Origin of the sequence: Priestia sp. TRN 1309, assembly GCF_050846875.1 — a bacterium.
GTDB classification, from domain to species: Bacteria; Bacillota; Bacilli; order Bacillales; family Bacillaceae_H; genus Priestia; species Priestia zanthoxyli.
The window spans coordinates 1021629-1132332 of the sequence record NZ_JBOZGM010000001.1; the positions used below are offsets into that span (position 1 = coordinate 1021629).

The 110704-nt window shown below is 38.3% G+C and carries 141 protein-coding genes, 1 other RNA gene and 1 pseudogene (1 of these 143 running past the window's edge); 106 read left to right on the top strand and 37 right to left on the bottom strand.

Annotated features, from left to right (window positions below; translation table 11 throughout):
* Positions 1-16: 16 nt before the first annotated feature.
* The gene (locus ACRPLQ_RS05475) at positions 17-514 is read left to right on the top strand and encodes a hypothetical protein (RefSeq protein WP_165636544.1); all 498 of its coding nucleotides are present in this window, start codon (positions 17-19) and stop codon (positions 512-514) included.
* A gap of 62 nt (positions 515-576) precedes the next feature.
* Here the strand turns inward: ACRPLQ_RS05475 and ACRPLQ_RS05480 are convergent, their stop codons facing one another.
* The gene (locus ACRPLQ_RS05480; RefSeq protein ID WP_047750364.1) at positions 577-777 is read right to left on the bottom strand and encodes a hypothetical protein; all 201 of its coding nucleotides are present in this window, start codon (positions 775-777) and stop codon (positions 577-579) included.
* A 168-nt stretch (positions 778-945) separates the two neighbouring features.
* Here ACRPLQ_RS05480 and ACRPLQ_RS05485 point away from each other — a divergent pair, with 168 nt between their 5' ends.
* Together ACRPLQ_RS05485 and ACRPLQ_RS05490 are read left to right on the top strand one after the other, a co-directional pair.
* A complete protein-coding gene (locus ACRPLQ_RS05485) occupies positions 946-1353 on the top strand; it encodes a DUF1878 family protein (protein WP_165636404.1) in 408 nt (135 codons plus the stop codon).
* A 57-nt stretch (positions 1354-1410) separates the two neighbouring features.
* Positions 1411-1668: a hypothetical protein gene (locus ACRPLQ_RS05490; RefSeq protein WP_033580206.1), complete on the top strand. Its 258-nt coding sequence runs from the start codon at positions 1411-1413 to the stop codon at positions 1666-1668.
* A 560-nt stretch (positions 1669-2228) separates the two neighbouring features.
* On the opposite strand, the gene ACRPLQ_RS05495 is transcribed toward ACRPLQ_RS05490, so the two are convergent.
* Positions 2229-2510, bottom strand: coding sequence for a DUF4190 domain-containing protein (locus tag ACRPLQ_RS05495; protein ID WP_033580207.1), 282 nt, complete (start codon positions 2508-2510; stop codon positions 2229-2231).
* Between the two features lie 292 nt (positions 2511-2802).
* On the opposite strand from ACRPLQ_RS05495, the gene ACRPLQ_RS05500 reads away from it, so the two are divergent.
* The 8 genes from ACRPLQ_RS05500 (at position 2803) to ACRPLQ_RS05535 (ending at position 7174) form a co-directional block, all read left to right on the top strand.
* Complete coding sequence (locus ACRPLQ_RS05500) at positions 2803-3093, top strand: hypothetical protein (RefSeq protein WP_154973883.1); 291 nt, start codon at positions 2803-2805, stop codon at positions 3091-3093.
* Between the two features lie 21 nt (positions 3094-3114).
* Positions 3115-3879, top strand: coding sequence for a membrane protein insertase YidC (yidC, locus tag ACRPLQ_RS05505; protein WP_432235770.1), 765 nt, complete (start codon positions 3115-3117; stop codon positions 3877-3879).
* A gap of 55 nt (positions 3880-3934) precedes the next feature.
* Positions 3935-4174, top strand: coding sequence for a hypothetical protein (locus ACRPLQ_RS05510; RefSeq protein ID WP_432235771.1), 240 nt, complete (start codon positions 3935-3937; stop codon positions 4172-4174).
* Positions 4175-4448: 274 nt separating this feature from the next.
* Positions 4449-5300, top strand: coding sequence for an ABC transporter ATP-binding protein (locus ACRPLQ_RS05515; protein WP_432235772.1), 852 nt, complete (start codon positions 4449-4451; stop codon positions 5298-5300).
* Positions 5301-5954, top strand: coding sequence for an ABC-2 transporter permease (locus ACRPLQ_RS05520; RefSeq protein WP_154991961.1), 654 nt, complete (start codon positions 5301-5303; stop codon positions 5952-5954).
* 240 nt (positions 5955-6194) lie between these two features.
* Positions 6195-6500: a hypothetical protein gene (locus tag ACRPLQ_RS05525; protein WP_432235773.1), complete on the top strand. Its 306-nt coding sequence runs from the start codon at positions 6195-6197 to the stop codon at positions 6498-6500.
* A 166-nt stretch (positions 6501-6666) separates the two neighbouring features.
* The gene (locus ACRPLQ_RS05530) at positions 6667-6852 is read left to right on the top strand and encodes a hypothetical protein (RefSeq protein ID WP_432235774.1); all 186 of its coding nucleotides are present in this window, start codon (positions 6667-6669) and stop codon (positions 6850-6852) included.
* Positions 6853-6964: 112 nt separating this feature from the next.
* Entirely contained in the window at positions 6965-7174 is a 210-nt protein-coding gene (locus ACRPLQ_RS05535; RefSeq protein WP_098627614.1) for a hypothetical protein, read from the top strand.
* Positions 7175-7740: 566 nt separating this feature from the next.
* Here the strand turns inward: ACRPLQ_RS05535 and ACRPLQ_RS05540 are convergent.
* Entirely contained in the window at positions 7741-8787 is a 1047-nt protein-coding gene (locus ACRPLQ_RS05540; protein WP_367077901.1) for a 2,3-butanediol dehydrogenase, read from the bottom strand.
* Positions 8788-8914: 127 nt separating this feature from the next.
* Between ACRPLQ_RS05540 and ACRPLQ_RS05545 the strand changes: the two genes are divergently transcribed.
* The 3 genes from ACRPLQ_RS05545 (at position 8915) to ACRPLQ_RS05555 (ending at position 12218) form a co-directional block, all read left to right on the top strand.
* Entirely contained in the window at positions 8915-9817 is a 903-nt protein-coding gene (locus ACRPLQ_RS05545; protein ID WP_028414635.1) for a LysR family transcriptional regulator, read from the top strand.
* Positions 9818-9863: 46 nt separating this feature from the next.
* Positions 9864-10493 carry a hypothetical protein gene (locus ACRPLQ_RS05550; protein WP_367077904.1) on the top strand — a complete coding sequence of 210 codons (630 nt, stop codon included), beginning with the start codon at positions 9864-9866 and terminating at the stop codon, positions 10491-10493.
* Between the two features lie 462 nt (positions 10494-10955).
* The gene (locus ACRPLQ_RS05555) at positions 10956-12218 is read left to right on the top strand and encodes a SulP family inorganic anion transporter (protein ID WP_154973874.1); all 1263 of its coding nucleotides are present in this window, start codon (positions 10956-10958) and stop codon (positions 12216-12218) included.
* A 72-nt stretch (positions 12219-12290) separates the two neighbouring features.
* Here the strand turns inward: ACRPLQ_RS05555 and ACRPLQ_RS05560 are convergent, their stop codons facing one another.
* Together ACRPLQ_RS05560 and ACRPLQ_RS05565 are read right to left on the bottom strand one after the other, a co-directional pair.
* Positions 12291-13235 (bottom strand): phosphotriesterase family protein, encoded by a 945-nt coding sequence (locus ACRPLQ_RS05560; protein ID WP_367076979.1) that lies wholly within the window; start codon positions 13233-13235, stop codon positions 12291-12293.
* Between the two features lie 215 nt (positions 13236-13450).
* Positions 13451-13957 carry a cytochrome c biogenesis protein CcdC gene (locus tag ACRPLQ_RS05565; RefSeq protein WP_260506246.1) on the bottom strand — a complete coding sequence of 169 codons (507 nt, stop codon included), beginning with the start codon at positions 13955-13957 and terminating at the stop codon, positions 13451-13453.
* Positions 13958-14212: 255 nt separating this feature from the next.
* Here ACRPLQ_RS05565 and ACRPLQ_RS05570 point away from each other — a divergent pair, with 255 nt between their 5' ends.
* The 16 genes from ACRPLQ_RS05570 (at position 14213) to ACRPLQ_RS05645 (ending at position 26403) form a co-directional block, all read left to right on the top strand.
* Entirely contained in the window at positions 14213-14659 is a 447-nt protein-coding gene (locus tag ACRPLQ_RS05570; protein WP_224980337.1) for a helix-turn-helix domain-containing protein, read from the top strand.
* A 44-nt stretch (positions 14660-14703) separates the two neighbouring features.
* Positions 14704-14931 carry a hypothetical protein gene (locus ACRPLQ_RS05575; protein WP_098113691.1) on the top strand — a complete coding sequence of 76 codons (228 nt, stop codon included), beginning with the start codon at positions 14704-14706 and terminating at the stop codon, positions 14929-14931.
* A 158-nt stretch (positions 14932-15089) separates the two neighbouring features.
* On the top strand, positions 15090-15830 hold the full coding sequence (locus ACRPLQ_RS05580) for a CPBP family intramembrane glutamic endopeptidase (RefSeq protein WP_367076982.1): 741 nt from the start codon (positions 15090-15092) through the stop codon (positions 15828-15830).
* A gap of 146 nt (positions 15831-15976) precedes the next feature.
* Entirely contained in the window at positions 15977-16111 is a 135-nt protein-coding gene (locus ACRPLQ_RS05585; RefSeq protein WP_261763710.1) for a hypothetical protein, read from the top strand.
* 188 nt (positions 16112-16299) lie between these two features.
* On the top strand, positions 16300-17076 hold the full coding sequence (locus tag ACRPLQ_RS05590) for an SDR family NAD(P)-dependent oxidoreductase (RefSeq protein ID WP_432235775.1): 777 nt from the start codon (positions 16300-16302) through the stop codon (positions 17074-17076).
* Positions 17077-17250: 174 nt separating this feature from the next.
* Positions 17251-17880, top strand: coding sequence for an NAD(P)-dependent oxidoreductase (locus ACRPLQ_RS05595; protein WP_432235776.1), 630 nt, complete (start codon positions 17251-17253; stop codon positions 17878-17880).
* 59 nt (positions 17881-17939) lie between these two features.
* On the top strand, positions 17940-18242 hold the full coding sequence (locus ACRPLQ_RS05600) for a hypothetical protein (protein WP_432235777.1): 303 nt from the start codon (positions 17940-17942) through the stop codon (positions 18240-18242).
* A 13-nt stretch (positions 18243-18255) separates the two neighbouring features.
* The gene (locus ACRPLQ_RS05605) at positions 18256-18546 is read left to right on the top strand and encodes a hypothetical protein (protein WP_432235778.1); all 291 of its coding nucleotides are present in this window, start codon (positions 18256-18258) and stop codon (positions 18544-18546) included.
* 19 nt (positions 18547-18565) lie between these two features.
* Positions 18566-19000, top strand: a complete 435-nt coding sequence (locus ACRPLQ_RS05610; protein ID WP_432235779.1) for an HXXEE domain-containing protein — start codon at positions 18566-18568, stop codon at positions 18998-19000.
* 147 nt (positions 19001-19147) lie between these two features.
* Positions 19148-19828: a FadR/GntR family transcriptional regulator gene (locus ACRPLQ_RS05615; RefSeq protein WP_033580226.1), complete on the top strand. Its 681-nt coding sequence runs from the start codon at positions 19148-19150 to the stop codon at positions 19826-19828.
* Positions 19829-19891: 63 nt separating this feature from the next.
* Complete coding sequence (locus ACRPLQ_RS05620) at positions 19892-21034, top strand: CynX/NimT family MFS transporter (protein ID WP_432235780.1); 1143 nt, start codon at positions 19892-19894, stop codon at positions 21032-21034.
* Positions 21035-21100: 66 nt separating this feature from the next.
* A complete protein-coding gene (locus ACRPLQ_RS05625; RefSeq protein WP_432235781.1) occupies positions 21101-21748 on the top strand; it encodes an MOSC domain-containing protein in 648 nt (215 codons plus the stop codon).
* Between the two features lie 364 nt (positions 21749-22112).
* Positions 22113-23327, top strand: a complete 1215-nt coding sequence (locus ACRPLQ_RS05630; protein ID WP_432235782.1) for a threonine synthase — start codon at positions 22113-22115, stop codon at positions 23325-23327.
* Between the two features lie 792 nt (positions 23328-24119).
* Positions 24120-25523: an MFS transporter gene (locus tag ACRPLQ_RS05635; protein ID WP_165636421.1), complete on the top strand. Its 1404-nt coding sequence runs from the start codon at positions 24120-24122 to the stop codon at positions 25521-25523.
* A 295-nt stretch (positions 25524-25818) separates the two neighbouring features.
* On the top strand, positions 25819-26022 hold the full coding sequence (locus tag ACRPLQ_RS05640) for a cold-shock protein (protein WP_014459099.1): 204 nt from the start codon (positions 25819-25821) through the stop codon (positions 26020-26022).
* Between the two features lie 207 nt (positions 26023-26229).
* Positions 26230-26403 (top strand): hypothetical protein, encoded by a 174-nt coding sequence (locus ACRPLQ_RS05645; protein ID WP_165636422.1) that lies wholly within the window; start codon positions 26230-26232, stop codon positions 26401-26403.
* Between the two features lie 197 nt (positions 26404-26600).
* Here the strand turns inward: ACRPLQ_RS05645 and ACRPLQ_RS05650 are convergent, their stop codons facing one another.
* A complete protein-coding gene (locus ACRPLQ_RS05650; protein ID WP_029714163.1) occupies positions 26601-26801 on the bottom strand; it encodes a cold-shock protein in 201 nt (66 codons plus the stop codon).
* Positions 26802-27090: 289 nt separating this feature from the next.
* Here ACRPLQ_RS05650 and ACRPLQ_RS05655 point away from each other — a divergent pair, with 289 nt between their 5' ends.
* Positions 27091-27966, top strand: coding sequence for a YitT family protein (locus tag ACRPLQ_RS05655; protein ID WP_129703112.1), 876 nt, complete (start codon positions 27091-27093; stop codon positions 27964-27966).
* Positions 27967-28869: 903 nt separating this feature from the next.
* Entirely contained in the window at positions 28870-30798 is a 1929-nt protein-coding gene (gene fbp, locus ACRPLQ_RS05660; RefSeq protein ID WP_432235783.1) for a fructose-1,6-bisphosphatase, read from the top strand.
* A 42-nt stretch (positions 30799-30840) separates the two neighbouring features.
* On the opposite strand, the gene ACRPLQ_RS05665 is transcribed toward fbp, so the two are convergent.
* Both ACRPLQ_RS05665 and ACRPLQ_RS05670 read right to left on the bottom strand, forming a co-directional pair.
* The gene (locus ACRPLQ_RS05665; RefSeq protein ID WP_432235784.1) at positions 30841-31548 is read right to left on the bottom strand and encodes a M48 family metallopeptidase; all 708 of its coding nucleotides are present in this window, start codon (positions 31546-31548) and stop codon (positions 30841-30843) included.
* 1 nt (position 31549) lies between these two features.
* Complete coding sequence (locus tag ACRPLQ_RS05670; RefSeq protein WP_034268493.1) at positions 31550-32053, bottom strand: DUF1456 family protein; 504 nt, start codon at positions 32051-32053, stop codon at positions 31550-31552.
* A 422-nt stretch (positions 32054-32475) separates the two neighbouring features.
* Between ACRPLQ_RS05670 and ACRPLQ_RS05675 the strand changes: the two genes are divergently transcribed.
* From ACRPLQ_RS05675 to phaZ, 3 genes are all read left to right on the top strand, one after another.
* The gene (locus tag ACRPLQ_RS05675; RefSeq protein ID WP_028414615.1) at positions 32476-33006 is read left to right on the top strand and encodes an ECF transporter S component; all 531 of its coding nucleotides are present in this window, start codon (positions 32476-32478) and stop codon (positions 33004-33006) included.
* 89 nt (positions 33007-33095) lie between these two features.
* Positions 33096-33287, top strand: coding sequence for a hypothetical protein (locus tag ACRPLQ_RS05680; RefSeq protein ID WP_013058089.1), 192 nt, complete (start codon positions 33096-33098; stop codon positions 33285-33287).
* Positions 33288-33494: 207 nt separating this feature from the next.
* Positions 33495-34391: an intracellular short-chain-length polyhydroxyalkanoate depolymerase gene (gene phaZ / locus ACRPLQ_RS05685; protein ID WP_028414614.1), complete on the top strand. Its 897-nt coding sequence runs from the start codon at positions 33495-33497 to the stop codon at positions 34389-34391.
* A 174-nt stretch (positions 34392-34565) separates the two neighbouring features.
* On the opposite strand, the gene ACRPLQ_RS05690 is transcribed toward phaZ, so the two are convergent.
* Positions 34566-35138 (bottom strand): CBO0543 family protein, encoded by a 573-nt coding sequence (locus ACRPLQ_RS05690; RefSeq protein WP_165636425.1) that lies wholly within the window; start codon positions 35136-35138, stop codon positions 34566-34568.
* A 166-nt stretch (positions 35139-35304) separates the two neighbouring features.
* On the opposite strand from ACRPLQ_RS05690, the gene ACRPLQ_RS05695 reads away from it, so the two are divergent.
* The 5 genes from ACRPLQ_RS05695 (at position 35305) to ACRPLQ_RS05715 (ending at position 38338) form a co-directional block, all read left to right on the top strand.
* Positions 35305-35574 (top strand): hypothetical protein, encoded by a 270-nt coding sequence (locus tag ACRPLQ_RS05695; RefSeq protein WP_165636426.1) that lies wholly within the window; start codon positions 35305-35307, stop codon positions 35572-35574.
* Between the two features lie 102 nt (positions 35575-35676).
* A complete protein-coding gene (locus ACRPLQ_RS05700) occupies positions 35677-35850 on the top strand; it encodes a hypothetical protein (RefSeq protein WP_165636105.1) in 174 nt (57 codons plus the stop codon).
* 23 nt (positions 35851-35873) lie between these two features.
* Positions 35874-36251, top strand: a complete 378-nt coding sequence (locus ACRPLQ_RS05705; protein WP_165636427.1) for a hypothetical protein — start codon at positions 35874-35876, stop codon at positions 36249-36251.
* A gap of 273 nt (positions 36252-36524) precedes the next feature.
* Positions 36525-37148: an FMN-binding negative transcriptional regulator gene (locus ACRPLQ_RS05710; RefSeq protein WP_165636428.1), complete on the top strand. Its 624-nt coding sequence runs from the start codon at positions 36525-36527 to the stop codon at positions 37146-37148.
* Between the two features lie 212 nt (positions 37149-37360).
* The gene (locus tag ACRPLQ_RS05715) at positions 37361-38338 is read left to right on the top strand and encodes a ring-cleaving dioxygenase (RefSeq protein WP_432235785.1); all 978 of its coding nucleotides are present in this window, start codon (positions 37361-37363) and stop codon (positions 38336-38338) included.
* Between the two features lie 57 nt (positions 38339-38395).
* Here the strand turns inward: ACRPLQ_RS05715 and ACRPLQ_RS05720 are convergent, their stop codons facing one another.
* The 4 genes from ACRPLQ_RS05720 to ACRPLQ_RS05735 form a co-directional block, all read right to left on the bottom strand.
* The gene (locus ACRPLQ_RS05720; RefSeq protein ID WP_432235786.1) at positions 38396-38659 is read right to left on the bottom strand and encodes a YjcZ family sporulation protein; all 264 of its coding nucleotides are present in this window, start codon (positions 38657-38659) and stop codon (positions 38396-38398) included.
* A 256-nt stretch (positions 38660-38915) separates the two neighbouring features.
* Positions 38916-39809, bottom strand: a complete 894-nt coding sequence (locus tag ACRPLQ_RS05725; RefSeq protein WP_033580244.1) for a tyrosinase family protein — start codon at positions 39807-39809, stop codon at positions 38916-38918.
* A 239-nt stretch (positions 39810-40048) separates the two neighbouring features.
* On the bottom strand, positions 40049-40525 hold the full coding sequence (locus ACRPLQ_RS05730; RefSeq protein WP_321202016.1) for a hypothetical protein: 477 nt from the start codon (positions 40523-40525) through the stop codon (positions 40049-40051).
* A 52-nt stretch (positions 40526-40577) separates the two neighbouring features.
* A complete protein-coding gene (locus ACRPLQ_RS05735) occupies positions 40578-40823 on the bottom strand; it encodes a hypothetical protein (protein WP_321202017.1) in 246 nt (81 codons plus the stop codon).
* Positions 40824-40985: 162 nt separating this feature from the next.
* Here ACRPLQ_RS05735 and ACRPLQ_RS05740 point away from each other — a divergent pair, with 162 nt between their 5' ends.
* Positions 40986-41525 (top strand): GNAT family N-acetyltransferase, encoded by a 540-nt coding sequence (locus tag ACRPLQ_RS05740; protein ID WP_432235787.1) that lies wholly within the window; start codon positions 40986-40988, stop codon positions 41523-41525.
* Positions 41526-41586: 61 nt separating this feature from the next.
* Here the strand turns inward: ACRPLQ_RS05740 and ACRPLQ_RS05745 are convergent, their stop codons facing one another.
* From ACRPLQ_RS05745 to ACRPLQ_RS05755, 3 genes are all read right to left on the bottom strand, one after another.
* Positions 41587-42222: an FMN-dependent NADH-azoreductase gene (locus ACRPLQ_RS05745; RefSeq protein WP_033580247.1), complete on the bottom strand. Its 636-nt coding sequence runs from the start codon at positions 42220-42222 to the stop codon at positions 41587-41589.
* A gap of 491 nt (positions 42223-42713) precedes the next feature.
* Entirely contained in the window at positions 42714-43349 is a 636-nt protein-coding gene (locus ACRPLQ_RS05750) for an FMN-dependent NADH-azoreductase (RefSeq protein ID WP_028414603.1), read from the bottom strand.
* 30 nt (positions 43350-43379) lie between these two features.
* Complete coding sequence (locus ACRPLQ_RS05755; RefSeq protein ID WP_013058076.1) at positions 43380-43697, bottom strand: winged helix-turn-helix transcriptional regulator; 318 nt, start codon at positions 43695-43697, stop codon at positions 43380-43382.
* Positions 43698-43917: 220 nt separating this feature from the next.
* Between ACRPLQ_RS05755 and ACRPLQ_RS05760 the strand changes: the two genes are divergently transcribed.
* The 6 genes from ACRPLQ_RS05760 (at position 43918) to ACRPLQ_RS05785 (ending at position 50231) form a co-directional block, all read left to right on the top strand.
* Positions 43918-44160: a spore germination protein gene (locus tag ACRPLQ_RS05760; protein WP_013084095.1), complete on the top strand. Its 243-nt coding sequence runs from the start codon at positions 43918-43920 to the stop codon at positions 44158-44160.
* Between the two features lie 222 nt (positions 44161-44382).
* Positions 44383-46083 carry a glycosyltransferase gene (locus ACRPLQ_RS05765; protein ID WP_321202018.1) on the top strand — a complete coding sequence of 567 codons (1701 nt, stop codon included), beginning with the start codon at positions 44383-44385 and terminating at the stop codon, positions 46081-46083.
* A 128-nt stretch (positions 46084-46211) separates the two neighbouring features.
* Positions 46212-46832, top strand: coding sequence for a polysaccharide deacetylase family protein (locus tag ACRPLQ_RS05770; protein ID WP_034268519.1), 621 nt, complete (start codon positions 46212-46214; stop codon positions 46830-46832).
* A 287-nt stretch (positions 46833-47119) separates the two neighbouring features.
* Positions 47120-47689, top strand: coding sequence for a LemA family protein (locus ACRPLQ_RS05775; protein ID WP_080754488.1), 570 nt, complete (start codon positions 47120-47122; stop codon positions 47687-47689).
* Complete coding sequence (locus ACRPLQ_RS05780; RefSeq protein ID WP_165636432.1) at positions 47689-48462, top strand: TPM domain-containing protein; 774 nt, start codon at positions 47689-47691, stop codon at positions 48460-48462. The genes ACRPLQ_RS05775 and ACRPLQ_RS05780 overlap by 1 nt, the downstream gene beginning before the upstream one ends.
* Positions 48463-48860: 398 nt before the next feature.
* Entirely contained in the window at positions 48861-50231 is a 1371-nt protein-coding gene (locus tag ACRPLQ_RS05785; RefSeq protein ID WP_034268530.1) for a DUF2254 domain-containing protein, read from the top strand.
* Between the two features lie 37 nt (positions 50232-50268).
* On the opposite strand, the gene ACRPLQ_RS05790 is transcribed toward ACRPLQ_RS05785, so the two are convergent.
* Both ACRPLQ_RS05790 and ACRPLQ_RS05795 read right to left on the bottom strand, forming a co-directional pair.
* Positions 50269-51573, bottom strand: coding sequence for an aldehyde dehydrogenase (locus ACRPLQ_RS05790; RefSeq protein WP_165636433.1), 1305 nt, complete (start codon positions 51571-51573; stop codon positions 50269-50271).
* 60 nt (positions 51574-51633) lie between these two features.
* Complete coding sequence (locus ACRPLQ_RS05795) at positions 51634-52260, bottom strand: nitroreductase family protein (protein ID WP_081732904.1); 627 nt, start codon at positions 52258-52260, stop codon at positions 51634-51636.
* Positions 52261-52710: 450 nt separating this feature from the next.
* Here ACRPLQ_RS05795 and gdh point away from each other — a divergent pair, with 450 nt between their 5' ends.
* Together gdh and ACRPLQ_RS05805 are read left to right on the top strand one after the other, a co-directional pair.
* On the top strand, positions 52711-53496 hold the full coding sequence (gene gdh / locus ACRPLQ_RS05800) for a glucose 1-dehydrogenase (RefSeq protein WP_034650269.1): 786 nt from the start codon (positions 52711-52713) through the stop codon (positions 53494-53496).
* Between the two features lie 144 nt (positions 53497-53640).
* Positions 53641-54630: a DUF4003 family protein gene (locus ACRPLQ_RS05805; RefSeq protein WP_367077922.1), complete on the top strand. Its 990-nt coding sequence runs from the start codon at positions 53641-53643 to the stop codon at positions 54628-54630.
* A 137-nt stretch (positions 54631-54767) separates the two neighbouring features.
* Here the strand turns inward: ACRPLQ_RS05805 and ACRPLQ_RS05810 are convergent, their stop codons facing one another.
* The 3 genes from ACRPLQ_RS05810 to ACRPLQ_RS05820 all read right to left on the bottom strand — a co-directional run bounded on the left by ACRPLQ_RS05810 (position 54768) and on the right by ACRPLQ_RS05820 (position 58374).
* Complete coding sequence (locus ACRPLQ_RS05810) at positions 54768-55529, bottom strand: MBL fold metallo-hydrolase (RefSeq protein ID WP_367077924.1); 762 nt, start codon at positions 55527-55529, stop codon at positions 54768-54770.
* A gap of 144 nt (positions 55530-55673) precedes the next feature.
* Positions 55674-57254, bottom strand: coding sequence for a sensor domain-containing diguanylate cyclase (locus ACRPLQ_RS05815; RefSeq protein ID WP_367077926.1), 1581 nt, complete (start codon positions 57252-57254; stop codon positions 55674-55676).
* A 301-nt stretch (positions 57255-57555) separates the two neighbouring features.
* Positions 57556-58374, bottom strand: coding sequence for a histidinol-phosphatase (locus ACRPLQ_RS05820; RefSeq protein WP_432235788.1), 819 nt, complete (start codon positions 58372-58374; stop codon positions 57556-57558).
* Positions 58375-58622: 248 nt separating this feature from the next.
* Between ACRPLQ_RS05820 and rnpB the strand changes: the two genes are divergently transcribed.
* The 3 genes from rnpB (at position 58623) to ACRPLQ_RS05835 (ending at position 60842) form a co-directional block, all read left to right on the top strand.
* Positions 58623-59011: RNase P RNA component class B (gene rnpB, locus ACRPLQ_RS05825), an RNA gene on the top strand.
* 199 nt (positions 59012-59210) lie between these two features.
* A complete protein-coding gene (locus tag ACRPLQ_RS05830; RefSeq protein WP_182029763.1) occupies positions 59211-59600 on the top strand; it encodes a VOC family protein in 390 nt (129 codons plus the stop codon).
* A 357-nt stretch (positions 59601-59957) separates the two neighbouring features.
* Entirely contained in the window at positions 59958-60842 is an 885-nt protein-coding gene (locus tag ACRPLQ_RS05835) for a LysR family transcriptional regulator (protein ID WP_034263829.1), read from the top strand.
* Between the two features lie 32 nt (positions 60843-60874).
* Here ACRPLQ_RS05835 and ACRPLQ_RS05840 read toward each other — a convergent pair whose 3' ends face one another.
* Positions 60875-61417, bottom strand: coding sequence for a MerR family transcriptional regulator (locus ACRPLQ_RS05840; RefSeq protein WP_063247429.1), 543 nt, complete (start codon positions 61415-61417; stop codon positions 60875-60877).
* A gap of 345 nt (positions 61418-61762) precedes the next feature.
* On the opposite strand from ACRPLQ_RS05840, the gene ACRPLQ_RS05845 reads away from it, so the two are divergent.
* Positions 61763-62077: an MGMT family protein gene (locus tag ACRPLQ_RS05845; protein WP_034263833.1), complete on the top strand. Its 315-nt coding sequence runs from the start codon at positions 61763-61765 to the stop codon at positions 62075-62077.
* A 34-nt stretch (positions 62078-62111) separates the two neighbouring features.
* Here ACRPLQ_RS05845 and ACRPLQ_RS05850 read toward each other — a convergent pair whose 3' ends face one another.
* Positions 62112-62246, bottom strand: coding sequence for a hypothetical protein (locus tag ACRPLQ_RS05850; protein WP_260506398.1), 135 nt, complete (start codon positions 62244-62246; stop codon positions 62112-62114).
* Positions 62247-62354: 108 nt separating this feature from the next.
* Entirely contained in the window at positions 62355-62972 is a 618-nt protein-coding gene (locus ACRPLQ_RS05855) for a LysE family translocator (protein ID WP_047750410.1), read from the bottom strand.
* Between the two features lie 170 nt (positions 62973-63142).
* Here ACRPLQ_RS05855 and ACRPLQ_RS05860 point away from each other — a divergent pair, with 170 nt between their 5' ends.
* The 5 genes from ACRPLQ_RS05860 to ACRPLQ_RS05880 all read left to right on the top strand — a co-directional run bounded on the left by ACRPLQ_RS05860 (position 63143) and on the right by ACRPLQ_RS05880 (position 67144).
* On the top strand, positions 63143-63688 hold the full coding sequence (locus ACRPLQ_RS05860; protein WP_033580269.1) for a helix-turn-helix domain-containing protein: 546 nt from the start codon (positions 63143-63145) through the stop codon (positions 63686-63688).
* Positions 63689-63859: 171 nt separating this feature from the next.
* Positions 63860-64792, top strand: coding sequence for a class A beta-lactamase (bla, locus tag ACRPLQ_RS05865; RefSeq protein ID WP_033580270.1), 933 nt, complete (start codon positions 63860-63862; stop codon positions 64790-64792).
* Positions 64793-64893: 101 nt separating this feature from the next.
* Entirely contained in the window at positions 64894-65157 is a 264-nt protein-coding gene (locus ACRPLQ_RS05870; protein WP_033580271.1) for an excalibur calcium-binding domain-containing protein, read from the top strand.
* Between the two features lie 239 nt (positions 65158-65396).
* On the top strand, positions 65397-66794 hold the full coding sequence (locus ACRPLQ_RS05875) for an NCS1 family transporter (RefSeq protein ID WP_034263876.1): 1398 nt from the start codon (positions 65397-65399) through the stop codon (positions 66792-66794).
* 200 nt (positions 66795-66994) lie between these two features.
* Positions 66995-67144, top strand: coding sequence for a hypothetical protein (locus ACRPLQ_RS05880; protein ID WP_013058052.1), 150 nt, complete (start codon positions 66995-66997; stop codon positions 67142-67144).
* Between the two features lie 80 nt (positions 67145-67224).
* On the opposite strand, the gene bglA is transcribed toward ACRPLQ_RS05880, so the two are convergent.
* Both bglA and ACRPLQ_RS05890 read right to left on the bottom strand, forming a co-directional pair.
* A complete protein-coding gene (gene bglA, locus ACRPLQ_RS05885; RefSeq protein ID WP_432235789.1) occupies positions 67225-68664 on the bottom strand; it encodes a 6-phospho-beta-glucosidase BglA in 1440 nt (479 codons plus the stop codon).
* A gap of 13 nt (positions 68665-68677) precedes the next feature.
* Entirely contained in the window at positions 68678-68833 is a 156-nt protein-coding gene (locus ACRPLQ_RS05890) for a hypothetical protein (RefSeq protein ID WP_230624690.1), read from the bottom strand.
* 116 nt (positions 68834-68949) lie between these two features.
* Between ACRPLQ_RS05890 and ACRPLQ_RS05895 the strand changes: the two genes are divergently transcribed.
* The 14 genes from ACRPLQ_RS05895 (at position 68950) to ACRPLQ_RS05960 (ending at position 77444) form a co-directional block, all read left to right on the top strand.
* Entirely contained in the window at positions 68950-69660 is a 711-nt protein-coding gene (locus ACRPLQ_RS05895; RefSeq protein WP_033580274.1) for a GntR family transcriptional regulator, read from the top strand.
* A 322-nt stretch (positions 69661-69982) separates the two neighbouring features.
* Entirely contained in the window at positions 69983-70762 is a 780-nt protein-coding gene (gene fabI, locus ACRPLQ_RS05900) for an enoyl-ACP reductase FabI (RefSeq protein WP_014459159.1), read from the top strand.
* A gap of 154 nt (positions 70763-70916) precedes the next feature.
* Complete coding sequence (locus ACRPLQ_RS05905) at positions 70917-71453, top strand: hypothetical protein (RefSeq protein ID WP_028414571.1); 537 nt, start codon at positions 70917-70919, stop codon at positions 71451-71453.
* Positions 71454-71728: 275 nt separating this feature from the next.
* Positions 71729-72046: a hypothetical protein gene (locus ACRPLQ_RS05910; RefSeq protein WP_028409369.1), complete on the top strand. Its 318-nt coding sequence runs from the start codon at positions 71729-71731 to the stop codon at positions 72044-72046.
* A gap of 343 nt (positions 72047-72389) precedes the next feature.
* A complete protein-coding gene (locus tag ACRPLQ_RS05915) occupies positions 72390-72749 on the top strand; it encodes a sulfurtransferase (RefSeq protein ID WP_432235790.1) in 360 nt (119 codons plus the stop codon).
* Positions 72739-72999 carry a metal-sensitive transcriptional regulator gene (locus ACRPLQ_RS05920; RefSeq protein WP_165636448.1) on the top strand — a complete coding sequence of 87 codons (261 nt, stop codon included), beginning with the start codon at positions 72739-72741 and terminating at the stop codon, positions 72997-72999. Before ACRPLQ_RS05915 ends, ACRPLQ_RS05920 begins: the two co-directional genes overlap by 11 nt.
* 92 nt (positions 73000-73091) lie before the next feature.
* Positions 73092-73319, top strand: coding sequence for a sulfurtransferase TusA family protein (locus ACRPLQ_RS05925; RefSeq protein WP_045290688.1), 228 nt, complete (start codon positions 73092-73094; stop codon positions 73317-73319).
* Positions 73320-73365: 46 nt separating this feature from the next.
* On the top strand, positions 73366-73848 hold the full coding sequence (locus ACRPLQ_RS05930; RefSeq protein ID WP_013058040.1) for a DsrE/DsrF/DrsH-like family protein: 483 nt from the start codon (positions 73366-73368) through the stop codon (positions 73846-73848).
* A gap of 27 nt (positions 73849-73875) precedes the next feature.
* Positions 73876-74232, top strand: coding sequence for a rhodanese-like domain-containing protein (locus ACRPLQ_RS05935; RefSeq protein ID WP_098112400.1), 357 nt, complete (start codon positions 73876-73878; stop codon positions 74230-74232).
* Positions 74233-74254: 22 nt separating this feature from the next.
* Positions 74255-74551 carry a rhodanese-like domain-containing protein gene (locus ACRPLQ_RS05940; RefSeq protein WP_088048717.1) on the top strand — a complete coding sequence of 99 codons (297 nt, stop codon included), beginning with the start codon at positions 74255-74257 and terminating at the stop codon, positions 74549-74551.
* Between the two features lie 55 nt (positions 74552-74606).
* The gene (locus tag ACRPLQ_RS05945) at positions 74607-75158 is read left to right on the top strand and encodes a sulfurtransferase TusA family protein (RefSeq protein WP_034263896.1); all 552 of its coding nucleotides are present in this window, start codon (positions 74607-74609) and stop codon (positions 75156-75158) included.
* Positions 75159-75220: 62 nt separating this feature from the next.
* Positions 75221-76348, top strand: coding sequence for an MBL fold metallo-hydrolase (locus tag ACRPLQ_RS05950; protein WP_432235791.1), 1128 nt, complete (start codon positions 75221-75223; stop codon positions 76346-76348).
* 24 nt (positions 76349-76372) lie between these two features.
* Positions 76373-76597 (top strand): sulfurtransferase TusA family protein, encoded by a 225-nt coding sequence (locus ACRPLQ_RS05955; RefSeq protein ID WP_033580284.1) that lies wholly within the window; start codon positions 76373-76375, stop codon positions 76595-76597.
* 70 nt (positions 76598-76667) lie between these two features.
* Entirely contained in the window at positions 76668-77444 is a 777-nt protein-coding gene (locus ACRPLQ_RS05960; protein ID WP_034263899.1) for a sulfite exporter TauE/SafE family protein, read from the top strand.
* Positions 77445-77470: 26 nt separating this feature from the next.
* Here ACRPLQ_RS05960 and ACRPLQ_RS05965 read toward each other — a convergent pair whose 3' ends face one another.
* The gene (locus ACRPLQ_RS05965; RefSeq protein ID WP_186808514.1) at positions 77471-77647 is read right to left on the bottom strand and encodes a hypothetical protein; all 177 of its coding nucleotides are present in this window, start codon (positions 77645-77647) and stop codon (positions 77471-77473) included.
* A gap of 473 nt (positions 77648-78120) precedes the next feature.
* Between ACRPLQ_RS05965 and ACRPLQ_RS05970 the strand changes: the two genes are divergently transcribed.
* From ACRPLQ_RS05970 to ACRPLQ_RS05980, 3 genes are all read left to right on the top strand, one after another.
* On the top strand, positions 78121-79323 hold the full coding sequence (locus ACRPLQ_RS05970; protein WP_432235792.1) for a PLP-dependent aminotransferase family protein: 1203 nt from the start codon (positions 78121-78123) through the stop codon (positions 79321-79323).
* Positions 79324-79388: 65 nt separating this feature from the next.
* Entirely contained in the window at positions 79389-79931 is a 543-nt protein-coding gene (locus tag ACRPLQ_RS05975) for a dienelactone hydrolase family protein (RefSeq protein ID WP_412761960.1), read from the top strand.
* Between the two features lie 107 nt (positions 79932-80038).
* A complete protein-coding gene (locus ACRPLQ_RS05980; RefSeq protein WP_432235793.1) occupies positions 80039-80653 on the top strand; it encodes a GNAT family N-acetyltransferase in 615 nt (204 codons plus the stop codon).
* Positions 80654-80701: 48 nt separating this feature from the next.
* Here ACRPLQ_RS05980 and ACRPLQ_RS05985 read toward each other — a convergent pair whose 3' ends face one another.
* The 4 genes from ACRPLQ_RS05985 to ACRPLQ_RS06000 all read right to left on the bottom strand — a co-directional run bounded on the left by ACRPLQ_RS05985 (position 80702) and on the right by ACRPLQ_RS06000 (position 85186).
* The gene (locus ACRPLQ_RS05985) at positions 80702-82645 is read right to left on the bottom strand and encodes an FtsX-like permease family protein (RefSeq protein ID WP_432235794.1); all 1944 of its coding nucleotides are present in this window, start codon (positions 82643-82645) and stop codon (positions 80702-80704) included.
* Positions 82635-83396: an ABC transporter ATP-binding protein gene (locus tag ACRPLQ_RS05990; protein WP_047750431.1), complete on the bottom strand. Its 762-nt coding sequence runs from the start codon at positions 83394-83396 to the stop codon at positions 82635-82637. Before ACRPLQ_RS05990 ends, ACRPLQ_RS05985 begins: the two co-directional genes overlap by 11 nt.
* A gap of 100 nt (positions 83397-83496) precedes the next feature.
* Positions 83497-84501, bottom strand: a complete 1005-nt coding sequence (locus ACRPLQ_RS05995; RefSeq protein ID WP_325077644.1) for a sensor histidine kinase — start codon at positions 84499-84501, stop codon at positions 83497-83499.
* A complete protein-coding gene (locus ACRPLQ_RS06000; protein ID WP_033580356.1) occupies positions 84494-85186 on the bottom strand; it encodes a response regulator transcription factor in 693 nt (230 codons plus the stop codon). Before ACRPLQ_RS06000 ends, ACRPLQ_RS05995 begins: the two co-directional genes overlap by 8 nt.
* Before the next feature lie 152 nt (positions 85187-85338).
* Between ACRPLQ_RS06000 and ACRPLQ_RS06005 the strand changes: the two are divergent.
* The 4 genes and pseudogenes from ACRPLQ_RS06005 to ACRPLQ_RS06020 all read left to right on the top strand — a co-directional run.
* Positions 85339-85905: pseudogene (locus tag ACRPLQ_RS06005) on the top strand (NAD(P)-dependent alcohol dehydrogenase); the annotation flags it as partial.
* Between the two features lie 405 nt (positions 85906-86310).
* Positions 86311-86592 carry a hypothetical protein gene (locus ACRPLQ_RS06010; RefSeq protein ID WP_301862437.1) on the top strand — a complete coding sequence of 94 codons (282 nt, stop codon included), beginning with the start codon at positions 86311-86313 and terminating at the stop codon, positions 86590-86592.
* A complete protein-coding gene (locus ACRPLQ_RS06015; RefSeq protein ID WP_165636456.1) occupies positions 86570-87754 on the top strand; it encodes a M20 family metallopeptidase in 1185 nt (394 codons plus the stop codon). The genes ACRPLQ_RS06010 and ACRPLQ_RS06015 overlap by 23 nt, the downstream gene beginning before the upstream one ends.
* Positions 87729-87971 carry a hypothetical protein gene (locus ACRPLQ_RS06020; protein WP_376185460.1) on the top strand — a complete coding sequence of 81 codons (243 nt, stop codon included), beginning with the start codon at positions 87729-87731 and terminating at the stop codon, positions 87969-87971. Before ACRPLQ_RS06015 ends, ACRPLQ_RS06020 begins: the two co-directional genes overlap by 26 nt.
* A gap of 255 nt (positions 87972-88226) precedes the next feature.
* Here the strand turns inward: ACRPLQ_RS06020 and ACRPLQ_RS06025 are convergent, their stop codons facing one another.
* Positions 88227-88691 carry a hypothetical protein gene (locus tag ACRPLQ_RS06025; protein ID WP_432235795.1) on the bottom strand — a complete coding sequence of 155 codons (465 nt, stop codon included), beginning with the start codon at positions 88689-88691 and terminating at the stop codon, positions 88227-88229.
* Between the two features lie 102 nt (positions 88692-88793).
* Here ACRPLQ_RS06025 and ACRPLQ_RS06030 point away from each other — a divergent pair, with 102 nt between their 5' ends.
* On the top strand, positions 88794-89339 hold the full coding sequence (locus ACRPLQ_RS06030; RefSeq protein WP_367077020.1) for a GNAT family N-acetyltransferase: 546 nt from the start codon (positions 88794-88796) through the stop codon (positions 89337-89339).
* Between the two features lie 36 nt (positions 89340-89375).
* Here ACRPLQ_RS06030 and ACRPLQ_RS06035 read toward each other — a convergent pair whose 3' ends face one another.
* Positions 89376-90764 (bottom strand): alpha/beta fold hydrolase, encoded by a 1389-nt coding sequence (locus ACRPLQ_RS06035; RefSeq protein WP_432235796.1) that lies wholly within the window; start codon positions 90762-90764, stop codon positions 89376-89378.
* 176 nt (positions 90765-90940) lie between these two features.
* Here ACRPLQ_RS06035 and ggt point away from each other — a divergent pair, with 176 nt between their 5' ends.
* The 3 genes from ggt (at position 90941) to ACRPLQ_RS06050 (ending at position 93909) form a co-directional block, all read left to right on the top strand.
* Positions 90941-92551, top strand: a complete 1611-nt coding sequence (gene ggt / locus ACRPLQ_RS06040; protein ID WP_325078162.1) for a gamma-glutamyltransferase — start codon at positions 90941-90943, stop codon at positions 92549-92551.
* A gap of 202 nt (positions 92552-92753) precedes the next feature.
* On the top strand, positions 92754-93254 hold the full coding sequence (locus tag ACRPLQ_RS06045; RefSeq protein WP_034263928.1) for a CBO0543 family protein: 501 nt from the start codon (positions 92754-92756) through the stop codon (positions 93252-93254).
* A gap of 43 nt (positions 93255-93297) precedes the next feature.
* A complete protein-coding gene (locus ACRPLQ_RS06050) occupies positions 93298-93909 on the top strand; it encodes a CBO0543 family protein (RefSeq protein WP_034263929.1) in 612 nt (203 codons plus the stop codon).
* A gap of 29 nt (positions 93910-93938) precedes the next feature.
* Here the strand turns inward: ACRPLQ_RS06050 and ACRPLQ_RS06055 are convergent, their stop codons facing one another.
* A complete protein-coding gene (locus ACRPLQ_RS06055; RefSeq protein WP_048019577.1) occupies positions 93939-94277 on the bottom strand; it encodes a hypothetical protein in 339 nt (112 codons plus the stop codon).
* A gap of 225 nt (positions 94278-94502) precedes the next feature.
* Between ACRPLQ_RS06055 and ACRPLQ_RS06060 the strand changes: the two genes are divergently transcribed.
* The 5 genes from ACRPLQ_RS06060 to ACRPLQ_RS06080 all read left to right on the top strand — a co-directional run bounded on the left by ACRPLQ_RS06060 (position 94503) and on the right by ACRPLQ_RS06080 (position 97527).
* Positions 94503-94685 (top strand): hypothetical protein, encoded by a 183-nt coding sequence (locus ACRPLQ_RS06060; protein WP_165636459.1) that lies wholly within the window; start codon positions 94503-94505, stop codon positions 94683-94685.
* Positions 94686-94717: 32 nt separating this feature from the next.
* Complete coding sequence (locus ACRPLQ_RS06065; protein WP_432235797.1) at positions 94718-94918, top strand: hypothetical protein; 201 nt, start codon at positions 94718-94720, stop codon at positions 94916-94918.
* Positions 94919-95008: 90 nt separating this feature from the next.
* Positions 95009-95347 (top strand): zinc ribbon domain-containing protein YjdM, encoded by a 339-nt coding sequence (locus ACRPLQ_RS06070; RefSeq protein WP_029715023.1) that lies wholly within the window; start codon positions 95009-95011, stop codon positions 95345-95347.
* A gap of 200 nt (positions 95348-95547) precedes the next feature.
* Positions 95548-96792: a glutamate-aspartate/proton symporter GltP gene (gene gltP, locus ACRPLQ_RS06075; protein ID WP_029715022.1), complete on the top strand. Its 1245-nt coding sequence runs from the start codon at positions 95548-95550 to the stop codon at positions 96790-96792.
* A 255-nt stretch (positions 96793-97047) separates the two neighbouring features.
* Complete coding sequence (locus tag ACRPLQ_RS06080) at positions 97048-97527, top strand: DUF2798 domain-containing protein (RefSeq protein WP_221817600.1); 480 nt, start codon at positions 97048-97050, stop codon at positions 97525-97527.
* Between the two features lie 27 nt (positions 97528-97554).
* Here the strand turns inward: ACRPLQ_RS06080 and ACRPLQ_RS06085 are convergent, their stop codons facing one another.
* Positions 97555-98424: a LysR family transcriptional regulator gene (locus tag ACRPLQ_RS06085; protein WP_432235798.1), complete on the bottom strand. Its 870-nt coding sequence runs from the start codon at positions 98422-98424 to the stop codon at positions 97555-97557.
* A gap of 109 nt (positions 98425-98533) precedes the next feature.
* Here ACRPLQ_RS06085 and ACRPLQ_RS06090 point away from each other — a divergent pair, with 109 nt between their 5' ends.
* From ACRPLQ_RS06090 to gvpU, 16 genes are all read left to right on the top strand, one after another.
* Positions 98534-99754 (top strand): MFS transporter, encoded by a 1221-nt coding sequence (locus ACRPLQ_RS06090; protein ID WP_165636463.1) that lies wholly within the window; start codon positions 98534-98536, stop codon positions 99752-99754.
* Between the two features lie 108 nt (positions 99755-99862).
* A complete protein-coding gene (locus ACRPLQ_RS06095) occupies positions 99863-100348 on the top strand; it encodes a general stress protein (RefSeq protein WP_033580314.1) in 486 nt (161 codons plus the stop codon).
* 449 nt (positions 100349-100797) lie between these two features.
* Positions 100798-101058 (top strand): gas vesicle structural protein GvpA, encoded by a 261-nt coding sequence (gene gvpA, locus ACRPLQ_RS06100; protein WP_013058000.1) that lies wholly within the window; start codon positions 100798-100800, stop codon positions 101056-101058.
* Positions 101059-101118: 60 nt separating this feature from the next.
* The gene (gene gvpT / locus ACRPLQ_RS06105) at positions 101119-101604 is read left to right on the top strand and encodes a GvpT/GvpP family gas vesicle accessory protein (protein ID WP_033580315.1); all 486 of its coding nucleotides are present in this window, start codon (positions 101119-101121) and stop codon (positions 101602-101604) included.
* A gap of 25 nt (positions 101605-101629) precedes the next feature.
* Positions 101630-102103: a gas vesicle protein GvpQ gene (gene gvpQ, locus ACRPLQ_RS06110; RefSeq protein WP_033580316.1), complete on the top strand. Its 474-nt coding sequence runs from the start codon at positions 101630-101632 to the stop codon at positions 102101-102103.
* Positions 102104-102122: 19 nt separating this feature from the next.
* Positions 102123-102389: a gas vesicle structural protein GvpA gene (gene gvpJ / locus ACRPLQ_RS06115; RefSeq protein WP_013057997.1), complete on the top strand. Its 267-nt coding sequence runs from the start codon at positions 102123-102125 to the stop codon at positions 102387-102389.
* 74 nt (positions 102390-102463) lie between these two features.
* On the top strand, positions 102464-102730 hold the full coding sequence (gene gvpO, locus ACRPLQ_RS06120; protein WP_033580317.1) for a gas vesicle protein GvpO: 267 nt from the start codon (positions 102464-102466) through the stop codon (positions 102728-102730).
* 28 nt (positions 102731-102758) lie between these two features.
* Complete coding sequence (gene gvpN, locus ACRPLQ_RS06125) at positions 102759-103685, top strand: gas vesicle protein GvpN (RefSeq protein ID WP_033580318.1); 927 nt, start codon at positions 102759-102761, stop codon at positions 103683-103685.
* 14 nt (positions 103686-103699) lie between these two features.
* The gene (locus ACRPLQ_RS06130) at positions 103700-104467 is read left to right on the top strand and encodes a GvpL/GvpF family gas vesicle protein (RefSeq protein ID WP_224980294.1); all 768 of its coding nucleotides are present in this window, start codon (positions 103700-103702) and stop codon (positions 104465-104467) included.
* A 1-nt stretch (position 104468) separates the two neighbouring features.
* Positions 104469-104735 carry a gas vesicle protein GvpG gene (locus tag ACRPLQ_RS06135; protein ID WP_013084016.1) on the top strand — a complete coding sequence of 89 codons (267 nt, stop codon included), beginning with the start codon at positions 104469-104471 and terminating at the stop codon, positions 104733-104735.
* Positions 104736-105545, top strand: a complete 810-nt coding sequence (locus ACRPLQ_RS06140) for a GvpL/GvpF family gas vesicle protein (protein WP_224980292.1) — start codon at positions 104736-104738, stop codon at positions 105543-105545.
* A gap of 17 nt (positions 105546-105562) precedes the next feature.
* Complete coding sequence (locus ACRPLQ_RS06145; protein WP_028414530.1) at positions 105563-105853, top strand: gas vesicle protein; 291 nt, start codon at positions 105563-105565, stop codon at positions 105851-105853.
* Entirely contained in the window at positions 105804-106088 is a 285-nt protein-coding gene (locus ACRPLQ_RS06150; protein ID WP_028414529.1) for a gas vesicle protein K, read from the top strand. The genes ACRPLQ_RS06145 and ACRPLQ_RS06150 overlap by 50 nt, the downstream gene beginning before the upstream one ends.
* Before the next feature lie 21 nt (positions 106089-106109).
* Positions 106110-106412 (top strand): gas vesicle protein, encoded by a 303-nt coding sequence (gene gvpJ / locus ACRPLQ_RS06155; protein WP_028414528.1) that lies wholly within the window; start codon positions 106110-106112, stop codon positions 106410-106412.
* Between the two features lie 36 nt (positions 106413-106448).
* Positions 106449-107330 (top strand): YtxH domain-containing protein, encoded by an 882-nt coding sequence (gvpT, locus tag ACRPLQ_RS06160; RefSeq protein ID WP_033580321.1) that lies wholly within the window; start codon positions 106449-106451, stop codon positions 107328-107330.
* A gap of 23 nt (positions 107331-107353) precedes the next feature.
* Positions 107354-107770: a gas vesicle accessory protein GvpU gene (gene gvpU, locus ACRPLQ_RS06165; RefSeq protein WP_013057987.1), complete on the top strand. Its 417-nt coding sequence runs from the start codon at positions 107354-107356 to the stop codon at positions 107768-107770.
* A 30-nt stretch (positions 107771-107800) separates the two neighbouring features.
* Here gvpU and ACRPLQ_RS06170 read toward each other — a convergent pair whose 3' ends face one another.
* Positions 107801-108700, bottom strand: coding sequence for an AraC family transcriptional regulator (locus ACRPLQ_RS06170; protein WP_165636465.1), 900 nt, complete (start codon positions 108698-108700; stop codon positions 107801-107803).
* 108 nt (positions 108701-108808) lie between these two features.
* Between ACRPLQ_RS06170 and ACRPLQ_RS06175 the strand changes: the two genes are divergently transcribed.
* Complete coding sequence (locus tag ACRPLQ_RS06175) at positions 108809-109729, top strand: DMT family transporter (protein ID WP_432235799.1); 921 nt, start codon at positions 108809-108811, stop codon at positions 109727-109729.
* A 34-nt stretch (positions 109730-109763) separates the two neighbouring features.
* Here the strand turns inward: ACRPLQ_RS06175 and ACRPLQ_RS06180 are convergent, their stop codons facing one another.
* Positions 109764-109979, bottom strand: a complete 216-nt coding sequence (locus ACRPLQ_RS06180; RefSeq protein ID WP_028414524.1) for a hypothetical protein — start codon at positions 109977-109979, stop codon at positions 109764-109766.
* Positions 109980-110248: 269 nt separating this feature from the next.
* Here ACRPLQ_RS06180 and ACRPLQ_RS06185 point away from each other — a divergent pair, with 269 nt between their 5' ends.
* Positions 110249-110704 carry the 5' end (the start) of an aldo/keto reductase gene (locus ACRPLQ_RS06185; protein ID WP_028414523.1) on the top strand. Its footprint extends 480 nt past the window's final position, so only the first 456 of its 936 coding nucleotides appear in the window; the start codon lies at positions 110249-110251; its stop codon lies beyond the right edge, outside the window.

Sequence of the window (110704 nt, forward strand, 5' to 3'; positions counted from 1 at the left end):
AAGAGAAGTGACGAATATGACTGTACATCACTATATAGGATCTCCTTATGAATTGCCTACAGGAAGTTTTGGCACAAAAGAAACGCTGGTGCCTTTATCCGAAGTTTCTTCCTTTAATCGAAATTCAAAGAAAGAAAAGATAATTACAATCTATGAAAAAGAAGAAGATGCGTACGGTATTAGTGTTAATCGTTTAACCGACGGGTATAGCGACATCAACCACGTATTCACCTTGCCATATATCTATGAATTATCTTGTGATACACATCCTAAATCGATAAGAGGGCTGTTTACTTATATTGAAGAACAGCTGATAGAGGGCTGTCACATGGAATTATATTCATGCTTAGACGGTGATGAAGCGGATGAAAAAGATTTAAGTCTAGATATGAGTATTAACTTAAAAACGCTGTATTTTGGAAAGTATTATAAATTAGACAAAAAGAAGTATATCTATGAATTAGGGGAAATGTTCAAATTTGAAGACAAACAATTTGTAGTGGTGGTGAAATGAGGGGATTAGCCTATAACCTTTAAATAAGAGTTATAGGCTAACCAGTTTAGGCAGACTAATATTTATAAAAAAGGCTTAATATACGGAAGGCTCAAACCAAAATAAATAACAAACGACATAAGCAAGTAACAGCCAATAACACTTCTTCTAACGGGTGTAGAAGCTTTCTTCAACCAGCCCCAGTGCTTATCTTCATAGTCAAAAATAAAGTAATCTAAAATGATGGATAGCGTGATAATAACTGCAATTAGTAACAGGCCCATATGTATCCTCGCTTTCGGTTTATGAAATTATTACCATTTATAACAATATACCTTATTATTCCATTCATTACAAAGTAATTTTCTATAAACGGTTTATTGACACTACTAGATTATGGTAAAATTCACAGAGTATAGTAGGAACATTTTTCAAAGAAAGATGGGAAGAAGTTGGATGTCGTAAAAGAAGTGAAGCTATTAAAATATCAAATGAGTCTCATGAAGCACATGATGAACGCAGAGGAACATCCTTTTTTTATGTTTGTGATTGATCATGAATTTGAAGAAAACCAAGTAAAGGCATTTTTAAACATGCTAGGTGTGTTTAGCTGTCGAATCAAAGGTGAAGACATTTCTACCTTTTATCAAAATGATCAGCTGTTCTCTCAATTTAATCTTCCGTTGGATAAATTATATGCGTCAGAACAACCAACTTTAGAGGAATTAAAATCGGTTGTTGCTAAAATCTTTTATCAGGAATTTGAACTAGAATATTTATTGTGCAGTTTAAAGAAGCAGTGTATTCAAATGGAAGTGTGTGACTTTTTATTGCAGCGTTTAAAAATAGATTTGAAATAAATAATCTAAGAGTGTGTTTAAACGTGGAAATTTTAAAAGTAGAGGAGGATAGGTGAGATGGCGCGAATTATTAATTTCTGGTCATTTATCTTTACGCTACTGTGCGTTGGTTTCTTTTTCATCGCTTTTTATTATCCAGCGTTATTGAATATCAATCTTTGTTTAGCAATTATTCTATTTTGTATTGGTATCGCAGGGTTCTTTGGAATAATCAATTGGGTATCGGCTCTGAGAAGTATTTTGACAGTAATAATTAGCGGTGGATTAATCCTAGTAACAGGGTTTATTATCTTTACCGGCTATCTTTTTTCATAGCTCGTACATAAGAAGTACAACGATGAAATTATGAATCGTTGTGGATAAGAACTTTTGTGGTGTTTACTTTGTCATTGACTTCATACAGCTTTTTAACGTATAAAAGAGGGCTACATCGTTATCCCTCTTTTAAGTAAGCTTGTTAAGTAACCAGCTGTTTTTTAACTCATTTATTTACATTCAAAAGAATAATCATTGGTAATTGAATTATGTATTTCTACTATGGCTTCTCCGCCGTTATCATAACATTTTGAGGTCAAAGTTTTTATTTCTGTACTATTAAAATAGCTAGAACAGTTAATCAACACAGAGATTACTAGTAGTAAAGTAAGTAGAACAATTATGATTTCTTTTATTCTAGATTCAACGATAGATTTAATTTTTCATTCTCCTTTGCAATTTACATTAAAAGCTATAGACGTAGTAACAATGAGTCAGAACGTTTAAATTTCAAGAGCTTGATTTTCGGATAGTCGAAAATCAAGCTTTTATTCTTTCATATAGAAATTTCAATAACCCTATCTAAATCCCGATTTTCTTACATTTTTAATTGACCTGTTTTATTCATAGTCAACCGTTGTTCCTCCAAACATAAACGTAATAATTCCTAATATAAAGAGTAGCTGAGAAATCATGCCTACTATACTGCAAATCAGACCGGCAATCGCGAGTCCTTTACCGCTTTGATTCGTAGCAGCTATTTGATTAGATGCTTTTTTGTAGAAGATAATTCCAATAATCCCTGTAATAAACCCAATGATTGGAATGAAAATAGATACGATACCTAGAGTTAGAGAAACAATAGAGTTGGTGTTTACTTGAGGTTTTGTATTAGTTTCCAATGAATTCACTCCCTATGAATTATATTTTTTGATTATACCATAAAAAGGAATAATATCCTTTTTACTAATAAAAGTAGAAATTTTTAGAATTATATGTGTCTCTGTATATTTTCTATGCGTCGTTTTATTAAAGGTAAGATGATATGTACAAAAAGAAACTTATTCTTTGACGTTCCTATAAGGAAATCGACTCTGTAGAGTATATTTACTGAGATAGCAGATTCTGCGCCATAAAATCAATTAACCTAAATTAAGGAAAATATGATACAATAATCCATGAGGATGTGAATAAATGGAATTGTTTATACCGGATGCTTTTCTGTATGTGTCATTTGCGATCATGACGGCCTTTTTTGTACATGCGGCTATTAAACTAGCTACCTTTCAAACGCTACATAAGCATGTTTGCCTGCAGCAAAAAGACATGTATCTCATACAAAACGTAAATCTGTTACGCGCTCAGAATCTCATATACTGTGTGTATCATAAATTTAAATTTATACATTCTGTTCACAGACAAGAAGCAATAGGTGAACAAGATGATGAAGGTCCACATTCGCCAGTATTTTTTTCGTTTAACTAAAAAAATACTGGAGGAATATAAATGTTAAAACATAAAAAGAAGCTTTTCTTTATCTTTGTTTCCATTTTTCTACTTGCCGGATGTGATTCAGCAAACGTGATTCAAAGTTCGCACACTCACTTTTTTGATCACTATTTTATTTATCCTTTTTCACTGCTCATTTTGTTTGTAGGAAATACGTGGCTTCATCAAAGCGTTGGCTTTTCAATTATGCTTGTGACGGTGGGCGTACGTATGCTGCTGGCGCCTTTAAACGTTCTTCAATATGAAAATCAGCTGAGCAATAAACGTATACAGCCTCAGCTTCAACAGCTAAAAGAGAAGTACAAAAATAAAGATCCTGAGAGTCAGCAGCAATATCAGCGTGAAATGATGGAACTGCTTAAAGAAAATGGAGCCAATCCTCTTATGGGCTGCCTTCCTTTACTTGTCCAGCTTCCGGTCTTTTCAATTGTGTACTACGCGATTAGACGAATAGATGAAATTAGCGCATCATCTTTTTTGTGGCTTGACTTAGGACATGCGGATCCGTATTTTATTCTTCCGATCGTTGCAGCGGTTGCTACGTACTTACAGGGAAGAGTTATACAAACAGGCGTAGAAGGAATGAATTCATCCCACGCACTGCTAGCCCAAATTCCTTCGCCTGTCATGGTCCTTTCATTTGGGATATTTTCACCGTCTGGTCTCGTTTTATACTGGATGACAGGCAGTTTGTTTATGATCTTTCAGTCTCTTGTATTAAAGAAGGTTTTTCAAGAAAAGGCAGTGCTTGAAGCAAAATGAATAAATTAAAAGGTTGCTTTGCTTGAAGCAGCCTTTTAATGAAAGGAGGGGTACAGTGAAGAAATACATCATTTCATTCGGCGTAACAATTGGCACGATAGCACTTTTATTTTTTATTGGCAATACCTTTCATATTTCGTTACTTTCAGTTCAGTGGCTTTATGTAAATGAACCGGAAAATTTTCAAATGGAAGCAAAAGGCGGTTTGATACCGGTAACCGTTGGACTTATTCTTGGTTTTATAGCAGACTACGTATTAAGTGAAAAAGAAAAAAAGCAGCGTCATCAATTATAGTGAAGGAAAAGGATCTTTTATGGGAGATCCTTTTTTTATTTGTGATTTGGGTAAAAAGGTAAGGCAAGAATAGTACAGGCAGATGTTGTCATACATATTACGGTCATAAAAAATGAATGAGTTAGAAACAAAGCTTTATGTTATCATCGACTTTTTATAGTTTACTAGCTATAATTGGTAGTGAATCGTCATTTTTGTAAAAAAAAGGTGATATTACAAATCATCATAGCGATTAGATTACACTAACTACTAATAGAGAAAGTGAAGTGAGCACATGACAAATCTTTTAGAAGTTAGAAACATGGCAAAATCGTTTGGCCGAAATGAGGTTTTAAAAGATGTTTCTTTTCATGTTCCTCCTGGGTCGATTGTTGGATTTATTGGTGATAACGGAGCGGGGAAATCTACGACGTTTAAAGCAGTGTTAGGACTGATTTCGAGAGATAGCGGTACGGTCGAAATATTTGGTGAAGACAATTTAAATAAAGATGCGACGATTAAAGAAGACATTGGCGTCGTGTTTGACGCGATTAATCTGCCGGTTTCTTTAACAATAAAACAGCTAAACAACGTTTTTAAGAAGCTATTTCATTCTTGGGAAGAAGCTGATTTTTACCGACTGATTCATTCTTTTTCACTGCCGGAAGATAAAAAAATACATACGTTTTCACGAGGCATGTCAATGAAATTATCTCTAGCGGTAGCGCTGTCTCACGGTGCTAAACTATTGCTGCTAGATGAAGCGACAGGAGGACTTGATCCTTCGTCTAGAGAGGAAATATTAGATGAGTTAAAAGCTTTTGTGAGCGACGGTAACAGCGGAATACTGCTTTCATCTCACATTATGAGCGACGTTGAAAAAATAGCTAGTCACCTTGTTGTGATTAAAAACGGTGAAATTTTATTAAATGAAGAAAAAGAGAAAGTGTTTGAGGAGTACGCAATTGCCGTTATGAACGAAGAGCAGCTAAACGTACTTCCCGAAGAGATAGTAGTAGCAAAAAGAACGTATGATAAATCTGTCCATGTACTCGTATCAGCTAAACATCAGCTGCCAAGTGGAACTGTAACTGAACCGATGTCGATGGAAGAACTAAGCGTGCTTTTAACAAGGAGTGAAACGTAAATGAAAGGTCTATTGTTAACGAATTACTACCTCATTCACCGAAGCTTTTTGACGTACACAGCGCTTGCCATAGTTATTTCTGCGGTCATCTTTTATTTTGCGGATCCTTCATTTTACCGTATTATAGCTATGTTAATTATTTTATTAATGGCAATGCCCGCGCTTGAAGTGATCAAATTAGAAAGTAAGACCGGCTATGACAAATACGTGCTTACCCTTCCAATTAGCCGAAAAAATGTGGTGCAAAGCCACTATGTTTTTTACTTTTTAATTGTCGTCATCGGAACCATCCTGTCCTATGGTGTTTTCTCAATGTATTCGCTTATTTCTAAGAGTGCAGTAGAGAATATAGTAAATATCGTTTCATTTGGTACATTTATCGTCCTTTTTGCCGGTGCACTTGCTTATCCGCTTCTTTATGTATTCGGAGCAGAGAAATCTGACGGAATAGTACTTGGAGGGGGAATGGGAGGTCTTTTCGTTGCGATTGCTTTACAAGGAGTTGTTGGGTATATAGTTGAAATATTAGCAGCATCCAGCTTACCGATCGCTTCTTCTTTGCATGTTCCTATCTTATATACTCTCTTTGGAGTGGTGATGTATATTGCTTCTTACTTTATTGCGCTGTCTATCTACCAAAAGAGAGAATTTTAGTGTGAATTGATTTTGAAGTAAAGACTACAAAGCGTTCTTTAAGGCTATTTATCAACCAATAGTTCAAATAAAAAAACAGCCACAACGTTTGATAAACCAAGCAAAGAAGACCTCAAAAATATAACCGATATTATTGGTGATAAAGCTTAAGTGATGGGCACTTTTAAAAAAGTTAATTGTGTCCTCTAAGCACATGTATTATAGTAAAAGATGCAGTTTTAAAATGTGAAAGGAGACTATATGGGGAATTTGTTTAAACGGGCTTCAAACGTATCAAAAACCGCTTTTATTGCTACACTGATTTTGTACATAATTATTGTAGCGTGTTTTATTCCGTCAATTGTATTTTCAGGAGCTTTCTTTGCTATAGTAATTAAAATAGCAGCAGCACTTTTAATCTTAGTAACAATCCTAGGAATGATTTATTCGTGCTTCATTAAAGGCGGCCAAAAATTTCTTTTTTTACTGTTACATGCCGCTTCTTTATTGATTGTTTTGTTTAGTATCTCTGCTTTTATGCTCGCTAAAAGCGCTGAGTTGACATAGTGAAGAGGAATTACATATGCAAAAAGGCAGGAGAAATCCTGCCTTTTTTATTTTTGTATGATTTCAAGAGGACTCGTATGTTCTGGAGAGGCGCCGCTGACTATTTGGCTAAACTTGTTTAACAAGAAGAAAAGAAGGAAAAGGAAGAAAAAGGAGATGTGATAATTTGGAAATGATCATAGCTGTGACAGCGGGTATGGGTTTTCTTTTATCTTTTTACCTTTTTTATTTTTACCCTGTTATGAGTGAAAGAAAGGGGAAACCTTTGAGTGAAAGCCAAACCTATATGATAAGAGGGCTAGCCGTAATCGTTCTTTTAGCCGGCGCTATAACGGGAAGTCATTTTACCTAAACAGGATTGTGCTATTAATCGGTGCATCTCTTAATCTGAAAAATGCTGACAAATAAATCGTATGCTGAGACTATCAAGCTAGGTGGGGTGAAAAAGAGGGGAGGCTAATACAATGAAATGGTACAAGCATGCGCTCATTCCTTTAGCTATAGGCCTTTTAAGCTTTGTGTGTTTTATCATTTATAGTAAGGCAGCGGCAAATCCGAGTCTTCAGCTGAACCAGTCGCTGTTTATTTCGATTGGTATAGGTATTGGAGCAGTTCCAGTATCCTTTTTTGTAGAGTATCAAAAGAACAAAGAAAATAAAAAGTTTCATAGCTGAGTTGTTTGCCGAATGTCTCTTAGATCTTGAGTTTGTTGAAATGGATGTGATAATCTGTTTATTCTTGTGAAGATTGGTTTGTTTGCCTTCGTTATTTTACTTCACATTGCCTTTCGAAAACTGGTTTTGTATGCCCATAAAAAACAAAAGACATCTCCAAAAGAAGGACGAAGGATATTAATAGGGGGAGTTTTGGTTATTTTGATTATCCTGTTATCCATTTTAAACTTTTTAAAGTATTATTATGGTGGTTAAAAAGGGCGGGCATATGTATTTTATATCTGTCTGGTCCTCGTCAATTAACCCATTGGTACGTCAACACTAGACTAGAAAAGTTTTTTAGGTGATCAATTCTGTAATCCATGGGATTCATGTAACCAAGCGTCCCACGGATTCAAATGTAATTAAGTCAATGGGCATCGTTATGTAGTTGACTCGTTCATTCTTCTAAACTGTCAAATTGTGTTGGTGAAATTTTACACATCTCTCGGCTGGACCCGATTAAAGAAATAAAAAGCCACTAATTACGATCAGTGGCTTAGAGAAATCTTCATTGTTGATGATTGTTATTGCTGTTCCGATTTAACCAGAATTTTAACTTGGTTTTTTTCTTTAATCAGGCTTTCAAACCCTTCTTCAATTATATCGTCTAGAGCTATCTTTTTCGTTACTAACTTTTCGGCTGAGAAGTAGCCTTTTTGCATAAGAGACAATACTGCTGGGAACACGTTACGATAGCCAATGATTCCTTTAACAGTTCGTTCTTTAATTACAATATCATTCGGTAGAATTTCTGCTCCTTTTTCCCATATGCTAACGATAATCGTTTCTCCGCCAATTCCCGTAGATTGGATGGCTTGACGTAATACAAGAGGTACGCCTGTTACTTCAAATGATACATCTACGCCACCGTCAGTTAATCTAGCAATTTCGGCTACCGTATCTTCAACTTCAGCAGGATTAATGATGATGGCTCCTAATTCTTCTGCTTTCGCTTGTCTTTCTGGAGATAATTCAACTGCATAAATATCAGTTGCACCTGCTGCTTTCAACGCTTCAATGACAAGAAGTCCAATTGGTCCACATCCAAATACAGCAACTTTGTCTCCGGCTTTCACTTTACTTGAACGTACTGCATAAAGAGCTACTGCCGCTGGTTCTACTAGAGCACCTTGTTCATAAGATAAATCATCTGGAAGTTTGAATAAAAGTTCTTCGTCTACTGCGACATATTCACTAAGACCGCCACCGCCTCCGGCTAAACCTAAGAATCCCATTTGTTCATCTAGGTTATAAGCGCCTTGGTGTCCATGTGTAGCAAAGATTGGCTCAACAACCACACGATCACCAACTTTATAATGGGTTACACCTTCTCCAACCTCTACTACTTCACCTGAGAATTCATGTCCAAGCGTCACTGGAGCAACCTCATTAGTGAGAGGGTGCGGTTTATCAACTGGAATAAAGATGGGACCACCTAAGTATTCATGCAAATCACTACCGCAAATTCCACACCATTTAACTTTCATTTTTACCTGACCAGCCTGTACAACTGGTTCATTTATTTCTTCAAGACGAATATCTTTTTGATTATGCCATCTTAGCGCCTTCATATACTCCATCTCCTTGTGTCATTTCTTTTACTATATCTATCAGTATACAACCAGATATACTTATGGTAAATTTAGTTAATATTAACGATTGTTAAGTAATACTTAACTAAAAGAAAAAGAGGGCATTATGAATATTGAACAATTAAAACATATAGTGGAAATAGATAAAACGGGTTCACTAAAAGAAGCAGCTGGTAACCTGCATATTACGTTACCTGCATTAAGCCAATCTATAAAAAATTTAGAGAAAGAACTAAATATAATGATTTTTCATCGTTCCAGAAGAGGATCTATTCCAACTGAAGAAGGTCATAGGTTAATTGAAAAGGCCAGCGCTGCTTTATTGAAAATTCAAGAATTTATGGATGAAGCAGAAGCGTATACAAATACAATGAATGGTGAAATAAAGATTGCAACCTACCCAGGACCAATGGAGATTCTCGTTCGCTTAATAACAGAAATTAAAAGAGAATATCCGAACATAAAGGCTTCTGTCTATGAAAATAGCACCGAGTATATTATAGATAAAGTTCTAGATGGGGAAGTAGATGTAGGTTTCATTACTTATACAGAAAAAGAAGAAAAAAAGTATCGGAACTTGGTATTTAAAAAGTTATTGGATGGTCATATGGTAGCTGCAGTAAATAAGAAGTCGCCATTAGCCAAACAAACACTCATTACTGAAGAGATGTTAATTAACCAGCCAATTGTTTTATATAACGACAAGTATATTCAGGAATTTATGAAAGGTTTTAGTTCACTGCCATGTGATATCTTGTTTACTACCAATAATGTAGATACAATTCGTCATACATTGGAAAATAATACGGCAATAAATATAGGATTTGACTACGCATTTAAAACAGATGCTGGTTTATCTAGAAGTGATCAATATGTAGTCGTTAACTTTGCTCCTCCGCACTATAAAACTTATTCTTTTGGGTATTTTTATAACGCCAATAATGGGCTTTCTAGAATAATAAGAGAATTCTTAAAACGGATTCACAGAACTATAGTAAATAATGAATGATAAAGAGTGAAGGTTAAAAAGAATTATTTCAGAGAGAGGGAAATATGTGAAACGTCATTTAACTTTGCTTTTATCGTTATGTAGCAGTTTGTTCATTTTTTTATTGTCCCTGTTTCAATGGGATTTAGATGATCGTATAGGGAAATACGTAAGTCCATATATATGGTTATTCTTTGTCCTTCCTTTCTTTTTATTACTAACGCTGTGGACATTGATTTATCTCTTTAGTAGTAGAAAGTGGCTACCACTGGCTATTCAAGTGATAACCGTTGTGCTGTGGTTCTTCATTCCGTTTGAGCAGCTTAATTTAGACATAAACTTTAAACTCCATCAACAGAAAAGAGAAGAAGTGGCAGCTCACATACAAAGTGGCGTCTTGAAAGCTGATGGAGTCGACTACCCATCGCTCATTCCTTTCTCCAATGAACCCGACAACTCATCGCTAATTGATCTACCGAAAGAGTATGCGAGTGTGTCCAGAGGTCGAGATGATGTTGCAGTAAAAACCAAAGGAAAGGCAACCTCCGTACTTTTCTTTACAAGCAGTGGACTATTCGGCCATTTCTCGGGTTTTGTGTATGACCCAAAAAACCGTAAACCTTCATCAGGCGATTTTGGGATGAAGTTTGATGAAATAGAAAAGATACAAAAGAATTGGTATTATATATCTTATTAGTAAAAACAGGGGCTTTGAATTATGATTCAAAGCTCCTGTCTTTTAGTGTTCACGTTTGTAATTAATTGGCCTTATGTAACCGAGCTTCCTATGAATTCGAATATAGTTAAACGAATGGAGGTAGGCGTGTCGTCTACTTAAACTTAAAGATTTTTAAACACAGCCTGTCCACATCCATTCATTCTATCGTTACTATAGGGTCTAGTTATCTTGCTTTATTTACAACAAAGAACCGCAGTTTATCTAAAAAATAACTAAAAGAATAAAAAGTAAGAATTTTTAAGAAAATTTTAATAACTGTCTAAGAAACTTCTAATTTCCTCTTTATTTTTTTGTAAGTTGTCTCCTTTAAGATAGAAGTAATCGAGTAGCCCACCTTATTTTGAGAAAGCTCAATAAGGTTGTATGACGAAAATACGAATGGGTAACCTCACTACTTAAAATGGAGGCTGATGTACACTTATGAATCTAGAGGTTTTTCGAAATTACTCCTTGCAGCACTTGAAGAAAGATATACTATCGGGTATTGTTGTTGGCATTATAGCTATACCTTTAGGGTTAGGATTTGCGATAGCTTCTGGAATATCGCCTGTTACAGGACTTTATACGACGATTGTAGCGGGATTGTTAATTGCTATTTTAGGTGGATGTAGGTTTCAAATCGCTGGACCTACGGGTGCGTTTGTTCCTGTTTTATTAGGAATTGTGTTGCAATATGGCTATGAAAACTTATTAATTGCCGGCTTTATGTCAGGGATTCTCCTCATTATCTTTGCGCTATGCAAAGTAGGAGCTTTAATCAAGTATTTTCCATCATCTATTATTGTAGGATTTCAGTCAGGAATTGCGCTGATTATCTTTATCGGGCAGATACCAAACTTCCTTGGGCTGCACGCGATTGACAAATTTCAATTTTTTCATTTGAATATAAAAGAGATTTTTGGTAATTTACCCTTCATCAACATCTATAGTATCGCTACAGCAGGATTGTGCTTAGCTACGATTTTAATTGTTCTTTATTTTTCACCAAAGTCGCTTGGGATGTCCTATTTACTTGGAATCATTGTATCAACGGGCTTGGCATCTTTTTTCTTTTCCAATCAGTTTGAAACGATTGGTTCGATTTACGGAGAGATACCTCGTCATTTTCCGGCGCCAGCGTTTCCAGATATAACAGTGGAGAGGGTGGTCACTCTTTTACCTTCTGCATTTGTCATTGCTATACTTGTAGGGCTACAGTCTTTACTGACAGCTCGCGTTGCGGATGAAATGACAAAATCAAAGCACAGCAGCAAAAAAGAACTGATTGGCCAGGGAATCGTAAACATGGTAACACCGATGTTTTCAGGTATTCCTGCGGCAGGAGAGATTGCAAGAACCGTTACCAATATTAAAAACGGCGCTTCATCTCCAATTGCAGGAATCACGCACGCTATCTTTGTGTTGATTGTGCTGCTAGTGCTTGCTCCGTATGCTTCATACGTAGCGCTTGCCAGTCTCGCCCCAGTTTTGATGGTCGTAGCGTGGAATATCAGTAAAAAAGAGCAGTTTGCAAAGGTGATAAAAGAAAAATCGTTTCATTCAGTGGTTTTACTTACGACATTTTCGCTAACGGTGTTTACAAACTTGACGATAGGAATCGCCGTTGGATTATGCCTGTCGGGTGCCCACTTTATGATAAAAAAGAGCAAAGAAAAGCAGAAATTATTAAGAAAAACAGGTTAACGTAAAGTAGAATAATACGCGGAAAACCCCCACTGTAAGCTTGCACAGTGGGGGTTTTTTATAATATTTTAATTACTTTCCTTCAAACCAGCAGCGGGCGTTATCAAAAAGCATATGCTGAATCTGCTGTTCCGTTACGCCTTTTCTTTTTAACTCAGGCACGACTTCTTCTAATACAAAGCTCATCGACCATTTTGGAAAACGTTCTTCAATCACGCCTTCTGGAAACCAGTCCATTGTACAGCAGTAGTCTTGTGAGAGAAACATGCGGTTTGAATAGCCTTGTTTAGCCAATTCAATGACCGTTTCATTTCTATTTTCAGTTGAACATTCTCTTGTCAGGCCGTAGCGGTCCATACCGATAAAGGCACCTTGACTTAATATGTTTGAAATATACTCAAGGTTATCCGTATCTCCCGTATGTCCAATCAGAATTTGATTTGGATTAGCGCCTTCATCGAGTAAGATGTCCAGCTGCTTTAAGCCTGTGCCGCTTGCAGGATGTGAATGAGTCATAATTGGCACGCCCGTTTTTTTATGAGCTCGTGCGACAGCGCGCATTACTTTTTCTACATCAGCCGTTACGCCAGGTGCATCCGTAGCGCATTTTAAAAAGCCTGCTTTAATCGATGTGTTTTGAATGCCGACTTCAATGTCTCGAACAAACAGGTCTGCCATATAGTCAATGCTACGAGTTTGAAAGTGAGTAGGGATGTAGTTATACGTATAAATTCCTGTGGCTGCGATGATTTGAGTATCCGTTTCACGGGCAATTCGCTCAATAAAACGAATATCGCGTCCTTGTTCCATCACCGTAGGATCACAGATTGTTTTGACTCCGAGCGCCTTCGCACGATTTACTTGTTCGACTGCTTTTGCCACTTCTTGTTTCTCATCATATAAATGAGGAAACTGTGCGTGAACAGATTCAGAACGAACGCGCATATGCTCATGGATTAGTGTTAGCCCTAGTTCTGACGTGCTGACTGGGCCTGTTACAGAATTGATAAATGTCATAGTATGATTCCTTTCATAATCTACCTGTAAATCAAACAGCGGATGATTAGGTACAGTTTTCATATAATCTGTTTTTATATATAGACTTCTGTTATAAAAAACACATATTGCATTATACAATATATATGTTGTCTTACACAACACGCGAGACTTTTACTCACTATGACAAAAAATCCTTCTTTCCAAACAGGAAGAAGGATTAGTTATATTGATGATTACCCAGCATTTACACTGTAATTATCACCATTTAATTTACGGAATTTTAAATAGCTGCCAACTCTCCAAATAACAATATATATAAAGGCTAGCGTCATCGTTAAGACCGCGAAGTCTATCGAATCTAACCCTTTAAAGTACTGACTCAAAGCCATTCTTATGAAGATAATAGCAATAATCACATATTTAAAATTTTTATTTGGCTTTGAATAAATGAAGCCGTCTTCTCTTACTTCATAGTCTGTTTGGCTAAGCATAATAAGTCCAAACATAATACCTAATACACCAGCAATCAGCATTTCCCAGTAGGGTGGTAAGTGAAAGGGCTGGCCCGGTATGTGCATCAGTTGACTTAGACTAAGAGAAAATGCAATTAATATGAAAAAAATAGGTGCTAATATACCAAGTCCATTCTTTTTAATGGGCTTATTTTTCTTTTTCATCTTTCTCCAAATAATGAATCCAATAAGAGCGATAACAAATAGATAAATCAGTAGCATTTCCATCGTCAGTTTGCCTCCTTTTTTATTTCTACGTTCGTACAATCCACTATTTAGTATAAACAATAAAAGGATGAAGATAAAAGTGCATTCTTTCATTTTTTACACATGAGAATTCTCACTATTTTTTAGGGGTATCGTTTTATGGTTTATACGTCTCATTACTGTTTCTTTCTTTTTTACCACAATATGTTAGAATTGTAGAAAACGAGAAAACGTAGTGCAAACAAATTTTGTTTACAAGCTGCCACAGTTATAGAGGTGAATGAGTTGAGGCTAGGAAATCAATTAAAAAAATTAAGAGAAGAACAAAAAATGTCAGAAGAAGAGGTTGCTGAACAGCTGAGTGTATCGGTACAGCACATACATAAATGGGAAGGTAATCAGAGCTACCCTGATATCCAACAACTTTTAAACTTAAGCGACATCTATGGAACAACTATTAATGAGTTTATTAAAAATGATGCTGCGTTACAAAACAGAATAAACATTCAGGAAGAAGAAAAAGAAGACGACGATAAGCTGCTTCACCCAGGCTTTTATATCGGAATTGGCCTCATGTTTTTTGGGAATTTTCTGAGTCTCATCATCGGCAATCTTATGATTATGATGGTGACAAACATCGCTGGAATGTTAATTATCTGTTTTTATAAAGAAATCTTAAAGCTTTTGAAAGGTGTCAAAAAAGATTTTTATGAACAGAAATAAAAAACAATGTTATGTAATAACACAAAAACGATGAGGTGTACAAGGTGAAAGAGTTAAATTTAAATTTTATGACCATCTCTTTTTTATGTTTAATCAGCTATTACTTATTTCGAGTGGGAGCATACGCTTTAGCGAGAAAATATGTAGATAAAACGTCTGAGGGAAGTGTTTTGAATTGGGCTGTAAATGTACTCGTGAGAGGCGATAAAAAAATGGAGTTCAGTGATTACGTCACATGGGCAGGTTTTTGTGCATTTTTGTACCTTGTGTAATCACAGTAAAAAAGGAGGAACGATCTTCTTATTTTAAAAGGAAGAAGCGTTGCCTCACATGGTCTTTGAGCTTGAATGATAAAAAGGTGAAAACATATAAAATCCTTAAAACGAATATAGGTTATCAATGAAACCTAAAGTAGAAAGGTAGTGTAGTGATGATCAAGTCAAAGCTTTTATGGAAAGTTATTGGCCTAGAAATCTTAGTTATCTTTTGGTTTGTGGTAAACGGTGCATACGTGAGCATGACGCATCCTACTGCACATTATCTTCAGTTTTTAGGAGTTGTCCCTTTAGCAATAGGAATAGCTTTTTATCTAACAAAAACAAAAAAATGGCAGCATTTTTTCTCCTTTCAACAAAACATGTCCTTTAGAACAAGAATCCTCTTTCTTTCTCCGCTTCTTTTGTATTTGCTTATTATCCTCATCGGGAACAAAGGTGTACACGGAAGTTCCATTGCAGATATTGTTCTTATTTTGCTTACCCAAACTCTAGTCATAGCATTTGTAGAGGAGATGGTATTTAGAGGATTTATGCTGAATTTGCTGTTATCAAAAAGCTATAAAGTAGCGGTTCTTCTATCATCGTTCCTATTTGCCTTTACGCACAGTTTGAATATGTTAAGCGGTCAATCGGTAGCAAATACAATTTTTCAAATTTTATTTGCATTTGTTATTGGGGTGGTCTTGGCTTTACTGATCGTTAACGGTCAATCGATTGGGGTGACGATTGTATTTCATGGCTTAAATAATTTTCTCCAGTTTACAAGCCCTGTCAACGCAAATGATTCTTTATTTGTTAATTACGCGCTGCTTCTATTTTTAAGCGGATATGCCTTTTATTTATGGAATCGAAAATCTACTTTATCTGTTTCTCAACATCAGGTTAGTGGCTAATTAAAAGAGGTTGTGACAAAAGTAGTCTAGTTGAAGGTGAATCCGAACAAGGAATGGAGATTCTTGATGGAGAATCAAACTCGTTCGGATTTTTTGTTATTGGGATGAACGTAGATTTCGTTTATGTGGGTACGTGCGTCTAGCGGTTGATTGGAGGGCAAGGCGAAGACTCCTGCGGGAAAAGCGGAATAGGTGAGACCCCGCAGGAGCGTAAGCGACGAGGAGGCTCAGCGGCCGCCCGCGGAAAGCGAAGCCTTGCACGGAAATCAACAGCGGTGTAGCGTGTGACCCAAACTAGCTCATGTATCCGATTTGCTCGCCTTTAGATTGAATTGCTTTAGTTGCGTCTCACTCTCTTTTTAGTGTTTCGAAGCAGGGATTAATCTACCCAAAGCTGAATAACTTCTATGGCTAGTGTTACTCAATTTAATTTGTTGAGATTTTATTAAACGCAAAAGGGGAGAAACGTATGTTTGAAGAAAAAGTAGGGATTATTACGGGTGGAACGTCGGGGATTGGCTTAGCAACAGCGGAATTACTCGCAAAAGAGGGCATGCATGTTGTGATTGCTTCTAGAAATAGTGAAAAAGGAGAAGAAGCTCTTTCTAGATTAAGAAAGTGGTCTCCTCACTCTCTTTTTATCAAAACGGATGTAACGAATAGTCAAGATGTCAAAAACCTTGTGAGCCACACATACTCTACTTTTGGAAAAATTGATGTGGGCTTTAATAATGCGGCTAACACGGAGGCAGCTTCTAATGCTACCCATGAATTCAAAGAAGAAGACTTTGACCATTTAATAAACGTTACGTTAAAAAGCGTATGGCTTTGTATGAAATATCAGCTGCAGGTCATGACCAAACAAAACAGCGGTGTCATCGTGAATACGTCGTCAATGGACGCTATTTTATGTTCAGCAGGGACAGGCGTATATGCGGCTGGGAAAAGCGGTGTGATTGCTTTAACAAAGTCAGTTGCTCAGGAATATGGCCATCAAAATATAAGAATTAACTCTCTGTGTCCAGGTGCATTTCGGACGTCTATGCTAGAAGAAAAGTTTTTAGCTCTATCTTCAGAGGAAAAAGAAAAGCTCAATGAATCCTATCAAAAATTAAACGCGCTAGGCAGAATTGGTGATCCGCTTGAAGCCGCAAAAGCAGTAAAATGGCTTCTTTCGGACGACGCATCGTTTGTTACGGGTCAAAACATTATTGTAGACGGCGGGATTGGGTTTAGGTTTGAGTAAGAGTAAGTGATAACAAACACAAATCTTTTACTCTCTGGAGTTAGGGCTCTTTTTTAAAAAATGGATCTTAACATATTCTAGATTCTTAGAGTCTATCACATACTTAAATACATAAATCGTATAATGTGGTTATCAACTAAACTTTGTTGCTATGTATATGGAGGAATGATTGATATGAAAAATACGATTGCGATTATTGGAGGGACCGGAAGAGCAGGTAGATTTTTAGTGAAAACAGCTAAAGAAGAAGGCTATCGCGTTCGTATGCTAGTTAGAACTCCAAAAAAATCGTTACTTGACGATCCAAACATAACTTTAATTGAAGGAGATGCTAGAGATCAAGATGTCATTCTTTCCTTATTAAGTGGATGCCATGCCGTTATCAATACATTCGGTCAGCCTAACAAAGCTATACCTTTATATAGCGAAATTACAGCATTAGTTATTCAGACTATGAAAGAGCTTGAAATAAGGAGATATGTTGGAGTAACTGGGGGATCTTTAGATATAGAAGGAGATAAAAAATCAATTCTTAATAAGGTAGGAGCTAGTGTATTTCGTATTCTGTACGCTGAAATGATGGAAGATAAAAGAAAAGAATTGCAGCTTCTTCGAAAAAGCAAACTAAATTGGACGCTTATACGCCTTCCTTTTGTTAAAGAAAACAAAAAGTCTCAAGCCATAAAAGAGGATGAATTTGATATGCCAGGGTTTAAGATATCTTCTCGTGATATTGCGAGATTTATGATTGAGCAGATACATAATCCATCTTACATAGGTAAAACTCCGTTCATTGCTAATTAGAATAGCTGACAGGTCGAATATGTTCAAACGATATAACAAGATGTTTCGAGGAGGTATGTATGTCTTTCATACTTAATAATTGCATGACCATTAGTATCATATTTGTGGTGATCCTTTTTGTAAGTATTGTGTTTAACAATAGAATAGCCGCGCTGGTTCTTTCCTTCGTTACGGTGCTATTCGGTTTATTTCTACTTTTTTACGCTTTTGCCAAAATAAGCGGATTTGATGCGATGGACATCCAGATAAAAGGGATAATAATTATCGGAGAAGGTTTAATTTTACTCGTTATTACAAGCATATTTATTGCGGTGCAAGAGACTAAAAAAAAACGCTGTAAAGTAAAACAAAATGGCTGCTAGAGGCGGGGATAAAATGGAAATTGGAGTGGCATTACTTGTTTTAGTATTAGGTCTGATGTTTGCAAGCGGACTAAGCCAAGGAAAATCAGCTAAAAGAAAATATATAGTGTGGGGAACAACAACTATATTAATCATAGCTCCGTTCTTTTCATGGGCCGTTTCAATTTTGTTTGCAATTAGCCAGGAAGAAGGTTTTGCAGGAGTTGCCTTAATGATGTTATTGTTTCCGTTTTTCTTTTTAGTAGGACTCGTTACGCTGTTAATAGGGATTTTTAAGAAAGAGAATGTAAATAAGTCTATGTAGAAAAAGGGGAGATTTATAATTGATTGAACTTGAGTTATACAATGTTCTTTGGTTATTCGTTGTGGTTTTTATGCTACATGATTTTGAAGAAATTATTACAGTTGAGAAATGGGCTAAAGCCAAAGAGGTAAAAATTAAATTACAGAACAAATGGATTAGCCACAAGATTTGGGAATTCTGGAACATAAGCTCATATGCTTTTGCAAAAAGAGATGTCTTTATCTTTTTGTTTATGTCTCTCATTACTTTTATGAAAGTTCTTTATCTAGAAAGTTATTGGAGTTCAATTCTTTTTGTGGGTTTTCTTATTTTCGTACTAGTACATAACCTTATTCATCTTTTACAAACACTATTTATTAAAGCATATACGCCAGGTTTATATACGGCTGTTCTTTTAGTTACGCCTTATACTGCATACCTATTATATCGATTAAAAGATGCTGCTCTTATTTAAAGTGAAATTAAAAGCACCCTGTTTGTACCGAGCTTCTAGAAAGTCTATCAGAGCAGTTCGCTTGGATTAATTCCTAAAGCTCTAACAACCTTGCCAAACAACATAAATTTGTTTATGATAAAGGTGATATAAACAGGAGATGAGCAGATGAATATACATAATAAACAATCGTTTTCAAAAGTACCGCGTCGAAAGCTAGTGGATGAGGTGCTAGAGCAGCTTCAAACGAAAATTTTTTCAGGTCAATATCAGGTAGGAGATCAGCTTCCAACGGAGCCTCAGCTAATGGAAGAGCTGGGGGTAGGGCGATCTACCTTGCGAGAAGCGGTTAAAATTCTTGTTCATGCAAATGTATTAGAAGTGAAACAAGGAAAAGGAACGAGAATTAAGTCTCTTAGCTTCACACAGGATTCGTTTGAAACAAGACTTCAAACGGCAGATATAAATCATATTTATGAAGCGCGTGAAATGCTTGATTTGCAAGTGGCGATGTTAGCGGCGCAGCGTCGAACGGATGAAGACTTGTTAAAGATGAAAGGGCATTTAGATAAACGCAAAAAAGAGCTTGAAAAAGGCAATTACGCTGAATATATAGAAGCGGATATTCAGTTTCATCTTTCGATTGCAGAAGCTAGTAAAAATAATGTTTTAATGGATTTATATCAATCGTTTGTGCCTGTGCTGCGACACACACTGAGTCAGCTCATTTTAAAAACGGTTGATTATAAAGATAATTCCACCATTCATGAAAACTTATTTACCGCTATTTTGAATGGAGATACAGAACAAGCAAAAAAATATGCCGGTCAAAATTTGGAGCTTACCTAAGTTCCTTTTTTAAAAAACTAAACATCAGATGATATACTGAATTAACGAGGAGAGGAATACTACATGAAGTCAAAAGAGAGAATATATGTGTATGTGATTGCTTTATTTTTAGTTTCAATTAATTTACGAATCGGCATTACATCGGTATCGCCTGTGCTTGAGACCATACGTAATCAGCTGGGACTGAGCAATGTTACCGTTAGTTTTTTAACAGCTATTCCTGTGTTATGTATGGGGTTGTTTGCATTGTTTACAGGAAAGCTTGAAGGGCTGTGGGGAGCTGAAAAAGTCATTTCTTTTTGCTTAGTGGTGATTGGAATCGCGACGTGTATGAGAGTGGCCGCACACTCAATATCTGTTCTTTTAAGCAGTGCTTTTCTTTTAGGTGTAGGTATTGCCATCGCTGGACCGCTGTTATCGGGATTTATCAAAAAGAAATTTCCGAATAGAATAGGCCTCATGATCGGAATTTACTCCGTGGGCATGGGAACGGGCGCTTCGTTAAGCGCAGGGCTGACGGTACCTTTGCAGCATGTACTGCACGATTCGTGGAATGTAGCTCTTGCTAGCTGGAGTGTGCTGGCCGTGATTGCTCTCATTGTTTGGTCTCCGATTGCGCGTAAATCTCAGCAAGCGTTTGGCTCCAGAAAAAACAAGCTGCCGTTAAAAAATAAAAAAGCCTGGCTGTTTACGCTTTTCTTTGGGCTGCAAGCCGGCATTTTTTACTCTGTGACCACTTGGCTAGCGCCAGCAGCACACGATTTGGGCATGAGTAATCAAGAAGCGGGTACGCTTATTACCGTTTTTACGTTCGTTCAAATGGCGTTTAGCTTTTTAATTCCAACGCTAGCTGATTATTATAAAAACCAAACCTTTTGGCTTGTAAGCAGTACATTATTTGCATCAGCGGGTTTAGTGTTCATTCTCTATCCTTTAACCAGTCTTTGGTTTTCTTCGATACTATTAGGAATAGGGCTTGGAGGACTTTTTCCTTTAGCACTTATGCTGCCGTTAAACGAGACAAGTTCGTCTCAAGAAGCAAGCTCATGGACAGCTATGATGCAATCAGGGGGATATATTGTAGGAGGATGCGCTCCGGTTTTATCTGGTTTTGTGCGCGATCTCTTTCATACAAATACGCCGTTATTTCTTATCTTACTTGTGTTAACAGCTTGTTTGTTAGTGCTTACTGCATTCATGCACTAGCGGTCAGAGGGGAAAGAGTTATTACATGATGAAAAAGTCTATTGAGTGGAAAGAAGGAGAGAGCATATGGCAGATCACTATAAAGTTCAGTCGCTGAACTACGGAAAAATTGAAACACTTACGTATGGAAAACGAACGTTTCAATCAGCTATTAGAAAAACAGCAGCAGATGAACCCGTCTTTTTAAGTAAGTTGGGGCTAGAAGGTGACGAGCAGGCGTACAAAGATCATGGAGGAGTGGACAAAGCGCTATGTCTGTATCCTTATGATTATTATGAATACTGGAATAACATCATCCAAAACCCTGTTAAAATCGCGTTGTTTGGAGAAAACATCACAACCGTTGGATTAACAGAAAGAAACGCGCACGTCGGGGATATATTTGCATTTGGTGAGGCTATTATTCAAATATCTGAACCTAGAAATCCTTGTTACAAGCTTGCTGCAAAATACGAAGTGCCGGATATCGTCGTGAAAATGAGAGACACGGGCTATACAGGGTTTTTATTTCGCGTTTTGAAAGAAGGCATCGTCTCCGTGAGAGATGAGTTGATCCTGTTTGAAAAAGATCCGAACAAAGTGTCTATAGCAGCAGTTAATGATGTAAAATTCAAAGACCGGTTTAATAAAGAGAAGCTGGATAGAGTTCTGCAAGCAGACGCATTGTCAAATAGTTTAAGACAGGTCTTTTTGAAACAGTTTCGTTCTGAATAATAGTGAAGGTGGAGTTTTATATAAGTGTACATTCTATTATTACGTTTGTTCAGCATCGAAAGTGCACTCACTGCCCTTCGTTACCTCCTTCAAGTCGCTTTTTAACACACTAAAATAATTATTCCTATATTTAAAGTGTGAAGTGCGTTTCTTTTTCGCGTTTTTATTTAAATTTACTGAGGTTAATTCTAAAAAAGTAATATAAACAACGTAGGAAAAAGCATAAAATCTTAATTTAATAGGGTTTTATGCTTTTTAAAATATTCAATAAAATGATGGGTAAATCATACCTTACAATTCTGATAAAAATAATATAAATTATAATGTATATAGTACGTTTACAGAATTTAAAGGAGTGTGTATGATGCCGTTTAGTTATGTTTCTCACTTATATTGTCCTAAATGTAAAAAAGAATATAGTCCAAAAGAAAAACATCAATTATGTGAATGTGGCTCACCGCTATTGGTAGCGTATGATTTAGAGAGATTGAAAGCTAACTTGACTCCAGAAGATGTTCAAAGCAGGGAACCAAATTTATGGAGATATCATGAGCTGCTTCCAGTAGAAGATCCTAAAAACGTCGTGTCCTTAGGTGAAGGGATGACTCCGCTTATAAAAATGCCTAAGCTAGGGAAAGAAATGGACATTCCAAACTTATATATGAAAGATGAAGGCATTATTCCAACGGGATCATTTAAAGCTAGAGGCGCCGCTGTGGGCGTGTCAAAAGCAAAAGAACTTGGCGTTGAACAGTTAGCGATGCCTACAAATGGAAATGCCGGAGCTGCTTGGTCGCTGTATTCGTCACGCGCTGACATAAAAGCAACCGTTGTGATGCCAAAAGATGCGCCTGTTATTACACGAAATGAGTGTGCTGTCGCTGGAGCTGACCTTTACTTAGTCGATGGACTCATCAGCGATGCAGGGAAGATTGTTGGTGAGGCTATTAAAGCCTGGGGTCTTTATGATGCTTCTACGCTTAAAGAGCCGTACCGAATCGAAGGTAAAAAAACAATGGGCCTAGAAATTGCTGAACAGTTTTCTTGGAATCTTCCTGATGTGATTTTATATCCAACAGGAGGAGGCGTTGGCTTAATTGGAATCTATAAAGCGTTAAATGAGTTAAAAGAGCTCGGCTGGATTAAAGGTGATCTTCCTCGTTTAGTTGCGGTACAAGCTGAAAACTGCGCACCTATTGTAAAAGCATGGAATGAACGAAAACAAGAATCTGAATTTTGGCCGGATTCTTCAACCATCGCCTTTGGTATCAACGTATCAAAAGCAATCGGGGACTTTCTTGTTTTAGAAGCCGTATACAATACAAATGGATGTGCAATTGCGGTCGATGAAGATAAGATTGTGGAAGAACAAAAAAAGGTTGCGCAGCTTGAAGGATCGTTTATTTGTCCGGAAGGTGCGGCTACATTTTTAGCTGCACGCCGTTTGCGAGAAGAAAGCTGGATTAAAGAAAACGAAACGGTTGTTGCTTTAAATACAGGGCTTGGAGTTAAATATCCAAATACGGTAGATATTGAAGTACCAATTTTAGAGCGAAATGGCAGCCTTACTAAAAAATAAAGCAAGTGAAAAAATAGATCTCCGTCTAAGTGGAGGTCTATTTTTTATGTCATCGCACACTCACGCTTATTTAATGTAAATAATTGTAATAAATGTGAATCTTTATGTTCAAAACTATATGAGTGAATGTAGGTTTAAAGTTTGTCTTAGAGGGTATCTAAGAGAAGAAAGAGGATATCTTTCAATTTGGAAAAACAGCTTGGTAAGGAGGTTGAGCGAGCATATTACAAAGCTTGAAGAATATGACAAAAGCAGCGCTGTAAACCAGTTTGCTTTTACGGTAGAAAACTTCCATGAAGCCACGAACCACGATAGGGAGAAAGGAGCTGAATTTTTATCCCCCGAACCCAGCCAACTCTTGAAATTTTGTTCTAAGGGCAGAATCATACACTGTTACAATTATTAGAACGAGCTTTATAATTTATTACTAAGTTTACATAATTTTTGTAATGAAAACCGTGTATTCATTGCAAAAATGAAGCTTGTATCTAATGGGTTGTGACAATAATTGTCAGGTGATCTGAGTGGAAATTATGATCCGTGAATTGTACGTTGAAATGAAAAATTATTTTATTTTTAATTAATTTCTTTATCAACGATTATTCTTTAGCATTTTTTCTCTAACCCCTTTAGCAGCAACCTTTTTTATATTTACCGCCAGATGAATATTTTTTGTTTTTTACTTAAAAATAAGTAGTGTTCCAAGACAGTTACGTATGAATTACAGTAAGTCAAATTTGACTTTACTACTCAGTCTTGTATAATCGTATACCGCGGAGGTGACGTGATGAAATGAAGTTTAACAAGAAAAAAATTAACGTCGTAGATATTGACAAAGCTAAAAAAAGCGTCTTTGCTACAGGAGTAGGAAACGCGATGGAATGGTTTGATTTTGGCTTGTATTCATATTTAGCCGTGATTATTAGTCAAAACTTTTTTAGTGCAGTTGAAAATGATCAGCTCAAATTAGTATTCACATTTGCCACATTTGCGATTGCCTTTTTAATGCGTCCATTGGGCGGTGTTATATTCGGTAAAATTGGAGACAAGTTAGGAAGAAAAGTCGTTTTAACCACCACCATTATTTTAATGGCCTTCTCCACATTGCTCATTGGTTTATTACCTACATATGACCAAATCGGTATATGGGCACCCATTCTTTTATTAATTGCACGAATCATTCAAGGTTTTTCAACTGGTGGTGAATATGCTGGTGCGATGGTGTATATTGCAGAGTCGTCTCCAGATAATAAGCGTAATATGCTTGGAAGTGGACTAGAAATCGGTACACTTGTTGGTTATATTCTTGCTTCACTGCTAGCTAGCTTGCTGTTTATTCTTCTGTCGGATAAACAGATGGCCTCATGGGGCTGGAGAATTCCCTTCTTATTAGGATTGCCTTTAGGACTTATTGGTTTTTATTTACGAAGAAGTTTAGGGGAAACACCTATTTTTGAAAATGAACTTTCTAACGAAGACGAAGTGGAAGAAGAAGGCTTCCTCTCTATTTTAAAAAATCACAAAAAAGACGTGTTTGTTTGTTTCGTAGCCGTGGCTTTCTTTAACATTACAAACTACATGCTATTATCTTATATGCCTTCTTATTTAAATGAAATTATTGGTTTATCAAACACAGTTGGTACGGTATTAATTACGGCAGTTATGATTTTAATGGTGCCGCTTGCCCTTATGTTTGGAAAACTGAGCGATAAAATCGGAAACAAGAAAGTTTTCTTAATCGGTTTAGGCGGATTGAGCTTACTGTCAGCCTTTTCGTTCTATTTAATCAACTTAAATGGTTTAGTCTTTGTTTCAATCGGTATTCTTATTCTAGGTATCTTCCTTGCCACGTATGAAGGAACAATGCCTGGAACGCTGCCAACGATGTTCTACACAGATATTCGCTACCGAACATTAGCGATTACGTTTAATGTTTCAGTTTCTATCTTTGGTGGAACGACGCCATTAGTTGCGACATGGTTAGTTCACGCAACGGGCAATCACTTAGCTCCAGCGTTCTATTTAACCATCGTGAGCATCATCGGATTTTTCGTAATCTTGTTCCTGTTCGCGAACACGGCAGGAAAATCACTGAAAGGTTCATACCCTACAGTTGCTTCTAAGTCTGAGTACAATGAAGCGGTTGAAAATCCAAAAGATTCATTATGGTGGCACACAGAGCAAACAGAAAAATAAAGTAAATAATAAGCAGCTGCTACATTCACTGCTGTGTAAAATAGGAACACTCAAAAAGAGCCTTCTCTTTGTATAGAGCTACAAAGAGAAGGCTCTTTTTATCGTTCGATGATTTATTCCATTTCCTGTATTTGCTATCTGCGGTTCCGTATGTTACGTTTAAATTAATTATTTTTGTTCGGTATAGGATTGAGAGAAGAGAAATCTCTTCTATAGAATTTTTTATCTTAAGATAGTATGGTTGGACAAGGGTAGTAATACAAGCGTGGAGTATTCCACACCAGGAGGCAATATTATGGAACAAGGTACAGTGAAATGGTTTAATGCAGACAAAGGCTTCGGCTTTATTGAAGTTGAAGGCGGAGACGATGTATTCGTACATTTCAGCTCTATTCAAGGTGAAGGCTTTAAATCGTTAGAAGAAGGTCAAAAAGTAACGTTTGACATTGAACAAGGTCAACGCGGAGCACAAGCTGCTAACGTTCATAAAGTAGCATAATTAATCCAACGTAAAAAGACTCCACATAGGGGTCTTTTTGCTTTGGATTCTAATAATTAAAAAAGAAATCTTCATTGGACTAGCCGTTGGAAAAGGTTGCTGACTATCAGAATGCTGATAACGTCTCAAATATAAGCTGCACATTATATTTCCCGATAAATAAAGTTAAAAATTTAATTGGTTTTGATATAAGAGAGGATGAAGGATATGACTATAAGCTTATTTGCTAATGGAGAAACAGTAAGTATAAAAGCATCTAATGAAATAGTGATCATTGTAAAAAGTCAGTATGTGAAAAATATGAAAAGATATTCTTATACAGTTGATAAATATCCAAGTACATTTTTCTTTGAAGAAGAGTTAATGAAACACGAATCATAATTATTTATGAAGAAATATTGATTTATAGTTTGGATTACGCCAATACTATGCTATACTGAGTTTACCATTTGTATTACCGATTACTATTTTTGTATTAATAAGCCCTATTCCTCAGTGGATAGGGTTTTATTATTACATTTTCAAAGTAATGAAAAAGACAGACTCCATGGAGTCTGTCTTTTTCTATTTATGATGGATTACGCTTTTTGAACGTTAGTAGCTTGAGGGCCGCGTTGACCTTGTTCTACTTCAAATGTAACTTCTTGACCTTCGTCTAAAGATTTGAAGCCTTCGCTTTGGATTGCTGAGAAATGTACAAATACATCGTCTCCGTTTTCGCGTTCGATGAATCCAAAACCTTTTTCTGCGTTAAACCATTTTACTTTACCTTGTTCCATAATTGTTGCCTCCTAGTGTGACACGCACACATTGTGTTACTATCCTTGCTCAAATCTATAGACGAAAGTTATGTAACTTATCAATCTTTGCCGAACAAAAATAATTCTTCTTAAACTTAACAGAAATGATGACGTATTGCAAGGATAGAGTCTGTACAGCTAGAAGTTCTCCTTTGTCTATTTTTCACTATGTGAGCTAAAAACCGATACGTAAGCCTCCTCAGTTCAAATAAAGAGAATGTTTGTGGTACACTTAAATAGTAAAAAACATTTAAAAGCGAGGAATTATATGAACACAACTAAAAAACACCACAGGCCTAAGCGCCTAAAAATTGCTTTCCGAGCACTAATGGTCATTATCGGAGGGATTATTGCAGCTTACGGCTTAGAAACTGTCTTAATTCCAAACCACGTTTCAGATGGAGGAGTAACAGGCATTAGTATCGTTGCTTCAAACCTATTTGGCTTACCACTAGGAGTTCTCATTGCCATTATTAACATTCCTTTTGTATGGTTAGGGTATCAACAAATCGGGAAAAGTTTTGCTATATTTTCCATCCTCGGAATCGTCTCACTAGCTGTCGGTACAAGCCTCATGCATCATACTCCAGCGATTATTGAAGGAGATACACTACTCGTAACCGTTGTCGGCGGTATTATCCTTGGTTTTGGAATGGGAATTGCACTGCGTAATGGCGGCGCGCTAGATGGCATCGATATGCTAGCTGTACTGCTTTCTCGAAAACTGCCGTTTGGAACAAGTGATCTTATTTTGTTCTTAAATGCGTTTGTCTTTATTTTTGTTTCATTAGTATTTGGTTTGCAAGGCGCGATTCTTTCTGCAATTGCATACTTTATTGCATCCAAAGTTATTCACATCGTAGAAGTAGGTCTAAGCGGATCGAAAACCTTCCAAATTATCACTTCTCAGCCTGCGTTAATGGTAGAAACAATACGTGATCGTTTAGGTCGGAGCGCTACATATAAAGAAGCTTACGGGGGATACTCCCATGAGAAATTCAAGGAAATCACATGTGTAATCAACCGCTTGGAAGAAAGCAAAATGAAAGAAATTATCAATGAAATTGACCCGACGGCTTTTGTTACGGTATATGACGTAGCCGAAGTTAAAGGCGGTAATTTCCGAAAGAATAATATCCACTAAGTACACCAATCACTGCATTTGTACAAACACTCTACCATATCCTCTTTTACTGAGGTGTGTAGAGATAAGAAAAGCAGCGTGATTCTTGCATCCGCTGCTTTTTTTTGTATCGTAACATCCACTTGCGAGAAGCTGCCTGTTGGATAGCTAATTTACTTAGCCGAGGTTTTTAAAAAAGCGATACTTTGAAAAAGTGAAACGGTCAGAATGAAGCCGGATAGGGTACCTGCATACATTCACGTAATGATTTTTCCTTTGTATTTCTTCCTTGGAAATTTGACAACAGCGTTCCATATTATAATAGAAGCAATTGTTACTCGGAAAAGCCACATGCAACTTCTTCTGCCGTCAAACAGCAGACTCAGATAGCCTACGTGTACCATATGTATTTGTATTCACTTTCCTCTTGTGCTGTATTTAACAAAGCCAACAGAAAAAATCTCTGAACGTAGAAGAACAGAGATTCAACAGAATGATGATTCTTATATCATACAAAGGATGACTTTTCCTGTCTCAGAAAGGTCATCTTTATCGTACCACCACCAAGGACTTGGCGCTGTGCGTTTTCTCACAGCGAGGGAAGAAAAACTCTGCTATTGTATAGAGGTCGGAGTAAACTTTCTTAATTATGTGCGCTTCTTTCATATGTATCGAACCTGCTGACTAAGATCAGCAGGTTTTTTTTGTTACCAGCTAGCTATCATCTTCAAGGGGGCAAGACCGCTTAATCTTTATAGACAAATAGACTTTATACCATTTTACCCGTACGTAAAATAGGTTAAAATAAAGGGGTGAGGCGTGGAGAAAAAAGAGAAGAGTTAAATAAAAGGTATTTAACATCATAATCACAAGCTTGATGAGTGATTGTACTAAATGGTGAACGTTGAAAGGGGATACATAGTTTTGAACACAAAATATCTAGATTTACTTGCACAAAAGTATGATACGGAAGAAAAAGTGGTAACCGAAATTATTAACCTTGAAGCTATTCTTCATCTGCCAAAGGGGACTGAACATTTTGTCAGTGATTTACACGGCGAGTATCAAGCTTTTCAGCACGTGCTGCGAAATGGTTCAGGGAATGTAAAAGAGAAAATCAAAGATCTTTTTAAAAATGTATTATCTGACCAAGAAATCAATGAATTTGCGACATTAGTGTATTATCCTGAAGAAAAATTGCCGTTGATTAAAGCGCAGTTTCGAAACAAAAAAGAACTGTATGAATGGTATAAAGAAATCATTGACCGTATGCTTAATCTAATCTCGTACGCTTCTTCTAAATACACGCGCTCTAAACTGCGTAAAGCATTGCCGGATCAATTTGTGTACATTATTGAAGAGCTGCTATATAAAACCGATGAATTTACAAATAAAGAACAGTACTATACAAAGATTGTTCAGCAGATTATTTCTTTAGGGCAAGCCGATAAGCTTATTATAGGGCTAGCTTATACGACGCAAAGATTGGTTGTGGACCATCTGCACGTAGTAGGGGATATTTATGATCGTGGACCTGAACCGGATAAAATTATGGATACGCTGATTAACTATCACTCCGTTGATATTCAGTGGGGAAACCACGATGTGCTATGGCTAGGCGCTTTTGCGGGCTCGAAAGTGTGTCTTGCCAATATTATTCGGATCTGCGCGAGATACGACAATCTAGATATTATTGAAGACGTATATGGCATTAACCTGAGACCGCTGCTTAACTTGGCGGAGAAATACTATGATGATAATCCTGCTTTTAGACCAAAAGTAAGCTCGAGTGACAAGCTATCCGATCACGAGCGACTACAAATCACGAAAATTCATCAGGCCATTGCGATGATTCAGTTCAAGCTTGAAAGTCCGATTATAAAAAGACGTCCTTTCTTTAATATGTCAGAAAGGCTGCTGCTTGAAAAAATTGATTATGATAAAAATGAAATTACGATATACGGAAACACATATCCGCTAGAAAACAGCTGCTTTGCAACGGTGGATCCGGCGCAGCCTGATCAGCTATTAGAAGAAGAAGAGCAGGTAATGGAAAGACTGCTGCTTTCCGTGCAGCATTCGGAAAAGCTGGCGAGACATATGAAGTTTCTTATGAAAAAAGGCAGCCTTTATTTGAAATATAACGGAAACTTATTAATACACGGCTGCATTCCTTTAGATGAAGAAGGAAACATGGAAAAAATGACGATAGAAGATAAAACGTATGCAGGCCGTAACTTGCTTGATGTGTTTGAACATTATTTACAAGAGGCTTTTGCTCACCCTGAAGAAACGGATGATTTGGCAACAGATATGGTCTGGTACCTATGGACAGGAGAATATTCATCACTCTTTGGGAAACGCGCCATGACGACGTTTGAACGATATTTTATCAGTGATAAAGCAACGCATAAAGAGAAGAAGAATCCATACTACTATTTACGGGAAAATGAGGAAGTCTGCCAAAACATCCTCGCAGAATTTAATCTGAATCCTGATCACGGTCATATTATTAATGGTCATACGCCTGTCAAAGAAATCGAAGGAGAAAACCCGGTCAAAGCAAATGGAAAGATGATTGTTATTGACGGCGGTTTTTCAAAAGCGTATCAATCCACAACAGGTATCGCTGGATATACATTATTATATAATTCTTACGGCATGCAGCTAGTCGCTCACAAACACTTTAATTCAAAAGAAGAGATTTTATTAGAAGGAACGGACGTTTTATCCGTAAAGCGATTGGTTGATAAAGAACTAGAAAGAAAAATGGTTTTAGAAACAAATGTCGGAGAAGAATTGTTAAAAGAAATTTCGATTTTAAAAGATTTAAGAAAATATCGCTATAGTTAAAAATACGAAAAGAGCAGGATGCCTAAAGGCTCCTGCTCTTTTTTACACGGTCATTTCCCAGCTCGACATTTCCAGCCAGTGCTCTTGTTCACGATAATCGGGCATAATTTTCCCGACAAGACGCCAAAAGGAACGATCATGATTCATGTGAACCATGTGGCACATTTCATGAACGACTACGTAATCAATGACGTGCTGCGGTGCCATTGCCAGCCGCCAGTTGAAGGTTAGCTGACGCTTAGAATCACACGTGCCCCACGCTTTTTTGCTATCGGAAATCGAAATGGATCGCGGCTTTGTTTTAAAATGTTTTTGATAGGAGGAGATACTTTTGGTTACGAGCGCTTTACATTGTTGATAGTAAAAACGTTTGAGCGCTTGTTTTATCGCTTCATCGTCGTGCTGATTGACATAAATCTGAAGCGTGTTCGCTTCAAACACTACAGAATCCTTTGTAATGGTCGAATCGTGATGAATCTGTATCGGATAGTTTTTTCCTACATATAAAAAGCTTTCTCCGTGTTCATAGACTTTTTTCTTGGGTCCATGCGTTCTATCTTTTATTTCATTTATTTTTTGCTGAATCAATGCCCAGTTGTTCTCTAATAACATACGTACTTGTTCAGTAGAGGTTCCTTTAGGAGCAAGGACTTCGACCGTTCCGTATCCGTCTACTTTAATTGCAAAAGAACTTCGGTTTTTATATCGTATTTCATAATGGATACTCTGATTTGAAAAAGTGTGTATCATGTTATCCTCTATATTGTACGGTTAAGCCTCTTAGGAATTTTCGAGCAAAATTCTCTTTACACGGTTTGTAATTTTTATGGCCTTTTTTTCGTAATAAAGCACCTAATTCTGCTTTAGATACACGTATTCCACCGTCGTCAAATACTTCTAACATCTCTTCGCTTGTTAGGGATAAAGCGATTTTCACTTTCTTTAATAAGACATTATACATATTTTGATTGCTCTGAACCGGCGCTGGAGGTGCTTGCCCTGGTTTAGGATCTTGTTTTCCTCTTTTAAAGGTAATAAAACCGTTTAAAAAAGAATCTAACATACTGTTCGTGCACGGTATATGATCGTCCGCATGAACTGCATCCTCGTCTTCTTCATCCGGTGTTCTCGTAAGGATTTTTAATACGTCTTCTTTGGTTACATCTTCTCCGCCAAGATTAAAGATCTCTACCATTTCTGTATTTTTTAAATCCAAGGCATATCGTAATCTAATTAAAATATCGTTATTATCCATTCTTGCTCCTCCTATAACTTGCTTGCTGTATGTAAAAATTATGACTGCCACAATCTGAACGGACTTGGTCAATATCAGTACAATTATAGTAACAGGTTCCGCTGGAATTCTAAGTTGTTCCATTCATTTCTACAAACATATAACTTCTCATATTTATCAGCCTTCGTCAACTCTTGAAAAAGAACGATTTGCTCATATTATGTCCGAACAGACACTTTGCCATAACAAAAATTAGGCGCCGCAGTCTGCTAAAAGAAGCAGAGTCAGCTTTATTTTTTAAAGAAGGGATAGGGCAATTTTTGAAGTTAGCGGATCTCTGTGTGCTGCTAGAATGATATACCTTACTAAATAAATAGTTTTACATATTTATTAAGTGTCCAATTAGGAGTATGATAGTAGTAAAAAAAGAAAGAGGTCAACAGATGAATTCAACATACTCACCAAGAGAATCAACCAAAATCAAAGCTTTATCCATGCATGCGCTTTTTATCGCACTGACGTTTGTAGCGACAATGTTTATCAACATAAAGCTTCCAATCATGGGTAACGGAGGTCTCATCCATTTAGGCAACGTTCCTCTTTTTATAGCGGCCTTTATTTACGGTAAAAAAACAGGAGCCATCGCCGGCGCTTTTGGAATGGGGTTATTCGATCTGATCTCGGGCTGGACAGCATGGGCACCGTTTACGTTTATTATTGTAGGGGCTATGGGCTTTTTAGCAGGTCTTATCTCTGAAAAAGCACCTGGTAAAAGAGCACTTGTCAACACACTGGCAGTTGTTGCTGCGCTGATTGTGAAAATCGTGGGCTACTATTTTGCCGAAGTGATTCTTTACGGTAACTGGATCCTTCCGCTTGGCTCTATACCAGGCAATGTGATGCAAGTTGTTATCGCCGGTATCATTGTCGTTCCGCTTGTAGGGCGCTTAAAGAACAGAGCGGTACAAATTTAATCCGTCAATCGTAAGTCGTTTTACCATTATCCTATCCTTAAGTGATATACTTGATAGATATTCATCAAGTGAAAGGAGCGGAAAACACCATGAAATATCTAAAATCACAGATGAAGCAGCTCATTAAAGACAATCAGGAACTGCAAGGTAAGCTGAATGGACTGATGAAAGAGCACAGCCTTGAAAAAAACTTTGCTCTTAAAGCTCTCTACCATGCAGAAGTGGCTGAAGGCGGGAAATATCAGCTTGCTTATCAAGCATTAGACGCACCGAAAAAGTAATGGCCTTGTTGCTCATTCGTATATTTCTTCATAATAAAAAGGCAGCCGAATCGCGTATTTGGCTGCTTTTTTTAGCAAATAGAATGACGCACAATCATCTTGGTGTTTGTACAACTTCTTTTGAACTGCTTAACTCTAGATAAATAGGGTATGTAAAAATTAAAGATAGCTATCGTTCTAATCATATAAGAAAAGAGGAAAATAGCGATGACCGTATCTGCTTTAGAACAAGCAAAAGTAGAATTACCGAATGGAGAAACAGTAAATTACCGAATGAAAAAAGGCGGAAAAGAGGTGCTTTTGTTAATTCACGGAAACATGAATTCTTCCCTTAACTGGGATGTGTTAATGAACGAACTGCCAGAACATATCACAGCTTATGCCATCGACCTAAGAGGGTTTGGAGACTCCACTTATCATACACCTATCCACACAATCAAAGACTTATCAGATGATGTCAAACTGTTTGCAGATGCTTTAAAGTTGTCTGCTTTTACAATAAGCGGGTGGTCATTAGGAGGAGCAGTTGCTATGCAATATGTGATTGATCATCCGAATGATGCCAAAAATTTAATCCTATTAAGCTCCGTCAACATCAAAGGCTATCCCATTCCAAGAAGAACGTTTCTAGAACTGCCTATTCCTAACAATTTTATACAAACCAAAGAAGAAGTAAAAGAAGCATTTAGAATGGTAGAAAACGCGAAAGAAACAAAAAACACATGGTTTTTAAAAATGATGCTGCGTCAATTTTTATATACAAAAAATAAGCCGTCTGCTGATCAATTTGAAAAGTATTTAGAAGGAACGATCAAGCAGCGAAACTTAATTGATATCAATTACGCACTCATGAGATTTAACATTTCAAACGATTTTAACGGTGTTGTTCAAGGGACAGGAGAGGTGGAAAAAATCACGATTCCTACTATGGTTATTCAAGGAGATGAAGATAAAATGGTTTCAACAAGAGATGCATCTGACATCGCAAAAGGCATAGGGGAAAATGCAACGTTAAAAATCATGAAAGGTGTAGGCCACTGCCCGTTGTTAGATGATTTAAGCAGTTTAATGGACTTATACAACGCTAAGTTAAGCAGGGCTTAGGAAAATTCATTCTCCTTAGTAACAGAAGTTTTATTATTGCTAGATGCAGCATGTTCTAAATTAACAATAAAAAAAGAAAGCTGTTTTTCGAGGAAGCTGACAATTAGTAAAGAAAATAAGCAAAAAAACGTAAGGTCTTTTGAAGGTGCTTACGTTTTTTATTGATGCCACTTATCATATTGAATGCTGCTTTTCAAAATAAAGAAACAGATTGGTAATCCATTTTGATAGCACTATCACCCCGAGATAAAATACAAATAAATAACCGTAAGTAGCCCATTCATGCAGCTGGAAAAAGCCGATCCCTGTTAATAATGGTTTGAAAATAAAAGCAAAAAATAAACAAAGAGCCGTTGCATATAAATAATAATTTTTATGATGGTTGATCGTCCATTGATAGAGAAGCATAAAAGCAACGGGAATAAGCGAAGCATCTAGGCTAAAGCTTACGGGTATGATTGTGTTGATTTGGTAAGGATACGTCCACAGCCCGTTATAAACGCCAGCGGTATCACTATAGTGAAACCAAACGTGCACGTTAAATCCATAAAACCCTAGATGAAAGGCTTTTTTTCGATCAATAAAAAAATAGAGAATGACTAAAGGCAAAATAAAAGCGCCCAAGGTCACCCAAAACTGCCAAGAGCTTGGACTCGAGTAGTGATGCCAATATTCAGCCCACGTTTTGGAGAGATCTTCCTGTATGCTATGTATTTTTTCAAGATATTTCTTTTGATTGGTTGTCAACGTGATCCATCCTTTTTAAGTAAGAAAAGTTTTTTATTTTTAAACTGCCCTTTTCTTAAGGTTTGGATACCTTTCCCTGTTGAGTTGTTTGTATTTTTCTGCACGTACAGTTTAACTGGCCTTTATGCTAAAATAGGAGGTATAAAAAGGAAAAAGAAGGGAACGTATGGATAGTTCTATTTTAAACATAGTGATAGCGGTTTTTTCTATGATGGCTGGGTTAATCATCCTTTCTTTATCTCGATCATTATCCGATGAATCAATGAAGCGGGTTCGAATTAGAGGGCTTCTTATCCCCATGTACTGGATAGCTAAAGGATGCTTTGGCGTATCGTTTGAGAAGTTTGCACGTAAAACGATGTATGTATTCGGTGTAATCTGCATGCTTACGTCGATTTTGCTGCTCGGAGAGGCCGTTTATCAGCTCGTCATTTAAAAAGCAGTTACAGCGGCTGCTTTTTTCCATTTTTATGAAACTTTTAGCGTGGTTTTTACGTATAAAAGGTATCAATAAAATAGGAGAAAAAGGAGTGGTTTTTTGTCTGAAGAAAAGAAAAAGACAGATTATCTAGGAATGGGATTAGGTCTGGGCATTGCGATGGGGGCTTCTCTTGGGATGATGATGGATAATATTGGGTTTGGTATTGCGATTGGGACCTCATTAGGCGTTGTTTTTGGAACGACGATGAATCAAAGAAAAAATAAGGAATAGATTTCTGAAGAAAGGAGTAGAGAATGAAATATTTTGACGAAGCAAAAGAACTATGGGTAAACTATGTCCCGAGAAATGGGCAGTCGGATATTGTAGAAGGAGAGGTTATCCGAGCTATTGAAAAGCTCCGCTGTGAAGCTCAAGGAAACGGAAATGCCAATTGGGACAGCGGGTTTGAGATGCTGGTGTTATATATATTAGACGTATTAAATGACCCGGACGTATTCAGCGCAGCTATGCTAGCCGAAATAAAAGCCGATGTTCACACCTTGCTTACTTCAGCAGAAGCTCCGTATTTAGAAGACGACGTATACGATCGCTTGACGGATTGCGTCATTGAGTGGCATATAGCCAAAGGCGGACCTATCAAACGAGAAAAAAATCCTCAATTGTATAGATAAGCGAGAAAAAGGAGCTGTTTTAAACGGGCTCTTCTTTTTTTGATCCCCAACGCTTTGCTTAACCAACAACTATCTAATTGCATCATGTGCTAAATAAATACATATTAAAAATCAGCGGTTTACATCACAGCAGTGTAGCATAAGCTTCTTAAAAAATCGATTCATAAACGATTAAATGTTTGCTGACCTCCATAAAAAGTTTATAACTGACGCTGTTGCAAACACCTGTATTATTATATTCTTTACTAAATAAAAGATAAAGGAGAAGTGCCGATGTATATTCCAAAGTATTTTAAAGTAAATGATGAACAAATCATGTATGATTTTATTGAAGACAATGGATTCGCCACTTTGTTTTCATATCATAATGAAAAGCCTTATGCTACTCATTTGCCTCTGATGTTAGATCCGAAAGAAAAAGCTTTATACGGGCATTTCGCTCGTCCGAATCAGCAGTGGAAAGATGCTGAAAATCAAGAAATTTTGATTGTGTTTCAAGGGCCTCACTGCTATATTTCACCGTCTTGGTATGAAACGAATCAAGCTGTACCAACATGGAATTATGAAGCTGTTCACGTGTATGGAACCATGAAAATGATTGAAGAACCAACAGAACTGCTTGGGCTGCTGAGTAAGATGGTAGAAAAATATGAAAGCCCGAGCAGTACATATACACTAAATGACGTTGACCCTGCTTATATGAATGGTTTAAGCAAAGGAATCGTTGGATTTAAGATCGATATTACTAAAATGGAAGGCAAGCAAAAGCTAAGTCAAAATCATTCAGCAGAGAGACAGCAGCTAGTTATAGAAAAATTAGAGCAGACGTCGCGTGAAAATGAAACAAAAATTGCGGAGCTGATGAAACAAAATGTGCAGCGCGTGCTTAAGAAGTAACCGCTGTTGGAAAAGATCAGCAGTTTGTTGAAGGGAAGATAAAGAGAAACTAACTATGTGTTTAGTTTCTTTTTTTATGTCCACAGTACTTTTCTTGTTATTGACAAACAGGCTGTATATCCTTTAAAATTATCTTTAATTAAAGATAATTAAATTAAAGATAATTTTAGCGTAAGTTAAAAATTTATACATTATGAAAAGAGGCGGAGCAGATGGAATTGTTAGGGTTGCATCATGTATCTATTTTGACGGGGAAAGCTGAGAAAAACTATCAGTTTTTCACTAAAGTTTTAGGCATGCGATTAGTAAAAAAAACGGTGAATCAAGATAACACTCAGTCTTACCACTTATTTTATGCAGATGGAAAAGGGACCCCAGGAACGGAAGTAACGTTTTTTGATATTCCAGGGCTTGCAAGAACACATGAAGGTGCATCTGACATTTCGACTGTGTCGCTTCGCGTTAAAAGTACGGATTCTCTACACTTTTGGAAAGAACGCTTCGAGCAGCACGGAGTGGAATATGAAGAAATAGCTAAACGAGCTAATCGTGATACATTAGCATTTAAAGATTATGAAGGTACACGTTTGCTTCTTGTCGCGGACAACGGTGAAAAAGGGGTAAGAGCAGGCGTGCCGTGGGAGCGCGAAGACATTCCGTTAGAACATGCGATCATCGGCTTAGGACCGGTCACGCTAACGGTGGGCACGGCAGAACCAACAGTCGATGTACTAACAAACATTATGGGATTTCGCTATGTGGGTTCTTATCCATCTTTTGCAGAAAATCAAAAGGATATTTTGGTTTATGCAACGGGTGAAGGCGGAAGCGGAGCCGAAGTTCATATTGAAACGAGACCCGATTTGCCGAAAGTTCGCTTAGGGCGCGGTGGCGTTCATCACGTTGCCTTCCGTGTGCCAAATGAAGAAGAATACAATAAGTGGGCAACTCGATTAAATGAAAACAGTCTGCCGAATTCCGGTAAAGTAGAACGATACTATTTTAAAGCACTTTATTTCAGAGAACCAAACGGCATTTTATTTGAATTATCAACGGACACACCTGGATTTGCGACCGATGAACCGCTTGAAACGATGGGTCAAACACTAGCGCTACCCCCATTTTTAGAGCCGAAGCGCAAAGAAATTGAAGAGAAGCTGAGACCCCTAGATTTGGACGAAACGCTATAAGGTTTGCAGCGATTAAGACATGAAAAAACTCCAGTATTTATACTGGAGTTTTTTAGGTTAACAATCATCGTGATGGAAACCGAAACCACATGCACCAATAATAATGAGTAAAATAAACAGTACGATGATAATGGCAAAACCACTACCTCTGTGGCAAGGAACGCTATATCCACATTCCATATATCCATAGTCCGGCATTGTATATCCGCAGTGTGGAATCATATGGTCATAAGCAGGAGCAGTATAGGCGTGGTGAGCCATAGCAGGTGAGAACGGCATATTTTCATTAGAACTAAAAGGTGCGTTTACGTTATTATGCATTTTAATATCTTCCCTTCATTTATAAAACTTTTATAAAGCTTTGATAACTTATTCATATGTTCGAAGGTCCTCATATGAAGCTTATTCACAGCCCAATTATGGTTGATTAACTATATTTTATGGTGAATGGAAATGATGCAGTGAGTTTTACGATGATTTTATGTGAAAGCTTTACGATGCTTATGGCCTTATAAGTTATGTCAGAAGGGAGGGGGTTTACCTGTTTTTGATTGTATACCGCTGTTTTTAGAACTGGTTATGATGAACGTTTTGATTTTCTTAATTCTATATCGTATACGTACCCAAGCTTCCGATGGTTCATAACGTCTTCAGGGGTTGTATTCCAAGGATACATCGGATCTCTAAAGTTTTGACCAAATGGTCCGTTTTTCATCGGCAGATAGTTTTGATTGCGATGAACAATTTGCCATACAGCCCAAATACGATCCACATTTGCGTGGTGTAAAAAGAAGACAGGATCATTCGGAGCAGTAGGGACAACGCCCATCTGTCCGCCAACCCAACGGTGTACGCGATTGTGAAGCTGCGGCCCGTTAATAAATCCTTCAAGCTGGTTACGAAAGCTGTTTTGGCTGGTCATATCCCAAGGCGGCGTATCATATTGAGTTATTTTTAAAGCTTTGAGAACATCATCTCGAGTAGGGAGTGTAGGCGCCTCTTTCGTTGCTCCAAAATTACGTTTTAACCCTCCCGAAGGATTTCCTTGTTCATCGATCGTCGTCCAGCGCCCAGCTGCAAATGGCCCGGTATCGACGATAAAATCCTTTTTGGGATTTCCATTTCCGCCCATAAAATCTGCGTTCCAAATTGGTGATTGTGATGGATCCTGCAGCTGTGCATCCGTTTCCCATTCCCAATAAGGAAGGGTTACTTCTGGATTGATCGACTGGAGGTCACGTTCGAATCGCAAAAGGTATTCACGATGCCACGGCAAAAAAGCAGAACTCATATGTGCTGCATTTCGATCGCTGCCCGGAGGAGTATGAAATTTACCTGCTGCACCATGCCAGGCTACATAGCGGTCATATATTCCTTTTTCCTTTAGTATTAGCACGGCACGAATAAAATCTCTTTTTTCGGTATCTGTAAGATGTAATACGTTTTTTCTGACTTTATATTTGTTACTCATTTTTAAACCTCTTTCTTAAAAAAGAAGCAAAGGACTGTTTCTTTTTTATATTTAGAATATGTCCAAGAGGTAAAAGTGCTACTGTCATATCTCCAAAATTTAACAGTTTAAAGTTGGGTTTTTTACATATCAAATAGACTTTAAATCAATTATTAACTTTCTAGAGCTGTAGATAATGAGAAGAGGTACAATGAAAAAAAGCAGGCGTGGGCCTGCTTTTTTCATTGTATATATTAGGGTTAATGACCTATTGGATACATGGTCGTTACACTGTAGTCGTAGTCTTTGCCTCTGTAGTCGGTATACACAACTCTAACTTCTTGGTTTAAAGAACTAATGTACTTTTCTTTAACGTAATTGCCAGATTTATTATTGGTGCCGTCTTCACCTTCGTTAATGACTTCTTCGGCAATAGACATGGCTTGTTTTTCATTTAAATACTTGCTGAATTGGCTTTTACCATGGTAATTGTCCGCTCCTGGTTTTTGCATATGCGCGACAATGTGGCAATATCCGTATTTATCATTTCCTTCTTGTAAGACAAGCTCTTTGCCGGTAAATAACCTGTCGCTTTGAGTCTCTGCAGAGCATTCGTTGCTTGATGTAGGGTCCGATGTACTCCCCGATGTACTGCTGGATGTGCTGCTTGAATTTTCATGCTGCTGAATGAGGGAAATAGGCGAATTGTTGGTAAATACAGCGATGAGAGCAATCACAAGTGCTACAATGGTGTATAGTATTTTGCTGTTTTTAAAAAAATCCATTCCTTTATGCGTCTCCTTTTTGAATCAACGTTAAAATCAAATCAACTTTCTTTTCTAGCTGATCGATTAAGTTTTGTTTTACTTGTTCTGATTGTAATAAAGCGCTTCTTAGTTCGTCCATATCTTTTTGCATATACGCACGGTTTTCTTTTTCTTGCTGCAGCTCCTTTTGAAGAGCGTGTATCGTGGACAGCAATTCTTTATCTTGGTTCATTTCTGCGTTCACCGCCTCTGTATTGATAACAAGCAACGTATGCCCACTATATAAAATACCACTATCTCTGCTGTAAATCGACTATTTGGATAGGAAATGAGCCCTAACGGGTGAGGTTTTAGCAGGATATTGCTAGTTGAGAGGAGAATAGTATGGTTTACCGTAGATAGATAAGCTGCGCAGAAAAGAGGGAAGAAAATGTTTCCGGAATTAGAGACAAAACGGCTGATATTAAGAAAAATTGTAGAAAATGATGCGGGTGAGATTTTAGAATGCTTTTCTGATGAAGACGTGCTGCGCTATTACGGGCAAAAATCTTTAGAATCGATTGACCAAGTGAAAGGGATCATTAAGAATTTTTCCAAAGGCTACGAAGAAAAGCAGTTGATTAAATGGGGGATTCAGCTAAAAGAAAACGAAAAGCTGATTGGCACAATAGGGTTTCAAGAGTGGTCTGCAGAACATAAAAAAGCAAATATAAGCTATGCACTTTTTCCGGAGCACTGGAACAAAGGATACGCAACGGAAGCCGTTCATGAAGCGATTTCTTATGGTTTCCACGAACTTCAATACAATCGCATAGGAGCGATTGTATTTACGCAAAATAGCGGATCTATCGCTTTGTTAAGCAAAGTAGGATTTAAAAAAGAAGGGACGTTAAGAGAGTACCTATATCAAAACAATATCCCGTTTGATACATATGTTTATTCGCTGCTGTGCGGGGAAGCAAAGATATAATTGTAAGCACAAAAAAAAGGAACATGGGGAGATGTTCCTTTTTTTGTGCTTATATTTGTTATTAGAACGTACGTGCAGCTTCTTTAGCGCGAGCAATACCGTCTTCTTTAATTTCTTGTGCTTTATCTGGCATTGCAGCCTGTCCTTCTACAAATAGGCTTCCGATAGAAGGAACCCCGAAGAAGTTCATCATAATGCGCATATAGCGGTGACCCATTTCTAGTTCACCAGCAGGGCCGCGAGAGTAGATACCGCCGTTTGCTTGAATATGATACGCTTTTTTATCTGTTAATAGACCTACAGAACCTTCTGCTGTATATTTAAATGATTTTCCAGCTACTGCTACAGCATCTAAGTATGCTTTCATCACTGGAGGGAATGAGAAGTTCCACATTGGTGTAACAAATACATATTTGTCCGCTTGAGCAAATTGGTCACTTAACTCGTTTAAGCGAGCAACTTTGCGCTGTTCTTCAGAAGTAAGTGTATCAAATTCTGCGCCGCTTCCAAGTTTGCCCCATCCGCTGAATACATCGCCGTCGATGTGAGGGATATGCTCTTGATATAAGTTAACGTGAACAATCTCATCCGTTGGGTTTACTTCTTTATACTCATTAATAAATGCATCTCCCGCAGCCATACTGAATGATTGCGTAGCATCGTTAGGGTTTGCTGTAATATATAATACTTTTGCCATAATTCTTTTCACCTTTCTGTCTTCAATATATAAATGTTGTTTCATGAATTAAAGATAATATGTTCGAAAACATCTACTACGTTATTAATAGTAACTTACGTAACAAATTTAGTCAAAGGTTTTTTATTGGGTTTTATCATGTTCACAAACATTTTTAAGAGTATTACGCTTTTGGATTTTATGGCTGAATCCTTTAAAAATAAGGGTTTTTTCAGGTTGAAGTGTGATTTTAAACGTTATTTTTCTAGAGGAACTATCTTTTTTTGAAGGTAGATAATTAAAAAACGAAAAAGAAAAATTATATATTTTTGTTTCATGCGTTATTAATAGTAACAAAAAATAACAGCGTTTAACCGTTTGTTTAACATATATTTTTAGCGCAAAACGAGACAGAAAGAGAAGAATATTTCAAGGGAAATATAATGTAGGGAAGAGGAAAGAAAAGAAAAAGACCCCGGTCAGCTTCGAGGTCTTTTTGATTCTTATTGAATTTAAAACGTTTTGGCCATTGAATGTGCTTTTTGGAGTGCTTTTTCTTTAATTTGCGGAATTTGATCCGGGAATTTTACTTGCCCTTCAATAATAATGCTTTCAAACGCTTCGATTCCAAAGAAGTCCATCATGATTTCTAAATAGCGGTGACCCATTTCTCTTGCCATTTCAGGGCCTTCTGAATACACGTCTCCGCGGGACTGAATGTGAATTGCTTTTTTTCCTTTAAGCAATCCTTGAGCGCCTTCTTTTGTATATGTAAAGGTTTTACCTGACACGGTAATCGCATCAATGTACGTTTTCATGATCGCAGGAACAGAAAAATTCCACATTGGCGTGACAAAAATATATTTGTCAGCGAGTACGAACTGTCCGCCTAGTTCGGCTAACCGTCCCACTTTTAATCGTTCATCCGTTGATAAATCCTGGATGGAGGAGTGAGAACGAAGCTTTTTCCATCCGTTAAATACGTCTGCATCTAAGTATGGAATATCTGCTTGATATAAATCTAAATGAACCACATCATCTTCTGGGTGGGTTTGCTTATACACGTCAATAAATTCTTTCCCTACAGCCATGCTAAGCGATTCGTCTTCAGCTAAAGGGTGTGCAGTAATATAGAGAACATTTGCCATGATGCTCATCCTTTCTATGGAGTAGTTTTATTAATCTTGGACCCAGCTTTCTGCCCACTGGCTAATCGGTCCTAGTATTTTACCTAACTCTGTTCCTTTTTGAGTCAGCGAATATTCAGAACGAATAGGGCGGTCGGGAATGACATTTCGGACAACGATTCCGTGGTCTTCAAGCTCTTTAATCCGTTCTGTCAACAGCCTTCTGCTTAAAGCTGGTATACTTTCATTTAATTCACTAAAGCGTTTAGGACCGCTCATAAGCACATAGATGATTAATCCTGTCCACTTCTTGCCAATCAGTTCGAAACTTTTTTCTACTTTAGGTTGAATATCTTTTGGTTCGTCCATATTACGTATCCTCCTTCAAACAATATGGATGAAAAATAACTTATGCATTTATTGTAACAGAAAAAGCATAAAAACATGTGGAAACTTTGGGTGAAGCAGGGTGAAATGAATAAATTCACTAATGTTTGTACCTTGCCTTTTGTTTTATAAAAACTTTTCACACATAGGCTTGTCACAACATATGATGTACAAATTCTCTTTAAGAAAAGGTGGTATGGTCATGGCAGGAGTTATTAACATCTGTAACACGAGAATTAATGGTATGGCAAGAAACGGATCGATGAATTTTGGAGAAGTTCTTCACAACGGACACACAGCGGATGTTAAATCTGTTGGAATCAACTCAACCTATGGAGACATTTCAGCTGCTTGTGCGCGAATGAAAAATACAAATATGGATGCAGATATATTTGATCAAACGGCTGTTGCGAATATTGATGGGGTATATGGAAATCAGCTATAAAAGAGAGCTGCTTATAACACATGAAGTTGTAAGCAGCTTTTTTATGTTGAAGAATAAGAGGTTTATTTATGGGAAGAGAACGTTTTGTTAATAAAAATAATGATAGAGCGACCTGATAGAAATTCGTGAATCTATTATATACGCCTTTTCTAAAACTTTTTACATATTGTACAAGCACCTTGTTACTTATTGAATAGTATATAGGGGAAAAAGAAAGAAAGGATGATTAAAATAGACTCTTATGAATACTACTACAACCCTGAAGATGGAAAGTATTACATTAGAAAGAGAAAAAATAGTACACATCCCTTAAAAAAGATCAAAGACAAACTTAATAAGTCCAAGGATAAAAAGGATAGAAAAGATAAAACAAGTAAAGGGAATAAAGGGAATAGGTCCGACGATGCAGCTAATAAAGGGAATAAATCACGCGACAAAGCTGATGCAACGAACAAAACGAATAAATCACGCGACAGAGCTCATACAGCGAACGAAACGAATAAAGCCCAGGACAGAGCTAACACAGTGAATGACATGAATCAATTCCACGACATAGCTAATACAGTGAATGAAACGAATAAAGCCCAGGACAGAGCTGATACAGTGAATGACATGAATCAATTCTACGACAAAGCTGATGAGATGAACGAAACGAATAAATTAGATGAAAAAATGAGTAAAGTTGATATAACAGAGCATTCATTGTATAGAATGAGCATAAAAAATAATCACAACCATCCTATTAAAGTTAGCATTGTTATGCCTACGTATAATAAATATCATCAAACCTCTCTTTCGCTTTACGGGTTATCAAAGCAAACGTTTTCTCACGCTGAGTATGAAGTCATTCTAGTAGATGACGCTTCTTCTGATAACACTTCTGATATTTTAAAAGAAGTGGATGTCCCGTTCAAATTTAAATATATTCAAATGAAACAAAATAAAGGGCGTTCCTCAGTACGTAATATAGGAATTAATCATGCTGAAGGAGATCTTTTAATCTTTTTAGATGGAGAAATGCTGGCTCCTCCTGCTTTTATTGAAAATCACTATAAACATCATGTGCATGAATCCAATCTTGTGGTTACCGGAGCTATGCATTATGAAGGAGTCTACACGTTTATTATGCCAGACTATAATGAAGATCAAGTGGCTCATTTAAAACAACTAGTAAATAACGATGCTGAGTATAAAAGATTGTATGAAAACTATGAACAGACGCAGCAGCATTTAAATGTTCCTTGTTCTCTTGTAACAAAAGAAGATATTGATACAAACCGTTTTCAACGTTTATCCTTTCCTAATCGCTATTTCCTCAACAGCGGGTTAAAACATTTCGGAGAGCGGCTTGAAGGATTTACGCTACCTTATATTGCATTTTTAAGTGGAAACGTATCAGTAAGAAAAGCGAACTTAAAAAAATCCGGTCTTTTTGATGAGACGTTTGTCGGCTACGGGGCAGAAGACTGGGAGCTTGGATATCGATTGTATAAAAATGGCGTACAGTTTGTTTTAGATCCCTCTACAGTTGCTTATCATCAAGAACATGGAATATCGAAGCGGAAAGTGAAAGAGCAATGGGGTAACCACTATCGATTTGTGAAAAAGCATCCAAATATAGACGTTCTTATTCTATCTCTTGAATGGAAAGAGCTTCCGTTTATGCACCTGCATCAAACATTAGTTGAATATAACGAGCTGGAAGAACGTTTTCCTGATGAATATAATGAACTTACACATGCTTTTCGCACCATGCTTTTTAGAATTATTGAATATTTAAATAATGGACAGCCTGTCACGAAACTTTACGATCTTCCTGAAGACTCAGAGGAAAGAATGAAAATTCATCAGCAGTTTGAAACACTGCGTCCTCGCGGATTTGACTACTTGGCGAGTTCTTTTGAACAAATCTATTACCTATAGTGGTTATCACATTCAAAAGCTGCTATAACATCAACTCGTGAAAATTGTCCCGCCGTAAAAACCCCTCAGCTTACACAAAAAAATTGAGGGGTTTATTTCTATATCTATTTTATATAAGGGGAGAAAACATGAATCAAAATTCACCAAAGTATGTTGCGTTAACGTTTGATGATGGACCTTCAGCTTACACGGCTGCTATTTTAAAAATTTTAAAAAGATATCATGTACGTGCGACCTTTTTTGTCGTAGGTTCAGAAGCAGAAAAATTCCCAAAGCTGATTCGGCGTATTCATAGAGCAAATCACGTAATTGGAAACCATACGTGGAATCATCCTGATATCACAACGCTTTCTAAGCGTGAACTGTGGAAAGAAATTACTTCGACGAATGCTCAAATAGAAAAAATTATCGGCTATTCTCCAAAGCTATTTCGTCCACCTTACAGTTCGATAAATGATACAGCTCTTGCTGCCATTAAGGAATTGGGAATGACGTCTGTTCTATGGAATATAGATAGCCAGGATTGGCGTGAAGAAGATCCACTGGCAATATGCAAACATACGATTAAAAATCTACAAGAAAAGAATCTTATTGTCATGCACGACGGGGATCGGTATGGCAGCGGAGCGCGGGACCAAATTGTTGCTTCATTGCCGAAACTCATTAAGTATTTACTAAAGAACGACTATCAATTTGTAACGGTTCCTGAATTTCACCGAGTCGCATACAAGATTGAAGGTTGGTCTTAAGTAGAAAAAGGAATGGTTCTTAGTCATTCCTTTTTTAGATGTATGAAATAAGATAAAATGGATAAGGATTACATGTACTAGGTTATAGAAAGACTAGATAGAGAAACGTGTTTGAGAAATGAGGAGTTTGCGGTGAGAGTAGTATAAAAGTATTTCAACTTATAGAGAGAGTGATCGTTAAAACATGTGGTCATCATAAATAAAATTGGAAAAAAATGAATCTTTTTAGGGTATGATTCGTACTAGTAAATAGATACATAATTTTGATGAAGAAAAGAGGTAATACATTGAGAAACAAAGGTTTGATCGCTACGATTGTTGTGTTAGTGCTTATTGTAATTTACGGAATAAGCTCTTACAATGGCCTCGTTAGCGCAGAGGAAGATGTAGATAATAAATTTTCCCAAGTGGATAACCAACTAAAAAGACGATCTGATTTAATTCCTAACTTAGTGGAAACGGTAAAAGGCTACGCTAAGCATGAACAGGAAGCAATTGATTCAGTCACTCAGGCAAGAGCGCAGCTAGCGGGAGCGAAAACGCCTGAAGATAAAGCTGATGCAGATCAGCAATTAAGCGGCGCGTTAAATCGCCTGCTTGTAGTGGTTGAAAAGTATCCGGATTTAAAAGCAAATGAAAACTTCAGAAGCTTGATGGATAGCTTAGAAGGAACGGAAAATCGACTCGCTGTAGCGCGTAAAGACTATAATGATGAAGTTGCAAAATATAATAAATCCGTTAAGGGATTTCCTAAAAACATGTTTGCGCGCACGTTTGGGTTTGATGAAAAATCATATTTTGAAGTAACAAATGAAGAAAAACAAGCGCCGAAAGTTGATTTCGGGAGCGATAAGTGATGAAATTTCTTGCTTCGTTTGCTTTATTATTATCTCTTTTATGTAATACGGTAAGCGTTGCTTTTGCTGCACCTGATATCCCAAATCCGGTAGGCGATATTTACGTTCAAGATTTTGCTCATCTGTTAAATGACCAGGAAAAAGCGGATATCAATCAAATGGGCAGAAAGTTAGATGATGAAACGAAAGCTCAAGTAGCGATTCTTACGGTGAATTCATTAGGTGATTCGGATGTAGAAGAGTACGCAAATGCAGCGTTTCGAAAGTACAAACTCGGTGATGAAAAGCTGAACAATGGCGTTCTTATTTTGCTCGCTAAAAAAGAACAAAAAATCCGAATCGAAGTAGGGTATGGATTAGAAGGAGCTATCACCGATATCAAATCTGGAGAAATCATTGACTCTTATGCTATTCCTAACTTAAAAAACGGCAAATACGATACGGCGCTAGAAAGCACATATAAAGCTGTTTATAACCAAGTCGTAAAAGAGTATGATTTAGGAACAGATTTTGAACAAAAAGTGCCAAAAGCAGCTCCGCCTTCTGATAGCGGTGTTCATTTCACAACGCTTCAAACGCTGCTGATTGCAGCTGTTATTGTGGGCTTGCTTATCCTTGACTTTGTCTTTTTTAAAGGAGCCATCACTCAATTTTTGCTAAACTTCCTTGTCATGTTTGGAGGAAGAGGCGGCGGAGGTGGCGGCAGTGGAAGCGGTCCTCGCGGAGGGGGAGGCGGCAGCTCCGGAGGCGGCGGAGCAAGCCGAGGCTGGTAAAAAGGTAAGAGTTAAAAGAGGCTGAGATAAAATGAGGTTAGTTGAAAGAAAATCCGAACGTGATGGATTCTTGATTGAGAATCCAACGCGTTCGGATTTTTTGTTTGGATGGTGAATATAGCTTTCATATCTTCATTCAGTTCCTTCTAGCAGTTGATTGGAGGGCGAGGCGAAGACTCCTGGGGGGAAAGGCTCACCGGCCGCGTCATGAGCGGTTCAGCTCATGTATTCTATTTGTACTCATTTAGATGAAATAATTAGGGGTATCTCAACCTCTTTTTTGCTTTGTATGCCTATATCTTAAAAAATAGATTTTTTCCATTGTATAAGCATAATCAAAAAAAATTAGGGAACTAAGAAAAAAGTTAGAGATTTACAAATAAAAAGGAAGGTTTTATATGAATACATTTAGATGGATAGCGGCAAGAAAACAGCTCTCTCCTCGTGCGTTTAAAGATGAGTTAACTAGTCAAATCTGGTTTAGTCCCTTAATTTATGCTTTCTTTTCGGTTCTTTTAGCTGCACTAACGCTGTTTCTTGACTATTATTGCAAAGTAGGAGAGAAGGTTCCTTCATTTTTTTCAATCAACATGGATTTAACCAATACGTTAGTGAGTACGATTATGCCCGGAATTTTATCGATTACCACATTTACCTTTAATTTAATGCTTGTTGTGTTTACATCATTTGCAGCTCAGTTTTCTCCTCGCGTGTTAAAAAACTTTGCTTCTTCAAAATCTACTCAGCGAATTCTGGGCATTTTTATAGGTAGTTTTTTATATACACTTTTTGTCTTTCTATTTTTAAACAGCTCTCAAGTAGACGGATATTTTGCGATTCCGTTTGTGACGACAGCCCTTTCTGTTTTTAGTGCGGGCACGTTTGTCTACTTCATTAATCATTCTGTTAAGTGGCTGCAAGTAAATCATATGACTCAATCGATGAAAACAGCGTCCATAAAAGCGATTAAGACAACGATTCGCGAGGAACTGGAGATTCATCGAACGCAGTCTAGTCATAGCGAACAATTTTCCTTTCCAGAAGGAGAGAAAAAGCCGGTATGTATTCAAACATCTGGCTATATTCAAACATTGAACTATAGCCAATTGATTCACTGTGCCAAAGAGCATAATTTAGTGATAAAAATGGAGCGTGAAGTAGGGGATTATGTGCTCAGCGGAACCGTATTGTTTTATTATTGGCATAGAGATTCGACGGAGCAAGATGAAATGGATTGCACCGTCTTTCACCAATATATCCATGTAGGGAAATCCCAGACTGATATTCAAGACACGACGTATATTATTACCAAGTTTGTGGAGATGGCGATTAAATCACTAGGAAATGATGACTTCAAAACGGCAGTTAACTCCATTCACCAAATTAGCGATATTCTTCGGGAAATTTGTGCCGCGAGTCAATTTTCTTCTTACTTAGTTGATGATAAAGGCGTGATACGAATGGTGATCCCTGACAAAAAGTTTGAGGACTTTTTATATGATGGATTTGCGAATATCCGGCACTATGCGAGACGGAATATTATCATTACGATGGAGCTGCTCAAAACGCTTGGAAATCTCGCTGAGGCCATTGGGCCAGCTTATTATGACGACATCTGGGAGTTTGCCGTATACATTTCTAAAGGCTTTGAAGAAGAGTATTTATTTGTTCAAGATAAAAAATATTTTTTACATATTCTTTGCGATTTAGCGGTTTCAACAAAAAAAGAAGAGCAGTATGAACAAATCGCCAAACAAATGAAAGAATAAAAAAAGCCGAAGTCAGACGCTGACTTCGGCTTTTTCTTTATTTATTTGAACGTTTTAAGATGCTTTTAGCATGTGAAAATGTATCAAAGCTTGCTTTTCCGTGATACGCACCCATTCCGCTGTCACCAACGCCGCCAAATGGAAGGTAGTGAGATGTCATGTGATTAATTGTATCGTTAATAGAACCGCCGCCAAATGACACGCTGTTTAAGATGTGATCTTGGATTGCTTCATCTTCAGAGAAAAGATAAAGTGCCAATGGTTTTGGACGTTTTACGATTGCTTGGATTACTTCTGAGATTTCATCGTATACGATGACTGGAAGGATTGGTCCAAAGATTTCATCTTGCATCACATTGTCTTCCCATGAGATGTTGTCAAGAACAGTTGGTTCAATAAACAGACGAGAACGGTCCGTTTTGCCTCCAAAAACGATATCTCCGTTTGTTAAGAAGCTGTTAAGACGATCAAAATGCTTTTCGCTCACTACGTGAGGGAAGTCTAGATTTTGTGAAACATCTTCGCCGTACGTGTTTGTTACGACTTGTTTTAGGTTAGCTAGCAGTTCGTCTTTTACATTTCGCTGAACAAGAATGTAGTCTGGCGCTACGCACGTTTGACCAGCATTTGCAAATTTACCGCGCGCAATACGTTTAGCTGCTTCTTCAATATTAGCATCTTCGTGTACAATTGTAGGACTTTTTCCGCCTAGTTCTAGCGTAACAGGCGTTAAATGTTTAGCTGCAGCTTCTGCTACAATTTTGCCGACCATTGTACTTCCTGTAAAGAAGATGTAATCAAAGTTTTCTTTTAGTAAAGCCGTGCTTGTTTCCACTTCACCTTCGACTACAGTCAAGTATTCTTCAGGGAAGTTTTCATTAAACATCTTAGCAAGAAGGCTTGATGTATGAGGTGTTAATTCAGAAGGCTTTAACACCACGCAGTTACCTGCAGCAATCGCGCCTACTACTGGTGATACAGCAAGTTGGAACGGATAGTTCCAAGGTGCAATCACTAGAGCTAAACCGTATGGATCTTGATAAATGTAGCTTTTTGCTCCAGCGTGAGTAGATGGTGTTTCTACTTCTTTTGGCGCTGCCCATTCTGCAAGATTCTCAACTGCAAAGTCGATTTCGCTTAGTACAAGACCAACTTCTGCACGTTTTGCTTCCATTTCTGGTTTGTTAAGATCAGCTTTTACTGCTTTTAAAATGTCGTCTTCATGACCCACAACAAGTTCTCTCAATTTCTTTAGCGTTTCGATACGGAATGCAACGTCTTTTGTTTTACCGCTATTAAAGAATGAAAGCTGTTTTTTTGTAAGTTCTTGATAGTTATTCATCAGAAAGTCTCCTTTTACTTCACATTTTTAGCTCTTTACTTATTGAATAGAACTAGCTGCTTATTTCCAAGTCGTAACCGTATTGACCGGTAGACGGTAAGAAGCATGGCCTTCGCTTGCTGCTTTTCCGATTGAGATAAGCATAATTGGAAGATAACGTTCTTTATCTAGACCGAATGCTTCTGCGATTAAGTGTTTTTCGTATCCGCCGATTGGATTTGTATCATACCCGTGAGCACGAGCCACAAGCATAAGCTGCATAGACACAAGACCTGAATCGATCAGCACGATGTCTTTCATATCTGCTTTTGGCATGTTTTCGTAAATCGGCTTAAAGAAATTTAGCTGCTGTTCTTTAATGTCTTGAGGCATATAGCCAAGCTCTACGGCCTTGCCGAAAATCTCATCTGCATATTCAACGTTATTCATATCACCAAACACGGCAATAACAGCTGAAGATGTATGAACTTGTTCACTGTTAAATTTCGCAAGTTCAGCTAGCTTTTCTTTTCCTTCCGGTGTTTCAATTACAACAAAGCGCCACGGCTGCATATTAACAGAAGAAGGAGCGCGCATAGCTTCTGTAAGAATTTCCTCCATTTCCTCACGGCTAATTTTTATTGAAGGATCATATTTTTTAATTGAACGACGTTTTAAAGCAATTTCGTTAAAGTCTTTTGTAGTCATAGTCATTATTCCTTTCTTTTTAGGCGTTAAACATATTTATTGTCATTTCCATATTTTTGATTGCGGACAATTGTTTGACATATCAATAATTGATACATCAACAATATAATACATTGATTTAAGAATTGCAAGGGAAAAAGTTTAAACTTTTGAAGTGGTGTGAATTGGAAGTGTGAAGACTCATTCTCCAGGGAACAAACAACTATAAAGAGAGTAAGGAAAAAAGAAATGATAAAAATGATCAAACAAAAAGTTTGACTACTTTATCTCTCTTGGTTACGATAAGTAACGAAAAGGGAGCAGAATTGAATTTACTGCTCTTTAAATGAATGACAGTTTGACAAAGAAGAGATAGAAAAATGTTTATTCTCTTTTTAAAACCTAAACTGTATTTGTAATTAGTACAGTATAACAAGACATATTAAACAGGAAAAGTAGGAGGACTTCAAGATGTATACAGATTTAAAAGATAAAGTAGTAGTTGTAACAGGCGGATCAAAAGGATTGGGTCGCGCAATGGCCGTTCGTTTTGGTCAAGAGCAGTCAAAAGTGGTTGTAAACTACCGCAGCAACGAAGACGAAGCGCTAGAAGTAAAAAAAGAAATTGAACAAGCTGGCGGTCAAGCAATTATTGTTCGAGGCGACGTAACAAAAGAAGAAGACGTTGTGAACCTTGTAGAGACAGCTGTTAAAGAATTTGGCACATTAGACGTTATGATTAATAATGCTGGTGTTGAAAACCCGGTTCCTTCTCATGAATTATCATTAGAAAACTGGAATCAAGTAATCGACACAAACTTAACGGGCGCGTTTTTAGGCAGCCGCGAAGCGATTAAATATTTTGTTGAAAATGATATCAAAGGAAACGTTATTAACATGTCTAGCGTTCACGAAATGATTCCTTGGCCATTATTTGTTCACTATGCAGCAAGTAAAGGCGGCATGAAGCTAATGACAGAAACATTGGCTCTTGAATATGCACCAAAAGGAATCCGCGTGAATAACATTGGACCTGGGGCAATTGATACACCAATTAACGCTGAAAAATTCGCTGATCCAGAACAGCGTGCAGACGTAGAAAGTATGATTCCAATGGGCTACATCGGTAACCCGGAAGAAATCGCGTCAGTTGCAGCATTCTTAGCATCATCACAAGCAAGCTATGTAACAGGTATTACATTATTTGCGGATGGCGGTATGACAAAATATCCTTCTTTCCAAGCGGGAAGAGGTTAATAAATAGAACTGAACAAAAAAAGACCTCGGAATATTCCGGGGTCTTTTTTGTATGTAATAAATGTATAGGATAGTTACCAAATATTGAAACTTTTGTTGAAGTGTTACGTATATAAGCTAACACCTAATAAAGGACGTGTTGAGATGGTGCCAGAGAATATTCAACAAAAAATAAATCAGTATAGAGGTTTTTATATAAGCTTAAAAAATGAGCTCAAATGGAAAGCGGCAGATCACAAGCAGTTTATGGCTATCGCTTCTATGTATGCAGTGAAAGGTAAATCGCTCGAGCTTCAGGATTACCTCGAGTTAAGCGACTATATCAAAAATCAAGTAGGGATGTTTTCTACGTTAAAATCATCACAGCGTTTTACAATAGCAGCTATGCTTGATACTCGCTATGAGAATCCAAAAGAAACGTTTCATGAGTTTCTTGACGTATATGATCAATTGATACAAGGCGGATTTACGAGAGGCGCTTTTACGTACATTGCGGCTTCGGCTATGCTGTCGAATGAGTCAAGCCGAAGTCATAAAGAAATGGTCCGAAGATCCGCAGAAATTTATCAAGGCATGAAAAGAAAGCACCTTTTCCTTACTTCAAGCGGCGATGTACCTCTTGCCATTCTATTAGCTGAAACGAGCGAGTCTACTGATGATCTCATGCATGAAATTGAACACTTCTATACAACATTGGCGCAGCATGGATTTAAAAAAGGAAATGACCTTCAATTTTTAAGTCATATTCTTTCAATCGATAAAAATTTAGATGCAGATACCCTTATTGAAAGATGCGTATCAGTAAAAGAAGCCTGTGAATCGGCAGGCATGAAAGTAAAAGCGATGCATTATCCGGTCATTGGCTTATTAGCACTGTTTGAAAAACCAGAAACTGAAATTGAACTTATCCATGAAGTGGTGAAGCAGTTAAATGCAGATAAACTTTTTAAATGGCAGAAAGACATCAACGTTATGCTGGGGGTTAATTTGGTTATCAGTGAAAAACTGAAGGATTCTAGAGTGGTCGAAACGGGCATCTATACAACGATTGAAACGATTATTCAAGCTCAGCAAGCAGCTATGCTAGCGGTTATTGCGAGCACTTCAGCAGTTGCTACTACGACTACTACTTGATAAATTAAAGAGCTATAAAAGAGAGAGGGAGACATAACTACATCAATGAAAAGATCCGAACGTATTTGATTCTCAACTAAGAACCAAACTCGTTCGGACCTTTCTTCAACTTAAATACTTTTGTCTCATCTTCTCTCTTAAAAAGTATAGACCTCGCCATCATCTGGAACTAAGACACGGGACGCCATATCTTTTTCGTTGATAAAGCTTTTTAACTCTTCTCTTGATAGCGTCCAGTGATTGACAGCTTCCATATGGACAGAAAGAATCGTAGCATGAGGGGCCGCTTTGTGTACTTCGTAAATATCTTCTTTCCCCATCACAAGAGAACCGCCTTCTAAAAACTGATTATCGCCGCCGTTTACGACAATGACATCCGGTTGATGGGTGTTGATTTCTTCTTCAACAGCGGAATACCATACCGTATCTCCAGCTATATAAAGCGTTTTTTCGCTCTTGTGTTTAAAAACAACGCCGCATACTAAACCGGTACGCTTTAAAATTTCTCCTCTTCCGTGTTCACCTTTTGTTTTGGATAATTGGATGCCTTCAAAGACCGTGTTCTTTGTTAGTACTTCTACATTTTTAAAACCATCAGCTCTTACTACTGCGGCATCTTCTTCATTTTGAACGAACATTTTGATATCGTTTGGCAACGCCTGCTTAGCGGCATCGTCAAAATGGTCCAAATGAAGGTGAGTGAGAATGACGGCATCAATACCCTCAATAATCTCTTCAACGGATAACGGCAGGCTCACTAAAGGGTTGTTTTGATCTTGTCTGATCGAATTTGGAAAGGGAGGGTACGTGCCTTTTTCCGCTAACATAGAATCAATTAAAAACGTTTTTCCCCCGTATTCAACAAGTAAAGTAGCATTTCGAATGTGTGTAATCTTCATCTCTATCTCTCCTTTTTTTGATCTACCTCTAGTTTATAGGATGAGCTGTTTTCAAATACATAAACAAAATCAAGTCTTTTAGCACTTTTACTTGATAAATGAAAGAATAGTACTCAAAAGAAAAAAGAACCGAAACAGTGCTGTTTAGGTTCTTTCTAAGATTTCTTTTATTTCTTTATATACACGTACTTGGTTGCGTCCATGTTGTTTGGCAGCGTACAGGGCGATATCTGCTTTATTCAACAGCTCATCTAACGTTTCATTTTCTTGTTTTTCCGCTTGTGCTACTCCAAGACTTAGCGTAACAGAAATGGTTGTTTCATTAATCAGTAAGGGCTGAGTCTCGACGTGACGGCGAATTTGGTCAGCAAGCGTTTCGCCTTCAGATAAAGTATGGCCCTTTAGCGCGAGTACAAATTCTTCACCGCCGTACCGAGCAAAAAGGGCTCCTTGCGGCAATGCGGACTCGCAGGCTTTTACGACATGTACAAGCACCTGATCGCCGGCATAATGACCATACGTGTCGTTCACTTTTTTAAAATAATCAATATCAAGTAAAAGAAGTGTAAAAGAAGATGCGGACTTTTTTGCTTCATCGAACGCTTGCTTGCTGTGCTGAAAAAATGCCCGACGATTATAGATTTGCGTCAGCTCATCGTAATAAGCTTGATTTTCAAGCTTTAGCTGAAGTCTTTTTAGCTCCGTGATATCTGTAAAAATAAGCAGCAAGCCGTGACTGTTGTTAGCATACTGCAAAGGAGAAGTGCGAACTTGATACGTATACGAAGATTGATCTTCAGAAAAAAGCTCCAGTTCATGACTGCTTTTTGCATTTTCTAATGCAAAAGGAAACGAACGGCCGGACAGCGTCACCCAAATATCAGCAAAATGTTTTCCAAGCATCGACTTTTTTAGCTGCGGAAACATGTTTTTAGACGCTAAGTTAAATTCAATTAATCTGTAGCTTTCATCGAGCACGACAACGCCGTCATTGATGCTGTTAAATATCGCGTCTTTCGCAACAGGCATGACTGTAAACATACGCGATGAATTGATGGACCATAAATATAAAAATGAAGAGACCCATAAAACCATCGGAACTGGATCAATTCCCTGCGGCGTAAAGCCCATTAAATAGATAAAAGCTGTGACGATAGGGACTAATTGACCGACCATTAATGAAATTAACTGCAGGCGGTAAGCTTTGGCTGTTTCTTTCCAGCGGTAAACGGCTAGCAAAAAAGCAACGAACATAGACGAAAAGATGAACATGCCGTGAATTGTGTACCATGGTCCAATTTCTTGATGAACGTAAGGAGCACCTAGAACGGGATCAATTTCAAACACGCGGTAATGAAGGTGATGCCAGTCATTTGTTGCGACCATAATCAAACTAATAAAAGGAATGATAAAAAGGGTGAAAATATGTTTTTTCCTTACTTTTATGCCGACATACTGCATAACAAACAGCAGTCCTGCAGGAGGCGAAAAAGGCATGCCCACGTATTGAATAGCGGTCCAAAATTTCATTTCTCCGAGGTTAACGGATAGTAAGCTAAACGCCGCACCCATACAATAAATAGAGGTGAAGCCTGTATGAAGAATAAATAAATGGGCAATGTTAGCGTAGTGGTGACGCTTAATAAATACGTAAAAACATAAGTATAGATTAAGAACACCGGACGTACAGATAAGCGTTATATAAGCTGTTAAATCTAAATTCACAATTGTATCCCTCATTAAGAAAGCATTTTTAGTTAAATGTAGCACAGTTGAAATGAAATGTGGATATTTTATGTAGGAATTTAGTAGTGTTCGAGATGGTAGAGGGACTATAAGGGTAGGTCAAGACGAGGGAAAAATGGTGCCTAAACAACAAGTAATTGAAACGAACGGAGAAAATTTATCTTCAGCTACAAAAGTCAAAGTTTCTCAGTAAAAAAACACATGCCTGAAAATACGCGATGTCCTTCATCTGCGTGTCTTCAGGCATATTTGTATTTACAGTCTATTTAAGTTCACCGTTTTACAAAGATGCCACCTGCATTTTTTTCTGTCTAAAGAAGACCCAATCTGTAAATCCGATTTCTTTAAGACGCTTTTTTACCAATTCAAAGTCGTCGCCAATACGCTCCGGATCATGAGCATCGGAACCAAATGTAATGTGTACCCCGTAGTGCAGGGCTCTTTCTAAAATATCGTCTGCAGGATACCAGCCTCCGCAGTCTTTGGTTTTGCCTGATGTATTCACTTCTATAGCAATGTCATGTGCCGAAATCACTTTTAGCGTCTGATCGATTACAGCTGTCTCGATAGAAGAAAAGGAGGGATAGAATCCTTTCATGGCATCAATATGGCCAAGAATCTGAAACATTCTGCTTCGGGCGGACTCTTCGATCAATTGATAATACGTTTCTTTCGTGCGTTGTTTTTCTTTTTGAGAAAGTCCTTCCCAACGCGTTTTATGAAAGATACTGATTTCATCAACTTGATGGACAGAGCCGATTATGTAGTCAAACGGATATTTTTTATAGTAGCTTTGATATATTTCCGCATGCTCGGGAAAGAAATCAGACTCCACGCCTAACAGCACTTCAATTTTCTCTTTATATTCTTCTTTTAGTTTCAAAATCTCAGCTACATATCCGGAGAATGCGCTTTTTCCCATCGCAATATGAGGAAACGGCTGGTCTTCTTTGCTCGCAAAATAAGGAGAATGATCCGAAATCCCAATGATATCAAGGCCTTTATCAATAGACGCTTCTATATAATCGCGAATCGTTCCGCGAGCATGTCCGCATCGGTCGTGATGGGTATGAAAATCAAATTTTAACTCAGCGTTCATGTTTCATCACCTCTGTCATCTTTTTGTGTGGTGTATAGAATATTCTACAAAGAAACAAAGTATCCCTCGTAGAAATGGATGAAGAGAATATTTCTTGAATTTGCGGGTGATTCATCTACTAAAAAGAGTGTACAGAAACAAGTTATTTTATTTAATTTGCTGTAAAAATTGAATTGGAATCCGTTCCAAAAGTTACATTTGATTTGGCTTATTAAAACGCATATACTACTCATACACGATCTGAAATAACGTTCAGGTAATCGCTGCATCATTTGATGTAGAGGAAAGTCCATGCTCGCACGGTGCTGAGATGCCCGTAGTGTTCGTGCCTAGTGAAAAAATAAGCTAGGGCAGCTTGGCTTATAGCTTAGCTGACGGCGGGAAAAACCACCTAAGTCCTCGGATATGGTCGAGTATCCCTGAAAGTGCCACAGTGACGAAGCTTTGCTGGAAACAGCAAAGGTGGAACGCGGTAAACCCCACGAGCGAGAAACCCAAACAATGGTAGGGGAACTGTCTTGAAGGAATTTAACGGAGAGACGGACGGTTACATGCGTAATCGTAGATAGATGATTACCGCCTGAGTACGAGATTAAAATCGTTTGCAGTACAAAGGTACAAAACATGGCTTATCGAACGTTGTTGAAACAGAGTTTAACTATAATTATGTAACCAAAACAAACCAATGGGGTTTGTTTTTTTGTTTGTTATTTTTCAACTCAAAGCCGACTCATTGATAGAGTGCTTGAATTCCCTTACTATATGTAAATACATATTGCCTAAATTGTTGTATAGTTTACTTGTACTTACTAAACATGGGGAAAGGGAGAAGATGAATGATTAAGAAAATGGAGCATACAGCAATTATTGTTGGAAATATGGATGAGACGATTCACTACTACGGAGATATGTTTGGCTTTAAAGTTCGCCTTCAAGGCTCTACCGAAAAAAGAGAGATGGCTTTTTTGTATCTTGAAGAACAGCCGGGTATTGAAATTGAGCTCATTCGAGATATTGATCCGATTGGCGAGTATACCAAAAGCGGGATTGTTAACCATCTTGCCTTTACGGTAGAGGATATAAATAAGGCGATTCAACATTATAAGAGCAAAGGAATTGAATTTTTATCATCTGAGCCTCAGCCAACGCTTGAAGGCGGACGGATGATTTTATTTCACGGACCTAATGATGAATTGCTGCAGTTAGTAGAACGGGTTAAACTCTAAAAAAGTCTACTTTAAGGGGTACATACAAGAAAAAATGTGTTTTAGATTCTCAAAAAAGACCTTTCTTTTAGTGTGATAGAAGGGTCTTTTTGCTGTGTAGTTACTATGATATCTTAGTTAGCTTTTTAATAATCCCCTTACGTTTCAGGACAAATCCTTCTTTCTGCTAGAAAATGATGATCATAAAATTTTGTAGGAGCTGTATACAGCAGTCGTTAAAAGAAACTAAAAACATCCTCGAGTATGTTTCCGTTTTTTATCGTAACACCTGCTATTTATAATGTATAATTCATTATAATCATATTTTTCATACATCTATGTAATGAGTGGAGCCGCTTGATAAGGAGATGGTACAAAGTGGAATGGCAGCAGTTTAAATATTTTCAAACGCTAGCACGTACGCAGCATATGACGCGCGCCGCAGAAGAGCTGTTAATTACGCAGCCTGCGCTCAGTCGTTCAATCGCTCGTTTTGAAGAGGAAGTAGGAGCACCGCTATTTGACCGGCAAGGACGTTCCATTATATTAAATCAATATGGTAAAGTTTTTTTAAAGCGTGTAGATAACATAATGAAAGAATTTGATAAAGGACAAGAGGAAATTCAAGCGCTGCTAGATCCTGAAAAAGGGCAGGTGTCACTTGGATTTTTACATACGCTCAGCACGGATTTGATTCCAGATTTAATCGCTTCGTTTCGCAGTTTATATCCTAAGGTGAATTTTCAGCTGAGGCAAAGTCCTTCGCACGTGCTTCTTGAACAGCTGGAGCTCGGCGAACTGGATCTTTGTTTGATTGCGCCGATGGAAGAGAAATCGTTCATTAAATGGCAGCATCTTTGGAGTGAAGAGCTGTTTGTAATCGTACCGAAAAATCACCGGTATGCTGATCGTGAATGTATTGCACTAGAAGAAATTGCTGAGGAATCATTTATTCACTTAAAAGAAGGCTTTTCTCTTCGTCTTACGTTTGAGCAGTTATTTGAAGAGTCAGGAAGAATGCCTCACATCATGTTTGAAGGAGAGGAAGCTGATACCGTAGCGGGACTAGTAGGAGCCGGCTTAGGAATTTCTATCCTTCCAGATTTACACGGAATCGATCAAAGCAAAATAGTGAAAATCCCATTAGCTAAGGCCAACTGCCACCGAGTCATTGGACTAGCATGGATGGAAGGAAGATATCTATCACCGGCTGTTAAACAGTTTAGAAACTTTGTTTTACATAAATTTAATGATCAGAAATAAAGATGCTTCATGGCCTAGGCTTGTTTACAAACTTAGTCCTTTTTTCGTTGGAATAATCGTTTTAAAATCGATCTCTTTTTACCTACTACGCTGCTTTCTTTTGAAGCTTCTACTAATTCTGAAATGGCCTGCTGTTCACGCAGACTTTTACGCAAAGATTGAATAAGCTGCTTATCTTTTTCCTGAAGAATTTGTTTTGTATCAGGCTCTTGTTGGGGTGAAGGCTGTACCGGCTGTTCGGGAGGTGTCGGCTGCTGGTCATCGGCCTCGGGCTGGTCAGCTGCTTCTGCTGTGTCCTCTTTGTCTTCGTCTAGAGACACGGCAGCTTGATCCTCGCTTGTAGTCAAAGAGAATTCTTTTTGCAGCGCTTCATTGATTTCTTCTGCTTGACAGCCTTCATCATAAAGCTGCTTAATTTTCAGTAAAACGGTCGCAGCTGCAGCTTCATATTGTTTTGGTCGATGATCTTCTTTTTGTATAAAGAAATCTTCGAATTTATCTATGTATCTTCTGATAGTTGAAGTAGGAATACTCGTTTCTTCAGATAATTCTTTTACACTAAGCCATTTTGTCATTTTCTCACCACTTTTTAAATGATTACTTATTCGTCAGCATCAATTTGAAATTGTACTAGTATCTACTGTTTATCTTATCATGTAACGCTTCTACGTACTTTGCTGTGTTGATTTCTGTAACGTTTTTATAATCATAGTGTCATAAATAAGGGATAAGCTGCCACTCGCGCAAAGATTTGCTAGTTGAAGAATAGGAAATACAAGCATTTACCTGAAGAATGTTGCACAATGATGAGCGTACTTCTTATGTATTATCTTATAATGTTGCTGAAGAAAAATCGAGTGATTACTTCACGGTTTATTAATTATGGTAATGTTGTACTAAACAATAAAAGGAGGGACAGCATGAGTTTTACAGAGCGAGCAGTAGCCCTTATTAAACAAATTCCTCGCGGGAAAGTCATGACATACGGACAAATTGCCCGCCTGGCTGGAAGCCCTCGAGGTGCAAGACAAGTTGTACGAGTACTGCACTCAATGAGTAAGAAACATAATCTTCCCTGGCACCGAGTCATCAATTCCAAAGGAGAAATTGGATTTAAAGATGAAGAAATGCATGTTGTCCAAAAACTTTCACTCGAAGCGGAAGGAATACTCGTTTCTTCGGATGGAAGACTTGATCTTAAAGTCTATCTCTATGAACCTGACGTGCATAAATAACAATTGAGATAAATGATTGAGTATGAATTGCTTGTTACACGCCTGTTGATTTCCGTGCAAGACTTCGCTTTCCGCAGGCGGCCGCTGAGCCTCCTCGTCGCTTGCGCTCCTGCGGGGTCTCATCTATTCCGCTTTTCCTGCATGAGTCTTCGCCTTGCCCTTCAATCACCAGCTAGAAGCACCTGCATTTACCCTACTAATAAAAAAATCCGAATGAGTTTGATTCTCCATCAAAAATCAAACTCATTCGGAACTTTCTTCAACTAACATACTTTTGTTATTTATGTTTTTCAAAAGCGAGCTTTAATCCAAATCCGATTAACACGACGCCCGTTGCTTTATCCATAAAGCGCTGCACGCTAGGTGTTGTAAGCCATTTTCGTAAATAGTTAATAAAAAAGACGAATACGAAAAACCACGTGATCGCAAGGATCGTATACGTTATTCCCATAAGAAGCAATTGAAGCGTTACGTTTTGATCAGTTTGAACAAATTGAGGTAAAAAAGTTAAGAAAAACACCGCTACTTTTGGATTAAGAACATTTGAGACAAGGCCTTGACGAAAAGCGGATGTTTCTTTTGACTGCTCCTCTTTTTCAGAAGAAGATGCATTGCTTTTTTTAGAAAGGAAGGCAGAGATGCCTAAGTACATTAAGTAAAGGGCTCCTGCGTATTTTACGATTTCAAATGCCAGAGCTGACTGAAGGAGAAGAGCCGATAAGCCAAACGTGGCGGCGAGCGTATGAACTAAGGAGCCGCTCGCTAATCCTAAAGCCATTTTATAGCCGCCCGTTTGTCCGTCTGCCATCGTTCGTTTCGTGATAAGGGCGGTATCGATACCAGGGCTCATAATAACAAACAATGTAAGAACCAAAAAGGTCAAGATGTCATTCATTTTTTTCTTCCTCCTCGCTGTGATAAAATTAAAATATACTTTATTTATTAAATATAATTTAACACACTTAACTCAGTTTATTAAATATAATTTAACACACTTAACTCAGTTTATTAAGTTTAATTTAATAAAATTAAATATAATTAAACATCTTTTACGGAGGAATCATCATGGAAAACATAGATATTGGAAAAAAAGTAGAGAAATTTCGAAAAGAAAAGGGACTAAGCAGTCGTGAATTAGCAAAATTAGCGGATATCACGCCGTCTATGCTAAGTCAAATTGAACGAGGGTTAGCTAATCCATCTATTTCAACGCTTAAGATTTTAGCTAAATGCCTCGACGTGCCTACTTTTAGCTTTTTGCTTGAAGACATAAATACCTCTCATTTAGTCGTACGGTCAAACGAGCGTAAAACGATGAAGGTAAAAGAGTTAACGTATTCGCTAGTATCACCAGATTTTACTGGAAATCTAGCTACGGCGATTATGGAAGTCCCTCCCATGATGTCTTCATCTGAAACTCCTTTAGCACATAAAGGGGAGGAAGTGGCATACGTTTTAGAAGGAAAAATTAAAGTGTATTTGGACGAGGAAGTATACGTGCTAGAAAAAGAAGATAGCGTCAAAATCCCTTCGCATCTTAAGCACAAATGGGACAATCCGTTTGATGAGAAAGCCGTTATTTTATTTTCCGTTACGCCGCCGGTATTTTAAATTTATTAATAGGTGGTATGCTAGTTATTCTTCATTATCGGGTACTTTATTATATAAATGTGATAAAACTATCATGTTTGTGAGAGTAAACAATTGATAAAATAGAATTGTTGGTAATCTCTACCTAAGAGACTACATACTAAATACTTTTTGGAAAGGTGTTGAAAGGTAATGAAGAGATGGAAAGAGATGTTTTACACTTCAAAGCTTAAAAAAATGATGCCTGCACTGGCTCTATCATGCGCGGCGGTTGTAGGCTTTTCAAGCAGCGGAGTACAGGCTGAAACGGTGAAGTGTCAAAAACAAGAAACTAAAAGTGATCGAGAGTTTGCTAAGCTTGAAGAAAAATATGATGCGAATCTTGGCATTTATGCATTAGATACCGGTACAAATAAAACGGTAACGTATCACCCGGACGAGCGTTTTGCTTATACGTCTACTCATAAAGCGCTTGCTGTCGGTGCACTTTTACAGCAGAAATCAATTGAAGATCTCAACGAGCGAATCTTTTATACGCGCGATGACCTTGTGAACTATAACCCTATTACAGAAAAACACGTGGATACAGGCATGACTCTTAAAGAACTCGCGGATGCATCGCTTCGCTACAGCGACAATACGGCAGGGAATTTAATTCTGCAGCAGCTGGGCGGACCGGACGGATTTAAAGAAGCTTTAGAAAACATAGGAGACGATGTAACGCTGCCTGAGCGGTTTGAGCCGGATTTAAATGAAGTGAATCCAGGAGAAACCCACGATACAAGTACAGCAAGAGCACTTGCTTCAAGTCTTCAAACGTATGTACTTGGACAGGCACTTCCTGAAGACAAACGTGCACTTTTAACGGATTGGATGAAACGAAATACGACAGGGGATGCCTTGATACGAGCGGGCGTGCCAAAAAGCTGGGAAGTAGCCGATAAGACAGGCGCAGGCTCCTACGCGACGCGAAATGATATTGCCATTCTTTGGCCGCCAAATGGAGATCCAATTGTTCTTGCGATCCTTTCCGATCGTACGGAAAAAGATGCGGAGTATCATGATAAACTGATTGCAGAAGCGGCTAAACAAGCGGTCAAGGCTCTTAAAGCTACTTATAAATAAAAAAATTGGATAATAGTAGTTTAAATGTAAAAAAAAGATTGAAAAGATTGATAGAACATTCTATTATTAATGAGACAAAATATAGGAAGGAAGTATCTGTTATGAAAAAGATTTTTCCAATTGTTCTATCTTTCGGTTTATTAACAAGCGTATCTTTTGGCACGGTTTCAAACGTAGATGCGGCAGCTAAATCTTACAAAAACTGTACCGAATTAAACAAAGACTACAAAGGCGGCGTAGCTCGTGCGGCTAATGTGAAAAATAAAGGCGGCAAAACAAAGTACAAGCCGTACGTATCAAAAGCATTGTATGATGCCAATACAAAGCTAGATCGAGATAAAGACTACATTGCCTGTGAAAAATAAATACTGAGTGACTCATCCAAGCGCTTATTGTAAGCGCTTGGATTTTTTGTTATCAACTTTTGTTTGTTACGAACTGAGGTCAACAATTAGTCAAGTTGCACAAATTAATATCAGAAAATTCACATAAATAATGATGAACTTACACTGCAATTCGTATACACTATGTACATGTTAAGTTAACTTACATTTGATGTTAGGTTAGGACGTGTAAGCACCATAAAAAAGGAGTTGAGTGTATAGTGTCTACAAATGCAACAAGTACCGTTATAGAAGAGGTACATTCTCATCAAGATAGGGGTCTTGATCCGTCGCTAAAGCCAAAAGCGGAAAGTGATCGAAAGCTAACTCCGCTGTCCTATATGTTTATGTGGATTGGAGACGGCGTTAATTTAGGAAATATGACGCTTGGTGCGAGCTTAGTAATTGCGGGTACAGCGGTATTAAATCTTTTTCAAACGTTTGTGGCAGCCATTATTGCTATTGGTATTATTTCTACTTTTTTTGTGTTAAACGATCGAATTGGCTATAAGACGGGTATACCGTATGTGATGCAGCTTCGAATGTCTTTTGGCATAAAAGGCTCCGTTATATCGTCTCTTTTACGAGGTATTCCAGCTATCATTTGGTATGGTTTCCAAAGCTGGACAGGCGGTACAGCTTTAAACGAAATTGGTAAAATTGTGAGCAAAGGGTCTTTTGACAATCTTGTTCTTTGTTTTATTATCATTCAACTGCTGCAAATTGTTCTTTCGCTGTACAGCTTCCACGCGGTTAAATGGGTAGAGATGCTTGCGTCAATCATTATATTGCTTGGTCTTGTGTATGTATTTGGTGTTCTTTTAACGTCTCATAGTGAAGTAGTAGGGGAGAAGTGGGTACATACAAAAGGCTCGTGGGGACTTCCGTTCTTTTCTTTCATTATGATGTTTATGGGTAATTATGCGGCGATTTTTCTAAGCGCAGCCGATTACTCCAGAGAGCTAAAGCCAGGCATTAGCGACAAGAAGCGCGGATTTTTATACTTTACACCGATTCTAGTAGCCTACGGATTCGTTCTGACAATCGGAGCAATGCTTGCTTCTGCTACGGGTATTTCCAATCCAGTTAAAGCGTTCGCGGTTGTAGTCGATAATTCGTATATCACTGTTGCTGTATCAGCATTTATTGTGATTGGCGTGATTGCCGTAAACATGGTGGCAAACATTATTCCGCCTACGTATGTCATTACGCTGCTGACAAAAGCAAACTATAAAGTAGCGGTTACGATTACCGGGCTGCTTGCCTTTTGCTCGTTCCCTTGGGTGCTTGTTCAAGATTCATCAGCTGCAGGTCTTGGTTTGTTCATTTTGATTTACTCTGCTTTTTTAGGGCCGATTGTTTCTATTTTACTAGTCGATTACTATATTTTACGGAAGCAAAAAGTGAATGTAGAGGAATTGTATCAAGAAAAAGGGCCGTTTTCCGGCTACAATCCGTGCGCCATGCTTGCGATGCTCATCGGTGCAGGCGCTGCGTTTATTGAAGTTGATTTAGGCTGGATTATAGGAGTAGTAGTCGCAGGAGTTGCGTATATTCTTTTAACGAAATTCGCTTTTAAACAGTCAAAGTTCAAAAAAGGAACCATCTTTGAACAATAATATTCAATAGATAAAAGTCTTTGCTTACGGCAAAGGCTTTTTATGTGTCTTTTATCGCGTCAGAGCAAATCTCTTTGTCTAGTTTCCTAAAAAGTGGGTAAAGTAAAGAAGAGTAAAAAGTAACCTCTATTAGGAGTTGCTTTGAACAGGAGCGCATCTAATGTATCGCATCAATCACAGCTTAAAGGAGAGGGCAGAGTATGTATGAATTTAGAGTGTATACTCTTCGAGATGGAAGCGAAAAGGTAATTAAAACGCTGAAACATGAATCGTTTGCGGATGAAATTCAACGAGCGGGAATTAAGCAAACAGAAATTGCGCAAACACAGCTAGTAGATAAACCGAGATAACGTATTTGCATTTATTTTTACACGTTTTAAAAAAGCCGGGTTCCTGTGTCTTCACGCAGGTACCCGGCTTTTCTGATTTCTTACAGTTCTTCACCGTTTGTTTCAATCACATGTTTATACCAGTTAAAAGAATCTTTTTTGTAGCGTTTCATCGATCCGTTTCCTTCGTTGTCACGGTCGACATAAATCATCCCGTATCGTTTTTTCATTTCGCCTGTTGTAAAGGAAACAATATCAATAATTCCCCACGGCGTGTAGCCCATTAAATCAACACCATCGTACGTTACAGCTTTTTCTAACGCTTCGATGTGCGATTTTAAATATTCAATTCGCGATGCGTCATGAATGGAACCGTCTGCTTCAACCGTATCGATGGCGCCAAATCCGTTTTCTACAATGAATAGCGGAATTTGATAGCGGTCGTAGAAACGATTTAACGTATAGCGCAAGCCCGTTGGATCGATCGACCAGCCCCAATCGCTTGATTTGATATAAGGGTTTGCTACGCCGTTTGGCAAGCCGCCGTTTACGATATCACCCGTGTTATCAGCTTCAACGTCGCTTTTAACCGTTGTGGACATGTAATAGCTGAAGCCTAAATAATCGACTTTTCCGTTTCGTAAAACTTCTTCGTCGCCTTCTTCAAACGGAATATGATAGCCTTCTCGTTCAAATTCTTTTAACGCGTAGCTCGGGTAATAGCCGCGAACTTGAACGTCAGGGAAGAAGTAGCGCTGTCTCATTGTTTCTTCTGCTAACATCACGTCTTCAGGGTTTGAAGAATACGGATAAATTGGCACATGTGACACCATTGCTCCGATTTGGAAATCTGGATTAATTTCTTTTCCTTTTGATACGGCAAGAGCGCTTGCTAAAAGTTCATGATGTCCCGCTTGATACATCACTTCTTTTGCATTTTCACCAGGCTTTACAGAAACGCCTGAGTTCGTCCATAGAAATAGAGGATTGTTTACGTCCATTTTATTGTTGATTTCATTAAACGTCATCCAGTACGTGACTTTGTCTTTGTAGCGGTCGAAACAAACTTCAGCGAATTTCACAAAGCAATCTACCACTTTTCGGCTTCTAAATCCGCCGTATTCTCGAGCTAAATGCAGAGGCATTTCAAAGTGAGACAGCGTAATAACCGGTTCAATTCCGTGCTTTAACAGTTCATCAAATACATCGTCGTAGAATTTTAGTCCTTCTTCGTTTGGCTCAGCTTCATCGCCTTTAGGGAAAATACGGCTCCAGCCGATAGACGTTCGCAAACATTTTAAGCCCATTTCTGCAAACAGTGCGATATCTTCTTTGTAGCGGTGATAAAAATCAATCGCTTCGTGATTTGGATAAAATTTATCATCTTCCACTGTTTCAGTGATTTGTCGCGGTACACCGTGCGCACCTGCAGTCATAACGTCTACTACGCTCGGTCCTTTTCCGCCTTGATTCCATCCACCTTCAAATTGATGAGCTGCTAATGCGCCGCCCCATAAAAAATCTTTTGGCATCTTTGTCATTGTTAGTTCCTCCTTATTTCACTACGGTAAATAATGTTTGATTCAGTCCGCTATTCTTAATATCTTCAACGATTACTTCTCGATAATCGCTTGAATGTGTGATAATAACCGGTGTGATTGTTAACACCCTTGTTGAGTATACGCTTTCAGTATAATTGTACCGATACAATTTATCAATACCCAAATAAAATAATAATCAATAAATAATTTAAGTTTATGGGTTGGAGTTAGATTATGGTATAATCGTGTTATTCTTGAGACAAATATCAGTAAAGAGGTATAGCTATGATCAAATACCAACAAATTGCAATTGAAATTGAAACCTATATTGAAGAACACAAGCTTCAGCAAGGAGACAAGCTGCCGGTATTAGAAACGCTGATGGCACAGTTTAAGGCGAGCAAAAGCACCGTAACAAAAGCCTTAGATCTGCTGGAGAAAAAAGGCGTTGTTTTTCAAGTAAGAGGAAGCGGCATTTTTGTCCGTCGTCATAAACGAAAAGGATATATTGGCTTGCTTTCCAATCAAGGATTTACAAGTGAACTTGAAGATTTTCAGTTAACGTCGGAAGTAATTGAGCTAGATGTACGGAAACCGACACAAGAAGCGGCGTTAAATTTAAACATAGAAGAAAATAGCGACGTCTATTATGTAAAAAGAGTACGGTATATTAACGGCCAGACGCTTTGTCTGGAAGAATCGTTTTATAATAAATCCATCGTTACGTACTTAAATAACGAAATTGTTTCTCAGTCTATTTTTCATTACATTAAAGAAGGCCTTGGCTTAAAAATCGGGTTTTCTGATCTATATCTTCACGTCGGCAAGCTGAACGAAGAAGAAGCAAAGTACTTAGGATTAAAAGAAGGCGATCCTAAATTATTTATTGAAACACTTTTTCACTTAGCGAATGGCCAGCCGTTTGACTTTTCAAAAGTGACGTATAACTACGAACAGTCGCAGTTCTTTTTACAAGCAACAAGTCATGTTTTATAAAAAAGTGCCCGTCTCTCAATTAGTAAGGAACGAGAGAGAGGCGCTTTTTTACGTTTTTTCGATAAAAAGTTTTATACATATAGGGTATAAGCAAACGGTTATGGTCAGGAATGAACTCGTTATCATCTTTCACCTGCAGCCACAAAATATGCTGAAACAACGCAAGCATGGCTGCAAAATTCGGACAAGTAAGAGGTCATTTATAGACCAAAAATGGATAATTCATAAGACTCTTAGGAACTAAGCGCATCTTTATGCTATAATAAACCTATACAATTACCTATTAGTCATCATTGATGACTAATTTTTTTTGGAGGATAATATGGAAGATTTATTACAATTAAAGAACAAGAACATCGTTATTATGGGAGTTGCCAACGACCGAAGTATTGCTTGGGGTGTTGCAAAAGCCCTTCATCAAGTAGGAGCAAACTTAATTTTTACATACCGTAAAGAACGTTCACTAGGAAAATTGAACAAGCTTTTAGAAAAAAATGAAATTCAAGCATCATTAATTGCTGAATGTGACGTAAACAGCGACGAAAGTATTGAAGCAGCGTTCAAAAAAATCGGAGAAGAAGCAGGTACAGTTCACGGAGTTATTCACTCTGTTGCGTTTGCTCACTCAGAAGATTTAAACGGCGAGTTCATTAATACATCAAGAAGCGGATATGCATTTGCTCAAGACACAAGCGCTTATTCATTTATCGCTGTAGCAAAAGCAGCAAAACCTCTTATGACAGAAGGCGGTTCTCTTGTAGCAATGAGCTATCTTGGTGCAGAACGTGCAGTTGAAGGCTATAACGTAATGGGCGTAGCGAAAGCGGCACTTGAGTCTTCAGTAAAATACCTAGCATTAGACTTAGGAAAAGACAACATCCGCGTAAATGCGATTTCAGCAGGCCCAATTCGTACGCTTGCAGCAAAAGGCATTTCTGACTTTAACCAAATTCTTCACAAAGTTGAAGAAAAAGCACCTCTTAAGCGTAACGTAACGCAAGCAGAAGTTGGCGACATGACGGTTGTATTACTGAGCCATCTTTCACGCGGCGTAACAGGAGAAATCGTACACGTAGACGCTGGTTATAATATTGTAGGTTAATTGCAAAACACCTTCTCAAATGAGAAGGTGTTTTTTTGTGGGAAATTCAGAAATCTATCGTTTCCTCTCCTCTATTAAAAATTATGAGTCAAAGGACAAGCATCCAAGCATTTTTCCTGCGAATGAATAAAATAGATAGACACACAAAGAAAGGATGATTACGATTAAAAAAGATGATAAATATCATGTAGAAAGATCTTATTCTTCTAAGAAACATCACCATAGTTCTTGCCCACAAGACAAGCAAGGAAATACAAGAGACTCAGCATTTCGTGCTCTTAACCTTACAAATCAGCCAGTATCAGCAAACACGTCTGTAAAAGTTTCTTATCAGTTTAAACAGTTTGATTTAGCAAATGAATACAACCCCGTTACGTCTGTTTTTCGTCCTAAAAAAGATGGCGTATATTCTCTTGTTGCTACAATTGGATTTCTTCCTAATGATACGACTGTCGATTATCGAGCACGCGTAGAAATTCGTGTCAATGGCACGGCGGTTATCGCGATTGATAACGATTTCTTTGGAGGAAACACTGTATTTGTTAATGCGGTATCTGTCTCTACTATTTATAATTTAGAAAAAGGAGACCGAGTTGAAGTCTTCGCAGAAAGTAATGTTGACGGCACAATTGTCACAACAGAAAATGTGTCGCATTTCGAAGCAGCAAGATTTCCATCTCCTTCCGAATAAAGAGCTATAGGCATCTTTTGGTGTAAAGAAGTCGAAAAAAACCAGCTCAATAAAAGCAGGAAAAAGAAGCAGATTTCTTATAAGAAACCTGCTTCTTTTACTTATGTTCATTTAACCAGCTGAAATCTTGCTGGATGTTTTATATTAATATTACTATATAAAAACAAAAGTGTTATTTAATTTATAATTAATCAAACGCCTATATTTTAAAATAGATAAGCTCTAAATCCCAACATGAACATATGATGTGGCAAAGGAAAAGGAGTTGAAGAAACATGCATCAAGGACAGCAACATTATATTCCATGGGAACAATGGCATCACCAGCATCCTCAAGGCACGTGGAATCAATGGCATCAGCAACATCCTCATGTCCCTTGGGAGCAGTGGCACAAACAGTATCCGCACGGCACATGGAATCAATGGCATCAACAACATCCATACACACCATGGAATCAGTGGCATCAGCAGTATCCGCACGGTACGTGGAATCAGTGGCACCAGCAAAATCCATATGTGCCATGGAATCAGTGGCACCAGCAGCATCCACACAGTTCATGGAATCAATGGCATAATATTTATCATCAAAGCTAATCAGCTTTTTACCATAAAAGGTCCGGTTCTCCTTAGGAACTGGACCTTTTGTGTGTAGACGTGAATGACGCAGTAAGCTTATTTTCTAGTCATTTATATGAGCCCAGGTGATGAATGAAAACGGAAAAGTATGTTTGATCTATAGGGTAGGGGGTACACACAATAAAGCAGGTTAAAGAAAACATTCATGATTCCTAAACTGTATAAAGTGGATTGGCTCGTATGAAAGGATCCATGTAAATAAGCAAAATCAACTATAATTTTCTCGCTTGACAATATACCTGTAGGGGTATAATATGGAGTATGTAACCAACATCAATTCGATAGCAAGGCGGTGATTGTTATGCTTTATATAGCAGTATTGTTGCTTGCTATTTCATTTATTGCATACAGACGTTATTATCCTGTTAAAGGAATACAGTGCATACGGGAATCTGAAGCAAAAGAACTTGGGCGAACGGTTGTAGATATTCGTCATTATCATGAAGTTCATGATTCGATTAGTATAGTTATTCCGTATGCGTATCTCAAACGCTTTTATTCAGAAATTCCACAGGGCAGCGTTCATGTAATTGCCGAAAATAGAGTGGAGTTAAATTTAGGCGTACGGTTCTTACGAAAAAAAGGTTTTAAAGTACGCAGCTATGAGTTAGCAGCGTGTAAAAGTAAAGGAAAGAAAGGGGTATTCGATTATGGAGTATAATCAACAAGTGAAAAATCGCATGCGCCGAATTGAAGGGCAGTTAAAAGGCGTGCTTAGCATGATGGAACAAGGAAAAGACTGCCGAGACGTCGTGACTCAATTATCTGCTGCAAGAAGTGCCATTGATCGCACAATGGGAGTTATTGTGAGCAACAATCTTGAGCAGTGCGTCAGAGAAAGCCTGGAGCAAGGAGAGCCAACGGAAGGTTTAGTGAAAGAAGCTGTACAGCTGTTAGTGAAAAGTCGTTAATAATTGTCACCTTGTTTAAGGTTGACGAATATCATTATTTAGTATAATATACCCTTACAGGTATATGTATATAAAAAGGAGAGATAAATACGATGAAAATTGATCAAGTTTTAGATGCAAAAGGATTAGCTTGTCCAATGCCAATCGTCAAAACAAAAAAGGCAATGGATACTTTAACAACAGGTCAAGTATTAGAAGTGCAAACGACAGATAAAGGTGCTAAAAGTGATTTAACAGCTTGGACAAAATCAACAGGACACGAGCTTATTGATTTTAAAGAAGAAGGCAGTACATTTATCTTTTACATTCAAAAAGGCTAATTTTTTTGGAATTAAATATACCCCATGGGGTAAGAGGAGGAACAACATGACTGAACAAAAGAAACGAACAACAATTGTATTATTTAGCGGTGATTATGACAAAGCGATGGCAGCTTATATTATTGCCAACGGAGCGGCTGCTTATGACCATGAAGTGACAATATTCCATACGTTTTGGGGATTGAATGCGCTTCGTAAAGAAGAAATGGTGCCGGTGAAAAAAGGATTTTTAGAAAAGATGTTTGGCAAAATGATGCCGCGCGGTGCGGATAAAATGGGCTTATCTAAAATGAACTTTGCAGGTATGGGACCTAAAATGATTAAAAACGTAATGAAAAAGCATAATGCTCTAACGCTACCGCAGCTTATCGAAATGGCACAAGAACAAGATGTGAAGCTAGTGGCTTGTACGATGACGATGGATCTTCTAGGGTTACAGGAAAAAGAACTGTTAGATAATATTGAATATGCGGGCGTAGCGGCGTATTTAGCCGACGCAGAAGACGGAAACGTAAACTTATTCATCTAAAAGATAACTCATGAAGCGAGGGTCAATATGATTGTCAATGCGCTTATTATCGTTTTTCTGCTGTGGTTTCTGTATCAGCGTTTTGCAACAGTAAAAGGTATTCAGCAAATAGCCACAACGGAGTTAAAAGCAAAGTTAAAAAATAAAGATAACCAGTTTATCGATGTGCGAACACCACATGAATTTCGTACCAAACATATTAAAGGGTTTCGAAACATTCCTTTATCAGAATTGCCAGCGCAAACAGGTCAGCTTTCAAAAGACAGAGAAGTAGTCGTTATTTGTCAAAGCGGAATGAGAAGTATGAAAGCAAGTAAGCTGTTGAAAAAGCAAGGTTTTATAGCCATTACCAACGTTAAAGGCGGCATGAATACGTGGAGATAAATCAAGAAGGAGGAGACGCAGCGTGAAGACAATAGCAGCACAAGAAGTAGAACAGCTAGTAAAAAAACAAGAACAAATTCACATTTTAGATGTGCGTGAAGTAGAGGAAGTAAAAATAGGTAAAATTCCAAACGCGTTAAATATCCCGCTTCCTTTATTAGAATTTCGTATGCATGAGTTAGATAAAGCAAAGAATTATATTGTTGTCTGTCGTTCTGGTGGCAGAAGCGGAATGGCAGCTCGTTTTCTGGAGCAGCAAGGCTACAGTGTAACGAATATGACCGGCGGCATGATGGAGTGGAAAGGGGAAACGGTCTAATTTTTTTAGATAAAAATATACCCCTGTCAGTATTTAAACCAAGGAGGAAAAAGAAATGATGCAAGCAAACTTCGTATTAGATGCAAAAGGGTTAGCATGTCCAATGCCAATCGTAAGAACAAAGAAGAAAATGAATGAATTAGAAGCAGGTCAAGTGCTAGAAATTCAAGCAACGGATAAAGGCTCTACCGCTGACTTACAAGCGTGGGCAAAAAGCACAGGTCATGAGTATTTAGGTACCGAGGCAGCAGGTGACGTTCTTCACCACTTTCTTCGTAAAGGCGGAGCTGAAGAAAACGTAACGCCAATTCCTGAAATTTCATTAGAAGAATTTGCGAAAAAAGTAGAGAATGATGAACATCTTCACATTTTAGACGTTCGTGAAGTAGAAGAATACGATGAAGCTCATATTCCAGGCGTGGTTCATATTCCGCTTGGTGAAGTAGAAAAACGTTTCAATGAGTTAAATAAAGAAGATGAAATTTATATTATTTGCCACTCTGGAAGACGAAGTGAAATGGCAGGCCAAACAATGAAAAAGCAAGGATTTAAACATTTAATTAACGTGGTTCCCGGTATGCGTGACTGGACGGGTAAAGTAGAATAACCAATCGATTATAATGGATTAAACAATTTTGATAGTTCATATACCTAAGGAGGTATTTTAATATGACAGTACATGTACTTACTGCAAAAGAAGTTACATCTAAAATTATCAATAAAGAAGCGTTATTTATCTTGGACGTTCGTAACGAAAGTGATTTTAGCGATTGGAAAATCGAAGGTCATCAATTTCAGCATTTAAATGTTCCATACTTCGATCTTTTAGACGGAGTAGAAGAAATCTTAGAAAAAGTCCCTTCTGATAAAGAAGTATTAGTTGTCTGTGCTAAAGAAGGTTCATCCGTGATGGTAGCTGACATGCTTTCAGAAGCGGGACTTACCGTATCGTACCTTAAAGGCGGTATGAAAGCGTGGAGTGAATATTTAGAGCCTGTTAAAGTTGGAGATTTAAAAGACGGCGGAGAAATTTATCAGTTTGTTCGTATCGGTAAAGGATGCTTATCTTATATGATTGTATCAAACGGGGAAGCGGCTATTATTGACGCAACGCGTATGGCGGATGTGTATATCAACTTTGCCAAAGAGCTTGGTGTCACGGTTAAGCACGTGTTTGATACGCACCTTCATGCAGATCACATTTCAGGAGGAAGAGTCATTGCGGAAGCAACAAATGCAGTGTACTGGCTGCCTCCAAAAGATGCAGAAGAAGTGATGTTCGACTACAAGGCGTTAGAAGAAGGCAGTGATGTCGTAATTGGCAACACAACGATTACGATTCAGCCTCTTTATTCACCGGGTCATACGATTGGTTCCACTTCTTTTATCGTAGACGATCAATACTTGCTTTCAGGTGATATTTTGTTCATCGATTCAATTGGACGTCCTGATTTAGCTGGTATGGCTGAAGACTGGGTAGGCGATTTGCGCGAGACGCTTTATACACGCTATAAAGCATTGTCAGACGAGTTAATCGTATTGCCAGCTCATTTTATGATTATTGATGAGCTAAATGACAACGGCAGCGTAGCTGAAAAGTTAGGTACGTTGTTTGCGGAAAATCACGGATTAAATATTAAAGACGAAGCAGAGTTCAGACACTTAGTAACAGACAACTTACCGCCGCAGCCAAATGCGTATCAAGAAATTCGTGAAACAAACATGGGAAAAGTAAGCCCAGATGAAGAAAAACAGCGTGAAATGGAAATTGGACCAAACCGCTGTGCGATTCGCTAAAACCTAAACAAAGGAGAGAGAGAAATGCAATCAAATAAAGTACTAGATGCAAAAGGGATGGCATGTCCAATGCCGATTGTTAAAACAAAAAAAGCAATGAATGAACTAGAAGCAGGTCAAGTGTTAGAAATTCACGCAACGGATAAAGGGGCAAAAAATGACCTTGCAGCCTGGGCAAAATCTGGCGGTCACGAGCTTCTTCATACAGAAGAAGGCGACGTTCTTAAATTTTGGATTAAAAAAGGATAAGAAATAATAGACGAAAAGGGTATCTCTTGTAAAAGGTACCCTTTCCTTATATGAAACGGAGCGACTATAGATGGATCTTACATTTATCATCACGCTTTTTCTTATTGGATTTATTGGGTCGTTCATTTCCGGTATGGTCGGTATTGGCGGGTCTGTTATTAATTATCCGATGCTGTTGTATATTCCTCCATTAGTAGGAGTAGGAGCACTAACAGCTCATCACGTCTCAGGTGCAGGAGCCATTCAAGTATTCTTTGCGACATTAGGCGGCGTATGGGCGTATCGAAAAAGCGGATTTTTAAACAAATCATTAATTTTATACATGGGCAGCAATATTCTAATTGGGAGCATGCTTGGAAGCTACCTCTCACATTATATGAGTGAACAAGGATTAAATGTTGTATATGGAGTTTTAGCTCTTATTGCGGTTATGATGATGTTTATTCCAAAGAAAAATGTAGATAAGATAAAAGAAGGCGAACTTCAATTCAATAAAGGATTAGCTTCTATTTTATCACTGCTTATCGGAGCCGTAGCAGGCGTGTTAGGAGCAGGGGGAGCCTTTATTTTAGTTCCTGTGATGCTTGTGGTGCTTAAAATTCCAACTCGAATAACCATCGCAACTTCACTAGCCGTTACCTTTATTTCTTCCATTGGTTCAACGGTTGGAAAGCTGGTGACCCATCAAGTCCCATTTATACCGGCACTTATTTTAGTTGCGGCAAGTTTAATTGCCTCTCCAGTCGGTGCAAAAGTTGGTCAGAAAATGAATACAAAAGTGCTTCAGTGGATCCTTGCCGGTTTGATTTTAGCAACGGCAATTAAGATTTGGTGGGGGCTACTATAAAAAGCTATGGATTCCCATAGCTTTTTTTATAGCACTTCATCACTTTCCACATACGTTTCAAGCGCAGGATGAAATTCTTTTTGGTAGTGGTTAGACGGACACACTTTCACTATAGTCGCGTGAAGTGCATTAGATTTTGATGTATTTAACACTTGCTTACATTTTGGGCATCGTTCATTAAACAGTAAATGAAACCATTTCACTTTTCATCACTCCTGTACTAAAACCTTTAAATCTTATCAAGTTAATAAGGATTATAACGAGTTTTATACGGAAGGTCAATGAAAAGGGAAAGGAATCTTACATAATAGTTTACTAAGATAAATATATTTGTATAAAAAATTAAGAATTTGTAGAATTTATTGTTTATTTATTTGAATTTTATGTTATCCTTTTTAACATACATTAAATATAAGGCCACATTTATCGTACGACCTTTGATTTGTATTATAAATAGGGAATAAGAAAAATATATATTGAAAGGAGAAAGGGAGAGTCAGAGAGGACGCACATGCTAGTTGTCTGTTAAAAAGGCATCTTGCAAGCTGTAAAAGCTGCATAATCTCATGAATAGAAGCATTCGTCTTAATTTTTCTGACTATTCGAATAATTAGTTTTACCATTGAAAGTTTGAGTCACTGCAAAAGTTTAAAATCTAAAAAAGGAATGATCATCAATGAAAGATAAATTTGCCCAACGAGCTAGTCTTGTAAAATCCTCTGAAACGCGCGAAATTTTAAAAGTAACGGAACGACCAGAAGTGATTTCGTTTGCAGGAGGACTTCCAGCGCCGGAGCTATTTCCCGTTGAAGCAATGAACGATGCGTGCCGCGCCGTATTAAATGAAGACGGAGCCGCTTCGCTCCAATATAGTACAACTGAAGGGTATATTCCTTTACGAGAAGCCATTTCGACACGAATGAAGCATATTGGCATCGAGTCCACTGTTTCGAACATTTTAATTACGTCCGGATCTCAGCAGGCAATCGATCTTACAGGAAGACTGTTTCTTAATGACGGAGACGTGGTAATCTGTGAAAGTCCAACGTACCTAGCAGCCATCAACGTCTTCAAATCTTACAATGCAACGTTTGTAGAAGTAGATATGGACGAAGACGGAATGATTATGGAAGAGCTGGAGAAAAAACTTCAAGAAAATCCGCATGCTAAATTTATCTATACAATTCCAGATTTTCAAAACCCTACAGGACGCACCTTAACGCCAGAAAGACGTCAGCGAATGATCGAACTTGCGAACGCATACGACGTGCTGATTGTAGAAGATAATCCGTACGGAGGAGTCCGATTTGCAGGAGAAGCGCTGCCCCCGGTTAAGCATTTTGATACAGAAAACAGAGTGATTTACATCAGCACATTCTCTAAAATTTTTGCGCCAGGTCTTCGAATCGGCTGGGTGTGCGCAGATGAAGCTTTCATTGATAAGTACGTGGCGTTTAAACAAGTGGCTGACTTACATACCGACAGCTTTGCTCAGCGCGTAACGGCTAAGTACATGGAGCTTTACGATATCGAAGAGCACATTCAAAAAATCAAAGCCGTATACAAAGAGCGATGTACGCAAATGTTATCGTGCATTGAAGAATTTTTCCCCAAGAATTTGTCTTACAGTAAGCCAGAAGGCGGATTGTTTATTTGGGTGGAACTGCCCCAAGGAATCGATTCAGCACATATCTTTTCAGAATGTCTAAAAAATAACGTAGCCTGCGTGCCGGGAACTCCTTTCTTTCCAAACGGTACAAGAAACAACGCGCTGCGCTTGAATTATTCCAATATGTCTGCGGAGCAAATCGTAGAAGGCATGAAGCGCATGGGAGACGTATTGCACCGTGAACTGACAAGGGAAACGACTGTTTTATAAAAGAAATGAAAAAATCAAATAAAGCCATTTTATTAATTCATGAAATATACGGTGTGAACGATCATATGAAGTTTGTAAAACAGGAATTGTCTAAGTTAGGGGCAGATATTATCTGCCCTAACTTATTATCTAGAGCCATTCCTTATAGTTATGAAGAAGAAGGAATGGCTTATCAGAACTTTGTTCAAAACATCGGTATTGATGATGGTTCAAGACAAATCAATAACATGTTAATTCAGCTAAAACAAGAATATGAAGAAGTAGGGATCATGGGATTTAGTGTAGGAGCCACAATATCGTGGCTATGCAGTGAAAACAATTTGTGTGACTTTGTGATTGGCTGTTACGGATCGCGCATTAGAGACTATATAAATAGACGTCCTGTGTGTCCAACTCTTCTTATTTTTCCCGCTGAAGAGCAAACATTTGATGTAGACTGTTTAATAAACTCACTAGAGCAAAAAAGAGAGCCGCTTTTGGAAATCAAAAAGTTTTATGGATTTCATGGGTTTATGAATCCTTTTTCACAAACCTTTAATAAAGAATCAGCGGACGAAGCCTTCCAAACAGTAAGTGACTTTCTCGAAAAGCACTTAGCTGATCACTAGCTATACACGCTGAAAGTGATACCTTGCAATAAGCAGAAACTGACCCTTTTTCAGTACGTATACCTGTATTAACATTTTCTTTAAACGTATCAAAAAGGAGTGAGGTTATGCTAAAGTCAGTTGAACTTGTAGGAACAGCGGTAAAGCTAGTGCCGCTTGAAAACATGCATGAGCAAGGACTCTATGAAGCTGCAAAACCGAAAGAAATTTGGGAGCATCTCCCGGTAAAAGTTCATCGTCTAAGTGATATGAAACAGCTGATTGAAAGTGCTTTAACAGCAAAGCAGGCAGGAAGAGAGCTGCCTTTTGCTGTATTTGATATAGAGTCACATTCAATTGTAGGAAGCACAAGATTTTTAGATATATCACTTCCTAACAAAAGCGTAGAAATAGGGTGGACGTGGTATCATCCATCCGTGTGGCGAACGCGAGTCAACACGGAGTGTAAGTATTTATTATTAAAATACTGTTTTGAAGAGCTGAAGCTTCACCGCGTTCAATTCAAAACGGATGTGCGAAACAAGCGGTCTAGAGCGGCTATTAAACGGTTAGGTGCTACGCAAGAAGGCATTAGCAGAAAACATATGCTTTTACCAGATGGATACGTACGAGATTCGGTCATCTTCAGTATAATCGATGACGAATGGCCGTTTGTCAAAAAGCGATTAGAAAATTTTTTACATGAAGCCAGTGCGGAAAATAAAGAAAACGCCAGCAATTAATGGCATGTAAAGATAAAAAGCACAAGCTATAGCTTGTGCTTTTTATTTTTAGAGAGCTTGTTTAATCATTTTTTTATAGTAAAGAACAGATAAAATACCAAAAATAGAGTACAGCGCCGTATAGACAATCATGACGATAATAATAGGTGTCCAAAGCTCTGTTCCAAACCAGAACCAGCCGGATTGTACGGCAAAATAGCTGTGAAGCAACCCTACGATTAACGGAATGCCGAAATTAAAAAGCTGCTTTATTTTTATGCCTTTTAGTAAATCATTTTCAGTGAAGCCGAGTTTTCTAAGAATCGTATAGTTTGGCTTTTCATCTTCACTTTCGTCCATTTGTTTAAAGTAAAGAATGCACCCTGACGTGATTAAAAATGCCAGTCCTAGAAAAGCGACAATGAACATAATTAGACCCATAGTCTGCTTTTGGCTTTTTACCGTTTCGATACGCGAATCATTGAAAGTATGATTTCCCAATTTCATTTCTTTGAAAATCTCATTTGCTTTTGGTAAGTCATTTTTTTGTGATATATCTATCCCTGTGTACACAGAAGATTCTTTTTGCACAGAAGGATTCACGTCTTTTTCCAGTTCATTAAACACAGAATCGTCTACAATCACAGTAGGCATACCGCTCGTAAAATAGGTAGATAAGAGAAATTTTCGATTTAAACCTATATACTTTTGCGGAATGACTTTTTTCTTTCCTATTAGCTCAATTTCTCCGGAATCTTTAAATGAATTTACTCGTTGAAGCATATCATTATAGCCGGTAAACAAAGTTTCATTTTGAGCTACCTTTACACCACTAACAGATTTTTCGCTAACAACTGAAAAAACCATAGCGGACGAGTCTACCATCGGGCCTTCCAAATTATTTTCTAAGATGTTTTTTACGTTTGCTTTTACTTGGATGACGTCGATCTTTTTTTCCGTATATGCTATTTTCTTTTGATCCAGCGCGGCTTTAAATGAAGCAGCGTCTTTTGTATTATTGATTGAAAAATCGTTAGGCACATAATCTTCGGCCGACTTTTCAGCAGAATAATAAGAGATGTAGCTCAAGCACAACAGACCAATAGCAAGAGCCGATACGGTTGTAATAACCGTCAGTAACAGTGCATTTGATTTCATGCGAAACATAATGGAAGAAAGAGATAATACATTGTTAATCGATAAATAGCCTTTTTTGCTTTTACGCATCAGATTTAATAAAAAGCGAACTGAGCCTTTATAAAACAAATAGGTTCCGATGATAACCGAAGCTAAAATAGATACCATTGCGATGGACAAAGCATTCATGCTTGTAAAAGATCCGTCAAACAATTTAGCAGAAATATAGTAGCCGGAAGCAATAAAGATCATGCCAAGAATTCCAATAATAATTTCAAGAATACTGATTTTTTTTGTTTTGCTTTCTGTAGATGACGTAACGCGGAATAGGGCTAAAATGGTCTGTCTTTTAATAAAAAGATAGTTCATCGTCATGATTAACAAATAGATGACGCCGAACACAATCAGCGTTTGAATCAAGGCTTCTTCTGAAAAGTGAAGCTTGGCAATGCCTTTTGTATCGGTGATTTTAAACAAAATCATAATGACCGCTTTTGAAAACGAAAACCCAATTAAAATGCCGACAATCAGTGAGGCAAAATACAGCATAAAATTTTCAACGGTCAAAATACGGAAAATTTTTGTTTTGGTCATGCCAATTAGCTGAAATAAGCCAATTTCTTTACTGCGTCGTTTGATGAATATGGTGTTCGCATATAATAGAAAGATAGAAACAATGGCTACAAGTAAAACAGAAGCGGCCCGAACCGCCGCGCCTCCTTTAATGGAGCCTTTGGTTGCATCAAGAGCAGGATCGTACTGAAGCGTGACAAAAGCAAAATATAAAGCTGCGCTGAAAATCAGTGCAAAAACGTACAAATAATAGTTTTTTACATTCTTTTTGAAGTTGCGGAAAACGAGCTGATTAATATTCATCTTGGACTCCGCCTAGTACGCCTTGCGTTTTCATAATATCTTCAAAGAAGTCTTTTCGCGTTTGGTCGCCTTTATACAGCTGCGTATAAATTTGTCCGTCTTTTATAAAAATGACTTTACTGCAGTAGCTGGCTGCCACTGGGTCATGCGTTACCATCACAATGGTTGCGCTTCTTTTATCATTAAGCTCGGTCAGTTTGTTTAACAAATCGCTGGCTGCTTTTGAGTCAAGTGCACCGGTTGGTTCGTCAGCAAAAATCATACTTGGCTCATGAATAAAGGCTCTTGCAGCAGAAGTACGCTGCTTTTGTCCGCCCGAAATTTCATTTGGATATTTATCTTTGAGCTCATAGATGCCGAGCTGTTTGGCTAGCGCGTCAAATTTTTTGTGAGCTACTGCCGAAGGAGTTTTGACAACAGAAAGAGGCAAGAGGATATTTTCTTTGACTGTCAGTGTATCGAGCAAGTTATAGTCTTGAAAAATAAAGCCTAAATGTGTTTTTCGGAAGTTTGCTAACTGCTTTTCTTTCATTCTACTAATTTCATTTCCTTCAATTTTGATGGTTCCGCCGTTGATTTTATCAATCGAGGAAAGCACGTTCAGAAGCGTCGTTTTACCTGAGCCGGAAGCCCCCATAATTCCTACAAATTCTCCTTTCATAATCATAATATCTACACCTTTTAATACTTCTTGTTTATTAAATTTATTTCCGTAGCTTTTATGAATATTAGTTGCTTCTAATATGTTCATATGTACTCACTCCTTTAATCTGATACGTTTATTATAGAAAAAGGGCTTTAGCTTTTCCTTTGATTCACCGAACAAATAACGAAAGCATGTGACATTTTTGTCACATGCTTTTCATATCAACAAAATCATTTGATTTAGGAAAGGCAAGTGTAAACGTCGTGCCTTCGTTAAGAGCTGACTGCACGCCAATGTGAATAGAAAGAGCGTGCGCAGCTTTTTGAGCGAGATACAAACCCATACCTGTGGCACGGCTGTCTTCATGCTGAGTGGTTGATGTAAAACCTTTCTCAAAAATGCGCGGCATATCTTGAGGAGAAATGCCGCGTCCGCTGTCTTTTATCTCGACGTACACTTGACCATGGTGCTTGTAGCTTCTAATCATTACGTCAGATGCTTCACTGTACTTGACTGCGTTTGTTAAGAGCTGTCTCATAATAAACGAAAACCACTTTGCGTCACACAGTACACGTTCTGCCTGTATGTCCACATCAAACCCAATATTTTTTTGCATACACCAAGCTTGCAGCGTTTTGATTTCAGTGAAAATAAGGGACTCTAAATCCAGATGTTCAATATACATATCATTTTCGATAAAGAAAATGCGCTTTTGATGCAGCTGTTGATCAAGTAAAAAGTGAATACGGAGCCACTCGAACGTCAAGTTTGCTTTAACTTCTCGATTTTCTAAGCGTTCAATTATTAAATGCATTGCAGTTAACGGCGTTTTAATTTCGTGAATCCAAGCTAACATTTCATCTTTTTCCTGCGTCACGTGCAGCTGAGTTTGCACCGCATCTTTTTTCGCCTGTTCTAATTGTTGCATCAGATTTTGCTGAACAATCTTTTCAAAGGGGCGCAGCGGATGAGAAAGAGTAGAAGAATCAAAGAAATCCTCTTCATCTTTTAACCCTTGGTAAAATTTCGTTTCTTTCTGATAGCGGAAGACGCAAAAAATAAGAAAGATAATCGATGATAAAAACACGATATAGAGAATCGAAGACAGAGGAATGGATTCATCAATATACGCGATAAATAGCATAAAAAAATGTATGATAAAAAAGAAAAGGATCCAGCTTAGACGCTCGCGAATAAAGAGTTTAATCATAGCGTTCCTCTTCAATCGCTACGTAGCCTTGACCGACTTTTGTTTCAATAAAGCTTCCCAGTCCAATTTCATCTAACTTTTTTCGCAGGCGATTGACGTTTACCGTTAGGGTATTATCACTGATAAACCGTTTATCTTCCCACAAACTATTAATCAGCTCATCTCGGCTTACAATCGTATTCTTTTTATATATTAAGCATTTTAAAATAAAGATTTCATTTTTGGTTAACTCAATAGCTTTAGATTCCGTTGATACTTTATTTTTTTCGTAATCAATCGTTGCGCCTTGCCACGAAAGAAGGCTTACTTGTTCAACGCTGTAATTATACACGCGGCGGAGAAGGGCTTGTATTTTTGCTACAAGCACATCAAAATGAAACGGCTTTTGCACAAAGTCGTCGGCTCCAAACTGCATAGACATGACCATATCAGAAGGATGATCTCGTGAAGATAGGAATATAATAGGGATTTTCGAGTGAGAGCGAATCATTCTGCACCAGTGGAATCCGTCATACTTCGGCAGCTGAATATCCATAATCACTAAATCAGGTTTTACCTCGCTAAACTCCTGCATAACGTTACTGAAATCACGGATGCCATAAACATCATATGACCATTGCTCCAACCGCTCTTTCAGTTCGTTAAACAGCGTTACATCATCTTCAATTAAAAGAAGTTTAAACAATAACACGTACCACGCTTTCTGTTTTTATACTTATTTTATAGCAATATCCTTTTATTTACCATATGTGACAGTAGATTCACCGGCGTTCTTTATAAAATGTGAAAGAATAGCTTTTGATGAGCATAGCTTATAAACATATATTGAACGCTAGTGAAAAAGGGACAATAGCTGTAAAGCCAGAAAATGTAACCTATGAAGAGGCGGCTTCTATTTCTTTTGGTGGCACAACGGTTCTGCATTTTTTTAGAAAAGGAAACATTCAAGCCGGACAAAAAGTGCTTATCTACGGTGCGTCAGGTGCCGTAGGAACTACCGCTGTACAGCTTGCTAACTATTACGGAGCTGAAGTGACAGGCGTGAGCAGTGCTAAAAACAGGGAACTAGTAAAATCTTTAGGAGCAGATTACGTCATCGACTACCAAAACGAAGATTTTACTAAAAAAGAAGAAAGATATGATCTTATTTTTGATGCCGTTGGAAAACTTACAAAAAACCAGTGTAAGGAAGCGTTAACACTAAATGGGCGCTTTGTTTCAGTAGAAGGACAAGGAATTGCGAAAGTGCAGACGGAAGATTTATTGTTTCTTAAAAAGCTCATGGAAGAAGGCCGGATCAAATCAGTCATTGATAGATGCTACTCTTTAGAACAAATTCCAGCAGCTCATGAGTATGTAGAGACCGGACATAAGGTAGGAAATGTGGTTGTAGTTTTAAAGTAATAAAACTACATATTTGAAAAGATGATTTGACTTACCCGGATAGTAGGTATAACATGCAGATAAGTCAACTAAACAGCTATTTAAAACCGATTGACCAGACGACTGGAGATGCTTTGAACAATCAAAGCATCTCTTTTTTTTAGTATTGATTTAGTTATAGGAGATAGCGAGGAAGATGTAGAAAGAAGATATGGAGAGCTTGCCGCTTTAATTCCAATTGATCATGCCATTACATATTTAGCTCGTTTTTTTGATGATTATGACTTTCATCAATTTGACGTAGACGCACCGTTTCCAGAGTTAGGGGATATCGGAGCCAATGCCTTTCAAAGCACCACGAATAAAATTAAACAAGCGGCGGCTGCTCGAAAGTTAACGTTAAGAGAGGTCGCGCTTGAAACAATTTTGCCTCGTTCGCCGTTTTCAGGAACGCCAGAGCACGTAGCGGATGAAATGCAAAAATGGTATGAGCAGGAAGCAGCGGATGGATTTGTGCTTCGCCCGTTTATGAGCGAGACGTTTCATCAGTTTGTGGAAAAAGTGGTGCCTATCTTGCAAGAGCGCGGGCTTTACGACACTTCATATGAAAGCGATACGCTGCGCGGAAATTTAAATCTTTCCGTTCCAGCCAATCGATATAGTCAAACAAAGGGGGAATTTGTTTATGACAGTCAAATCAATCGGTGAATACAGCGTCACAGAAAGCTTGAAGAAGCAGGTAATTGAATGGAGAAGACATTTTCATCGCTATCCTGAATTATCGTTTCAAGAGCACCGAACGGCTCAGTTTGTGGAAGATACGCTTCGTTCGTTTGGAAGCTTTATCATTACGCGTCCTACACCAACAAGCGTGGTAGCTAGATTAATAGGGAAAGAAGAGGGAAAGGTAGTAGCAATTCGAGCGGATATGGACGCGCTGCCGATCGAAGAAGAAAATACGTTTTCATTTGCTTCGGTTCATAAAGGCGTGATGCATGCATGCGGACATGACGGTCACACGGCTATTTTGCTAGGAGTAGCTTCTGTGCTTTCTCAGTTAGGAAATGAATTTAAAGGAGAAATTCGCTTGATTTTTCAACACGCAGAAGAGCTGCTGCCTGGAGGAGCCCAGGAGCTTGTGAAAGAAGGCGTGATGGAAGGTGTGGATTATGTAATTGGTACGCACTTGAATTCTGGTCTTCCCGTCGGAGAAATCGGCGTGCTTGCAGGTCCTATGATGGCTTCGCCTGACACGTTTAACATATCGATTAAAGGAAAAGGAGGACACGCCGCAGCGCCTCATGAAGCAGTTGATGCGATCGTTGTAGGAGCGCAAATTGTGACGAACCTTCAAACGATTGTTTCAAGAACGACGAATCCAATCGATAAATTAGTCGTATCGGTTACACAATTTCACGGAGGAACTACGCACAACGTACTTCCTGATAAAGTGGAGCTGAATGGTACCGTTCGAAGCTTTGACGCGGCTCTGCGAGAAAAAGTTCCGGCACAAATTGACCGGATTGTAAAAGGACTAACAGAAGCCTACGGCGCAGAGTACACGTTTACGTATGAAAAAGGCTATCACCCTGTCATTAACTCTGAAGAAATTACAAGGTTAATTGAAGAAACAGCCATTGAAGAATACGGAAAAGACCGTGTAAAGACGCTGTCTCCTAAAATGGGAGGAGAAGACTTTTCAGCTTACCTGCAGGAAACGGAAGGAGCATTTTTTAACATTGGAGCGCGAAATGAAGAACAGGGCATCGTATACCCTCATCATCATCCGAAGTTTACGGTAGATGAAGCCTCGCTTGAAGTTGGAGTAAAGATGTTTTTGCGCGTTGCTGAAAAGCTGTTGGCTCGTTAAAAAAAGAGATTCAGACATACAATGCCCCAATTTAAAGACGAAAAAAGGCACAAAGGAGCTCGTATGGATTGCTTGTGACACGGCTGTTGATTTCCGTGCAAGGCTTCGCTTTCCGCGGGCGGCCGCTGAGCCTCCTCGTCGCTTACGCTCCTGCGGGGTCTCACTTCTTCCGCTTTTCCCGCAGGAGTCTTCGTCTTGTCCTCCAACCAACAGCTAGAAGCTACTACATAGATTAAATCTACGTTCGCTAGCACAATGAAAAGATCCCAACTGTTTATGGTTCGGATCTTTTTTCAACTAAACTACGTTTGTCCCACCGACTCTTCTTTACGACATCTTACTTTGTATCCTTATAATTCGTCGCAAATCCTGCTGCAATTAAACCAATTAGACCTAGCACTCCTACAATAACCGTTATGACCACTATGCTCACCTCAATCGCTCTGAATAATACGCTTTCATTTGTTTAATTTTACCATGAGTCTTCATATGAAAGAAGCTTTTCTTTTAAAGGCTCTAGCTTTTTAAATTTTTGATCATAGCTTTGCCGTTTTAACATGTCATTGGTTATTATCAGCGCATCTTCTTTACGCCCTGCATACAAGTAGGCTTCAATGACTTCGTCAAATCCTTCTGAATAAGGAAACTTTTCGTATTTTGCGAGTTTAAATGAGGCATCGTAGTGTTTCGTTGATTCTTCATATTGCTTTAGTTTTAAAAGCATACGCCCGTTCGCTAAATGTAAATCAGCTCGTTCTAAATCGGTAAGGGTATGGAGTTCAATCCCTTGGTTGCGTATATCAAGCGCATCTTCATATCGCTTTTTTTCTTCTAGCTCAAACGCTTTCTCATAAAAGTGACCAAACTTCGTTAGCGGTCTTCTTGATTTATACAACTTGTAAATGCCGTATAGAATCAAAAGCAATAACCAAAGCAATTCCTTCAACTCTCTTTCATTTCTTTATGTATAATATTTATAATAAAGGAAATTAAAACTAATTGATAGATTGAATGAAAGAAATACATTTGGAGGTATAGGATGGTCATCAATCAGCAGATTTACCATGTAAAAGGACTTCAGTACATCATTCGTTCAGCTCACATTCGCGATGCAAACGAACTGTCTCACCTAAGAGTTCAGCTAGATGGAGAAACGGAAAACTTAGATCGTGAATCAGGAGAAGGGTATATGGACGAATCCGACTTTGAAAAACTTATTCAACGTGACACAGAAAGTAAACGAAACTTATTTTTAGTAGCGGTTGTACATAATGAAATTGTCGGATTTTCAAGATGTGAAGGTAATGAGTTGAAGCGATTGGCTCATAAAGTAGAGTTTGGTGTATGCGTCGCAAAAGAATATTGGGGATACGGAATTGGCAAAGAGCTTTTACAGCAATCCATACTGTGGGCAGAGAGCGCGAGCATGAAGAAAATGACGCTGAATGTGTTAGAAACGAATAAAAAAGCCATTGATTTATATGAAAAGTTCGGATTTGAAGTAGAAGGAGTATTAAAGAATGACAAGGTGCTGTCTGACGGGAAGTACTATAGTACGGTTGTAATGGGAAGGTTTAAAGAGTAAGAGAACAAGGCGCTGATAAAACAGCGCCTTGTTTCGTTACTTTTGCGTTTCACGAACCCATTTGACAATATCATCAATGACATAAGAAGGGATGTTGGCTGAAACAGCATATTCATCGGGCGTGCTTTTTTCACCAGTTCCTTCTGTGAAAAAGTGGTTGAGCTTTGGATAAAGCTTAAAAGAAGTGTTGGAACGCTGAGATAAACTTTGCTTCCAACCTTCAAAATCTTCGGTCGTTACTTGATAATCACGCGCTCCTTGTAAAAAAAGCAGCGGCGTGTTCTGAGATTTTGCAACTTCTGCAGGGTGCCAGTGAGCTAAGTCATACCAAAAATAAGGCGTGCCAAGCAAAAATTCTTTTGGCGGCTGAGCTGGCGAAAAATTTGGGTCTTGTAAAATGGCAAACTGCTGCTGGAAAAAAGAAAGCTGCTCTTTCGGAAGCTGATTCAGCGATACAAGATAGGCAAATTGTTCAAGCATTAACTCTGGAAGTGTGTGGCTCGGTGCAGCAAGTAAAACAGAGCCCCGCACGCTTTTATCAGGCGTTTGATTTAAAATTCGAGGCATCATCATGCCGCCTTGACTGTGTCCTAGTATAAAAATATTGCGGCTGTCGATGCCTTTTTGTTTCGCCATTGCTTTGACTGCAAGTACGGCATCGTTCGTTGTTTCGTCGTCAACGCTTATCTTACTTTCACCGGACATTTTAGCTGTATGTTCGTATGTACGCTTGTTGTAGCGTAAAACGGCGATTCCTTGAGAAGCCAGTCCAGAAGCCAGATCTCGAAACGGCTTTAAGCTCATAAACGTTTCATCTTGATCAGAAGGACCTGATCCGTGAACTAATATGACAACGGGTACATTTTGATGCTTTGAACGTGTTGGAAGAGTGAGCGTTGCTGGAAGTTCGTAAGGTGCTTTGCCGATTAAAAGTCGTGTTTCTCTGTAATTCTTAGGGGTGTCATAAGGCGGTGTGGAAAATGAAAATTGGCGCTCGTCCGGTACAATTCGCCAGTCATCAATTTGACGATTTTGACTAAAGCGAACGGTTAAAGTAGCTGATGCATGTTCAAATTCAATGGGGATTTCTACATTTCGATGAACGGTATTGACTTCACCTTGTACAGCTGTCCCAATCTTTTTTACAGCACCTAACTGAGCCGTTAGAGATGACCACCACGTTTTTAGGTTGTCTTCACTCATTTTTGACTGCAGGCTGCGGGAAAAGTAGCGCGTAGCTTCTTTTGTTTTTCCGTTTGCTACATTCGTTAAAAATACGTTTGCTCGTTTGACTTCAACTTTTGCTGAGTGATGAGCAGCATTCGCCGCTGCTTCAGCTTGAATGGTTGAAGTGGACATAGGGAGTGCTTGAAGGCCGAGAGCTAAAGAAACAGCGAGTGGAAGGGCAGCTTTTACTTTTTTCATACATCATCCTCCTTGGCAATTCTTGTACTCTATTAGTATACCAATTTTAGGTAAATGGAGTCATGTCATTCTGAGATAAAAAGAAAGGAGCTGGGCCGTAAATATGGTAAAATAAAGAAGTTGAATTATTTAGAAAATTAAAATAAATCTAGAAGTGTAAAAGAGGAGGAGCTTTTATGACCTATGATCCGCATTATCATCCATATCCATCTTACCGAGTTCCCGTTTATGCAAAGAAAGGAATGATATCCACATCTCAGCCGCTTGCAGCGCAGGCAGGTCTTGATATCTTAAAAAAAGGAGGTAATGCTATTGATGCAGCGATCGCGACAGCGGCAAGTCTTACCGTATTAGAGCCCGCCTCTAATGGAATCGGAGGAGACGCGTTTGTGCTTGTTTGGACGAATAATCAGCTGTATGGACTAAACGCGAGCGGACCTTCTCCGCAGTCTATTTCCATTGATGCGCTGAAGGAAAAAGGATACAAAGAAATTCCTAAGTACGGAATGATGCCCGTTACGGTTCCCGGTGCTCCGGCTGGTTGGGCTGCTTTATCAAAGCGATTTGGTAAACTGCCTCTTTCTCAAGTGCTGGAGCCTGCTATTCAATATGCTAAGGAAGGATTTCCGTTAGCGCCTACACTCGCTAAACAATGGAAACAAGCGTACGATACGTTTAAACGAGTACATACAAGCGAAGAATTTGAATCGTGGTTTCAAACGTTTGCGCCGAATGGACGAGCACCAAAAGCAGGAGAGATGTGGTCGTCTACTGATCATGCTCATACGCTTCAGCTCATTGGTGAGACAAATGCAGAAGCCTTTTATAAAGGTGAGCTTGCAGAACGTATGGATGCATTCAGCAAAAAATATGGCGGCTTTTTATCAAAAGAAGATTTGGCAGCTTACGAACCGGAGTGGGTAAATCCTATTTCCGCTCACTACCGTGGATATGATGTTTGGGAAATTCCTCCGAACGGACAAGGGCTTATTGCGTTACTGGCATTAAATATCGTAAAAGGTTTTGAGCTTCAAGAAAAAGACGCCGTCGATACGTATCATAAACAAATCGAAGCGATAAAGCTTGCGTTTGCGGACGGAGCAAAATACATTACCGAAGAAGCGAAAATGAACGTACCTGTCAGGGAACTGCTGTCTGATACATATGCAAGCTATCGCCGCAGCCTTATAGAAGAACATGCTCTGCAGCCTGAAGCAGGAGAACCTGTCGGAAGCGGAACAGTGTATTTAGCAACGGCTGATGAAGAAGGAAACATGGTTTCATTCATTCAAAGTAATTATATGGGCTTTGGTTCTGGAATTGTTGTGCCAGAAACGGGAATTGCTCTGCAAAACCGCGGTCACAATTTTTCAATGGACCCTAATCACGATAACTGTCTTGCTCCTAATAAAAAAACGTTTCATACCATTATTCCAGGCTTTCTCACTAAAAATAATGCGCCCGTAGGACCTTTTGGCGTGATGGGCGGGTTTATGCAGCCGCAGGGACATATGCAAGTTGTCATGAATACGATTGACTTTCACCTTCATCCTCAAGCCGCTTTAGATGCGCCAAGATGGCAGTGGAAAAAAGATAAAACGGTGCTTGTTGAGCCGACTTTTCCTTCACACGTAGCACAAGCGCTTGAACGAAAAGGACATAAAATTGAAGTAGCCGTGGATTCGATGGCATTTGGGCGCGGACAGATTATTTGGAGAGACGCTGAAAGCGGCGTGCTATGCGGAGGAAGTGAATCACGAACGGATGGTTGTGTAGCTGGATGGTAAGAACAAAATAGATCAAGAAAGAAGCCCGTACTGATTAGAGTCGGGCTTTTTTCATGTCTCAACCATATGTATAAATCTCTTCAAAGAACTGAAAACTAAAACAAACATGTACGTAAAGAGAACGGGATTAGAACAACCGTCTTAAGCTGCCAATCGACACGAAGGTATACTAACAACACTTGGTGAAAGGAGCGAAAAGGTTATGAGAAATAAAAAATTTGAAGTGAATTTTTTACGTACAATGCTGATTATAGGGCTGGGAATGCTCCCTTTTCTATTTAGAAAACCACCGATCAAAGACTGGCTGCTGGCTTATGCATTTAATGCATTAACAAATGGTATTATTGATAAATTTATTGTCTCTCACGGCCTTCTTCGATATCCAACTCGCTTACTGAAAAAACAGTTTAGAATTAATGTGTTGTTCGACTTTTTACTGTATCCTAGCATATCCGTTATGATTAATCAGGCTACGTATCACGATAAAGGGTTAAAGATTTTATATAAAATTGTACTTTTTACGATTCCCATGTTTTTTATTGAATTATGGGCTGAAAAACGAACGAAGCTCATCGAATGGAAAACAGGCTGGATGTGGTACCACACCTTTATTAGCGTAACGTTAAAATCCTACCTTAACCGGCTGCTGATTGGATGGATTCGGAAAATTGAAAAGAAGCAGGACGAAATGAAAATAAAATAACATAACATTGGTTCTAAAAACGACGTTAGAGAGGTGAACAAAGGTGCATATTTCTGTCCTTCTATGGCTGATTTTTCAAAATATCCAGAAGAAAACGTGGAAAAAAATTCACGAGCTATATGCTGGGGTTTTATACGTGAGCTTTTTTAATATTCTTTATTACTTTTTATGTAACGATAAGTTGCTTTGGGATTTTAAATCTTCTCATCTTTCATTAAAAGTACTGCGTATTTTACACCTTATGTTTATTACACCTCTCATGATTTTGTCGTTCTTAGCTACTTATCCGTCTACACTTCTTAAACAGGTAAAATATATCGTAAAATGGGTATGTACAGCTTCATTTGTAGAATGGCTTGGTCTGAGGTGTAAGGGGATTACATTTAGACACGGCTGGCATTTGGGGTGGTCAGCACTTATTTATGTAATGATGCTTATCTTTTCGAGATGGTTTCAAAAAAAGCCTTTTGCGGTCTTGCTGCTATCGGTTTTTGCAACAGTCGTTCTCAGCATCATTTTTAAAGTTCCCATTAGCAAACGAATGCTAAAACATCCGCTGAAACGAATATTGACTCGGCCTTTAAAAGATCATGTGACTCAAGCTGTTGCGAATAAAGTAAGGCGGAAATGCCTGCTCCTCAAGCTGTTCTCGTAAGTGCCTGCTCTCTGTGAAGAGCAGGTTTTTTAGCTTACTGGAGGAATAACGTCCGTCAGCAACAGAATGAAAAAAATCAGGCCGACTCCCGTAAAGCTTAAAGAAGCAAGAAAATAAGCCGTCCAGCGCAAACGAAACGGATTATGTTCGACATTGGCTCCAGACATTAACCTCATGGAGTGAGTGTTATAGTGAGAATGAGCGCTGTTGCTTCCGCTGCTTGAAAACCAAAAAGTTAAAACTGAAAACAAAAGTCCGCTAAAAAACATAAGCTCAATAAAGCGAACGGACAAAAATGATGAGCACGCATAGGTTAATCCCCCTTCAATAAGCAGGGTAATAACAAAAATAAGCTGAGTTCTCTTCAAAAAATCCTCCCCTTTTTTCTCTGTGTCTACTTTTCATTATACAATAATTTACATATATAAAAAGTCTCAAAAATGCTTTTATTATGATATAATGGTAATAAATGTATTGTTAGAAAGTACTCAAAATCCGCATGCATCACGATTATAAGGTCTTTTGTAATGATGAGATTTACTATATACGCTGCGCTTAGCTTCAAGTGCGTAGAATGAAAGTGAGGAGTGTTTATGGGCTTGGGAGAGACTGTGATTGCGATACTAGCAGCGGGAGCACTGCTGGTATACGGTACGTTAGAGCTTTGGTTTGCACCTCGTAATTCTTCTTTTTTTAAAGGGTGGAAGCAAAAACTAGCCGTCATTTTGCCGTTATACGCAGTTACATTCGGCATATGGTTCGCGTTTTATTCGTAACAAAAAAGTCTTACAAAAAGGAGGAATGAAAAATGGAAATCAATCCATACCTCATTCGGTTTTCATGTATGCTGATGCTCTTGTTTGGAGGATTATTTATTATACGGTATGTAAAGACAGGTGACCTTTATTTAGATCAGCTTCTTGTCTTTGGAGCGGGTTTTGTTCTGTTTATCGGCTCACTTATTTGGAAAAGAAAACATCAGCAGAGAGAAAATAGAAAAGCTTGTTAAACGTATAAAAATGTGACAGTATAAAACAGATAAAAAACGTAATCTCGTGATCGTACCATTGGTTACGGGCTGCTGCTGGAGGAAAAGAAAATGAATGTACCTAATTGCCCAAGCTGTCAATCACAGTATACATATGAAGATGGAAACCTGTTCATCTGCCCGGAGTGTGCGCATGAATGGGGTCAAGATGAAAAAGCAGAAAGCACGGAAGAACAGCTTACTGTAAAAGATGCAAACGGTAATGCTTTAAAAGACGGAGATTCAGTTACTGTCATCAAAGACTTAAAAGTAAAAGGAAGCTCATCGGTTGTAAAAATCGGAACGAAAGTAAAAAGCATTCGTTTAGTAGAAGGCGATCATAACATTGACTGCAAGATTGATGGATTTGGAGCGATGAGCTTAAAATCTCAGTTTGTGAAAAAAGCATAACGATAAAAAAGTCAGGATGAAGAAGACTTTCATCCTGGCTTTTTTCTATGTATCTTAACGGACAAAGTGAAATATATAGACCGTTTTGTCTATTTTAGAAGGGATTTAGCTAAATGTCCCGAATTTACTTAAAGTGTCTGAGAACTTGGATATTAATGGAACTTATGTCCGTTTTATGAAGACAAAGGGGAGGGAGAAATGTGAAAAAATTTTTAGCGTTTCAAATTTTAATTGCATTAGTAATTGGAGCTGTTATCGGGCACTTTTTTCCGGACTTCGGGATGGCTTTAAGACCGGTAGGAGACGGGTTTATCCGGCTCATTAAAATGATTGTAGTGCCGATTGTCTTTTCAACCATCGTCATAGGTGCTGCGGGAAGCGGCAGTATGAAACAAATGGGAAGTCTAGGGTTAAAGACGATTATTTGGTTTGAAATTATTACTACCATCGTATTAGGGATTGGTCTGCTGTTAGTGAATTTGCTAAAGCCCGGAGTAGGCCTCGATCTTTCTCATCTTGTTAAAAAAGATATCGGTGAATTGTCTCAGTATACCGACAAGGTCGTGGACTTTAAACAAATGATTTTAAACATCATTCCAACGAATATCGTAGATGTGATGGCAAAAAATGATTTGCTGGCCGTGATTTTCTTTGCTATTTTATTCGGTGTTGCCGCTTCAGGAGTTGGGAAAGCATCCGAACCTGCAATGAAATTTTTTGAATCAACCGCTAAAATTATGTTTAAATTAACGCAAATTGTGATGGTCACAGCGCCTCTTGGTGTACTAGCGCTAATGGCTGCATCTGTGGGGCAATACGGCATTGTCCTTCTGCTTCCGATGCTGAAGCTAATTGGAACCGTCTTTTTAGGCCTTTTTATTATTTTATTTGTTTTATTTCCGCTTGTTGGGTTTTTGTTCAAATTCAACTATTTTGAAGTCTTCAAAATGATTTGGGACTTGTTTCTTATTGCGTTTTCAACAACAAGTACAGAAACGGTGCTGCCACAGCTGATGGAGCGTATGGAAAAGTACGGATGTCCTAAACGAGTGGTGTCGTTCGTTATTCCGTCCGGCCTGTCGTTAAACTGTGATGGATCTACTTTGTATTTATCCGTTTCATGCGTCTTTTTAGCACAGGCTTTTAATATTGACATGCCCTTAACTCAGCAATTATTTATGATGCTTATACTCGTAATGACAAGTAAAGGAATTGCGGCTGTCCCGTCAGGTTCACTTGTTGTTCTTTTAGCTACAGCCAACGCAGTAGGTCTGCCGGCTGAAGGAGTCGCAATCATTGCAGGAGTGGACCGCATCATGGATATGGCAAGAACAGGAGTCAACGTTCCAGGCCACGCCATTGCCTGTATCGTCGTCTCGAAATGGGAAAAAGTATTTCGAACCCAAACGCCAATTCCGCCTGCATCTCACACGGAATCTTTATAAAACCAACCCCCGCTTTAGCTCATAGAGCGGGGGTTTTTTCTTAAATCATTAACGATGTAGACTAGAGTAATTTGTCATACTCAGCCCTACTCAAAAAAAGAGGACGCGCCGCTTAAGTCTAAAAAAAAAGCCCTGTGACTGTTTTTTGGTCACAGGGCATTTTTTTAGATGAATGTTCACAAAATGTTCACTTACGAAGAAGGAAGATAAAAAGCTATACTAAGCCAAGTAAAAAAGATGAAAAGGATGAGGAATATGCCCACAACTAAAAAAGAAAGTATGTATTTTGGAATGATGATGTGCGGAGGGATGGTGCTTGTGATGACGATGTATAACATGTTCATAAATGATGTCATCGGGCATATCACACTTGCAGAAGGTATTTTAAACTTGGTTATCACATTTGTAGTTGCCATGGCTGTCGAAACTTTCTTAGTAGGTCCCGTAGCAAAAAAAGTAGCATTTTCACTGCCGTTTGATAAGTCTAAACAGTTAAAAGTCGTGTTGATTTTATCATCATGCATGGTTATTGGAATGGTGCTTTCCATGTCTGTATACGGATTAATTACGATGTCACTTACGAAAGGTTTAGACGGAGAGCCGCTTCTTTCAAGCTATGCACTGATCGTTATGAAAAACTTTATCGTAGCCTATCCGCTTCAGCTTCTTATTATAGGACCTTTAGTTCGCGGATTGTTTATGAAATTTGTGAAAAAGAATCCGGCAACGGCTTAAGTCAAAACCCTAAGAACGCCTATTTTCTTAGGGTTTTGTTGTGCAAAGCTGTTCAGTCAGAAGAGAAGAAAATTCACGCAAAGCCGCCGATACAAAGGCATCTTTTCGCGTAATAAAAAAAGTGGGAACCTTTCTATATGGCTGCGGCAGCGGAGTTAACGTTAATGAATGTTCGTGATTAGATACAATGGATTTCATCATTACAGCTACGCCCATACCTGCTTTTACACACCCAATAATAGCTTCAATCGTACCAAATTCTAATATGCGTTTTGGAAACACGCCATCTTTTGTCATGAGCATTTCTAACGTATGTCGATATGCGCATCCGCTGCTGAATGCTAATAAATTCATATCGTTTAGGCTGTAAAGAGAAGGAAGAGGATGGCGGCTCACAAGTACAAGCTCTTCATCTCGAATAAATAAAGAGTTTAGATCGGGATGGTCACAGCTGCCCGCCACAAATGCGCCTTCAAGTTTTCGTTCTAAAACCAGTTGAATAAGAACATCGGTTGTATGTGTTTCTAAGATGAAGTCTACATTAGGATAGGCAGTGCAATAAGTAGAAAGCAAAGGCGGCAGCCGAAGAGCCGCGGTGGATTCAGTTGCACCTATTTTTAAAGGTCCTATCGGCGTGTGCGAGCTGCTTTGCACAGCTGCCGTGGCTTCATTGGTTAAACGAAGAATTTGTTCAGCATAACGATGCAACAGCTCTCCGCTGGAAGTTAACGTTACCCCTTTACCGCTTCGTTGGAAGAGCTTTGTACCCAGCTCCGCTTCTAATTGCTGAATTCGCATCGTCACATTCGACTGCACGTAACTTAAGCTTTTGGCAGCTTTTGAAATGTTGTTTTCTTCTGCTACCGTTGTAAAAACAAGCAAATCTTTTATATCCATCAAATCTCCTCCTTCAGCTATCATTTTTATTGATGACTTTTATCTTTATTGCTTATTTTACATGATATCACCGCTACTCTACACTGAAAGTAAAGGTGGAGGAGAGAAAATGAGCAGACAAAAAGCTTCTTATAAGTGGATGATTTTATTTATTGCCACCCTTTCTCAGGCGTGTGCAACGTTTGTCACGTACGGCGCGGGACCATTGGCAGCGCTTTGGCAAAGACTATATGATTTATCGCAGTTTCAAACAGGACTGCTCGTATCAGCTGTTCAAATTGGTCCGATTTTTTCCATGCTGTTCTTTGGAAACTGGATGGATCGATATGGAGAAAGGTGGCTTGTAGGAGGAGGATCTATTTTGCTGGGGATAAGCATGCTTTTTGCCTATAGCGTTGATCATTATTTGTATCTAACAGGCGTACTTCTCGCAGCAGGAGTGTGGTATGGAACAGCACAGCCAGGAGGAAGTAAAGCCGTGGTGAAGTGGTTTCCATCTCATCATAGAGGCCTTGCCATGGGGATTCGGCAAACGGGAATTCCCATTGGAGGCGCTGTTGCTTCCGCGGCATTACCGCTGGTGTTTTATCAATACGGGTGGCATGGGGCTGTTCTCATACAGGCTGCGGCAGCTATCGGGGGAGGTCTTCTTTTTTTAGTATTCTATCGAGAATACCCATCATCGCCAGAAAAAAAAGAAACATTTACGCTTCGTCAAAAAATCATGCGTATTTCTCAAGATAAAACGCTCTATCCCTTATTCTTTGTAGGTGTTTCAATGATTTCTCTTCAAATGATCATTGTGGCGCACTTTATAAGCTATTTAACGAAAGCCATAAAGATGGATTTTGCTTCAGCGGGCATGTTGTTGAGCGTCACACTGTTAGGGGGAATGATTGGGAGAATTGCTTTAGCCTGGCTAAGCGATCATGTGTATAACGGAAATCGAAGAACACCTTTGCAAGCGACGGTTTGGGTGACTGTAGGACTAATCATAGCTATTTCTTATATTGGATTTACTTTGCCTTTTTGGCTACTAACTATTTTTTGTTTTAGCCTCGGCTTTTTTGCAATTGGCTGGTTTAGTTTGTTTATCGTGTTAATAGCAGAAAAAGCGGATGATCGTTTTATCGGTTTAACGGTAAGCATTGCGTTAACGCTCAATCAATTTGCCATTGTGCTTGCACCGATTTGGTTTGGGCTCCTTGTGGATTGGCTCCGGAGCTACGCGTTGGCTTTTAGTACGGCTGCATGCATCATTGCTTGTGGAGGAATATGGTTAAAAAAAGAGCGAGTTCATTCATTTTTAAATAAAAACGTCACTAAATGAAAAGTGATGTAGGGCCATTTATTTAAGAATAGAGAAGACCTCTTACTCTCTAAAACGTTTCAAAGTCATGCTCCCGGGTACACACAACATTAATGAGGAGGAGATAGTATGGAAGCAAAAGCAAAGAATGTTGTGGGAGTATATGAAACGGAACAAGAAGCAATTCATGCTGTAGAGAATTTAAAAAAAGAAGGATACGCATCAGAAGAAATATCTATTATCGGTAAACATAAAAAGACCAAAAAAGTTCAGAAAGAAACGAATACAAAAGCAGAAGGGGCAGCAACTGGAGCGCTTACCGGAGGTACGTTAGGGAGCTTGACCGGAATATTAGCAGGTGCCGGAGCTCTTGCAATCCCGGGAATAGGCCCAATTGTAGCGGCTGGTCCGATTGTAGCTACATTAACAGGTGCAGCAGCTGGTGCGAGTGTAGGAGGTCTGTCTGGTATTTTAGTCGGTATGGGAATTCCAAAACAGCAGGCCGAGCACTATAATGATTCAGTCAAAGAAGGCAGCCTGCTTGTTTTAGTAGACAAAGAAGACTGGGATCATGATGGAAACCCGAAAGCGCCTTTAACCGGAATGATTTTATAGAACTTATTATGTATAGGAGAAAGCTGTCGCAGTGCGGCAGCTTTTTTTATGCGCTGGTTTTATTTAAGAGAACTACATGCACAATAATATTCCATAATAGTTAAAAATATCAAAGTGTTTGAGGGTAACCTGAAAGATAATATGCCTTAAATTATAATGTAATATTATTGTAACAATAATGTATTTATTGTTTTATTTTGGAATTTTAGTTTCAATAAAAGCTTTAACAACGGGATTTACGCGCAAAATACATCCATAAATTAACTGTAAACTATTATACGAAGTAGAATAATTTTCTAATTATTTTTCAAGAATTAATTTTTAGCAAATTATTCATGTTTGAAAGAGGGCTAAAAAGTATATTTCAAAAGTATGTTTACTAAAAAAGTTAAGCAGGTTGTTTAGTAGCATCATTCATTTAGTTAAATCTCGAAAGGAGCTGCTAAAAAATGAGTATTCAAAAAAGTACAGATAGTTCAAGTTTAGCAGAAGTGATTGATCGAATTCTAGACAAAGGAATTGTCATCGATGCTTTTGCTCGAGTATCACTCGTAGGAATTGAAATTTTAACGATTGAAGCACGAGTCGTTATTGCAAGTGTCGATACGTGGCTTCGCTACGCAGAAGCGGTCGGGTTATTAACCGACAAAGTAGAGGAAGAAGGGCTGCCTGGCCGAACAGAGGAGCGAGGAGCAGGGCTTAGTTTTTAAGTCTTTTAATCGTAAGAAAATTCATTAAATAAATAATAATAAGAGAAAAGAGGATGAAACATGTCAACAACTGATAAGAATGTACAAAGTGAAAAACAAGAAAATCAGCAGCAGGAAGAAAAAACGCAAAACTCTTTGAATCTTGCCATTTTAGGAGGCGTAGTAGGAGCGGGAATTGGACTTCTTTCAAGTCCGCAAACGAGTAAAAAAGTACTCAGTCGCTTAGGACAATCAGAAATTGTACGTGCGACAGGACAAGAGTTAAGAAGAAACGCACAGGATATTTTAACGCAGCAAGCGATGGGAGCGTTAAGACAGACGGCTACAGGCTATCTTGAAAAAGACAATTTAAGCAAGCTGCTGGCACCTAAAAAGAAAAAAGAAGAAACATCAAATGAACAGGGAAATGCGCAGGAAGAAGTCAGCGCAAGCGCAGAAATGGAAACGTCTCAGTACGAAGAGTTAAAAGAAGAAAATAAAAATATGAACGATCAGCTGCAGCGCATTGAAGAGATGCTAAACAAACTCATGGACGCGAAGAAGTAAGATATCCGTCCTGAAGGGGAATTTCATGGATAAAAAAGATGTGGAGAAAGCAGCCTTAAAAGCAGGAAAAAAAATAGTTGAGCACACACCTGAACCTGTTAAGGAGAAAGTAGAAGAAAAGGTTAAAGAAAAAGCGAAAGAAAAATTTGTCGAAAAAACCGAAGGGAAACTGCAGGAAAAAGCGGATGAAGCGTCAGAAAAACTGCAGGAAACGAAAGAAAAAAATGCCCAAAAGGTACACGGCAAAGGAGAAGACGCAAAAGAAAAGCTTCAAGACGTCTTATTATCAGTAAAAGATAAGCTTAGCGATGTAAAAGAAGCTGGAGAAGACTTTCAAGAAAAAGTTTCTTCTTCAGACGATAAAGATAAGTCAAAAAACAAGCGGAAAATAAAAGGCGTAAATCAGATTAAAAAAGCAACGGATATTAAAAGCTCTACTAAGATTAAAAGTTCCAATGATATTAAATCATCTACAGATTTAAAAACAATGGGATCATAAGCGAAAGGAGAAATGGGATATGTCTATTCAAAAAAGTACTAATAGTTCAAGTTTAGCAGAAGTCATTGACCGTATTTTAGATAAAGGAATTGTTATTGATGCGTTTGCAAGAGTGTCTGTTGTAGGAATTGAAATTTTAACAATTGAAGCACGAGTGGTTATTGCCAGTGTTGATACATGGTTACGCTATGCAGAAGCAGTGGGGCTTCTTCGTGACGACGTAGAAGAAAACGGCCTTCCTGAACGTTCAAATTCAAGTGAAGGGCAGCCGCGTTTTAGTATTTAATATGAAGTGGTATGGAACCTTCCTTTTTGAGGGTGGTTCCAGCTTTTAGATCTAACTATTGGAGGCTACTAAAGATGGAAATTAAAAAAATTATGCAAGCCGTGAACGACTTTTTTGCTGAAAACGTAGCTCCTCCTCATAAAATTACCTCGGTGGAAGTTACTGAAGATGAAGGCTGGAGAGTTATTGTTGAAGTCATTGAAGAACGAGAATATATGAAAAAATACGCCAAAGATGAAATGCTTGGAACATACGAGTGCTTTTTAAATAAAGAAAAAGAAGTCATTTCATTCAAACGACTCGACGTCAGATATAGAAGCGCCATTGGCATTGAAGCATAAACGATAAGATGGCAGGAGGAACGTAAAAATGACCGTCTTAACAGACAAAAGGAAAAAAGGCAGTGGAGCTTTTATACAAGATGACGAGACAAAAGAGGTTCTTTCAAGAGCGCTGAGCTATTTAAAATCCGGCTATTCCATTCATTTTACAGGTCCTGCCGGCGGAGGTAAAACCTCTTTAGCGCGAGCGCTTGCTAAAAAGAGAAAGCGTCCTGTGATGCTGATGCACGGGAATCACGAGCTCAACAACAAAGATTTAATTGGCGATTTTACGGGCTATACGAGCAAAAAAGTAATCGACCAGTATGTTCGTTCTGTTTATAAAAAAGATGAACAAGTAAGTGAAAACTGGCAGGATGGACGGTTGCTTGAAGCCGTAAAAAACGGCTATACGCTGATTTACGACGAATTTACTCGGTCTAAGCCTGCGACGAATAATATCTTTCTATCGATATTAGAAGAAGGCGTGCTGCCGCTGTATGGAGTGAAAATGACCGATCCTTTTGTACGCGTGCATCCCGATTTCCGCGTCATTTTCACGAGCAACCCAGCTGAGTATGCTGGCGTATATGATACGCAAGATGCGCTTCTTGACAGGTTAATTACTATGTTTATTGATTATAAAGACATCGACAGAGAGACAGCGATTTTAACGGAGAAAACGGATGTAGAAGAAGACGAAGCGCGCACAATTGTAACGCTCGTAGCAAACGTGCGAAACCGCTCTGGAGACGAAAACAGTAGCGGGCTTAGCCTGCGGGCTTCGCTTATGATCGCTACCCTTGCTACGCAGCAAGACATTGCTATCGATGGAGATGATGAAGATTTTCAAACGTTATGTATGGATATTCTGCATCATCCGCTTACCAAATGTTTAGACGAGAAAAATGCAAAAAGCAAAGCCGAAAAAATCATTTTAGAAGAGTGTAAGAATATAGACACTGAAGAAAAGTAAAGGAGCTTGAAAACATGAGTGAAACAAACGAAACGGGCATTTATATTTTTAGCGCCATTCAAACGGATAAAGACGAAGATTTTGGATCGGTAGAAGTAGAAGGAACAAAAGCTGAAACGTTTTTGATTCGCTACAAAGACGCGGCGATGGTAGCAGCTGAAGTGCCGATGAAAATTTATCATCCTAATCGTCAAAATCTATTAATGCATCAACACGCAGTAGCAGCGATTATGGACAAAAATGATACGGTTATTCCAATCAGCTTTGGGAATGTATTCAAATCAAAAGAAGACGTAAAAGTTCTTTTAGAAAACCTTTATCCGCAGTTTGAAAAGCTGTTTCCAGCCATCAAAGGAAAAATTGAAGTTGGTTTAAAAGTAATTGGAAAAAAAGAATGGCTCGAGAAAAAAGTAAACGAAAATCCTGAACTTGAAAAAGTATCAGCATCCGTAAAAGGAAAATCAGAAGCAGCCGGTTATTATGAGCGTATTCAGCTTGGAGGAATGGCTCAAAAGATGTTTACTTCCCTGCAAAAAGAAGTCAAGACAGATGTGTTTTCTCCGCTTGAAGAAGCAGCTGAAGCAGCAAAAGCAAATGAGCCAACGGGCGAAACGATGCTTTTAAACGCTTCTTTCTTAATTAACCGAGAAGACGAAGCGAGGTTTGATGAAAAAGTGAATGAAGCGCATGAAAACTGGAAAGACAAAGCCGATTTTCATTACAGCGGTCCATGGCCTGCTTATAATTTTGTGAACATTCGCCTAAAAGTAGAAGAGAAATAACGTGCTTCACAAATTAGTAACCGCACCTATTAACCTTGTAGTGAAAATCGGCGAAAAAGTACAGGAAGAAGCTGATAAACAGCTATATGACCTTCCGACGATTCAGCAAAAACTCATTCAGCTTCAAATGATGTTTGAGCTTGGTGAAATTCCGGAAGAAGCGTTTCAAGAAAAAGAAGATGAATTGTTAATGAGGTACGAAATCGCGAAACGCAGAGAAATTGAACAATGGGAAGAGCTGACAAAAAAAAGAAATGAGGAATCCTAGATGGGAGAATTACTGTATTTATACGGTTTAATTCCAACAAAAGAAGCAGCAGCCAGAGAGCCGTTTCCATCTTATAAAGGGTTTGACGGAGAACATTCACTGTACCCAATAACGATTGATCAGGTGACGGCTGTCGTTTCTAAGCTGGATGCTGACGCCTATTCAGAAGAAGTGATTAAAGAAAAAATGGAGCAGGATATGAGCTGGCTGCAGGAAAAAGCATTTCATCATCACGAAACGGTAGCCGCTTTGTACGAAGAATTTACGATCATTCCATTAAAATTTTGCACCATTTATAAAAGTAAAGAAAGTCTGCAGGCAGCTATTGAGCTTAACAAAGAAAAGCTAGAGAATTCACTGACGCTGCTTCAAGGAAATGAAGAGTGGAACGTGAAGATTTACTGTGATGATAAAGAGCTTAAAAAAGGAATCAGCGAAACGAATGAAAGCGTGAAAGCGAAAAAAGAAGAAATTAGTGAATTGTCACCAGGAAGACAGTTTTTTGAAAAGAAAAAAATAGATCAGCTGATTGAAAGAGAATTAGAGCTTCACAAAAACAAAGTGTGTGAAGAGATACATGACAAGCTAAAAGAACTGTCGCTTTACGACTCTGTTAAAAAGAATTGGAGCAAGGACGTAACGGGCGCAGCTGAACAGATGGCGTGGAACAGCGTGTTTCTTCTTCCGTCTCTGCAGATCACTAAGTTTGTAAACGAAATAGAAGAGCTTCAGCAAAAGCTTGAAAATAAAGGCTGGAAATTTGAAGTGACGGGACCATGGCCACCCTATCATTTCTCGAGCTTTGCGTAAAGTGAGGAATTAACATTATGTCTCTTAAACAATCCATGGAGAATAAAGATATTGCTCTTATTGATATTTTAGATGTCATTTTAGATAAAGGAGTCGCCATTAAAGGAGACTTAATCATTTCCATAGCCGGCGTCGATTTAGTGTATTTGGATTTGCGGGTGCTTATTTCTTCGGTTGAAACGCTTGTGCAAGCAAAAGAAGGAAATCGCAAACCCATCACTTCTGAACAATTTGATAAACAAAAGGAGGAATTACTGGATGCAACCGGTCAGCCAAGCAAATGGACGAATCCACTTGGATCCCGATAAAGCTGAACAAGGCTTAGCGCAGCTTGTGATGACAGTTATTGAGCTATTGAGGCAAATCGTTGAACGTCATGCCATGAGGCGGGTGGAGGGTGGAACGTTGACGGACGAACAAATTGAAAACTTAGGAATTGCACTAATGAACTTAGAAGAAAAAATGGACGAGTTGAAAGAGGTGTTCGGTCTGGACGCAGAAGATTTAAATATTGATCTTGGACCGCTAGGCAGCCTGCTTTAAGCGGTCAGTGGGAGGAACAGTATGGCAGTCGAACATAATATGCAGTCAAGTACGATTGTAGATGTGCTCGAAAAGATTTTGGATAAAGGAGTCGTCATAGCGGGGGACATCACCGTAGGAATTGCAGATGTCGAGCTATTAACGATAAAGATCCGCTTGATTGTGGCTTCGGTTGATAAAGCAAAAGAAATCGGCATGGACTGGTGGGAAAATGATCCCTATCTCAGTTCAAAAGGAGCCAATAGTAAAGCGCTCGAAGAAGAAAATAAAATGCTGCATGAGCGGTTAAAAACGCTTGAAGAAAAGATAGAAACAGAACGTTAAAAACTGTACGCTACTTAAAAAATGGAGGGATTTACAATGGCAACTGAAACAAAATTAGATAACACACAGGCAGAAAACAAGGAAAACAAAAATACGGAAAACGGTTCAAAAGAAAAGAACGATTCAAAAGCAAGCAAAACAACAAGCAGCGGGCCAATCAAACGAGCGGTAGCAGGAGGTATCATCGGTGCAACGATTGGATATGTATCGACTCCTGAAAATCGAAAAAGCCTTCTTGACCGCATCGATACAGACGAATTAAAAAGCAAAGCATCTGATTTAGGAACAAAGGTAAAAGAAAAATCAAAAAGCAGCGTGGCCAGCCTGAAAACATCTGCGGGAAGCTTGTTTAAAAAAGATAAAGATAAATCAAAAGATGATGAAGAAAACGTAAATTCTTCTAGTAGCGAAACAGAAGACGATAACGTTCAAGAGTACGATGAGTTAAAAGAAGAAAATCAAACGCTTCAAGACCGTTTATCACAGCTTGAAGAAAAAATGAACATGCTTGTTGAGCTTAGCCTCAATAAAAATCAAAATGAAGAAGCGGAAGATACAGATTCTGACGAAGAAGAGAACGATGAGAACGAAGAAAACGAGCAGGACGATGAAAACGAAGAAGAAACATCTAAGCCTCGTAAAAAGAACAAAAAAGAAGAGGAGCAAGAAGAGGAAGAAGAAAGTGAAAGTGACGAAGACAGCGAGGAAGAAGAGGAAGATTCTCGTTCAAACAAAAAAAATAAAAAAGTAAAAACAGAAGAAGAAGACGAAGAAGAGGAAAGTGAAGAAGAAAAAAAGGAAGCGAAACCAAAAAAGTCAACAGCTAAAAAATCAAAAAATACAAAAGCAAAGAAAAACACGGATGAAGAAGATGATGACGCAACATCTCTTTCTAGTGAAGACGATACAACAGCCTAAGACGTAAAGGAGGAAAGAAATACATGAGTACAGGCCCTTCTTTTTCAACTAAAGACAATACGCTTGAATACTTTGTGAAAGCTTCTAATAAACACGGCTTTTCACTTGATATTTCATTAAATGTAAACGGCGCTGTGATTTCCGGTACCATGATTTCAGCAAAAGAATACTTTGATTACTTAAGCGAAACGTTTGAAGAAGGCAGTGAAGTGGCTCAGGCGCTAAGCGAACAATTCTCTTTAGCAAGCGAAGCGAGCGAATCAAACGGAGAAGCAGAAGCCCATTTTATTCATTTGAAAAATACAAAGATCTACTGTGGAGACAGTAAGTCTACTCCTTCAAAAGGAAAGATCTTTTGGAGAGGAAAAATAGCAGAAGTAGACGGATTCTTCTTAGGGAAGATTTCTGATGCAAAATCAACGAGTAAAAAGAGTTCATAAAAAACGGCGGGGTGAGTGCCCCGCCGTTTTTTAGTGATGTGATGAGATATGCAGCTTCTTTTTTCGATACATGAGCGGAGTCATCTTCATTTCTTTTCGAAACTGATTAATAAAATAGCTTGTACTATTAAATCCTACTTGATAGGCGACGTCCGTCACATTTGCTTCTGCTTGCTGCAGCATAACTAAGCTTTGCTGAATTCGATAGTTTAATACATAGGTCAAAGGAGATTTTTTTAACATTTTCTTGAAATATCGACAGCATTCAGAACGGCTTAATTGTCCCGCTTTGGCAATATCATCGAGCGTAATCTTTTCAGCAAAGTGCAAATGAATCCAATTAAGCATTTGCTTCATCCGCTGATTTTTGATCATTTCTTTTTCATTGTATTTCAGCTGCAAACCGTTAAGAATTACATTTTTCCACAGTATGCTGAGTGCAGAGGCAATCTCTATTTCATAGTGATGCGGCTGCTTATGAATCCATGTGTATATCTTATGTATAGACTCTAACACGTTATTCCCCCACGCTTGCTTTGGACTGATGAATAAATGTGGTAGATTCGTTGCATGAATGTAGGGATAAACGTAATTTGTAAAAAGCTCTTGCGGCACAAGAAAATGAGGAGAAACATTTAAACAAATGTACACGCAGCCGGATTTGTTTATGTCTTCAGTCATATGAAGACATCCGCTGTTAATAAACAGTCCGTAGCCTTGTTTTACAGTCACTGTTTTTTCATTTATTTGAAAAGACGCATGACCTTTTATAACCAATACAAATTGAAGCTCATCATGCCAGTGAAGAGGGATGTAGCCGTTTATGTGATCACTGATCGTTGTTTGATAACATGCTACTGGCAGCTCAACGGTGCGATGGGTCGTTAGCTCTTTTAAGTTTTCATCAATTTTAAAATGTGCTGCTGGCATACATGGTCACCTCAATATATTTATATTTTTTAATGCAATATGCGTATTTTCTGCCCCGTTTTTCACTTATTATAACACTATTCTTATAATAAAAGTGAGGGATGAAAGATGAACGATCTCAGCAGAAAAAAAGGGTTCTTTTTTGTAACAACGGGAGCTATATGTTGGGGGATGGGAGGAACGGTTGCTCAAAAGCTTTTTCAAGAATTTGAAATCAGTGTAGACTGGCTTGTTTCAGTACGGCTGCTCACTGCGGGTTTTTTGCTGCTAATGATTTCATGTATAAAAAGGAATCGTTCTCACGTACTTGGAGTATGGAAGAACCGAAAGTCAGCTTTTCAGCTCGTCGTTTTTGCCATAGCTGGTATGCTCGCCGTTCAGTATACGTATATGGCTTCTATTAAGCATGGAAATGCAGCAGTAGCTACGCTGCTGCAGTATTTATCACCGGTGATGATTATCATTTATTTGCTTTTGCGCAAGCAGTCTATATTTACGCGACAAGACGTCATCACTGTTCTGCTGGCACTGGGGGGCTGCTTTTTTTTATTAACAAACGGCTCTATTTCTCAGCTGTCTGTTCCTGTATCTGCCGTTGTTTGGGGAGTGCTGTCAGGCGTAGCGGCTGCTTTTTATACGCTGTATGCAGTTCCGCTGATCAAAAAGTACAGTTCGCTTGTCATCGTTGGCTGGTCAATGGTAATTGGGGGAAGCGCAATGAGCTTTATTCATCCTCCTTGGGAAGCGTCAAGCTTATCACCAATAACCTGGGGATATATTTTATTTGTCATTATTTTTGGCACGATGCTTGCTTTTTGGTTTTATGTAGAAAGTCTGCAAAGTCTTTTACCTAAAGAAACGAGTTTGCTTGGAAGTTTAGAGCCTTTAGCCGCTGTTATCACAACCGTTGTTTGGCTGAAAGAGCCTTTTGGTTTTTATCAATGGATGGGCACAGCTTGTATTATTGGATTAGTTTTATTACTCACACGAACGAAACAAGTATCTTCTGAGACGACACTTTCAGCATAAATGGGGGCTTGCTAAAAGAAGAAGCAAACCAATGTCACTTTGCCGCCGAATCTGTAGAAACTCGTTTGACTTTTAAAATCTTTACATATTGAATAAACACTCTTTCTTTTGTAGAGACATTTAATTTAGCAAGTCTTGATGCGTCATCTCGGTTTTTAGCAGCTTCTACTACAAAAGTTCCTTTGATTTTGGCTTCATCTTTTAGAACGGAATAATGTATTTCAAATTGTTTTGTTTTCGTTTTCTCCATGGTGATAAACTCCTTTGCCTGATAAATTAATGTATTGCTATGAAATAAGCTTTGATAAAAAGGAAGAAAAGAACGTAACATATACTACTAAATCAAATGCAAAGCGGCAGTGACTTTTATCACACCACAACCTAGTATTTCATCTTTTTACCAAAAAAGATAGGGTGTTTTACCGCCGCTGCTTGCAAAATCTTTTATTCTTTCTGCTTGACCTAGAGTTAACTCTATGGTTTATCTTGTAGTAGTATCATTTCAAGGAGGGGCTTTACATGAAGTATCATACAATTGCTAATACTGACTTACACGTATCAAATTTAATTATGGGAAACATGCGTTTAACAGAGCTTTCTTTACAAGAAGCAGAGAAGCTAATCCGCACAGCGATGGAAGAAGAAATTAACTTTTTTGATCATGCTGATATTTACGGTCCTGATTATGTAGGGCAATGCGAAGAATATTTTGCAAACGCTATACAAATGAACCCAAGTCTTCGTGAAAAAATGGTGATTCAAAGCAAATGCGGCATTAACGCAGCGGAAAATTACTATGACTTTTCAAAGAAGCATATCATAGACTCTGTTAACGGCAGCTTAGAGCGTTTAAAAACAGATTACTTAGATCTTTTATTACTGCATCGTCCAGATCCACTAATGGACCCTGAAGAAGTAGCAGAAGCATTTAACGAACTGCAAAACAGCGGAAAGGTACGTCACTTTGGTGTATCG

Coding starts and splice junctions, on each gene's coding strand:
- ACRPLQ_RS05475 (WP_165636544.1), top strand. CDS start 17: ATGACTGTACATCACTATATAGGATCTCCTTATGAATTGCCTACAGGA.
- ACRPLQ_RS05480 (WP_047750364.1), bottom strand. CDS start 777: ATGGGCCTGTTACTAATTGCAGTTATTATCACGCTATCCATCATTTTA.
- ACRPLQ_RS05490 (WP_033580206.1), top strand. CDS start 1,411: ATGGCGCGAATTATTAATTTCTGGTCATTTATCTTTACGCTACTGTGC.
- ACRPLQ_RS05500 (WP_154973883.1), top strand. CDS start 2,803: ATGGAATTGTTTATACCGGATGCTTTTCTGTATGTGTCATTTGCGATC.
- yidC (WP_432235770.1), top strand. CDS start 3,115: ATGTTAAAACATAAAAAGAAGCTTTTCTTTATCTTTGTTTCCATTTTT.
- ACRPLQ_RS05515 (WP_432235772.1), top strand. CDS start 4,449: ATGACAAATCTTTTAGAAGTTAGAAACATGGCAAAATCGTTTGGCCGA.
- ACRPLQ_RS05520 (WP_154991961.1), top strand. CDS start 5,301: ATGAAAGGTCTATTGTTAACGAATTACTACCTCATTCACCGAAGCTTT.
- ACRPLQ_RS05525 (WP_432235773.1), top strand. CDS start 6,195: ATGGGGAATTTGTTTAAACGGGCTTCAAACGTATCAAAAACCGCTTTT.
- ACRPLQ_RS05535 (WP_098627614.1), top strand. CDS start 6,965: ATGAAATGGTACAAGCATGCGCTCATTCCTTTAGCTATAGGCCTTTTA.
- ACRPLQ_RS05540 (WP_367077901.1), bottom strand. CDS start 8,787: ATGAAGGCGCTAAGATGGCATAATCAAAAAGATATTCGTCTTGAAGAA.
- ACRPLQ_RS05545 (WP_028414635.1), top strand. CDS start 8,915: ATGAATATTGAACAATTAAAACATATAGTGGAAATAGATAAAACGGGT.
- ACRPLQ_RS05555 (WP_154973874.1), top strand. CDS start 10,956: ATGAATCTAGAGGTTTTTCGAAATTACTCCTTGCAGCACTTGAAGAAA.
- ACRPLQ_RS05560 (WP_367076979.1), bottom strand. CDS start 13,235: ATGACATTTATCAATTCTGTAACAGGCCCAGTCAGCACGTCAGAACTA.
- ACRPLQ_RS05565 (WP_260506246.1), bottom strand. CDS start 13,957: ATGGAAATGCTACTGATTTATCTATTTGTTATCGCTCTTATTGGATTC.
- ACRPLQ_RS05580 (WP_367076982.1), top strand. CDS start 15,090: ATGATCAAGTCAAAGCTTTTATGGAAAGTTATTGGCCTAGAAATCTTA.
- ACRPLQ_RS05590 (WP_432235775.1), top strand. CDS start 16,300: ATGTTTGAAGAAAAAGTAGGGATTATTACGGGTGGAACGTCGGGGATT.
- ACRPLQ_RS05595 (WP_432235776.1), top strand. CDS start 17,251: ATGAAAAATACGATTGCGATTATTGGAGGGACCGGAAGAGCAGGTAGA.
- ACRPLQ_RS05600 (WP_432235777.1), top strand. CDS start 17,940: ATGTCTTTCATACTTAATAATTGCATGACCATTAGTATCATATTTGTG.
- ACRPLQ_RS05605 (WP_432235778.1), top strand. CDS start 18,256: ATGGAAATTGGAGTGGCATTACTTGTTTTAGTATTAGGTCTGATGTTT.
- ACRPLQ_RS05615 (WP_033580226.1), top strand. CDS start 19,148: ATGAATATACATAATAAACAATCGTTTTCAAAAGTACCGCGTCGAAAG.
- ACRPLQ_RS05620 (WP_432235780.1), top strand. CDS start 19,892: ATGAAGTCAAAAGAGAGAATATATGTGTATGTGATTGCTTTATTTTTA.
- ACRPLQ_RS05625 (WP_432235781.1), top strand. CDS start 21,101: ATGGCAGATCACTATAAAGTTCAGTCGCTGAACTACGGAAAAATTGAA.
- ACRPLQ_RS05630 (WP_432235782.1), top strand. CDS start 22,113: ATGCCGTTTAGTTATGTTTCTCACTTATATTGTCCTAAATGTAAAAAA.
- ACRPLQ_RS05635 (WP_165636421.1), top strand. CDS start 24,120: ATGAAGTTTAACAAGAAAAAAATTAACGTCGTAGATATTGACAAAGCT.
- ACRPLQ_RS05640 (WP_014459099.1), top strand. CDS start 25,819: ATGGAACAAGGTACAGTGAAATGGTTTAATGCAGACAAAGGCTTCGGC.
- ACRPLQ_RS05645 (WP_165636422.1), top strand. CDS start 26,230: ATGACTATAAGCTTATTTGCTAATGGAGAAACAGTAAGTATAAAAGCA.
- ACRPLQ_RS05650 (WP_029714163.1), bottom strand. CDS start 26,801: ATGGAACAAGGTAAAGTAAAATGGTTTAACGCAGAAAAAGGTTTTGGA.
- ACRPLQ_RS05655 (WP_129703112.1), top strand. CDS start 27,091: ATGAACACAACTAAAAAACACCACAGGCCTAAGCGCCTAAAAATTGCT.
- ACRPLQ_RS05665 (WP_432235784.1), bottom strand. CDS start 31,548: ATGATACACACTTTTTCAAATCAGAGTATCCATTATGAAATACGATAT.
- ACRPLQ_RS05670 (WP_034268493.1), bottom strand. CDS start 32,053: ATGGATAATAACGATATTTTAATTAGATTACGATATGCCTTGGATTTA.
- ACRPLQ_RS05675 (WP_028414615.1), top strand. CDS start 32,476: ATGAATTCAACATACTCACCAAGAGAATCAACCAAAATCAAAGCTTTA.
- ACRPLQ_RS05680 (WP_013058089.1), top strand. CDS start 33,096: ATGAAATATCTAAAATCACAGATGAAGCAGCTCATTAAAGACAATCAG.
- phaZ (WP_028414614.1), top strand. CDS start 33,495: ATGACCGTATCTGCTTTAGAACAAGCAAAAGTAGAATTACCGAATGGA.
- ACRPLQ_RS05695 (WP_165636426.1), top strand. CDS start 35,305: ATGGATAGTTCTATTTTAAACATAGTGATAGCGGTTTTTTCTATGATG.
- ACRPLQ_RS05705 (WP_165636427.1), top strand. CDS start 35,874: ATGAAATATTTTGACGAAGCAAAAGAACTATGGGTAAACTATGTCCCG.
- ACRPLQ_RS05710 (WP_165636428.1), top strand. CDS start 36,525: ATGTATATTCCAAAGTATTTTAAAGTAAATGATGAACAAATCATGTAT.
- ACRPLQ_RS05715 (WP_432235785.1), top strand. CDS start 37,361: ATGGAATTGTTAGGGTTGCATCATGTATCTATTTTGACGGGGAAAGCT.
- ACRPLQ_RS05720 (WP_432235786.1), bottom strand. CDS start 38,659: ATGCATAATAACGTAAACGCACCTTTTAGTTCTAATGAAAATATGCCG.
- ACRPLQ_RS05725 (WP_033580244.1), bottom strand. CDS start 39,809: ATGAGTAACAAATATAAAGTCAGAAAAAACGTATTACATCTTACAGAT.
- ACRPLQ_RS05740 (WP_432235787.1), top strand. CDS start 40,986: ATGTTTCCGGAATTAGAGACAAAACGGCTGATATTAAGAAAAATTGTA.
- ACRPLQ_RS05745 (WP_033580247.1), bottom strand. CDS start 42,222: ATGGCAAAAGTATTATATATTACAGCAAACCCTAACGATGCTACGCAA.
- ACRPLQ_RS05750 (WP_028414603.1), bottom strand. CDS start 43,349: ATGGCAAATGTTCTCTATATTACTGCACACCCTTTAGCTGAAGACGAA.
- ACRPLQ_RS05755 (WP_013058076.1), bottom strand. CDS start 43,697: ATGGACGAACCAAAAGATATTCAACCTAAAGTAGAAAAAAGTTTCGAA.
- ACRPLQ_RS05760 (WP_013084095.1), top strand. CDS start 43,918: ATGGCAGGAGTTATTAACATCTGTAACACGAGAATTAATGGTATGGCA.
- ACRPLQ_RS05765 (WP_321202018.1), top strand. CDS start 44,383: ATGATTAAAATAGACTCTTATGAATACTACTACAACCCTGAAGATGGA.
- ACRPLQ_RS05770 (WP_034268519.1), top strand. CDS start 46,212: ATGAATCAAAATTCACCAAAGTATGTTGCGTTAACGTTTGATGATGGA.
- ACRPLQ_RS05780 (WP_165636432.1), top strand. CDS start 47,689: ATGAAATTTCTTGCTTCGTTTGCTTTATTATTATCTCTTTTATGTAAT.
- ACRPLQ_RS05785 (WP_034268530.1), top strand. CDS start 48,861: ATGAATACATTTAGATGGATAGCGGCAAGAAAACAGCTCTCTCCTCGT.
- ACRPLQ_RS05790 (WP_165636433.1), bottom strand. CDS start 51,573: ATGAATAACTATCAAGAACTTACAAAAAAACAGCTTTCATTCTTTAAT.
- ACRPLQ_RS05795 (WP_081732904.1), bottom strand. CDS start 52,260: ATGACTACAAAAGACTTTAACGAAATTGCTTTAAAACGTCGTTCAATT.
- gdh (WP_034650269.1), top strand. CDS start 52,711: ATGTATACAGATTTAAAAGATAAAGTAGTAGTTGTAACAGGCGGATCA.
- ACRPLQ_RS05805 (WP_367077922.1), top strand. CDS start 53,641: ATGGTGCCAGAGAATATTCAACAAAAAATAAATCAGTATAGAGGTTTT.
- ACRPLQ_RS05810 (WP_367077924.1), bottom strand. CDS start 55,529: ATGAAGATTACACACATTCGAAATGCTACTTTACTTGTTGAATACGGG.
- ACRPLQ_RS05820 (WP_432235788.1), bottom strand. CDS start 58,374: ATGAACGCTGAGTTAAAATTTGATTTTCATACCCATCACGACCGATGC.
- ACRPLQ_RS05830 (WP_182029763.1), top strand. CDS start 59,211: ATGATTAAGAAAATGGAGCATACAGCAATTATTGTTGGAAATATGGAT.
- ACRPLQ_RS05840 (WP_063247429.1), bottom strand. CDS start 61,417: ATGACAAAATGGCTTAGTGTAAAAGAATTATCTGAAGAAACGAGTATT.
- ACRPLQ_RS05845 (WP_034263833.1), top strand. CDS start 61,763: ATGAGTTTTACAGAGCGAGCAGTAGCCCTTATTAAACAAATTCCTCGC.
- ACRPLQ_RS05855 (WP_047750410.1), bottom strand. CDS start 62,972: ATGAATGACATCTTGACCTTTTTGGTTCTTACATTGTTTGTTATTATG.
- ACRPLQ_RS05860 (WP_033580269.1), top strand. CDS start 63,143: ATGGAAAACATAGATATTGGAAAAAAAGTAGAGAAATTTCGAAAAGAA.
- bla (WP_033580270.1), top strand. CDS start 63,860: ATGAAGAGATGGAAAGAGATGTTTTACACTTCAAAGCTTAAAAAAATG.
- ACRPLQ_RS05870 (WP_033580271.1), top strand. CDS start 64,894: ATGAAAAAGATTTTTCCAATTGTTCTATCTTTCGGTTTATTAACAAGC.
- ACRPLQ_RS05880 (WP_013058052.1), top strand. CDS start 66,995: ATGTATGAATTTAGAGTGTATACTCTTCGAGATGGAAGCGAAAAGGTA.
- bglA (WP_432235789.1), bottom strand. CDS start 68,664: ATGACAAAGATGCCAAAAGATTTTTTATGGGGCGGCGCATTAGCAGCT.
- ACRPLQ_RS05895 (WP_033580274.1), top strand. CDS start 68,950: ATGATCAAATACCAACAAATTGCAATTGAAATTGAAACCTATATTGAA.
- fabI (WP_014459159.1), top strand. CDS start 69,983: ATGGAAGATTTATTACAATTAAAGAACAAGAACATCGTTATTATGGGA.
- ACRPLQ_RS05905 (WP_028414571.1), top strand. CDS start 70,917: ATGATTACGATTAAAAAAGATGATAAATATCATGTAGAAAGATCTTAT.
- ACRPLQ_RS05910 (WP_028409369.1), top strand. CDS start 71,729: ATGCATCAAGGACAGCAACATTATATTCCATGGGAACAATGGCATCAC.
- ACRPLQ_RS05915 (WP_432235790.1), top strand. CDS start 72,390: ATGCTTTATATAGCAGTATTGTTGCTTGCTATTTCATTTATTGCATAC.
- ACRPLQ_RS05920 (WP_165636448.1), top strand. CDS start 72,739: ATGGAGTATAATCAACAAGTGAAAAATCGCATGCGCCGAATTGAAGGG.
- ACRPLQ_RS05925 (WP_045290688.1), top strand. CDS start 73,092: ATGAAAATTGATCAAGTTTTAGATGCAAAAGGATTAGCTTGTCCAATG.
- ACRPLQ_RS05930 (WP_013058040.1), top strand. CDS start 73,366: ATGACTGAACAAAAGAAACGAACAACAATTGTATTATTTAGCGGTGAT.
- ACRPLQ_RS05935 (WP_098112400.1), top strand. CDS start 73,876: ATGATTGTCAATGCGCTTATTATCGTTTTTCTGCTGTGGTTTCTGTAT.
- ACRPLQ_RS05945 (WP_034263896.1), top strand. CDS start 74,607: ATGATGCAAGCAAACTTCGTATTAGATGCAAAAGGGTTAGCATGTCCA.
- ACRPLQ_RS05950 (WP_432235791.1), top strand. CDS start 75,221: ATGACAGTACATGTACTTACTGCAAAAGAAGTTACATCTAAAATTATC.
- ACRPLQ_RS05955 (WP_033580284.1), top strand. CDS start 76,373: ATGCAATCAAATAAAGTACTAGATGCAAAAGGGATGGCATGTCCAATG.
- ACRPLQ_RS05960 (WP_034263899.1), top strand. CDS start 76,668: ATGGATCTTACATTTATCATCACGCTTTTTCTTATTGGATTTATTGGG.
- ACRPLQ_RS05970 (WP_432235792.1), top strand. CDS start 78,121: ATGAAAGATAAATTTGCCCAACGAGCTAGTCTTGTAAAATCCTCTGAA.
- ACRPLQ_RS05975 (WP_412761960.1), top strand. CDS start 79,389: ATGAAGTTTGTAAAACAGGAATTGTCTAAGTTAGGGGCAGATATTATC.
- ACRPLQ_RS05980 (WP_432235793.1), top strand. CDS start 80,039: ATGCTAAAGTCAGTTGAACTTGTAGGAACAGCGGTAAAGCTAGTGCCG.
- ACRPLQ_RS05985 (WP_432235794.1), bottom strand. CDS start 82,645: ATGAATATTAATCAGCTCGTTTTCCGCAACTTCAAAAAGAATGTAAAA.
- ACRPLQ_RS05990 (WP_047750431.1), bottom strand. CDS start 83,396: ATGAACATATTAGAAGCAACTAATATTCATAAAAGCTACGGAAATAAA.
- ACRPLQ_RS05995 (WP_325077644.1), bottom strand. CDS start 84,501: ATGATTAAACTCTTTATTCGCGAGCGTCTAAGCTGGATCCTTTTCTTT.
- ACRPLQ_RS06015 (WP_165636456.1), top strand. CDS start 86,570: ATGACAGTCAAATCAATCGGTGAATACAGCGTCACAGAAAGCTTGAAG.
- ACRPLQ_RS06030 (WP_367077020.1), top strand. CDS start 88,794: ATGGTCATCAATCAGCAGATTTACCATGTAAAAGGACTTCAGTACATC.
- ACRPLQ_RS06035 (WP_432235796.1), bottom strand. CDS start 90,764: ATGAAAAAAGTAAAAGCTGCCCTTCCACTCGCTGTTTCTTTAGCTCTC.
- ggt (WP_325078162.1), top strand. CDS start 90,941: ATGACCTATGATCCGCATTATCATCCATATCCATCTTACCGAGTTCCC.
- ACRPLQ_RS06045 (WP_034263928.1), top strand. CDS start 92,754: ATGAGAAATAAAAAATTTGAAGTGAATTTTTTACGTACAATGCTGATT.
- ACRPLQ_RS06060 (WP_165636459.1), top strand. CDS start 94,503: ATGGGCTTGGGAGAGACTGTGATTGCGATACTAGCAGCGGGAGCACTG.
- ACRPLQ_RS06065 (WP_432235797.1), top strand. CDS start 94,718: ATGGAAATCAATCCATACCTCATTCGGTTTTCATGTATGCTGATGCTC.
- ACRPLQ_RS06070 (WP_029715023.1), top strand. CDS start 95,009: ATGAATGTACCTAATTGCCCAAGCTGTCAATCACAGTATACATATGAA.
- ACRPLQ_RS06080 (WP_221817600.1), top strand. CDS start 97,048: ATGCCCACAACTAAAAAAGAAAGTATGTATTTTGGAATGATGATGTGC.
- ACRPLQ_RS06085 (WP_432235798.1), bottom strand. CDS start 98,424: ATGGATATAAAAGATTTGCTTGTTTTTACAACGGTAGCAGAAGAAAAC.
- ACRPLQ_RS06090 (WP_165636463.1), top strand. CDS start 98,534: ATGAGCAGACAAAAAGCTTCTTATAAGTGGATGATTTTATTTATTGCC.
- ACRPLQ_RS06095 (WP_033580314.1), top strand. CDS start 99,863: ATGGAAGCAAAAGCAAAGAATGTTGTGGGAGTATATGAAACGGAACAA.
- gvpA (WP_013058000.1), top strand. CDS start 100,798: ATGAGTATTCAAAAAAGTACAGATAGTTCAAGTTTAGCAGAAGTGATT.
- gvpT (WP_033580315.1), top strand. CDS start 101,119: ATGTCAACAACTGATAAGAATGTACAAAGTGAAAAACAAGAAAATCAG.
- gvpQ (WP_033580316.1), top strand. CDS start 101,630: ATGGATAAAAAAGATGTGGAGAAAGCAGCCTTAAAAGCAGGAAAAAAA.
- gvpJ (WP_013057997.1), top strand. CDS start 102,123: ATGTCTATTCAAAAAAGTACTAATAGTTCAAGTTTAGCAGAAGTCATT.
- gvpO (WP_033580317.1), top strand. CDS start 102,464: ATGGAAATTAAAAAAATTATGCAAGCCGTGAACGACTTTTTTGCTGAA.
- gvpN (WP_033580318.1), top strand. CDS start 102,759: ATGACCGTCTTAACAGACAAAAGGAAAAAAGGCAGTGGAGCTTTTATA.
- ACRPLQ_RS06130 (WP_224980294.1), top strand. CDS start 103,700: ATGAGTGAAACAAACGAAACGGGCATTTATATTTTTAGCGCCATTCAA.
- ACRPLQ_RS06140 (WP_224980292.1), top strand. CDS start 104,736: ATGGGAGAATTACTGTATTTATACGGTTTAATTCCAACAAAAGAAGCA.
- ACRPLQ_RS06145 (WP_028414530.1), top strand. CDS start 105,563: ATGTCTCTTAAACAATCCATGGAGAATAAAGATATTGCTCTTATTGAT.
- ACRPLQ_RS06150 (WP_028414529.1), top strand. CDS start 105,804: ATGCAACCGGTCAGCCAAGCAAATGGACGAATCCACTTGGATCCCGAT.
- gvpJ (WP_028414528.1), top strand. CDS start 106,110: ATGGCAGTCGAACATAATATGCAGTCAAGTACGATTGTAGATGTGCTC.
- gvpT (WP_033580321.1), top strand. CDS start 106,449: ATGGCAACTGAAACAAAATTAGATAACACACAGGCAGAAAACAAGGAA.
- gvpU (WP_013057987.1), top strand. CDS start 107,354: ATGAGTACAGGCCCTTCTTTTTCAACTAAAGACAATACGCTTGAATAC.
- ACRPLQ_RS06170 (WP_165636465.1), bottom strand. CDS start 108,700: ATGCCAGCAGCACATTTTAAAATTGATGAAAACTTAAAAGAGCTAACG.
- ACRPLQ_RS06175 (WP_432235799.1), top strand. CDS start 108,809: ATGAACGATCTCAGCAGAAAAAAAGGGTTCTTTTTTGTAACAACGGGA.
- ACRPLQ_RS06180 (WP_028414524.1), bottom strand. CDS start 109,979: ATGGAGAAAACGAAAACAAAACAATTTGAAATACATTATTCCGTTCTA.